Here is a 113,366-nt window from a genome sequence, read left to right on the forward strand (position 1 = left end):
GATACCGAAAGGCGTCACGGAAGGACAGCAGCTGCGCATGAAGGGGCAGGGCCATCCGGGCAGCGGCGGCGCGCCCGCTGGCGACCTGTATCTGGAAATCCGCTTCCAGCCCGATGCGCGCTACAAGGTGGAAGGGCGCGACGTGTTCGAGACGGTGCCCGTCACGCCATGGGAAGCGGCGCTGGGCGGCGAGATCGACGTGCCCACGCCATCGGGCACGGTGGCCGTCAGCGTGCCGCCCAATTCGCAGACGGGGCGCAAGCTGCGCCTGAAGGGGCGCGGCATTCCCGCCGCCCAGCCGGGTGACCTGTATCTGCTGCTGGAAGTGGTGCTGCCGCCGGCGAACGATGACAAGGCGCGCGAATTGTATGCAACCATGGCGCGCGAGATGGCTTTCAATCCGCGCCAGAAGCTGGGAGGGTAAATCATGACAAACAAGGTAATTGGCGAACTGCTCGAAGATCGTGCCCTGAGCCTGGAGGAACTGGCGCGCGCCTGCGCCGTGGAGCCGGACTGGGTGGTGCGGCATGTGCAGACGGGCGTGCTGCTGCAAAATGGCCCGCCGGCGGGGCAGCTGACGGCCTGGCGCTTCACCAGCCTGGATCTGGTGCGCGCGCGCCGCCTGCACGAAATCGAATCCGTGTTCGATGCGAACGCGGAACTGGCCGCGCTGGTGGTCGACCTGTCGGAAGAAGTGGCGCGCCTGCGCCGCCGCCTGCACGTGCTGGGCGTCGAGTAGTTTTTATTCAGGCTCGCCGTGACGTGACACGGTGAGCCTGGCAATATAAAACTGCCCGTCGATGACGACCCGGTGCGGGATGCCGGCCATGTCGAAGCCGGGGCCGCCGTCTTCCATCCATTCCTGCGCCAGCGCGTCGAATTGCTGCGGCGTCATGCGCAGCATCTGCGCCGTGATGACGAAGCGCGCGCCAGGTTTTTGTTTGTTGACGAAGTCGTCGATGCCGGCCATGTGAATCTCTTCAAGGTTGTGTCTGAAATCGGGGTCAGACCCGTCGGGGCAACCAGTCCCAATGGGACGGGTTGCGATCCCGCAGGGACTGACCCCAGCATTTGGTTGGGGTTTGCTGAGGCATGATACCCCCCCGCGCGCGCATCTAGAAGACTTGTTCCAGCAACGGCAACTGCTCCGCAAACCGCTCCGTGAGCCACTTGCCCGCCTGGCCCGGCGGCGTGTCGGCGCGCTGTATCAAATAAATCGGGTAATTCTCGCCATTGTCGACGGCCAGCGGCAGGTGCACCAGCCGTCCCTGCGTCAAATCTTCGCGCACCATCGCTTCGGGCATGTTGCCCCAGCCCAGGCCCGCGCGCAGCAGCGCGTGCTTGGAACCGAGGTCGCCCAGGCGCCAGTTGCGCAATCCCAGCACGCCGAAATCCTGGCCTTCCGTCAGCACGCTGCGGTCGCTGAGCACCAGCTGCACGTGTTCGCGCGCCACGTTGGAGGCGATCGGCCCGGCCAGCTGCGCCAGCGCGTGGCTGGGCGCGGCCACGGGAATCAGGCGCACGTGACCGACGGCCAGGCGCTCGAAGACGCTGGCCGTGGCCGTCATCCAGCCACCGAGGCCGATGTGGCAGCTGCCATCCATCACCAGCTGCGCCACGGCGCCCATCGCTTCGATGCGCAGGCGCAGGGCGACGGTGGGGAACTGCGCCTGGAACGCCTCCAGAATGCGCACCAGCACGCAGGTGGGAAACATCACGTCGACCACCACCGACACTTCCGCTTCCAGCCCGCCGGCCAGTGCCTTGGCACGCGCGCGCATGCCATCGACCTTCAGGGCCACGGCGCGCGCATCGGCCAGCAGGGCCTTGCCCGCGTCCGTCAGGGTGGGCTTGCGCTTGCCGCGGTCGAGCAGCACCACATTCAGCTGTTCTTCCAGGTTGGCGATGGTGTAGCTGATCACCGATTGCGTGCGGTGCAGCTGGCGCGCCGCGTGGGCGAAGCCGCCCGCGTCGATGACGGCGACAAACACGCGCAACTGGTCGAGCGAAGGCTGACCCGGTTCTCTCATGGAAACTCCCTATCTAGAAATTCGATGCTAAAAATTGATATTTATACGGTTTCATCGATGGTAGACCCGAACTATGCTGTGTGCAAGGGCTGCGACGTGGCCCATCCCCTCATCCATTTCCACAGGAGCAATTCATGAGCAAGGTCTTGTACATCAATAGCAGCGTGCGCAACAGCGGTTCCCTGTCGCGCCAATTGTCGGGCGAATTCGTCGCGAAACTGGCCGCGCAAGGCGCCAGCGTCGTGGAGCGCGACCTGGCCGCGCAACCGGTGCCGCACTTGACGGAAGAGGTGATGGGCGCCTTCTTCACGCCGGCCGAACAGCGCGGCGCGCAGGCGGCCGCCGCCGTGCAATTGTCCGATAGCCTGGTCGACGAATTGCTGGCCGCCGACGTGCTGGTGCTGGCCGCGCCCATGTACAACTTTTCCGTACCGTCGACCCTGAAGGCGTGGATCGACCACGTGGCGCGCGCGGGCCGCACCTTCCAATACACGGCAAATGGCCCCGTCGGCCTGGCCACGGGCAAGAAAGCCGTGATTTTCACGGCCAGCGGCGGCGTCTACAGCGAAGGGCCTGGCGCCGCGTATGACTACCTGAGCACCTATCTGCGCACGGCGCTGGGCTTCATCGGCATCACCGACATCGAGTTCGTGCAGGCCGAAGGCGTGGCCATGGGCGAGGATGCCGTCGCCAGCGCGATCGCCAAGGGCCGCGCCTCGATCGAAGCCCTGGCTGCCTGAAGCAAGCCTTCAGAGGAGCTGTCAATCTGACATGATTGACATAAGCTTGCCAGCGGCACGCCCCGTGCCAGCCTGGCGAGCGGTTCGCCATGACAACGTCATCGAGCGCGAACGACAGCGTACTCCAGCGTGCCACCCGCGTTCAGTACAGGGTTGCCAGCAAGAATTTTTTCGCATCGTCTATACTTTCAGCTTGCACAAGTAGATAGCCAGACAAGTGTGGCTGCACCGGCCTGCCCGTTGCAAGCAAATACTTGCGTGTCGTCATGCATGTGGATGATGTAGTCATTCATCCTTTTCTCCTGTGCCGCGTGATAAAAAGAGAGCTGAATTGAGTATCCTGAGCAATCGCGAGCGCATGGTTTTACCCTCACCGCGTCAGTCCGTAGAGACAAGCTGTCCGGCCATGTCATTTTTGGAGCGCACATCGTGCCGATAAAGTATGTTGATTTTTATGAAGTGAATTACACGGCAGAGCGCTTGCCCGGCTGCAAATTATGGGGCGCATACGTCGCCATCTATGCCCCCTCGTCCAACCCCATGCACCGGGTGAATCTGCTGCGCAAGCGCCGGGTGTCGGCCGACCACCAGTTTGCAACGGAAGCGGACGCCATGGCGGAAGCGGGCGAGGTGGCCGTCAAGCTGGTCGAGCGGCGCCGGCGCCGCTATGTCTTCCATCCCTGACCTGACTTGTCCAGGCGCAAGTTATTGCGATTTGCAAGGTGTATGGCGGCTCCCGGATTGGCGTGATGGCGATGTTGCCATTATCATGCAATACCCGCCACGCACGAGGACCGCCATGAAACGCCAGCTGCACCTGCTCGTCATCGATCCGCAAAACGACTTTTGCGACTTGCCCGCTACCTGGCTGCCACCGGATGCCGCACCGGCCCTGGCCGTGCCCGGCGCCCACGCCGACATGCTGCGTGTGGCGCAGCTGATCCGTGAAGGGGGCGGCGGGCTGACGCAGATCAGCGTGACCCTCGACGCCCACCACCGCTACGACATCGCCCATCCCGCCTTCTGGCGCACGGGCGATGGCGGCCCCGTTGCGCCATTTACGCAGATCAGCGCGCAGCAGGTGCGCGACCGCCTTTTTCTGCCCGCCGCCAGCGGCGCCTTGCCGCGTGTGCTGGCCTACCTCGATGCCTTGCAGCAAGCGGGGCGCTATCAATTGATGGTGTGGCCCGTGCATTGCGAGATCGGCAGCTGGGGCCAGAATATCCACGCGGCCGTGCGCGCCGCCTACAACGCCTGGGAAGTGGCCAACTTGCAAGTGGTGGCCAAGCTGAGCAAGGGTTCGAATCCGTGGACCGAGCATTACTCGGCCGTCATGGCCGAAGTGCCCGACGCGCAGGATGCGGCCACCCAGCTCAACCGCGCCTTCCTCGACACCTTGCTGCCGGCGCAGCAGATGTATGTCACGGGCGAGGCGGGCAGCCACTGCGTGAAAGCCAGCACCGAGCATATCGCCGACTATCTGCAAGCCCAGCAAGGCAAGCCGGCCCTGTCGCGCCTGGTGCTGCTGACGGACTGCATGAGCCCCGTCACGGGCTTCGAAGCGCAGCAGCGCGACTTCCTGGCCGCCATGCACGAGCGCGGTGCGCGGCTGGCCACGTCCGCCGAGGTCGTGCCCGAGTTGCAGGCCAATGCGCTGGCCTGAGCCATTGTTGAGCTTGCCCTGCTGAAATGCTTGCGGTGGCGTACTATTCTGGCTTCAGGAAGTTGGAGAAAACACACATGACCCCGATAGTGCGCAGTTTGCTGGAAACCGATCTGTATAAATTTACAATGTGGCAAGCCTTGCTGCACGGTCATCCGAATACCCATACCGAATACGAATTTGTCTGCCGCAACGCCACCGCCTTTCCCCTCGCCGAGCTGAAGGGCGAGCTGGAAGAACAGCTCGACCACCTGTGCTCGATGTCGTTTGCGGACGACGAGCTGGCCTATTTGCGCACGCTACGCTTCATGAAGAGCGACTTCGTCGACTTTTTGACGGTGTTCCGCTTCCAGCGCAAGTTCATCGACGTCAGCACCGATGGCGACACCCTGCTGGTGCACGCGGCCGGGCCGCAGGTGCACGTGATGGGTTTCGAGATTTTCGTGCTGTACATCATCAATGAACTGTATTTCCGCCGCTTCGACCTCGATGCGGCCATGCGCGAAGGGCGCCACCGCCTGGGCTTGAAAGTGGAAGCCGTCAAGGCATTCGGCAAGCTGCCGCGGCGCAAACACCCGTTTGAATTTTCCGACTTCGGCGTGCGCCGGCGCTTTTCCGGCGCCTGGCACGACGAAGTGGTGCAACGGCTGGCGCAGGACGTACCCGAATATTTCAAGGGCACGTCGAATGTCTACCTGGCGAAAAAGCTCGGTATCGTGCCGATCGGCACCATGGCGCATGAATACTTTTATCAATCATGGAACTGTTCACCAAAACCGCGGCTAGGGGCGAAAAACGTTGAGGTGCCAGGTGGTATGCACGCTGTTATGTGTGCTGTCGAGCCGACTGTTCATTTGCACTAACCTCACCTAAAAGAAAGATTTGTTCATGAGCAGTCCTACCTTTGTTCCTGTTGTTTCGTCTTTACTCGAGAACGACCTATACAAGTTCACGATGTGGCAGGCGCTACTGCACAGTCATCCTGCTGCGCATGCGGAGTATGAGTTCACCTGCCGTAACAAGCCTCAGTACGCGCTGTCGGAGCTTGCCGATGAGCTTAACCACCAACTGGACCATCTCTGTACGCTTCGGTTTAGCGAGGAGGAGTTGGACTACTTGCGCGGTCTCCGCTTCATCAAGCCTGACTTCGTTGATTTTCTTTCTCTGTTCCATTTACAGCGCAAGTTCATTACTGTTAGTACGGAAGGCGAGCATCTGCGCGTGCACGCAGTTGGCCCGATGGTGCACACGATGCCCTTCGAGATATTCGTTCTGCAGATAGTTAATGAAATTTACTTCCGGCGGTTCGATGACGCGCAGTTGATGGAGGAGGGCGTAACAAGGCTGCTTCTCAAGGTTGACCTCATCAAGAAGCGCGTGAAGGAACTAGCGACTAATCGCCCACACCCATTCGAGTTCTTCGATTTTGGTTTACGTCGTCGGTTCTCGGCCAAGATGCAAGACATAGTTGTATCGACGCTTGCACACGAGCTACCTGAACATTTTAAGGGGACATCCAACGTTCACCTTGCACGCAAATACAATCTCGTCCCGATTGGTACACATGCGCACGAATGGTTCGGTCTGTTCCAAGCGCAGGCGACCGTTCGGCTTCGCAACTTCCAAAGAGCCGCGCTTCAGGCTTGGGTTGACGAGTACCGCGGTGACCTTGGCACTGCTTTGACGGACATGATTGGTATGGATGCGTTTCTTAGCGACTTTGACCTCTATTTTGCGAAACTGTTCGACTCTCTTCGTCACGACAGTGGCGACCCCGTGGCATGGGGGGAAAAGGCTCTAGCGCACTATGCGAAGCTGAAAATTGACGCCAACACAAAGCGACTTGTGTTCTCGGACGGTCTGGACGTAGACAGGGCATTCGAGCTATACGACCACTTTGTTGACAGGACGATGATGGGCTTTGGTATTGGAACGAACCTGACAAATGATATGGGAGTTCCTGCGCTCAGTATTGTGATGAAGCTAGTGGGTTGCAATGGGCAGCCAGTCTGCAAAATATCTGACAATCCGGATAAGACAAGTTGCAGTGACCCGACGTTCGTTGCCTATCTTCGCCAGATTTTTGATAAGCCGGCTTGACCAAGTTCCACTAGGTTAGAGGTAGCTGCGCAAATGGAGCAGGCTACCTGATGAAGGGGGCCTCGTAAGGCTGGCAGAGAGCTTCCGGCCAGCTAGTTTCTTGCGGCCATTGCTTAAGCTCGTGTGCACGCCAGCGCAGCAAAAGTGAACCTATTGTGTGCATCTTGGGTGACTCGCTCTTGATGGCTCTGATATTTAGTTTGATTATGTGCGTGCTCTGGCCTAGCAGCAGAGCCAGTTGTTGGCTATTGAGATACGTCGAAATTGCTTCCTCACTTTTCGCAGCTTTGCGTGGCTGCCTCTGCGTTTGATGAGTGTAGCTATTTTGGCTCACCTCATATTTAAAACAGCGAAGCTTGCGGTGCGCCTTGAGGTTCTGGACTAGGAGGTTCAGCATCTTTGACTTCATCATCATCCAATGCTTCCTTCGGTGCCGGGAACGCGCGCAGCTCTGTCTCCGTACGCAACTCGATGAGGACTCGTGCAAACTCGGGATTCGTCGAGCTAAGCCAATCATCGTAATATTCCGGCCGAAGAATTGCTACGCCTCGTTTCTCTTCCCCTGGCCGATGGAATCGCTTGAGTAATGGGTGGTCGTCAGCATTCAATGTGAAGTGAGCAAAGCTGTGAGTGATGGTGCCATCTTTCTCTTCCCAAGTTCGCCACATCCCAGGCAGCCCGATAGGCTCTGCGCCTGCGAGCTCGATTGCCCAGCGCTCGTGCAAGCCTGTTTCCCAGTTCGGTTCGAATACCTTTAGCGCGGGCACGATGCACAGCTGCTGCTGCAGCCAAAACCGCTTGTAGTTGAGCTTGCTCCCAACTTCTTCCGCGCGCGCGTTCATCGTGTCCATCCGAATGCGTGGAGGCTCCGGTGTCGGCTTCCCTTGAGTCAGAGCCTTTGCTACCTTCGTGTCAAATTTAGCTTTTTCTTCTGGCGTCAGCTTCTTGAGTGGGCGATGACGTTGCGGCACAAAGCCATAGGAACCAACTAGGCCTTTTCGGTTTCCCTGGTCGTCGTGGACAATAAACGGCGCTAAACGGTCTTTGTAGATTTCATCGCGCCATTCGTCGTCCACTTCGATAGGCGTGCGGAACCAGTCGAACGAAATCTGCCGAGACACTGTGATGTAGTTGACGCACATAAGTATTAAGGAATATCACGGGATGTGACATTCTACAGCTTGCGCTCAGCTTACAAGCACCTGAACTAATCGAAATTAGGCTTCAGCCGCCCTAGTGCTTTCCAATCATGTGTACCGGTGGCTGAAACGAAACTAAAGTAGCGCTTTAACTTGGGCGATGTCATATGCATCACCCGCAGCGACCGTAATTTTTTCAAGGATAGGGGCGGGATATTGTGCCGCTAACGTACCTTGAAGATAATTGTCAAAATGTTCGTAAAGCTCACCATCCGTCGCGGACGAGTCCGGTTTGTCCCCATCTTCAAAATCGAATGTGGATAGATAGTCGTCGAAAACTTCTTTACCTGTTGGTATCGTCATGCTGTACTCCATTGATGGGTTTGTAGCGAAGCTTCATTCGGTAAGATAGGTTTGCTAGGCATCGTTCAATGCCTGTCCAATACGCCGTAGGAATGTGCGTACGGTATGCTCAGGGTCAGACTCTGTCAACATCTGGGGTGTCATCGAAGTAACGACGTCTCGATTGAGCTTTACCTTCACTCCGAGCTCGGCTTCGTGCCTCGCCCGAGCTTGCAATTTTCCCCAGTCTGTTCCATTCGAGGAGACGATAGATTGCGCGAGGCTCAGCGGTACATCGGTGTGGGGGTGATGTGGAGTCCATTTGACCTCTGGCCAATGTTTTGCAATTGCTTCGAAATGGATGTAGTTTTCCATTTCGCGTGCGTCTGTATGGCTGGCGAAGCAATTTGGAAGCGCGTTGATTCGGTTTGCTGCGGCTTCATACCGTGGAGGAGCGGGAGCAGGTACATCCCTGTCGAAGAGATGGAACTCAGGTCTGTTTAGATTTCTAAAGCGTCCTACCCAATTTTCCAAGTTAGAGCCACCCAGTGGAATGAAAATAAGAATCCCATTTAGCTCTGCTTCATTCAGGTTCGGAATGTCCCCTTCTTCCGCTGCGAGAATTTGAGAAATTCCTCGTAGGAAGTTAATGTCGTTGGTCCCCTCTACTCCAATGAAGGCCTTCACCGAGTTGTCTGGAAGGACGCCTAGGTCTTTCACTGCACGTTGATAGACCTCTTCCTCACCTGTCAATAATGCTCGACCTCCGTCATCATTGCGGACTAGAAGGCGCACGGAGCGTATTGGTAATCCGCGGGCGAAAGCGGGATTGTGGGTCGTTATAATGACTTGGCACCCGGCCTGTTCTGATAGCTCTAGAAAAGCTCTCAAGAGTAGCCTTTGGTTATGAGGATGCTGGCTGGTCTCTGGCTCTTCAATAGCGTAGATAACTCCGGGTCCATTTGCTTCCCGATTTTTTCGTTCGGCCTGAGCGCGGAAAAAATTCAGCAGTATCATGCGCCGGACGCCACTGCCACGCTTATTCACTGGTATCGCTGACTCGTCCGTAAGAGCAATCTTGAAAGCTGCTGCCCAGTTGGGCCGCTGTACTGTAGGTTTGAGTTCCTTAGCAAGATTGGGGTCAATTTCTGCGAGTTTTGACACTGTAAGCGCTGCTACTTCAAGGACTGACTTTTCAACCGCCGCTCTCAGTTCTTCAAGTTTTGCTTCCTGCTGTTTCAATGCTTCTACCACGGCGGCTTTCATCGGGTCCTGTGCTTCAGAATCCTGGTCTGTGCTTGGCCTGTCGGCTTTGAACAGTGCAAAAACAGGAAGCTCAGCCCTTAGTTGGCTCCAGATTTGCTTATTGCCCTCTTTGCTTACGTCAAGGAGAGTCGTTTGCATTGCGAGCCCTCCATTTAATTGCGCGGCATGGTTCCACATCGCTCGCCGCAGTTGTGTGTTTATGTTTTTAGCTGTACCGGTCAGGTCGACCTTCAGCGCCTCAGCTGCCGCTTTCAGTTGCGTGTTTTTGAGTTCGTGGAGGTTGGTGAAACCTGCTGTTGCTGGATGGTTTGCACTCACATAGGTCCCCACAAGTTTAGGAGTTTTAAGCGAGCCGTCGTAGACTTTGTGAATTTCCAACAACCCTTTCTCATTAGTTAGATATTCCTCCTGAAGGGAAGTGGGATAGGTTGCATCAAGGACGAGTTGCGAGGGAAGTTCACTGAATTCGCAAACGATGCGTACCTGGTTTCCAATTGAGTTCGCGTTGACGTCCCCAGCATCCGGTGCGCTGTCGTCGAAGAATATTTGCAACGCTTCAAGGAGGCTTGATTTGCCAACGTCATTTCGTCCGAGAACCGCTGTGAATCCACCCAACAAGAGTTCAGTCTCTTTTTCAAAGCAACGAAATCCTGTTACTCTGACGCTTTCAAGTCTCATGCTATCTCCTTGGCAGAGCTGCTCAATACTTCTCGAGGGAATCAGCAATTCCCAAAGGATAGCATTTTGATTTTATTGAAAATGCGTAAATTCTCACGGAAGGGAAGACGCGAGATATCCGCGCGTTTCGGTGTAGAGAGTTCGAGTATGGGCGTCTTCAGATGGCCGATGAACTTCTACTGAAAATCCCTCGATTTTGTCGGAATCTCACTAAGTAAATGGCTTAGGTCGACCAGGCGCTTCGCGACCAAGTGCCTCACACCACTGTCGGATTGCCAGATGCCGTAGACACCCAACAGCTCGGCACCCATCACTTCCCGGCGGTATTCCTCGACGAGGCTTGGCCAACAAATGACGTTGACGGTCCCGTGTTCATCTTCCAACGTGATAAAAACTACACCCTTGGCCGTACTTGGGCGCTGACGAACGGTTACGATGCCGCAGGCGCGAGCGAGCTGACGGTCAGCGAACCTAGCCAACACATCGCTGGTAATGAAGCGCCGCTCCGTCAGCGTAGACCGCAGAAACGACAGCGGATGGCTGCGCAGTGTCAGACCGAGACGCTTATAGTCCGTAACAACATCCTCTGCTTCAGTTGGTGCCTCGAGCTCTACCAGTTCTTCTGTGATTTCTGCCGGTCTCAATAATCCCTTGTCTGGCACACTAGATTTGGCCTGCCACATCGCTTGTCGCCGGTTTCCTGAAAGCGTTTGAAGTGCGTCCCCTTGAGCCAATTTATTCATGTCACCTTCGTCTAAGTTGGCACGATATGCGAGGTCGGTAGTGTTTTTGAACGGCGCAATGGCGCGCGCTTCCTCTATGCGCCACGCGGCCTCCTGCTCCATACCGTTGATAATGTTCAGCCCGAGTCTCACTGCGGGCTGTGTCCCTTTTGTTGGCGGCTCTAGTGTGGCGTCCCAGTTGCTGATGCAGACGTCCGGTGGTCGCACTTCAATGCCATTGCGCTGTGCGTCTTGGGCGAGAGAGGACGGTGAGTAAAAACCCATCGGTTGGCTGTTGAGTAGCGCTGCAAGAAAGGCCGCTGGCTCATGCCGCTTTAGCCAACACGATGCATAGGCTATCAGCGCAAATGAATGAGCGTGGGACTCGGGAAACCCGTATGCGGCAAATCCTTTTAGCTGGCCGATGATGTTGTTGGCGAACGCTTCGTCGTATCCGCGTGCGAGCATGCCGGAAAGCAGGTCATCCTCGAACTGTGCAAGGTTGCCTTTGCGCTGCCACGCAGCCATGGCTCGTCGAAGTGCATCTGCTTTACCGGCGGAGAACCCGGCTGCGACCATGGCAATTGACATGACCTGTTCCTGGAAAATCGGCACGCCGAGGGTTCGCTCTAGGACGCCCTGAATTTCAGCGCTGGGGTAGCTCACGGGTTCGAGACCTTGCCGACGCCGGATATAGGGCTGAATCATTCCGCCTTGTATTGGCCCTGGTCGAATAATCGCAATCTCGATTACTAGGTCGTAGAACGTGCGTGGCTGCATGCGCGGCAGCATAGACATCTGCGCGCGGGACTCAATCTGAAACACTCCCATCGTCTCAGCTGCACAAATCATCTGGTAGGTTTCGGGGTCCTCGGCTGGGATATCCCCCAATTCAAACCTGCATCCACGCTGCTCGGAAACCAGTTCGAGCGCGCGACGAATACAAGACAGCATGCCTAACGCAAGAAGGTCGATTTTCAATAGTCCCACTGCATCAAGGTCATTCTTGTCCCATTGGACGACGGTACGGTCGTCCATCGCCGCGTTTTCAATTGGTACCAGGCGAGACAGTTTCGTGTGCGAGATGACGAAGCCGCCAGGGTGTTGCGAGAGATGCCGCGGCATGCCAATCAGTGCGTTGGCGAGGTAACTCCATTTCTCGGCAATAGGCGAATCGGGGTCAAAACCACATTCCAGTAGGCGCTGCTGCAAATCAGCGTGGCCACCCCACGAGTTGCGAGCCTTTGCAACTTTGTCTACTACGCTCAGGTCGACGCCAAGGGATTTGCCTACATCACGTAATACCGATTTGGGACGATAAGCAGTCACCACAGCGGTTAATGCCGCTCGCATGCGGCCATATTTTTTGTAGACATATTGAAGCACTTCTTCACGCCGTTGGTGCTCAAAATCGATATCGATGTCTGGTGGCTCATTACGCTCTTTGGACATGAACCGTTCAAACAGCAGTGTGCCTCGTGATGGGTCCACCTCGGTCACGCCCAGACAGTAGCAAACAGCGCTATTGGCTGCAGAGCCACGGCCTTGGCAGAGGATTTGTTGGGCTCGGGCGAATCGCACAATGTCGAACACAGTTAGAAAATATGGCTCGTACCGCAGCTCTTCGATGATGCCCAGTTCATGCTCAAGCTGGGCATGGACGTTCTCTGGAATTCCGTGCGGGTAGCGCCAATGGGCGCCAAGGTACACTTCTTTGCGCAAATATGTTGCCGGCGTTTCGCCCTCGGGAACCAGCTCGTGCGGGTACTCATAGCGAAGTTCATCGAGTGAAAAATTGCAGAGCTTCGCCAAGCGCGTAGTCTCTGCTAAGGCTTCGCGGGGATACAGATTGCCCAAACGAAGACGCGAGCGCAGGTGTTGTTCGGCGTTCGGAGGCAGCTTGTAGCCGCACTGCGCGACAGGAATGACGTGGCGGATGGCGGTCATGGTGTCGTGTAACGGTTTGCACGAGCGCACGTGCATTCTCACATCGCCTGTGGCAACAATCGGCATGCTGAATTCGCCGGCGATGTCGTCCACCAACTGGCGGTGGATTCGGTCTTTGTTCCGATGATGTAGCGTGAGCGCGATGCGGGCCCGACCGGGTGCGCACTGTACAAGCCACGCAGCCTGGCGTGCGACTTCTTCGTATGTCGCGCCATATCTTGGCGACAGGATGAACTGGCAATCGGGCAAGCCACGAAGGTGAACGAGGTCGCCCACTGGCGTCGCGATATCGCGCGGCCGCACCAGATAACTCCCTTTGTCTGCGCTCATCCTTCCAACGGTAATCAGTTCGCTCAAGTTGCCATAGCCGTTCTTGTTCGTGGCGAGAAAGATGAGCCGAAATGGAGGACTGCCGTCTTCAGGGGTGACTTCCATTTGGCTGCCGATAATCAACGGTAGCCCAAGCTCCTTCGCGGTGATGTGTGCACGCACGACACCAGCCAGAGAGCATTCGTCAGTAATGGCCAGGGCCGAGTAACCTAAGAAGTAAGCTCGTTCGACTAGCTCGTCCGGCGCCGATGCACCCCGCAGAAATGAGAAATTCGAGATACACTGTAGCTCGACGTATTCAGGTAGAGCTGCCCCTGGTGCGGGTGGCTTGGATGGGATGGTGTGCATCGTTCACGCAAAGAGCCCATGCAGATACCAAAGCACGTCGTCGCGCACGCGCTCTCGATAAATCCAGTAGCAGCTTTGATTAGAGGCTTGCGCAACATAGTAATCGCGCGCCGCCGTCTGGTCCGCCCACCAGCCTGCTTCTAATCGTTCGGGGCCTTCGATAAATCGCAGCTGACTCATATAAAACGGACGCTCGTCGCGCATCAGTAATTTAATCGGTTTGGGCAGTAACCAAAATGGACGCCCTTCGAGAATGTCTTCGATTTGAGAGCGCGGTTGCTTTGTTGTAGCGGACACCCAGCTGTTGCACACCTCTGGGCGGTAGTCATCCACGTCTGCGGGAACAAGCACATTCTCCGGACCGAGCCGAGCTGTAAGCAATTCCAGCAGACGAGCAAATTCTTGAGGTGAACCGCCTGGCTCCGGGAACAGCGACTCGTTTGGCGGCAACATCGCCTCGACATCGAGTACCTGCAATCGCAGCGCGATGACGGGGCGCTCCAATTCCACTTTGGCCAGCCGCTCCTTCAGCAGACGCACGAGATGTTGTTCCTGCCACGCCGGCTCGGCGAGGGCTATTTCAATTGGGGTTGGTGGTACTGCGGAACGGCCACGCTCGTGTTCCAGGAGCAGCGTGAATGTGCGCACTGACTGCTGCAATGAGACCAGCCACCCGACCAGTTGCAGGATGAGGCTGGTGGCGCCGTATAGCAGGGCATCCGCATTCTCTACTCGGCCGAAAGTCTCCGCCCGCACGTTGAATGTCAACGGTGGCTTTATCCACTCGTGCATCTCTGGGGCCTCGCCATAGGCGCGGTCTAGTGCTGCGAGCATCTCTTTACTTGTCCGGCGGAGCAGTCCTGTGCGCGGCAACTTGCGAAGCTGGCCTATGCGCTTAGCTCCGATATCGGTAAGCCAATCGTGAAAGGGCCAGGCAGCGGGAACGAGACCGCATGGCAATGCATCGAGTCGACGGTGTAGAGTAGTAACGGACAGCGCGCGGCGCCGCAGCGTTAATCCTTTGATTCGATGACTGTGTGCAAGCAGCCATGCTCCCTCGGCGGTGGGCGCGGCTCCTAAGCGTGCAGTAAAGCCTAGCTCTTCGATATTGCGCATCACGCGGCTACACAGTGCATGGGGACCTCGAAACAGCGTGAGACTAGCGCTCACATCCAGCAGCACCGAGAAATCTGGCTGGAACGTCACTTCCGGCGTGTACTGCATCAGCGCGGTCGCGACTGCCTCCATCGCCCTGGTCTCTTGTTCAGGAGCGCGCTCTAGTGTTTGGGTAGCGGGTGATACGGCGGACACGCCGCCGGTGCGCATGCCAACGCGCACCCCGTCACGCGCTGCATCACGTGACATTGTCAGAACGGCGCCTTTGTCGATAACGACAACGGCTGCCGCTTCAGACCATCGCGGACGCATACACTCGAGAGGTAGGAGTGGCAGGTACACACTCAACAGCATTTTCATTTTCAGGGACCGGCTTGTGGGCAACCGGCATATCTACGAGTGGTATAAAAATCGGGGCGTCGCATGTCGGCCCTTGGCGTTTAATGATGTCTGCCGATACACCTCCAGCTGCAGGGCGCAGTGCGATGCGCAAAGGCGATACAGAAGCGTCTGAAGCTGCCGCTAGGGGCCGAACGAGCCATAACCAGGTATCGGTACTCTGAGCTGCGAGATTTAACCGCCTAAGGGACTCTGGGCGAACGTTCGACTGCCAAATCACCACTGCCCCGCAGCTACCATTTTTGAGAATCTGTTCCGCAGACCACAGGGCGTCGGCTGAACTTTGCGGCCTCAACCACAACAGGTTTCGGTCATTTAGATGCCACGACCGGCATGCCATCGAATGGGGCAAATACGGCGGCTGTACGAATGCTATGCGCTCTTTTTGCGACAGCTTGGCCAAACATGGCTTCAGCAGTTGCATCTCGCCGATTCCATGTTGCTCAACCAGGAGCTCCACAAGGGATGAACGGGGCCAGCCTCTATTTGGTAACTCAATATCCAACTTCTCGTAGCCGGTGCCCACAGTGGTAGCGCGCGACACGGCAAGCTCACTGGCCCGCCATACGCTAGAGCGCAAGGCCTGGTCTAGAGCAACTTTGCTAGCAGGTGTTATTTCGAGTGGGGCGGCAACCATTGCTTTATTTACCTGTGTTTATGTACAGTATTTTTAGTATAGTCGGCTACTGTACGACCTAGCAAGGAGATTTTGTTGTCAACTTGAATTTAAAAATCGTTGAGGGTGAGGACGTCGGTGTGATGACTGCCGATGTGCGAAAGCACTTGAGCAGGTGACAAGTGGAAGGGGCGACCTTAAACTTCTCTATTTAGGGACATTGCATGGCCTACCGAAAATTTCGAGGTAACCGCAAGACTTACGCAATCCAGCGAGCAGGAGTCGCGATGGACCGCGTCATCGCAGCCACCACGCCGGAAACGAAGCGCCAGGCAGCGCGCTGGGCCAGGGCGTGGTTTGCTGCTGGGGGAAGTCCATCGGTAGCTAAGATGTCCCGTAAGGTACATGCTCATAGAAGCCTTCTAGACCCACAACTCGACGCTCGAGTATGATGGCGAGAGGCTAATATCGATGCAAAAGGCACTATGAATATTGAACTCGGCGATGAGCCGCAAGACGAGTCAGAAGCGGCGCTCTTCGCCGCGCTGCCATCAGATTTCCCACGTCCAACCAATCTAAGCGCCGTTTCAGGCGCCCAGCCTAAATTCTCCATGAATCGGTACCAAGGCCGATTCTACAGTCCTGGCTGCTCGCCGCCGGAGCTGCTCGAGCGCTGGAACAACTGCGAAGACCTTGCGCAACAACTCGCCGTATCGTCCCTTGAATCCAAGGCTGGGAAACGCTCGCACATGTCAGAGACTGAGATTCTCGACCAATATTTGCCGCGGCTGATTGCAACGGGCTGGGTATCCGAGCCAGAGGCCAGGTGGGTAATGCGCCGAACCGCCGAACTGGTCGGATGGCAGGTTCCACCGTCCGCGTCATCCTGACTTGCTTCATGACAGGAGCACATGGCGATGATAATCCGACCACATCCGTACCAAGCTGCTCCGAGCTAACGAAAGCCGTACTTAGGCGGCTTCATCATTTATGTCTAGGACTTAGATTGTAATCGACGCCGGCGTTACCGTTTCGCTCGGCCACTTTTCGAAGACCTTTTTTGAAAGCACGCGCCATTGGTGCTTCTTCAAAGCGGTACATCGACGGTGCAAACTCTTTGAAATAGCGTTCGCGCAGGTCGCCCCAGCTCTAGAGGTCGAGAGGCAGATGCTCACAGGCGATAGCGTCCTCGATGACGTGCCGGCGCTCGCTGCTAACGCGCTTGAGCAGTCGGCTCTTATTTTCAATCAGCCAGCGCTTGAACGACGCGGGCTAGGTCTGCAACGTCTCCTCCGCTAGCTCAGCGTACTGCCACCCCGCACGCTCAGCCAAAGCTGGGGCCTGCGGCCGCTCGGGAATGCGTAACGAACCCGTGTACGGCATCGAAACGAGCTTCGTACCGTATTCCACGTACTTACCGTTGGAAATCGGTACCTGACGTTAACCTGCGACTCATTACCGCTGCCAAACACAATCCGCCGCGAATCACCGATAAGTCAGCTGCGAATTTCGCTTCTTTATCCCAAGAATAAACAAAGGAAGTTCTTGGAAACGCCAAGTATCAGAATACCTCCAATTCTGCCTTTCTGAAAATGTGACCAAAGATGCAACACGACAACGACAAAGATATGTTTCCGTAGTAATATGCTCGTTACGATACTCCTTTAGAGTTAGGTCTTCCTCATGGTAATAAGTAGAATTGTAGTTAAAAATCACAAGCCAAAAAAGCAAATTAGGAGACGAACACGGAAGTGCAAACTGACCGTCAATGCTCCGACGCAACAAACTGCTTTGTCTAAGCTGCTCTGCGGCGATACTCCTTCTCACGAAAGCGGGATAACAGAAGTACTCCGACATTTAAGTGACTCTATCGATAACGTAGTACGAACTGTTATCCAGATGGATTACACTGATTCCGCTAAGCTAGCACTAATGGCTCCATTCTTTGCTCGCAGTATTTTGGAACTGGGCAGTACAGCCATCTTGGCAAGGCTCGACCCATTTAGATTGCTGATACTAAGAGAAAGCCAGAAACAACCTGATTATAAAATAGATAAATCTCATAAATCATCCATCCGATGGGCGGGCGATATTCTTGCGGACAAGGTAACCAATCTATGGGAAGACAAAGCGCTACAAAATCCCACTAGAGCTTTGTTGGGAGCCTATTTTATGGAGCTAGTTTGGAGCCCCCATTTCGAATTAATGCTTGATTCGGTACAAAATATTAATGGCGATGAATGGATTTCAGAGCTAAGAAAGAAGGATTCCAAACGATTCTGTAGCGAATTATTATCTGACTTCACGTCAGTATATTCTGAACTTTCAAAGGGAATTCATCACGAATTTGTCATTCCAATTACTGCAACTTTTGATGAGTCAACTATTCGAGAGTTATTGAGAAAAGTAGTTTTTAATATATCAACATTGGGGCTAATTTTGTCAGTAGTCGATTATGCAGCCAATCCGATAGCTACAGCAAACGCAGCAATAGCTTATAACCAAATACAAAAAATGGGGCTTTTCTAATGTCATTAGACGATAATTCTTTACTTCTTGCCGCAGAAGATTTTCCGGCAGAGGACTTTGAACGATACCACCACTTTTCCCGTCAGGAACAAGCATTCATTTCGAAGCTCATGGCGCACGGGCCAGTATTATTAAAAGGAGCACGGGGAAGCGGGAAAAGTGCGTTAATGCTTGAGGCTACGCGTCGAATGTATCCACAGAACGTTACCAGTTCTGTTTTCGGAATTTATATCAGCCTTCGTCATTTGGATTTATTAAGGAGCGAAGGGGAAAAATACGAGAGGATGTTATGTGAGCTAGTGATTGATGCTACTGCACACACGTGTGAAAATGAGCCATTCGATTTTGAGTGCAAACCAACGGTTACATCTCTTCAAAAAGCACTTTCAAAAATTGCTAGCGCTTCAGGAAAAAGGGTCGTTGTTCTATTTGACGATGCGGCGCATATAGGGCGAGAAGCACCCCTTCACGAGTTCTTTGATATTTTCAGAACGCTCTCAAATAGCAATATATCATGCAAAGCTGCAATTTATCCTGGAGTCACTAAATTTGGCACTCGTTTTGATGTATACAACGATGCCACGGTCATCGACGTATCTAAAAATGACGAATTGGAGGGCTATAGCGAAGGCTTTTCAGAGATATTAAAAATGCGTTTTAATGGAACATTGCCGCGGTCCGTCTTTACAACTCAGTTCGATGTTGATTCTGTTGCCGGTTTTATGGGCCGCGCCGTTTTAGGCAACATGAGGGGCTTCATTTTTGCGTGTAATGCGTTGTCGGAAAACCTAACAAACAATAAAGTAGGCCTAACGACAATCACCAAAACACTTATTCATTTAGCAAGTAACTATTACTGGCCACTTATCGAAGAACTAAAGCCTAAACTCGGCGTTTATGCACCGATGATTGACCCTGCGATAAGCGTGGCCAACTCTATCTTTTTCGAGGCAGGAGAAAATAACAAGAAAAATGTTATCATTTTACGTGAAATAGCACAACGCCTATCGAAGCCTCTGGAAATTTTGGAATATACGGGTTTCATTGCTATAAGAGATGTCTCTCGTGCGATGAAATCTAGGGGAAGGGGCACCAGATATAGTCTAAATTTATGCACACTACTTGAAAATACCAGCGGCGCTAGAGTTACTAGCGAATTATTTTCGAGTTGGCTTAAATCAGAAGACGAATCAGTCGAGCTGCACAAAGGAAGCGAAATTTTTAAGATTGAACTTCCAGAATTGTTGGAAAATTCCGAAATGCTTATTCTCCAAGAGGATATTGATAAACTTGCAAAATCTAATGCGTATCCGTACGGGTTGACTGAACAGAAATTAAGTATACTTAGTCAAGCGGGTTTTGCAACAGTTGCAAACTTGGCGGAGGCAACTGATGAAGAATTACTTTCGCTGGATGACATTGGTCCACAAACTTTGAAGCGGATACGAAGTACTGTCTCTCAAGCAATCTGGATGTAGCATTTTCTCAGCTTTGTGCGGTGGTTTTTTATTTAATATAATTCTCATCTCCTCGCCCTCCTCTGAACAATCATCCCTGTTGTCACTTACAGCGCAGGGAGGTTTCTCTAATTTAGTTGTGAATCAGCGACCTCAGGTCATATGGCAGTGCGAGCGAGCGGAATGTATGAAATATAGTTGTAAAGAGGCATGTGAATCTGGTTCATATGCTCGGTGACTGGAAACGAGGTCGCAAAATTTTTATTGAAAGCGAGGAGGAATTGCAAAGTTCACTTGGGCATTGTCGTGGAGGACCTGCAGATACTGCCTCTTTTGCAGACCATCTCTTTCATTTCCAACTCTCTGTATTGAGGCATAATCGTCAGCAACCACGAAAAAAAAGCCGCTCAAGTGAGCAGCAATTTTTCCTTAAATGGATATAGTTGAAATGTGAAAGTCTAATAATTTTGCAATTTCAGTATCAGCCTCTTTATTTTGAATGGTTACTTTCAAAGTATCCGGCGTTTTCTCTGAGGAGTGTACATTACACCTTATTCCGCATTTCAAAGTGTATTGAACACCATATTGAATGCCTTTTTCACTTGCAATAAATGGGCTGGAGAGAACAATATTTCTAAGATTAATAGAATCTTCTTTTTTTATCAGATAATCGCTCAAATGCGCCTCGCTTGTGGTAGTTAATTGGAGTGGTCAGTTCTGCCTCAGGTTATTAGGCCTGCCCTTGGCTCTGGCTATGTATGGTGCGTGCTTGGCCAAGGCAAAGACAGAGGCACAAAGCATTGTTAGGGGCCATGGTGTCGCACAGTTCCTCCCACACACACCAAATGGGGGTAAATGTACACTTTTCAAGTCAACCCCACCCACGCAGTGCCGCGAATCTCCGACTGACTGGATATTAACTCACTACACGATTTATCTATCTCGCTTGTTCAGTATGAAATTTTAGGCTAGGCAGTGTCTACAGGCATCGGCCCTGGCAGGTTCCGCCCATTTGTATATATTACTACTGTAAAAGTGGCCATCGCCTTCTACAGGTTTCTTTGTACAACTCACGAAGATTGGCACTCCTGAAAAAGGGTCGTCTCTCCCTGCCCATCGACAAGCGAAACGTACAGGCCAACCCGGCCGACGATAACGGACAAGGTTGCACGCCCATCTTGACGAGCTAAGGCTCGATACCTCCAACCATCCATGTCCACACTTGAAGGGCTTGGCCAATCTTCCGGATGGGTATGCCATTCACCAAGATACCGAATTTCCCCGTCGCTCTGTTTCCACATGAGGTCGGCTTCCGTTTGATGACCAGGGTCGTTACGCTCATATCGCATCCGATGCCGAACATCCCCAGCCTGAGGCTGAGTGGCCTGTATCACCTCTACGTGCTCACCACGGACATGACCGAGCAATATACCGCCGGCCTCTGTCGCAGCCCGAGAGTTTTGGCGATACATATCAAAGGTTTCGAGCACTGATGCTTGAAACAATAAATATATCTTTTGGCTCGGCATCTGCCACAAATCTACGAATCGCACGCTGGGCAACCTTCGATATTTGGCGGAGAGGAATCGGGTTGGCAAGTGTAGCCCGGTACCACCACTCTTGTTCGCAAGGTGCTTGTTTGGTTTCCTGCTACCCAGTCTAACGCCATATCTAAAGCTAGGCACGCCGCTTGAATTGACACCGTAGCAGGGAAAGGGACATATTCTTGTTCACAGCCCTGTCCGGCATAGATTTGAGGCATGGACTCTACGGTCGCCTGATATTGCCCCTCCCGCGCGTAATTAGCCAAGCAGTAGCCGCAAGCTTGGCCTCGTTCCGCTTTTAAATGCCCGCGAACTGCTATTCCAGGTCCCTCAATCCAAGTGGACAGCCGTGCCTGTGCTGCGTGGTATTTATGCTCTAGGACATACCCTAGCGACTCCTCCCCAGTCGCGTCGATGATAAGGTCCATCTTAGTCAGGTTGACTTCCTTTGCATCGCGATGGATAGGTTTAACATTCGCACCTGGAGCATCGCGAAGAAACTTTCGCGCCATTCCTCTCGCCTTATTTTTCCCGACGTCCGAAAATCCTAGGATGTGACGCCCTAAGTTCCCAGTACTAAGAACATCGTTGTCAATCAGTACTAGCTGGCCCCCGCCGCTACCAGCTCCAGCGCGCACCAGCAGGTCAGCGAGATACCCGCCAATTGTTCCGCAACCCACCAGAGCAATCCGTTTTTCGGCCAGCGTCTTCATGGAAGGCACGTTCCTTTCCGCAATAAATTTGTCATCAATCCTGCTGCCTGAATACGGCACGGCTACACTTTCGCGCAACTCATCTAACGAAACATTTTTTTCTTTCAGTTTCTCGGATTTGGCGAAGAGAATCGCCAAGCTATAGACAAATCGAGGCGATTTTATTAAGACCACTACACCTAATGAACCTAAGCGAACGACGCTTTTTATAGCGGCTTCAATTTGATAAGATGTTGGTCCGTCAAGTTGGTGCTGCCAACTTAGAAACTGGCCCAAATTAGATATCGGCCAATGTATTAGGCTCGCTTGGGGTGGTACATTTGATACAAAGGCCAAAACAGGGATTCTATTTTGTAAAATATTTAGGCCAAGTGCTGCAGCTTTCATCTTCGTTCGCACTGGGTCATCAGAAAAAAATACCTGATTGTCTTCGGATTTCTCGTCCGCTAAAAGCAATTGCAGCGATTTGGATTCAAAATCGTCCACATCAAAATAGCAATTACTGCCGCCGCTTCCCCAGTAAGCGAAGAACTCATCAGCCAAATCGTCCACTACCGAACCATCAAGAATCTGTCCTAAGACGTATTCGGCCCGCTTAACAAACGCGATAGTCTGGCCAACAGGGTCGAAAATATTGACAACCGTAGAAGACCGAGAAAGGTAGCACAGCCAACCCGTTGCGCTTAGATGAGGAGCCACTGCTCCCAAGATACCCGGGATTGTTTTCAACCGAATCAGAGGAATCGATGCAAAATCCTTCGCAATATACATTTCACAATCGTAGGCGCATTTTTCGTGTCGCAGTACTCCTTGGAATACTAAAAAACCGTCTAAAGTGCACTCGTACCTGAACTCATAATGCGAGAGGGCCTCGACCACCTCGGATATCTTGTTTGTGGCTGCCATTTGTATCACGCAGACTTATTGCGCCCGACGATTTCGGATGGCCCTGGGATAGCTGCCGTTGCAAGTACAGCTTCACGGGCCGATGGTGTTGGCACCCAATAAGGTTCAAAGGGGAACCTCTGGCCAAACTGCTCCTGAAGCCAGCGACAGGCCAGTGACGCATCTGAACAGCTGATTGCCGCTTCTAAAACGCCGGCGAACTTCTCGAACGCTTCAGCGGCTTCTTCAACGCCTTCCGGACCCAGCCGAGCCGTTAATGACTCTGCTTTTTCGGTAGGATTATCCACGCCATCCCGTAAGGTCTTGGGTAGAGCTTTGCAAACTTCAAGCAACGCCAAATCATCTCGTGCGTGCTTTGCCTTAAACAGCGGCGACGCTGCCGCCATCAGCAAGATGGAGGCGGGCCCGCCCTGGCTCCATCGCCAATCACGATATGCTTTTATATAGCGGATAACGCGGCGAAGCTGTTCACCCTTTGCATCCACCTCATTCAAAAACCAGTCTTTTAGAGGTCGAGGGTCAGACTCAATCCAGTCTTTGTCACGATGAGCAAGAAGCACTTGGTCGTTTGGCAGGGCCGTCCATGCATCCCGTTCAGAACGTGTTACGGCGTCTTCTACACTATCCATCGCATATGAAGCACGCGCTTTCAGCAGCTCAAACTCCGTGTCTGGGATAGCGTACAGAGGGATATCCACGTGGGCGTCCAATGAGACTTCAACGCGAATACAAGTCGGCCTCTCAGACTGCTTCCATCCACGCATCTTTACCAACGGCCCCAGCGCCTCTTCCGCTGCGCTGAAGAATAGGGAGGCTGCTTTGCTCGGACGCTTCGTTTGAGTCACAAAGCCCATTGGCAAATATGCTCCGTCATCCAAATCGCACTGCTGCGGCGTTTGAGCGGGTGCATTAAGGGTCTTATAAGACCATGAGCCTTGAGTGAAAAATCGCGGAGTTGGAACGTCCAACTCATAGCCGCGTGCCCGCAACACTCTGGGTAGACCAAGCTTCAAGCACTCACGAATCTCTTTACGCGCATATTCAAGTATGACTTTTTGATAAGAATCTAAGGTCAGTGCATCCAGAAAGGCTGGGCGCTCTTCGTTGCTATTGTTAAACAAGACACTGAGGTTAAGCATTTGGCATCTCCGAATTTTTATTGGGACCGTGGTAAAAAGCTGGCTTTGGAGCGATGTGCTTACGGAAGACCTGGAAATTTTCCTCGCCAATGGTCCGTTGGAACGTATGGTTTGCCCGGTCCTTCAGTGTGTTAGTGGCCGCCACCGAGACTTTATCGAGTTTCTTAATGTCGGTACTTTGCTCAGGAGTAGGCTTTTCATCAAGGGATACATAATCACCGCCCAAAAGCTGTTTAAGCATGTAGTCGACCGACGACTCCTGAGCGGATATGACCAAACTAAACAAACTCTCTCTCCACTGCCAAATTCCCCTATCGAGCGTTGAGCTATATGGCATAGTGGCTCCGCTTGTCATGGTGCCAATCGACAGAACACGGACACGAATCTTCCTAGCAGGTGCAATAAACTGATGTACCTCATGCAATCCGAAAAGTCCCGGAGCGTTTCCAACCAACCCGCCGTCCACGTATACGCCCCGATTGTTTTGAGCAATCGGGAAATAGGTCGGTGCCGCCGACGTGGCCAACCCGATGTCTGTCAAGCTCATGCGATGGTCTAACTCAAAGGATGGGTGGTGGGGGGTTTTAAAGAATTGCCCCATACCAGTTGAATAGTTCACGGTGGGGATAAGTACACGATGACGTAAATCACCTATTGTTTTGCTTCCGAAAGTTTGACCAAGTAAGTCTCGCAACCCATGGCTTGAATGTTTCGCCATGCACAGGAACCCTGCCCACCGCCGTAGCAGATTGCGATTTCCGAAAATCTTCTTACCGTGCACCTCGAATAGAGCCTGCAACTGTTCTGCGGGTACTTCTGCAGCCAAGCCAAGCGCAAGCAACCCGCCCGCCGACGTGCCACATATCAAGTCGAAGTGGTTCGCCAATGGCCTTCCCAGGAGTGACTCGAGCTGATTGAGTATGGTCGCGGTGTACAAGCCTCGATACCCGCCTCCTGAGAGGGCAAGAACATGGTACTCCGGGACATCGTAGTCCGGAGCGCTTTCATATTTTTCTAAAAATGACATATAACGCCCCTTGACAAAACCTTATCCACAATTTGATTGAAATAAAGCAACTACCATATCTAGTTAAAAATGAGAATAAAAATCAATATATTGCAAAAAATGGCAAAAGTATAAGTGCATATGGAAAGAAAATGTGCCAGTTGCCATGAATTGATATAAAACAGCTTACACTAAAAAAATGCTAATATTCAAGTTATCCACAATTTTGGGGCCAGAAATGGCACTTTTTGATATGGCTATGCCTGACTTTGGCTCTGCTGGAGCCCTTGATACCGAAAATCTGATAATTCTGCTTCGTGACAGAGTGCGTTTTGAACGTCGGCGCCAAAACCTCTCACAGGCGGCGTTCGCCGAAGTGTGTGGCATACCATTGCGAACGTTTAAGCGCTACGAGTCCACAGGAACCGGCTCCATTGAACTCTTGGTGAAGATAGCGCAAGGGTTTGGTCGTGCACGTGGTTTCGATTCCATCTTTCCTCCGCAACCGCTAAACCCTCAACCTCGTGGGGTCAATGCGGTACTAGCGCGCTTGGGGCAAAGCATCGAGAAACGCAAGACCGAAAAGTAAAGGTTAATCACGCGAGTGCGAAAATGAGAGTCGAGTCGTAGCCGATGAACGCAACGCACGTTAAAAATAATTCATGCCGTTCGCCAGCCGCTCTTTTGGCTAGGAGCACATACGTAGCAAGTCTGGAGCCTTCGCCAAGCGCACCACGCTAAGCGACATCATGCCAATTCGAATGATGGATTGGCAAAATGGTTCAACACGACTTAAATGAGCGAGGGTAACGTGGGATTTTCACACTTTTGGGCGATGCAGGAATTACCGCATCGGTCAGATGCATCCCGAAGTGGATGGATTGTTGGCGCTCACTGGGAATTCAGGACACTCCCTCAGACGGAGGGCGTAACAGGGCCATCAGCTCCCTGGGAATCAATATCGCAATAGAACGATGTTGCATCTAGGACTCTTAAAACCTCTGCTGATAGCAGTTCTTGCAAACCCAGTTCGCAGAAATTTTGATACGCGCCCCTGATGTAATTGGAGGCCTCATCGCGAGGCACCAACGCTACTTCTGCGTCCTCAGGCGAGCCAAAATGCTTGATGGAGTTCTTCGCACCGTACATGAGCTCAGAAACTCTTTTCTGCACATTGGTGAGCCCAAGTCCATCGACCGCACGCGTAACGTATTTCACTCTTTCGTCAAAGTGGTTTACTCGCCCCGCGTGTCTACATGCCTTGCCCGTTAGCTCTTCGGCAGCGGCTGCAAGATGCATCGCGGCGAAGTATGCGCTTCCATCACACCACAAATCGGCAGCGGTGTTTAAGAACTCAACAGCGATAACTATTTTTGAATGGGTCTTCTGAGATTCACCAGAATCATCCATGCTCTATCCTGCAGATATTAATTATATGCAGTCACATTACCATGCCGACCTTTCGCGCACCAATCCGCGCACTTACCCGGGCAGGAATTGTTCGGTGGGTCGTACCGAAAGGGTATACCGATTCGTTACCCCTTCGGATTTGCGGCTTACTTTGGGTATGGCGTAGATTTGCGACCTTCTTTAAGAGGGTTGCAAATCTGCGGGGGACTTTAAGTCCCTTGCAAACCAGCGGGTGCTTGCTCCGATTTGAAATCGCGGCAAGCCTGCAGCTGCAGCGCATCAACGGAAGCAAAACCGGCACATCTCCGATATTAGCCGGCCAGCAGCTCGGCGCCAGGGTAAAGCCTACTCGGCGTAGGTTTTGGTGCAGCAGCTGGCGCCGGCCGCGCGGCTGCGGCTGCGGCTTTAATCTGCTCACGTGAAGAGTTTGTTCCGGGCTTGCTGCGCAGGTTATTGCCGGTCCCCAGAAAGAGGGAGCGGAAAAAAAAGGGGGGGGGGCAGGAATAGCGCCCGCTTGCCGCTACGCCTTGGTCGCATTTGAAACGCGAGCAAGTTCGGCCGACGCCGTACCAGGCCAAGGGGGGAGCGAAACCCAATACCCTTGCGACCTTCTTTGAGAGGGTTGCAAAACAACGGCGCCAGCGTGCGGTACATACGGGATATTCCCGGATGTAACGTCCATGACGAGGGCGCCGCAGTAAAGTCAGATTTCAAATCCGGCTTGGCAGGAGCCGAACAAAGCAGGACCTGCCGCGCGGCACCGGTCAAATACCGTTTGGCCGGTATTTGAAATGGCTATCTCGGCTTGCCGTTCCTACGGCCGCAACACGACGGGCCGCCGGTGGGGCTTTGGCGTGCGCCGGGGCTGACGTCTCCTCCCTTGCTCGTCTTGCCGCTCGTTCCGCTCTCGCTCATGGCTACTTCCTCAGAATGGCCGCCCGGAAGTACCTTTCGCATGCTCCCCAACAATTGCATATGCCATAGTTGAACCGAAGAATTCCATCGCCCACAAGCTTTGCCCATCAGCGAGGTTAATGTAGCCGAATTTAAAGGTTCCATAATTTACGGACGACCAAGTAAATCTAAGCCATATTGCTAGCAGCGAAGCAGGCTCGCATGGGAGGTTTCCACCTATAAATATCTCAATTGGGATTTCAAGTCCAAGAGCCACGTTGTTGTTTTGGCACCAGTACAGTCCTCGTACAATTCGTAAAATAACCTTAGCATATGACGCTGAAGGGAAGATGACTTTTTGCTTCGCTGTCATTCCGTCGAAAGTGGGTATGTGAACCATTTTCGATTGCTCAAAATAGTTCCACAACCGGCGGTTTTTGCTTACCGTTCGAGCAAGTGAGTCTAGTGAATGGTCCGATGCATAATGCTCGTACCCAACAGCTGATAAAATTATTGCCTTGAACTCCTCGTCATCATCGTTCGCACCATTGTTACATTGCGCGCAAGAAGGGACCGAGAATAGTGGCGAATTAGGTTGTCGCGATTGCTTGGGATACAAACTCTGTGGGGGAATATGGTCATCGGTCCCCGCTCCAGGCAACCCGCAGTGAGCACAAGACCGACCACTTTTCCATTTTGCCATTTATTGCCTGCATTTAAAGTTTTTGAGAGCGCAGAAAGCATCTTATCGCATGTGGTGCTGCTGACAACGCCAAGGCTCTTGGTAACGGTTAGATGCGCTGAATCTCAGACAATCTACAGCTCATACTGGACCGTTCGTGCTGACCACGAGTCCCGGCCAGCCTGCAGCTGGCGCTGGCCGTCATCGGCGTTGAAGGGGCGCATTTCAAATGCGTACCCTTGCGCCAGGTCGACGGTCCGCTGAACACTGGCCCGAAAATTTTGGCCAGCGGCATTTGAATACGCGCACCGGGTCGCAATCTCACTGCGGCGACCAGCGGCATAAGGGGGGGCGCCATGCCCTTTTGACCTCGGCGTGTACTGCGAAGACGCCGGGAATTTTTCCGGCATCGGGCCACCCCGGCTAATTCTATTCGGCGTCGCGGTGGCCGGCTTGGCCCGCCCACTGAAGAAGGTCCCGAAAAATTGGGAGCGCGAACCAGTCACTGCAGGCGGGCCAGTGTCGGCGGCGCCCTGGTTCTGGCCCGGCTGCGGCTTCAGACGAAATCCGTACGAACACGCCGGCCGGCGACGACGAACGAAAATTTTCGCTGGTGGGCGCGCAGGCGTGCAACCATGAGAGCGATGAAACATGGGGTTTCAAATATCAGGACGAGGCTGGCCAGCTATTCCAGGCGCTGGACCGTACATACCGGCTTGGACGGTATGTAGAACGAGCTGCGGCGCATCGGCTTCGATGGTCCTTCGAAGGGGCTTGCAGGGGGCTTCACTGCGGACGAAATTCGTACGCGGTTGACCTGCTGCTGGTGCCAACCATCGCGCCGGCCGCGCAGGCCAACGCTCAGCAAAGGGTCAGGACGGAACTGGCACCGTCGTGGAGCCGTCGACGGCGCCGGAACAGCGTATAGTACCTTTCGAACGGTGCGAGCTACGGGAGCGATACCACTCGGCCACCGTCGCTACTTACGAGGGTATAGACCTGGATGCTTCGGCAAGGCGTCAATCTGACCATCTCTGTCGTAAACGCCCAACTCACCAGTCTTTAAAATTACGTAGTAGTCTCCGGAACTGCTTTCTTTGCGATAGTAACGTCCTTGTGTGCCTTTGCGCAGCGGCTCGCCGGTGGCGCCGCTGGAGCAATACTTACTCCGGTAGACCTTGTAAATTTTGCCGCCGACATCTTCCAGACTTGTCGTCAGCCCGTTCATGCCATCCACCCAAGTGCCGAGAATCTTGCGTTGCGATAGCGGTGGCAACTTTGGGTCACTGCCATATGACTTCCCAGGTTCTTTACTAGGGTCGCATTCCGCGAGCTTGGCGGAGGCAGGCGCCAAGAGCATATTTTCTCGAATATCAATTACCGGCTTCATCTTTTCAGCATTGAGCCTGGCGACCCATGATGAGCTAATGGCACTGGCAGGCGATACATACAAGAATATGCGAACGTCTGTCACTGGGCTGCGTCTACACGCTTGCTGCGCATTCGCATATAGCTGGTTCAACGCCGTGCGGACTTGAACTTCGGACGGTGCAGGCTTCACATCAGTGAAAGCATAAGTTTGGGTAAGTGAAGAACGGACCGGCGTGTCAACATCGTCCTGCGAAATCAAACGAACTGTACCGTCTGCGCTGGCTAGTTTCATCTCTTTGCCATTTGCTGGCATAGGAATACAGGCAGCGAGACTCGCCTGCGCCGTGGAAAATGCCAAAAATGCAAATATAATGCGCTTCATATTCTCCTATCGCTTATTGCCAAGAGTGGCCCATCAGTATCTCATCGTAAGCACCAGGCCAGATAGTATTTTTTGCAAAATTGATAATTCATAGCGCGAATTCTTAGTGCATTGGAATCCTGATTTGAATCGATGAGATTACTTGACGCTTGGGAGAGAGTGCGCTCGGCGCGGTGCCGGCGGCAATCATTGCAGCTCGGCGTGGTTGCTTATGCAAGGGGGCAGCCCCACCCGCTCGAAATCGTTGGCGCTGCTCGTCCGTGTCATTGCGTGCTGCTCGTGCTGCTGGGCCAGGTCGGCAATACCGCATGCTCTCCTAACAAGGCGACCTTTGATGCTGGCCGCGCCCTGGATATGCGCTGGCTGCTGGCGCTGCTCGATGCCCGGCGCCGCTGGCTTGGCGGAGGCGCTGAACTGCTCACCCTGGATTGGGCTCAAGCCGGTAACGATAACGCCGTCCCGCTGGACGCACGCCTCGCGGCGCGTCGAACGACTGCCCAGTCATCGTAACTGGTTCCGCCGAGCCGCCGCTAGCGGAAACGCGTTCCGATGGAACTGCGCAGCTCAACAGACCGCATTCGCCCCCGGACTTCCAATGAATCGGCCGATAAAAAATATTTTCAATGCATATAAAAAATTCGCTCCCATGTGCCTATACCAAAGGTAGGCGCCTCATGCGCTCCGAAAACAATTCCCAAAGGACAAAATTATGCTGACAACCTCCGACGTGTCGAACCTCGTTAAACTCGAAACTGAATACAACGCTGCAGTTGAAAACCTTAGTGCTGCAAGAGAAACGGCAAACTCGGCCGACTTCCGTTTTCGCACAACATTGGAGGTGTGTGAGCACGCCATCAATTTGCAGCGTGCATTGGAGAAGAATAGGCTTCTTGAAAGTGAAGAGGCTTATACCCCTGTTTACCGTGTGCTGATGATTATGCAGCGGGAGACAGAAGCCTCGCACCGGCACGCTGACGCGGCATATCAAAATGCCCATAAAGCCGCAAAGAAGTGTTTTCACGCGCTCGAGGAAGCCCGAAAATCTGCAACCTTCGGTGCGCCGTAAACTCAGTAAGGCTCCGATGAAATCATGTTGAAGGATATTTAATAATTTGATGAGGGGCGTGCTACCAGCATGTCCCTCATATTTTCTCGCGCCCGTCGCCACTCCCTTTGATGCATCCCACTGCATCGGACGAGGACAAGTCATGGGTTTAGTGGTGAAACTGAGGGCCGTCGATGTGCAAAAGTGTCATGGCGCTATGGAGGCTTTGAGCGCCGCCAGTGCATTTATTTTTCTGGAAACCGAATGTACTTCGGAGGGACGTTCGGAATCAACCACACGCCGTTGTCCGAGCACCTGAATCGGTACCCGTCACGGAGCAGTGGAAATGTTTCCACGAGGAGCACGACCGGCGTACCCCGACGCGCACCTACCTCTGATGCAGTTTGTTTCGTTGCAGACAGATGTACGTCTCGCCGCGTGCCTGGCAGCAGACCCTGCCGGCGAATCGATGCGATAAACTTTTGTACCGTACCGTGAAATAGCACCGGAGGCGGGGTTTTGACTGGAAGCTTCAGGTCAACATCAAGAGAGTGCCCTTGTGCCGCGCGGATACGCGTTCGGTCCTCACTCAACGAAAATCTCTGCTTATCGTTTTCGTCCACTATTTGCGTCAGCTCGTCTTGACTAATTGCGACGCCGGCACCCGCTGATTTCAAGAGCAGCTCAGCAACGTCAACCCATCCACGTTTATCGATTTCAAGGCCGATAGCGTCCGGCCGGTGCCGAAGCCAACGAGACAAAAATTTGCTTTTCTGTTCCAAAGTTGTCATTTACTTTCTCGCTTTCAATTCATAACCGCGCCGTGCATTTTTCGGAATTCCTTGGCGCTGCCGCTGTTGCCGCCGGGCGAACAGTAGTCTGCGCAGCCGTTGGCATCAGCTCAGCCGACCGTACACAACGAACTGAGACGCAAGGGCGTGATATTCGAACTGACGTGGCAGGAGTACCAGGCCGTGCTACCGGACGGCTACCTGCCTTCGAATCAGGGACACCCACATTACAGCGATAATCTCGGCGGCGTTAGAACGAGGCTAAGACCTTGCGAATCGCGTGCTGCACACCGATGTCGCTCAGTCCAAGATGGTCTTCCGTTTTAATGAGATGGTCTATGCACCACGCTGGCCAGCCTCGGTCATCATTATCAATCGCGAACCACTTTGTTGGCTTGCGGCGCTCGACGTCGCGCCACACCTGCAGGCCTCTCGGCATCAGGTCGAAATCCAGCTTTTGGGTTACGCGATTGTCGAAGGTTGCACCAACCACTCTTGCCTGAAGTGCTGGGGAGAGCTGAGCCTTAGCAAACTCAAGACTTCGGGCGCGCACCCACGATGTACTGAGTACGATTTCAACTTCTGGGAATGGTTGTAGCAGCCGTTCCAAAATCGGTGCCCATTCGAAAAGTTCGTGTCCGTGCGCCGTCATATGAATCCCACGGCTGGAGCTTACGTAGACAGAGTCAAAATGCGTCACTCCGTCGAAGTCGCAATAGCAGACCCATAACGGCCCCCCAGGCACGTCGTCATCACTATTCAACAGTTGCATTTCGTCCCTCCAGTAAGGCAACAAAAGTGGCGAACGGCAAAGGCAACGCCCTTGGCCAACGGGACGGTGCCACCCTCTAAGAAAAACGCAACGCTACGGTAATGCTGCATAGCTCGTCCAAATCGAGATAGAGCACTGGGTTCATGACCGCCATAGACGTAGGAGTTCACGACACAGTAAGGACGCTCTGGCGTCCAAGGCGCACGCAGATGTAGGGAGGATTTGCAGTCAAAAGCTAGCCTAGACCGCTATCGGTTATGTCGTCCGTTGTGCTCGGAGAATTGCTACTGCACGCTCAAGTTGGACTTCTGTAAATCCCACCCATTCATCGCAGAATACGGTGTACGGCTCCAAGACCGAGTCGACCAGAGTGCGGCCGCTCGATAAATCGTCGAGGATGACGTACGTGAACGGTCGCGTGGCACCGTTTGTCCTCAACCACGCAGCGATATCTGTAACACGATATGAGCCTACCTCGGTTGCGCTCCGCCAGTTTGAATGTAACGACGCGGCGACGAAACCTAGCCCCCCTCGAATGAGCACCTCCTGTATTTCGTCGCGTGACAGATACGTCGACCAGGTCGAACTGATTACGTAACTAGGTTCGAACTCATCGTGAAGCCGCTCAAGGTTAGCCCTGAGCTCCTGATGAAATACGTTTGCCCAAAGTTCGGTTGCCAGATGCGGTTTGCCGGACCTGAGCGCTGCAAGAACCACTCCTGACGTGTAGTCAGGGTGGATAGCGATGACATCGTCAAAATCGAGAAATATCAGCGGTTTCACGGTGCTTCTTTGATTTGGTTTTTACTGTGCGTCATCGACAAAGCCGCTTCCAAATATCGCTCCGCCGATAGGGCAACCGCATGGCGCCTGAACCTGTTACTTCATCCGAGTGCTATTGTTCGTTGCGACCCGCGCTTTGAGTTCAGCAATGCGCTGCGCTGCCGCGCTGCAATCAGCCGCAAACATTTTGCCCTGAGCATCAACCTGGTAGTACGGATAGCGGCTAGTGAAATACAGCGATGCATTGCTACGGCACGCAGTATCCATAGTGAAGTCCATAACCAGGTAGCGACTCACGTACTCGTTAAGGCGAGGGGCGACTTTAGTGCCGGCAACAGTCCCCGATACTTTTTGCGCATCAGGCGTTTTAGTATCCCGGAGGGCCTGTAGGGTCATCGTCGCGCCGGGGTTAAACGTGCCGTTCGCCCATGTCCCGACACTGATGGGCATGCCCGTGCCATCTACATTGGCCAACGCGTAGCTGCCCTGAGCCGCGGCCCCGGCAGCCTTCACCACCGCTGTGGCGGGCAGGTCCAGCATCACGCCGAGGTACTCCAGTCCGTTAAGGAGTTCCTGGCCCTGCAATGATTGGGCACCGTAATATGTCGTGTCGCTCTTGACTGACCCTTTCAGCACATTCAGGTATACCGACTTGTCCTGCAGGAAAACGGCGTTTGCAACGTCCAGTTCAAGCAGGCGTTGCATGCCGTCGGAGAATGCGTTGGCCAGAGTCGCGCCTTTCCTTGCGCTCGCCGTCATCGCATTCGCGGCGATATCAGTTAGCGGACTAATTTTGAAGTTGTTGTACTCGGTTGTCACGAACGGCGTTATCAGTTCCAGCGAACCGCCGGGCTGGATTGTGTTGTCTGCAGCACGTGCTACTGTTCCGCCAACCGCCACAAGGCGTACCGGGCCCAAAGGGGCGGCGGTTGCTGTGATAGCGAACTGGCCGTTGACGTCCGCATTAGCCGGCGCGCCCAAGGCTGCCCCGGAGCTGCCATCCGCCTGCACGCTATACGCGGTCACGGAGGCGCCTACATATGCAGTCCCACGAATAGTCGAAGTCGCGACGCCAGGCGCAGCGGTGCCGGTCAAAATGTTGATTATGGTCGTTGGCGCCGCCGTTACTGGCGGCGTCACCGTTGTTGGTAGCGCGGACGGGCCGGCATTGCTACTGGAACCCCCTCCGCCGCATCCAGCAATGATAAGCATGGCGGCGGTTGCTGAAATTTTTTGTATAGTTTTCATTTTTCTTAAGGATGGACAAGCGTAGGCCCTCGCGGGCAGATGTAAGACTTTTGTAGCTGAGGTCATCGGTGAAGAATTGTTTCGCTTAGGGCGGCTGCGTACTTCGGCTAGCATCCATCTGGTTTCCAATCCCATTTACCACTAAAGGGGTCGTGGCAATACTGGGCTTGGAACCGCTGCGTGCAGCCATTTTCAAATGTACGAACGCAGTCGCCGTTACTGCACTGGTAGGTAGACCGAACTGTTCGTCCCGGTGGCGGGCCGCAATTCGACTTTGCCTCTCGTTTCGGCGTACTTGGCTGGCTATACCCTGTCTCGTCCCACCAACTGGTGATATCAGTAGTTTGACAATCACCTAACTTTTTTTGCTCACATTGGCGAAATGCCCGGTCTACGGCATCCTGCTGTGTGTCGACGCCTGTGCTCATCGCACATCCTCCTACCCCGCACACCATCGCACCGCCGCCGAATCCCTTTTGCCGATGTATTACAGCGCACGTTGCCGCTTTCTTGGCAAGACCGCTTTCTTTTGCATAGGCTTTGCATCCTTTTACTGCAGCCAAGTCAGCCTCCTTTTGAGTTGCGTAACCCCACGCGGCGTAAATCGTGCCGTGCGGTATCCCGTCGACTTGCGCGATGGCCGTGTAGGCTTGACTGACCAGCGGGGTGAGGGCAGCCACTAATAGCAGCAGAAACCGCCAGCCCCTGCTAGCAAAGCCAAGCTGATGACTGCTTACCTCGCGTTCCATCCCGGCGTCCGCAAGATTTGCGGATGTGCAAAGAGAGTGAGCTCCGTCATGCCGTGTCATAGGCTCAACCTCGTTTTAGGTACTCGTCGTCGAAATTGCTTCGCTGCCAGCAGCACCTGCTCAAGTCTCTGCTCGTACTCTACGGCGCCACCATGCGCCCCATCTGTCTCCAATATTTTTAACGGTGTCTGGTTGCCCAAGTCCGCGTGCTCGGTTGTGAAAAAACGAAACTTACGAACTCCGTCAATGCCAAGTAGTCCTTTTGAGACAGCGGCAAGACAGGCCGGGTCGTACTGCGATTCAGCAAAAAAAGCGGGGTAATAGTCATCGCCGAAAACACCGTCAACCCAGTGCGGCATCGTGAAGACTTTTCGTTCACGTACCAACTTGAGTAGGTGCGCTTCAGAGGTGCCGGTACGAAGGCACAGCTCAGTTGCGGTGATTAAGGTGCCATCGTCAATTAATTCAGGTCCACGTCTCCCCATGGCGCGGTCGAGACGGAATTCAGTGGCATATATCTGGGTCCGGTTGTTTGCAAAGCACTCAGGCTGCGTAGTTACCCAATGCAGGTACTCGGTGATGCATGCCAAGTCTGACCGTGCCAGTCCTGTAGTCGCGGCCTTGAACGCGTTTGCCACCGCCTTGCTATCGGCGTCGGTACGGCCCGGGGGAAGGCCTGCACGGAATGCACCCACTGCTGCTGAAAAAATGCAGTAGGAAGAAAGGAATTGGGCTGAAGTCATTTCGTAATTAAAAGTCGCGATGGTCAAAGCATCATGTGGATGCGTTCTGCTAGTAAATGAATAGGAACAAACCTGTCTTACCCATATTGAGGGCAGCAAAAACAGAAGATAGAAATGACGCGGAAGCTAGCGGAAAGTGCGATTTGCCGCATTGTGAAATATTGTAACGTATACTTTATAGACCGAGCAAAGTATATAACTCATGCTACGACTGTCATGAGCAGCCATTACACAGTCAAAACAGCCCGAGAACGACTCGCTCGTAATCTAAAGGATTGGCGTGTAAAAAGAGGTATGAGCCAGGATGTTCTGGCGGAGCATTCGGGTCTGTCCCGAGTTTTTCTTTCTCGCATAGAGAGTGCGCTCGACACTGTTTCTCTCGACAATATCGAAAAAATCGCCGAAGTATTGAAGATTGATATCCTCGACTTGTTGCATCATTAGTGTTCCCGTGGAAGTGCCATTGACCGCTATGCCGTCATTGCAGTGGAACCTACAACAGCGGATTCGAGTTTTCGTGCCGGCTCCGGCAGGAGCTTAGCCGAGACGTGTCGGTCATCCCGCTTCGAAATTCCGAATGTCATCTGGGCTAGCCGCACCACCATCACAACGACCGGCCAACGCTCATCACAATCCTGAACTCGTGCTCGACCTCCCCTCCCGGTCGCTGGCTGGCGCATCTTCTCCCGCTAAGCCTGCTCCGCTGCATAGTCCTTCAGATACTTGTTGCTGGCCGAGAAGAAGGTGCCCTCGATGGCGCGACGCACTCGCGTTGACGCTGCCCGCCTGGTTGTTGTGGGGACCCTTTACTGCATGAGAATGCCGTAAATCGGCGGGTCTTCGTCATAGGCGCCGTAGCCACTCTGCCGCCTCAACCTAGTCAGGGTCCAGAGATAGAATTGTTCATCCGGGGATGCGTCGCCTTCTTTCAACGCTTCCTCAACTTCTCCAACAAGAGCCGTCCCGCAAAGCCCACTGATTGATGTCGGATGACCTGGTGACCACCCTGCGTTCCAGTAGACACTGGTGGCTACGAGTTTCCCCTCTATTGACACCGTCAGTTCTCCGGCAGACGGGTCCACGGCAACCTCACCATCGTGACCGGTAATGACTGGTAGATACAGCCGTTTTGGATATAGGTCTTTTTGAAGATAACCAACCCGGTCAACGGCATGGATGGTGGCCATTGGCGCGGACTGCGTCTCCTCGTCAAGTACATCGGCGAGTTCTAGGCTGGATACGTGGCTACGTGTGCCCCACGCATGCGCATCGAATGTTCCGTAGACGTTATGCTGCTGACGGCTATCAAACCTAGCTGCTAACGAGTCGGCGTCGATAGGACGATTCCCCCACATTCTCCAGCGAACAACAGACAGCTCAATAATCTCGTAGGCGCTCACAACAACCGGTGTCACCATTGCCAACAGGACCGCTCCTGGATTATTTACTGTCAAAGTACTTTGTGCTTCGTTAATGAATGCAGCGACCGATGTGTTGTCTTCGACGACATTGAGGTTAAGTTGCGGCATCCACGGCGGACGGGCTGGCCGCAAAAAAGCCAAGGTGGGTTCAAGGGGAAGCGCGTAGCATGCGTAGTGGAATGCTATCTCGTTCGGCATCCTCCACAATCTCCTTGCAACCTCCAGGGTACGCTGAAACGCTGCCAACATCCGAAGAAGAGTCCTACATGCGAAGCCTCCTGTCGCTTTGTCCCCCGCCGGGCGAACGAAGTAGGCCAGGTCACCCTGGAGCGGCGCATCAGGATAAGCGGCTTCAGTCAGAGACCATTCGAACGCGAATTGCCTCGTAAACGGTAGGTTCGACTGCCGCTCTAATTCGTTCATGAGTGTCAAGTAGATTCGAGGAACGCTGGTTCCTTGGACTCGCTCGAAATCTATCGGTATCTGAAAGTCCGGGGGCGCAACCTTCAAGGATGGAGTGACGTCTGATGAGTGCGTCTGACCCATGTCTTCCAATAGCCGCTCAGCCAGCAGAGAGGGATGTCTTACTGCGGCACCAAGGTCGGGAATAACAACCCAGCCCTGATTGAACGCTATCCAAAAGATGTTAAGCAGTTCCACGGTCTCTGCTTCCAAGTGGCAGAGGCGAAGCTCATGCAGCAGACGCTCACATACCTCTGCCCGCGCACTGGGCGAAAGCAGCAGAGAGGCCAGCTCCTGCATCGCCCACCAACGGGTCGCGGCAATTGGCCAACGGAGGCGTAGCATCAGCATCTCAAGTTCGACGTTTAGGTCTGGGAGTTTCTCCGCCCAAGACGGCACGCTAAGGCAAAGCGTGCGTGTGTCCTCTTGAACGCATCGAACCATAGCCTCTGCAAACTGAACTGCTTCGGCCGTTCTTCCTTGCAAGCCAAGGAAGTAGACCATCATGTCACTAGGGATGACGCGGGTTCGCTTGGGCCTATCAAGCCAGCTGTACGTGGACTTAAGAAAGAATTCATCGCAGCGACGCCTATACGTCTTCACGACTTGCCTCAATCTATCCTGAGTTTTCTCCGACCGCTCCATATAATGGCGAAGCCAGCCTCCCTTGAATAGTTGCGCTTGAACTATGTATGGAAATGCCTTAACCGGGCCCTCTAATCGAAGTTTGGTAGCAAATGCTAAGTCGAGGAGGTCGCTCAAGTCATTGTCGCGACATGAGTCTGATAGCAAGATAGGTTCCAAGGCCCCAATTAGTTGAGAACCTTGCCCTTGCGCTTCCCAATAGACGTACCACTCGCACAACACGTCTGTTCGCACGCCAAAGTGCTCTTTTAGGTCATTTGTGAGCCGGGGCAGGTCGGTAACTGGGTAGGTTTTAACGTCGCCAAGAAAGGGTTTCCAGTCGGTATCAGAGCCTTTGGAGGACGGCTCGTCGATGCGCCCAACGTCCCCTCCTCGATGTTGTTCGACCTCCGCCAACATTTTGGCAGCAATGGCATCACCGCTATCGGCTGCGACTTGTAGTGACTCGATTGCCTCGAGATGGATGCCCGTTCGAAGGACAGCGCTTGTGAACTCACACTGATTTTTCGCGGTTCTAAGAAATGCTCTCAGACAGTTCTCGGCTTCGGACCAGTCACCGCATTCAGTGTGCTTCCGAAATTTTTCTACAAGCGCTCCTCTATCCAAATTCGCTAGCAGGTCATCGGCCTGGGCCAAGACGTGCCTAGTGCCTTTCCCGTCGGTATAGGCCAAGACATTATGTACCTGTGGGGCTACTTCCGCCAGCAATCGTCGGGCTTCATCAGGTTCGACAGGCATGAGATATTCGAGCGCATCCATGACCTCCGATAAAGCTGGGTCCTTGCGCTGTGCATATCCAAGGGCAAGCTCCCAGGTCCTGCGGCACAAGTCCACTGCAAGGGGGGCGATGTCATGTCGTATCGCCATCTCACACAACTCTAGCATCGCCATCATACGGACGCCGGTTTCTTCCTGGTTGTCTGCATCAAACCCGGAAAGTTGATGGCGAATGAATGCCTCTGCGGCCCCATCTGACAGCACTTTGGCACAGCCTGACACGTACCGTGTTCTGAATTCCGCTGTATCGAACCAGACTTGCTTCATCGCGAGCTGCAAGTCAGCTACCTCAACGAGAGGGGCCTGTCCGAACCGGGTACTCATGAGCTGAATGTCGACAGCAATACCATGAAGCGCGCGTCTGAAATCAGAGGAGCCTTGGCCAAGGTTATAGTTGTGGTCAAAGCCCGAGAATTTGATTGAGCTGAAGGCTTGGTACAGTTGGGAAAATTTGATAGCGTGGCCGGCTGCCCAGCGCTCTGCAAATTCGCGGCCAATGCTGCCTAGTTGGTCGAGGTAGCTCGAAACGTTTTCGCGGTTCTTGAACTTAGGTACTCTTAGCGTGGACACATTTTTTCCAGCAGTCAGCTCTAGGTGAGCCGAACCGAAGAACCAATCATGTGCCAAGTTGGACAGCGCCTCGCGGCTCTCTTCATAGCTACCTTCCTGCCACTTATAGTCCAACGGTCTGACCGAAAAATTGACATCGCCTCCCGCCAGTGCGTTGAGACATCCGACAAGAATCCCTCGAGACATTGCAGGAAACTCAGTCCAAGCGGAGAGGTCAACCTCAGCGAGTGCTGCAGCACGGAAAGCAGCATCGCAGACCATCAGCTTTGGCTCACCTTCGGGCAGTGCCACGGAAATTTCAACCAATCTACGCAATTGGTTGCTGTCTACGAGCGCTTCTAGGCGCTTGCGTGCCATCGGAGGCCACCGCTCGGCAATCCATTGCGCCTCCTTTTCCGTAGTCGAGTCAAGCACACTGAGTTCAGCAAACGCTCTGGCCAAGTAGAGCATTTTACCTTGGGCCTCAGAGCCTTGATTTTGCGTTGCAAACCGGCTTTCTCCTCTGTGCCGGCGTAGTGCTTCTTGAGCACAGTCTTTGGCAGCAGGCCCGTTGCCTCGCGCAGCGAGGGCCAACCCGAGCGCTGCTACGTCGACTACTGCCGTTTCATGTCGCGAGGCAAATGCCTCGTCAATCACATTGCCATCGGGGGCCAGCGTCCAGGTGCAGGCCTTGAGTCGCGCGGCATCCTTACCCATTAGTTGATACGATAGGCTGTTGAGTAGCCGGTGCTTCAGATGCCGAAGACGATACGCGTCAGCATACTGGGTTCGTTGTACGGCCTGCTCCTCCGCTTCATCGAGCAGATTCTCGAAAAGGTCCGTTGGATAGCCTTCCTGCAAGCGCTCCAGAACCCAATCACGCTGAAGACCTGCAATCAGCTCATCAGGATGGCCCCTTTTCGCTTTTACTGACCAGAGCCAGTTGACTCGCAGTGCCGTCGGAGCGGTAGTGCCCAGCCATGCCTCTACAAAGACCGCCAATTCATCGACTCGTTGCTCGAAAGTGTCGGTTTGTCTGACATAAACGATAAGACTTTCGTGGAAGGGGCGTAGGCCTGCCGAAGATGCGTGCAGCAAATGTTCCACAGCAGTTACCTCGGGCCGAGGGGAGCTCGAAAGAACGGCAATTTCCGTAAAGGCGTGTTTCGGCCAGAAGAATGGAAATGCGCAAACGAGTCGCAGGACATCCTTTTGGCTCGCGGTTAGCAGGTGCCAAAGCGAGCTGTAGTAGGTTTTGGCATCACGACTCATGTCGCCCGAGAGCTTCTCAACGCTCCACACGGATAACGCCTGCCCCGACCGTACGAGCTCTTCTGTCGCATAGATGACATGAAGTGGATGGCCCGAAGTACGTTCACGCATCTTTGCAGCAGCTGCCTGTAGTTCGGCTTCGGCTATCGGCTTGCCAGTTCGAAGTTGAAGGCGCCCTTGTTGCACCTCTTTGCGCAAGTACTGAAGCACTGCGTCATCCGACATGGCCGGAAGCTCTAGCCAGGTGCCGCGAGGTGCCTCAATAAGTAAGCGATTTGGAAGTTGAGCGTCCTCAACGGGCTGCGTTCCGACGACCAGAACTAGGTTGTCGCAAGCCGGTAATAGTTGATTAAATACCTCGTCAAGAGAGCGTTTGTCATAGCCTTGGCTGCGCCAAACATGGTCGAGTCCATCAAGTATCACCACGAACGGCATTCCTTGCCTGCGGTAGTGAGCTGCACACGCCATTAAGGCAGACGAAAGTGCTCTGTCGTGTACCACAACGTCACTGTGGAACTCTTTGACCTGTGCAAGGAGTGATTCTTGCACCGCGAAGCTCGTGTATCGGTCGCGAGTGCGGTCGTTTGCCGACAGGTAGTAGTGATGGCGAACGAAAGGGATGTCTCCTTTCTGCAGCAGCTCGCATACCTTGCTCAGGTATGTGCTCTTGCCTCGGCCAGGCGGGCCAGTCAGAACCACGGGCTGCTTCGGCGCTGCCTTAAGCGCAGCCATAAACCTGGTGTGAAAGCCCGTGTCAGGTACGCGATAACCCAGCGGAATGACAAAGTCTTCGGGAAGTGGTTCCGGGGCTATGACACGTAACGTGGCTTGAAGTACCTTGAATGTAATCCAGCCGTCGGGCGCCGGTTGGTTTTTCTCGATGGACCAGTGAACCGCCCTGTTCTTGAGCGTTTCGATACCCTCAACTGTCGAGTGCCTTCGTAGTCGCTGAGTCAAGTGTATCTCGATACTGGAGAAGCCTTTGTCGCTGTGTATAACCTCCAGCGCCTGGAAAAGACGCACCGCATTGGCAGCTCCACCGAGGTCCTGTTCCACCTTTGTTTGGATATCTGCTGGTGCGAGCGTGTAGTCAATAAACGCACCACCGGTAAAACAGGCTTCCATTACAAGGTCGGGTACCCGGTTTGTCAGCAAACGGATATCCCCAACCTTTGCTGGCTCGATTGCGTCGAGCGCATCAAACCACTTGCGGAGGTTTGTTCGCGCTGTCCCACCTGCTTTGCCCTTTTTTTCCAACAACCATTTCCAGTCAAGCGCATGCTTAGATGGGGATGGCGTGAACTTGACTTGCCAAAGGTCTATTCGACCGTCAGGTCGTTCTGCGACCAAGTCATCTAACCCTTGGGGCGCAATCGCGTCTTCATCACACTCGAAGCGAATGCGCGCGTATCGCGTAGGGGCATCAAGCCAGTCGCAAAGTAGGTTCACGCCTTGCATAGTTTGATAGACGTATCCCGCAGCAATAATTGCAGAGGTCTTGATTTTTGTGCTCACATGGTCCCTAGGCTATAGTTTGGCAAAATAAAGTGAACGTTGGCTGTCGGTGCCAACTGCGTGCATCGCCGTCAACAACAGAAGAAGTTGGCCGCGAGCAATGAAGTAATGAAGCAATGTAGCATTGATGGGGGGCGATGCACCCCAGCGCATATTTATTCGGCTATCCTAATTTCGATACCGAGTTCCACGTTTCTACGGTTTGCCAATAGGCCTCACGACATGGAGGCCGACAACCTCGTTGGGACTACGGTCGGCACGACTTTCGATTCGTTTGATTTCGGCCGCCTTGTCGTGGTACTCGTTCTCGAGTTTCCGCATGCGGTTTAGCATAGCTGCTTGCTCTGATATGGAAACCCTTAGCCGCTGTTCTAAGATACGGTTGATTTGCTTCAAGTCCGCGTTGATAGCACGCATGTCGGTAGGGACGCGTATAGGTAGCTGGTCATCAGCAGCGTCTTTTCCACAAATCGCCCTGCGCACATTCGGATAGCGACATTCCTTATAGGCAAACAACGAGCGTGAGACCCCGGCCTCTTTAGCCACCGTTGTAGGATTCGCTTTCAACTTTCCTTTTTTTGCCAATACAGCTAGGTCCGGATTTTCGGGGCTGCCTTCTTTAACTCTAGCCACGGCGGCGAGCAAGTATTGCTCCATGCCCTCGCGCGTAGCTGGCAAGTCTTTGCGCTTACCCCTCATAGGTCATCTCCAGTTCTGGTAGCGTAGCGCCGAGGCTCAAGAGGTATCCCTTTGCTTGGTCTGCTCGAATTTTTGCAACTCGAAATTCATTGCCTTGCCCTGTAGCATTCGCCTTCAACCATATGACTTTATTGTCAACGTAACGCTTCGTCCAGTAGTCGATGTTCTGTTCGCCAGCTACGAAAAGATAGCAGCCAGTACAAATTGATGGCTCACGGTGTGCGAAGTTTGGGGCCTTGTTTGCCCAATGGACTGTCTGAGCACGCTTGTGGCATTGAGCCTGCAAGGGCGCAATGGCGGGAATGCACTGGCCGTAGCCATGGAAGAAAATTTTCATGTCTCGATTTCGGCACCATGTGTCCATTGTTCCCCTAGCCTCATTGTCGTCCATGCCCTCGACAATCTTCCGCAGCTCAGGCAGATACTGGTCCATTAGCTTTGCTAACCGTCCCTCTTGCTTCGAAGAGGTACCTCGCACCCTAGATAAAAAGAAGTCTGATGTGAGGTTACGATTGAACTCGGCTACGCCGGTGATTAGGCTTGCACTGGTGCCAACGTAAGCTCCTTCAGTCATCGCCAGTGAGAGGTGCTTGAACTGCCTTGCGATGGCCGGCAGCATTCGCTTGTCGACCTGAAATACGTACTGGGCGTAAGTTTTACGCCATTGGTGAGTGCGGATGCAATTCCCTCGGCTTTTCTTGTACGGACGCGTTTCTTCGGTCATCGGGATTTCGTGCCAGTCGACAAACGACCGCGCAAAACTTTTCTGTCCTAAACGGAGTAAATGGTTATTCGGCTCGGTAACGCCCGAGCGACTAATTGGAAAACCGCGAGGCACGCCAATTGTGATGATGAGATATTGTCCTATCTCTGGGTCTGCCAATGCCCTAAGAGGCGCAAGCAGCCGCTCAAGAACTGCAACGGCCTGTACTGCGTCGGGCAATTCGGTCGTACCACGGGGAGCAGCGGCAAGCAGCCACTCTTCGTTGACCGGTGCAGGACGCAGTTTTGTAAGTTTCGAATTCAAATAGTATAGGTCCAGCATCCCTGTCTTTGAGGGACGAACCGTAATGCACGATGGCAGCCCAGTTTGCTCGTTCACACCTGCGAGAAGGGCGCTAAGTTCGCTTATGCGCATACCGGTTTCGCCCTGTGCAGTTATCACGCACGCATCGACCAACTCATCAACGAGGCGTCTTAACTCATCAAAGGCCGAGCTGCCTCTCGAACCGAGTGGGTGATGCCAAGGCAACGCTCCTTCAATAGCCGAGAACCGAAAGTTACGAAGAAAAGCGCTAACTTCAGGGGTGTCCGACGGAGCATCTGGCTTGTTTTCGGGGATTGTGCCGCGAATCTGGTATAAGCCATTCACAAGCTCAATCAAATCGTCAGCCGTCATAGCGATGAATTCATGCGCTGCGTTCATCAAAGAGATGGCGACGGCGTCAGGAAGGGCAGGGATGCGGGCCGGAAGTTTCGTCGCTAGCTCAACGCTGACTTTGTTAACAGAGCGCCCAAAAAAAGGTGCTTCCGGCATCGGTCCAATCCCGAGTTTAGACATTGCAAACCGCTGTTCCCAGAGGTAGCGCCAAACAGAAAGCGAGTTTCTGAACGTTCCAGGGCTAACTCCGCCGATGTCTCCCGGGTCTACTGACTCGCCATCGCCACTTAGAAACTCACTTGAGTCATTGCCACTGACTTCGGCATCATCTTGGTCGAATTCGTCAAGTTCTGTGCCGTTGCCGAGGCTGCCGCTGTCGTCGGTGAAGTCGTTATCATCAGCCTTCATCGCATAGAAATCGACAAGCAAGTCGCAAAATCTGGCCGATGCACGATTGTTCAATTCGTCGAATCCAGCGTAATTGTGTTCGACCATCCATTTCAACAGGCGTCGCAATCCAGAAAAGATGCTTCCGGCACCGGTTGACTTGAGCTGCCTACCTACACGCCGCTCTGAGTAGAGGCTCCAAAAGAAGTGCTGGGCCTCATTAAGCAGGCGCGAATGCTGCGGGTCAAAAAGCGAAGTGCCATCATGAAGTCTGAAGTCCCAGATGCAGGTAACGGTAGTTGTACCTGCACCGACTAACTTCCCATCGAATACCCATTTCCTATCGGTCCATCGACTGACCTTAGAGACCCAAATTATTTTGTCGCTGGCATTGACACCTGCGGTGGGCAACGCGTCTTCTGCTATTGCGGGGTAAAGAGGATTTCTACGTGAATAAGTCATGTTTTTGTTACTCTAGTGGCGGTAATTTAGCGAGCTTGATGCGCTTGGCTTGCTTTTGTATCAAGTCAGGAAAACTCGGCAGCCAAACCTGCAAGAGTTTTTCTTTTATCGGTGCCCATTTGGTAAGCCATGCCTCGGGCGCAATCTCGACCGCTGCTTCGTCAATCGCGTAAAGTAGGTTCCATGCCTGCGCAAGAGCATAGGGGTCGTTAAGAGCAATGGAGCCGTGTGGGCAGCCCGGACATGACCCGTAGCGGTTGCAAAGTTTGTTTGGGGTGTACGGACCGCTAAATGGGTCGACGCAAGTCCAGCCAGGCGTAGCCGCCCCAACATCGGCGCCATCAGGCTTGTTCCGTGGGTCGACCTTCCCGAAGCTCTCACGCCACCTACGTCGGAGTTGTCCAACTTGGCCAAGGAACTCGTCGCCACGTTGCTTCTGGGCGTCTGTGCTGTAGCGACGATAGGTTGTCTCAGGCGATACATGGTTCGCTGCGGCTTGCTTGGCTCTGATATCACCACCGAACAACACATCTGTGAAATCAAGTCCAGTTGGTCGAAACCGGTTGAGAGCCGTCTGAGGCAGGCCGTGGTCCTCATAGAATCGCCTAAGGCTATTGCGCCATACGTTATCGCTGGTTGCTGTGGATGGTCCGGCAAAGGACTTAAAAATACGGTCTTGTTGTTCAGTAGCAAAAATGAATAGACGTTCCCTCGCTGCCGGAGGGACCAAAGAGCGCGAGAAAGAAGTCCACTCCTCTAGGAACTTAACGATGCTCGCCGGATTGTCTGGGGCGTCTGTAGCTGGTCTAATTTGCGGCTGTGCGGCGTCATTTGACCGTCCCTTCTTTGCTCTAGCAAGAATTTCGAGCTCAGCCGGTTCGCGCTCTCCGGAGTTGCGCAGTGCCTCTTTCTTCTCGTGATTTATGTTGGCAGGCGAAGCGACTAATTCGATGCTCCCAATCTCATTTTTGCGAATGACGTAATCATGTAAAAGGCTCTGCAGTAGCGTCTCAGAATTGTAGTCAAGATGGATGGCAAGCATTAGCACGAAAGGCACTAAGTCCCGCGCGTATGGATAAAAACAGTAATGGAGTTGCGGTATACTTCCAAATGGTTGAGTGCCTTCGACGACCCGCAGCAACATTTTGTCCTGCATTTTTTTAAGTTTGGTAATGCTAAGAATAACGCCAGGTACGCGATGTCGGAGAGCTGCTAAACAAAGCCCCAAGTCTTTATAAGGGTTTGTTTTCCATATTGAATTGTTAAACGTGCCGCATGGATGATATGCATCACCCGGGAAGATATCCCCTTGCAAAGCTATAGGATTGCCAAGTTGAGCTTGCATAAGGGCTCGTTGATGGCGTACCTTTGTCATCGTAGCTGTAATCTCTTTTTTGCATGCAACGTAGATATCGCGGTAATTCTCTTCCGGGATGATTTTTACATGAGTGCGGTCGTCCGGAGTGCCACTCCAATAGTTATTCCTAATGTTGAGCTCAGGAGAAAGCTGGTGCTTCCATCCGTCAGACTTCTGCAGGTAACGCATGACTGCGGAGGCAGTCATTTCGAAATGCTGCATCGACATTTTCTTGTACTTTGCTACTCCGTTCTCAGTGCGTCGAAGCCAGACAATGAACGTCTCAAAAACGTCCGTGGTGATGTCGCCGAGGCCTGTATCAGGCGCTGCCACCCGGAGATACTTGACAAGGCCATTCTTCAAATTGCGGACTTTTCCGTCAACTGTTACAAAGGGACTGGCAACAAGTCGAGCTGGTAACGCAAGCGCCTCCGAAAAAGGCTCGCACAACATCGGGAAGTCCAGCAGGAAGCTAATGTCAATTGATTTTTCGCCACCGGGTGCTTCTTTAAAGGGGACGACTAATTTGAGAGTTGGCCCCGATGGCTCTTCATGATGTTCGACACGGTAAGACTTAGCAATTTTCTCCGCAACGAAGTCGGCAATATTTGAGCCGGCTCGCTTTTGCGTATATGCGCTCGGTTTTTTTTGCTTACGCATCAGGCTGCCCCATCGTTCTCTTGAAATTATATTGAACACGTCCGGCATTACGGCGGTCCACGTCGACAACTTTGAGATAAATATCCATTGTTACTTTTAAGCTGGCGTGGCCGAGACGAACCTGAATCTCTTTCCACGGCTCAGTTTCACCGTTGGCTTTTAAATCGTGATAAGTCCAGACGGCAAAGGTATGCCGAAGGTCATGAAAGTGATGTTTTGATAAATTTACTCTGTATCGCTCGCTCGTCTCAATATCAATTTTCTCAACCGAATGCGTAATTTTTGCGTCCAAGCATGCTTTTTTGAATTGATATGACAATGATGTTGCTCTGACTGCATTACCTGAATGCTCCGCTGAATCAGTGAGATTAACGAACAGGCTTGTCGGACGATTGTATTTCTGACCTTTCGCATTAGCACGTGTCGTGCCTCTTATAATTGAGGCTTCGCGCTCGTTGTCCAGATAAACCATCAATTCAGGGATAAGGTAGCCAGGCACGAAAACAGTGCGGGGTTTGAGGCGCTTAGTTTTAACGATGTAGAGCGCAAAAAAGCCATCCTTGCGCTGTTCCTCATCGGCTACTAACCATGCTTGATGCAGGTCACGCAGTTGAAACTCAGTAAGCGAAGTAACTTCGTCGACGCGCATTCCAGTCCCGATTGCGAGTTCGGACACAATCCTGTCCCTGCTTGGTCTGAGGTCGAATTCACGTTCGCTCGGCAGCGGACCGAGTTTTAGTTGTATGCGGTGCCACTCGTCATCCGATAACGGTCGAATCGGCTCCCCGTACTCCATCCGTTCTCTGTATTCAGAGACGACGACTTCCGCCTTCGCGGAGTCGCTTTCAGGGTCAAATTCGCCTTGATTTATGTCGTGAGAGAGGCGCCCCTTCCTTATTTTGGAAATAACAAATTCGCCGTCGTACCAGCCCTTTTTCTGGGCATATGCATAGAAGCGCTCTACATAGACCTGACGTCTGGCGATTGTGCTGCTGGCTAGATGTCTGTTTGTCTGCGGACTGATGACTTCCTGCATTGTGTCCCGCCAAGCAATGTAATCTGATTCAGCGGCTACGTCCCATGGCTTGCCGACCTCAAGCTTCTTGGTGACAGGGTTGACCCACTGGCAGTGGGCTAGGTAGTCGAACCAGTCTCTAAGGTCGTATGCCATGGCGTCAGCCGTGTGTTGCTTCCAATGACGCGGACCACGTTTGAGTTGGGTATGTATGAGGTAGAGCAGAGCCGGCTCAATGATTTTCGATTGCTCATCGATGACTAGGAACGGAAAATCTTCTGGAAGTGCATAAGAAAACCAAGGGTTGTCTTTTGGTAACAGTACAGCTTTGTGAACACTGATAGTCATGCAATTTTTTCAATGGCGTAATGAACACAGTGTAATGCCGGAAAGACGTTTCAGCAATGAATCAGACGTTAAATGAACAAATTTTCATCGTGAGGATAAATGACGCTTTGTTTATACTCAGTCAAGAGGTCAAACGTATAAGCGAAGGTGGCTACAGAGGATAGGTCAAACGTAAACACGTCGTAAAGCTGAGAAAAATTAATGAACAACTCCATCCTACATAAATACATGCAGTCATTCCAGTCCTTCGGCGTGCGCCTGCGCGACTTTCAAAAGGCGGCACTGGAAGACTGGGTGCAGGAATACCGCGGCGACTTGGGGATAGCCCTGACCGACGTGGTGGGCATGGATGCCTTTTTGGCCGACTTCGACCTGTATTTCGCCAAGCTGTTCGACGGCTTGCGCCACGATTCGGGCGACCCCGTCGAATGGGGCGAGAAGGCGCTGGCCCATTACGCGGCCCTGCGCATCGACGCCAATACCAAGCGCCTCGTGTTTTCCGACGGCCTGGACCTGGACAAGGCGTTCGCCCTGTACCGGCATTTCGCCGACCGCATCATGACGGGCTTTGGCATCGGCACCAATCTCACCAACGACGTCGGTTTGACGCCGCTCAACATCGTCATGAAACTGGTGCGCTGCAATGGCCAGTCGGTGGCGAAATTGTCGGATTCGCCCGGCAAGACCCTGTGCAAGGATGAAACCTTCCTCGCGTATTTGCGCCAGGTGTTTCATCACCCTGCGGCATGACGGCGGCAGGGCCGGCGCTGACGGCTTAAAAACCCGTCAGCACGGTGTTCATGTGCTCGACCTGGGGCGGGGCGGCAAAGAATTCGCCGACCAGGCCGCGCCATGCCTGGAAGTCCTCGCTGCCGCGGAAATGCACGGTGTGGTCTTCCAGGGTGCTCCAGCCGACCACCAGGCGGTAGGCATCGCCATTTTCGATCGAGCGCTCCAGGCGCATCGATTCGCAGCCGCGCGCGCGCTGGAACAGGGGCACGGCTTTCGCTACAGCCGCTTCGAAGGCGTCATGCGTGGCCGGTTTGATCTGGATGTGGGCAATTTCATAAATCATGGCAAGTTCCACTGTGGAATGAAGGAACGCTGATCTTGCCATAATTTCGCCGGGTGGGGGAAGGGGTCAGCTTGCCAGCGCAGATGTGCCTGCGCCTGGCCGCCGCCCACCCGCGTGGCTGGCCGTGCGCTGTTCGATGTCGCAGCCATTGCAAGCCTGCACGATGGCGTGCGCCCGTTCCTGCTCTTGTGGCGTGCCGATGGCCACGATGAGGCGGAACATGCCGCGCCACACCGCCTTGCCTTGGACGGGCACGGCTTCGTCGTCGACCGTGTCGAGCTGCACGGCGTGCGCGGCGAAGCCATCGTCGAGCAGGGCGCTGCGGGCCTGCTGCGCATCGCTGAAATGGTCGAAGATACGGATCAGGGCGGGTGAAAGTAGGGGGCTGGTGGCGGTGTGCATGGCCAGGCTTTCAGGTAGGGGTATCCGGGTTGGACCTGCCAGCCTGTAAATAATTCTGCCTCAGCCTGTAAAATCCTCGATCAAGGCGCGAAAATTTGATAAATATCCAGTATGGCTGCCAAGTCGCGCTAAGATACGCCTTGCGGGATCAATCTTTCATAGGAGAACTAAATGGCAGCGAAGAAAATTCTGTTTTTGACCGGCGATTTTGCAGAAGATTATGAAACGATGGTGCCATTCCAGGCCCTGCTGATGCTCGGTCATACCGTGCATGCCGTTTGTCCCGGCAAGAAAAGCGGCGAGACGATCAAGACGGCCATCCACGATTTCGAGGGCGACCAGACCTACACGGAAAAGCCGGGCCATCTGTTCACCCTGAACGCCAGCTTCGACGAGATCGATCCGGCCGACTATGACGCGGTGATGATCGCCGGCGGCCGCGCGCCAGAATACCTGCGCCTGAACGAGAAAGTCATCGCCGCCGTGCGCCATTTCGCCGAAGCGGGCAAGCCCGTCGCGGCCGTGTGCCACGGCGCGCAATTGCTGGCCGCCGCCGATGTCATCCGTGGCAAGCGCATTTCCGCCTATCCCGCCTGCGCGCCGGAAGTCAAACTGGCGGGCGGCACGTATGCCGACATCGCCGTCACGGACGCCGTCACCGATGGCCAGTTCGTCACGGCACCCGCCTGGCCCGCGCATCCGGCCTGGCTGGCGCAGTTCGTCAAGCTGCTCGGCACCGAGATCCGTTTGTAACCCGTTTGTAACCTTTACCAGCCCGGCAGGCCGCAGCGCTTGCCGGGCGCACCACTTTTCAGATTCGAGTTCTTCATGCATGCGCCGCGCAGTCAACCTTCCCGCAAACAACTTCCAGCGTCGCGCTGGCGCCAGCGCCGCCTGGCGCAAGCCGCATCGGGCCTGAGCGCCGCGCAGGAACGCCAGCTGGCCACCCTGCATGAGATTTCCACCCTGCTGGCGGGCCAGCACGCCATCGATGCGCTGTGCCGTGGCTTCCTGCGCCACGTGATGCAGTTCGCGCAGGCCGAAGGCGGCACCGTGCGCATCCTCGATCCGCAGAACGATACCGTGCACATCATCGTGCATGAGGGCATTTCGGACGCCATGGTGGAAGAGGAACACTGCATCCGCAATAACGATTGCCTGTGTGGCGCTGCCGTGGCGCAGGGCGTGATCCAGATCCGCGATTTCCGCCAGGTCGATGCGCTGCAGCGCTTCCGCTGCCAGGATGAAGGGTTTATCGCCATCGCCGTCTTTCCCATCCTCGCGCGCGAGCAGGTGGTGGGCAGTTTTTCGCTGCACTTTGCGCGGCCGCAAGCGGCCCATGCGCAGCAGCAGGGCTGGCTGGAAACCCTGGGCCAGAGCCTGGGCATCGCCATTGAAAACCAGCGCCTGATTGCGCGCGAAAAGGAATTCGCCGTGGCGCGCGAACGCAGCCTGCTGGCCGAAGGCTTGCATGACAGCATTGCGCAAAGCCTCAATTTCATCAGCCTGCAAGTACAGATGCTCGACGATTCCGTGCGCCGGGGCCAGCTCGACGAAGCGGCTGAAGTGTTGCCGCTGATGCGCATGGGCGTCGAGCAAAGCTACCAGGACGTGCGTGAATTGCTGGTCAATTTCCGCACGCGCTGGCATGGCAGCGACCTGGAAAGCAAACTGTCCGAAGTGCTGGCCAAGTTCGAGCTGCAGACGGGCGTCGTCGGCACCCTGGAGATGAGCGGCAACGGCGCGCCGCTGGCGCCGGAGCAGCAGTTGCAGATCCTGTTCATCGTGCAGGAAGCGCTGTCGAATATCCGTAAGCACGCGCAGGCGAGCAACGTGGCCCTGCGCGTGGACAACGGGCGCGATTTTGCGCTGCAGGTGCGCGACGATGGCGAAGGCTTCGCCGCCAACCTGCGCGACAAGAAAACGGAATTGCAGATTGGCTTGCGTATCATGCAGGAACGGGCCGAGCGGCTCGGTGCGCAATTTGCCATCGACAGCACGCCCGGCGGCGGCACGACGATCTCGCTGGCCTTGCCGGCAGCCCGGCGCCAGGCCGCGTAACAGAAGATTCATTCTTACCAGGTAAAAGATACAAATACGTGAACGCTCCAATCAAAATCCTGCTGGTCGACGACCACACCTTGCTGCGCAGCGGCGTCAAGCTGCTGCTGCAGCGCAATCCTCTATTCCAGGTGGTGGGCGAGGCATCGAACGGGCTCGACGGCGTGCGCCTGACGGCCGAACTGCAGCCCGACGTGGTGCTGATGGACTTGAACATGCCCGGCGTGACGGGTGTCGAGGCGCTGCAGCTGATCTTGCAGGACATGCCGCAGATGGTGGTGCTGATGCTGACCGTGTCCGAAAACGCGGCCGACCTGGGCGCGGCCCTGCGCGCGGGCGCGCGCGGCTATTTGCTGAAAAATATCGAAGCCGAGCAGCTGGGCCAGGCCATCTGCCGCGCCGCCGCCGGCGAATCCGTGATCGCCGACGCCATGACGGCCAAGCTGGTGTCGCAATTTCGCGCGGGGCAGAACGCGCCCCAGGCCGACTACGACAAACTGACGCCGCGCGAACGCGAAGCGATGGCTTGCCTGGCGCAAGGGCTGAGCAACAAGGAAATCGCGCGCCAGCTCGACGTGGCCGAAAGCACGGTGAAAATCCACGTGCAAAACATCCTCAAAAAGCTTAAGCTCAGCAGCCGTGTGCAGATCGCCGTCTATGCGGTGGAGCGCGAACTGGGTAAATAAATATCAAACAATGCGCAAATAAATGGCAAAAAATGCGCGATTGTTTGATCTGCATGGCGTTCCGGCCTAGACAACCCTAGTTCCTTTGACGTATGGCCTTGACGGTGCCTGCGCATTACACTCTTAGTCATTCGCTAATCTAATAAGAGAGTGTCATGCATAAGGTCAACGTCGATGGCTTGCTATCGAGCCAGGCTCTGTTCCGCCATATTTCCCCTTCGCAATTAGAGCAATTGCGCCAGGATGTCGTGCGCGTCGAAGTGGAAAAAGGCAAAGTGCTGTTCCGCAAGGGCGAAGTGGCGGAAGGCGCCTATGTGGTGGTCTTCGGCCTCGTCAAGCTGAGCGTGTTTTCCATGGAAGGTACCGACAAGGTACTGGAACTGATCCGTCCGGGCCAGAGCTTCGGCGAAGCCATGATTTTCCTCGATGAACCGTATCCGTTCTGCGCCGAAGCGCTCGAGCACTGCCTGCTGCTGCGCATCCCGCCGCACGCGCTGCTGCGCCTGCTGGACCAGTCGCCGCGCATCGCACGCCAGATGATGAACAGCCTGTCGCACCACCTGATGGGTTTTATCCGCAACGTGGAACGCTGCTCCGTGCAAAACGCCACCCAGCGCGTGGTCGAATACCTGCTGCAGGCGTCGGACCAGCAGCGCTCGAACGAGGTCAAGCTGGACCTGAAGAAAAGTCTGCTGGCATCGTTCCTGAACCTGGCGCCCGCCACCCTGTCGCGCGTGCTGCACCAGTTGACGGACTTGCACCTGATTAAAGTCAGCGGTTCGCTGATCCAGATCCAGCCCGACGCATTGAAGACGTATCGCCATGGTTCCGCCACGGCCATGCTGAACTAAGTTTTTTCAGCAGGCAAGGTCAGCCGCCAGAACAGCAGGGCGAGCAAGCTGACCGCCGCGCCCAGCGCGCACACCGCATGCCAGCCCGCCAGCGCATACGCGCTGGTGGCGGCAATCGCCCCGAGTCCGCTTCCCACCGCATAAAACAGCATGTAGCACGCCACCAGGCGGCTGTGCGCGTCGCTATCGTCCTTGAAAATCAGACTCTGGTTCGTCACGTGGATGGCCTGGCCCGCCAGGTCCAGCGCGATGATGCCGACGATTAAGGGCCACAGGGCCGCGCTCGCAAAGCTCAGTGGCAGCCACGCGGCCAGCAACAGCAACAGGGCCGCACCCGTCGTCCACTGTGCGCGGCCCTTGTCGGCCAATGCTCCCGCACGCGCCGCGCCCAGCGCGCCGATCACGCCGACCAGACCAAACGCGCCGATGGCCGCATGGCTGTAGCCTTGCGCCGTCAGGGGCAGCACCAGGGCGCTCCAGAAAATATTGAAGACGGCAAACATCAGCAAGGCCAGCATGCCCCGCACGCGCAGCACTTTGTTGTGCAGCAGCATGTCCAGCATGGAAGCGAGCAGGGCGCCATACGCCAGCCGTTGATTGGATGGCTGCGCCGGCGGCAGCTTGCGCCACAGCAGCAACAGCAGAGCGCAGGCGATGGCCGCCGAGACGAAATACACGGCGCGCCAGTCGGCCAGATCGGCCACCACGCCGGACAGGGTGCGCGCCAGCAGCAAGCCGATCACCACGCCACCCTGCGCCATGCCGACGACTCTTCCCCGCTCATGGCTGGCCGCCGCGCTGGCCGCATAGGCGATCAAGCCCTGCGTCATGGCCGTGCCCAGCAAGCCCACCAGCAGCATGCCGCCCAGCAAGGCGGCCGTGGAACGGGCGCAGCCCAGCGCCGCCAGGGTGATGGCCAGCATGCCCAGCTGGAACAGGGTCAGGCGGCGCCGGTTCAGCATGTCGCCCAGGGGCACGAGCAGCAGCAGGGCCAGCGCGCAGCCGATCTGCGTGGCCGTGATGACCATGCCGCTGGCCGCCTCCGTCATGCCGAATTCGTGCGCCAGGGTGGCGAGCAAGGGCTGGGCGTAATACACATTGGCCACGCTGAGGCCGGCCGCCGTGGCAAACAGCCAGACGAGGGTAGGAGGAAGTGCTGTCGTGATGGGAGTTGTCGTATCGCGCATGGGAGGTCAATTAAGTGGTTTCAAATTAAAACCAGTTGGAGTCTACGCCGGGAAGTTTTAAAATGCAACCAGTCAATCCTGGAGTATGCCCGTGGCCAAGCGCAAGAGCCTGAAAACCGATCCCTGTCCCGTGGCGCGCGCGCTTGACGTGATCGGCGAGCGCTGGTCGCTGCTGATCGTGCGCGACGCCTTCGACGGCATGCGCAGGTTCGGAGAGTTCCAGAAAAGCCTGGGCGTGGCGAAGAACATCCTGGCCGACCGCCTGTACACCCTGGTGGAAGAGGGCATTTTTACGGTCGCCCCCGCCTCGGACGGCACGGCCTACCAGCAATACGTGCTCACGCCCAAGGGGCTGGCGCTGTTTCCCGTCGTCGTCGGCTTGCGCCAGTGGAGCGAGGCGCAATTGTTTGAACCAGGCGAAGCGCATTCCACCCTGCTGCAACGCGGCTCGGGCTTGCCCGTGCGCAGGATCGACGTGCTGGCCGAGGATGGCCGCGTGTTGCAGGCGGACGACACGGTCGTGCACAAGGTGTCGCCGCAATGACGCGGGTGGCTGTGCTGGGCGGAGGGATTACGGGCGTGACGACGGCGTATGCGTTGGTCAAGCGGGGCGTGGACGTGACCCTGATCGAACGCCACCGTTACGCGGCCATGGAAACGTCGTATGCGAACGGCGGGCAATTGTCGGCCTCGCACGCGGAAGTGTGGAACCACAAGGCAACGATACTGAACGCCCTGAAATGGATGGCGCGGCGCGATGCGCCCTTGCTGCTGCATCCCTGGCCCAGCTGGCACAAGCTGAGCTGGTTTGCGGAGTTTCTCGCCGCCATGCCGGACTATGAGCGCAACACCATCGCCACGGCGCGCATGGCGATCGCCGCGCGCGCACATTTGTTTGCGTGGGCGCAAGCGGAAAACATCGACTTCGATCACCGCCGCGCCGGCATCCTGCACGTGTATCGGGACCAGGCCGGCTTCGAGCGGGCGGCCGGCGTGTCGCGCTTGCTGGCCAAGGGCGGCTTGCAGCGCCGCGCCGTCACGCCGACGGAAATGCGCGCCATTGAACCAGCCTTGCACGGTGACTTTTACGGCGGCTACTACACGGACAGCGATTCCACGGGCGACATCCACAAGTTCACGAGCGGCCTGGCCGACGCCTGCGTGCGCCTGGGCGTGGCGTGCCGCTATGGTGCACAGGTGACGGCGCTGGCGCGCGAGCACGGCAAGGTGCGCGTCTGCGTGGGCGAGGGCAGCACGGTGTTTGACGCCGTCGTCGTCTGCGCGGGCACGGCCAGCCGCGCCATGGCGGCAAGCCTGGGCGACCATGTCAACGTGTATCCCGTGAAAGGTTACTCGATTACCGTGCAGCTCGATGACGCCGCCAGCCGCGCGGCCGCGCCACAAGTCAGCCTGCTCGACGACGCGACCAAGCTGGTCAGCAGCCGCCTCGGCGAAGACCGGTTAAGAGTGGCGGGCACGGCTGAATTCAACGGCGTCAACTATGACATCCGCGCCGACCGCATCCGCCCGCTGCTGCAGTGGGTGGAGCAGTGTTTTCCTGGCATTAATACGCGCAAGGTGGTGCCGTGGGCGGGCTTGCGCCCCATGCTGCCGGCCATGCTGCCGAAAGTGGGGCCGGGCAAGGCGCCGGGCGTGTACTACAACACGGGCCACGGCCACCTGGGATGGACCCTGGCGGCGGCCACGGCGGAGATGGTGGCAGAGGCGCTGCTTAATTCTTCGGCAGCAGATCGCTGAGCGCGGCGCGGCCCTTGACGGTGAGGAAGGGGCCGACCTTGCTGTACGGTAGTAAAAAGTCGTTTTCGCAGCCGCTGCCGTTCGGGTCTTGCCAGAACGATACGCCTTCCGGTTTCAAGGACAGGTGGAAGCGGCCGCGGCCGTCGTAATCCGTGCCCTTGCATTCGGCGTCGATGGTCACATTTTTAAAAAGGGCCTGGCGCAGGCGGTCCGGCAATGCGGCCTTGTCGTCGCCACCGCTGGCGCTGGCGCCAAACCAGTTCCACACATCCGTTTCCTGGCCCGTTTTCACGTCCCAGGTGCGGAACTTGATGGAAATGCCGCTGGCGCCATAGCCGGCCGCCCAGCGGTAGAACTTCACCGTCACCCAGCGCGGCGACCAGTAGGTGGGATCCGCATACACTTCGTCTTCTGTCGTGAAACCGTTGCGGCCCAGGTATTCGCGGCGCGTGGCATAGAAATCGGCCAGGTCTTGTTTGTTCTTCGCCAGCACGGCGCGCAGCTGCGCATTGATTTTTGCCACGCCGTCGCCGGGCGCCATCAATTCCACCGTGATGGTATCGCCCACTTGCAGATTGCGGTATTGCTTGCCTTCGAAGGTGACGGGTTTGCTGACCTTGGTGGCGGGAAAGTCTTCCAGCGCCAGGTTGTAGGCGTCGCTGGCGCAGGATGGATGGTCGCGGTCGCCTGCCGCTTCCAGCAGGGTCAAGGCCAGGGGCAGGGTCTTGCCGTTTTTCGGGGCCGTCCACGTGCCGGTGAGCTTGCCACCTTGCGGCGCATTCAATGACCATGTGCCCGTCGTATCTCCCTTGGCATCGGATTCGCTCCAGTCGCTCTTGCCGTTCGGCTTGGCCAGCATGATCGGTGTCTTGTAGCGCGTGTAGTAATAATTGCCGCTGCGGTCAGAGCCTTGCGTGGGACTGGGCTGGTTGAAGCAAGCGACGATATTGGCCTTGCCCAGCGTGCCCTGCCACACCCCTTGCACGGGCGCATCACCAGCCATGGCGATATGGAAGGCGGGCAGGGTCAGGCAAGCAAACAGAAAGCGGCGCATCGGTTAATCCTCTCGTGGGCGAAGGCCGATTCTACATGGCCGCGCCCACGAAATGCCGCACGTCAAGCTATGCGCCGGGGCGCTCCTGCGCCACCACGGCCATCGCCGCTCCCAGGTATTGCAGCATGGCGGCGTCGACGAAGCTGCCTTCCATCAGACGCGGTTCCTGCTGGTGCGCCTGGCGGAACTTCAGCTGCGTGGCCGGGTCCGTGCCCGCGTAGGAGCGGAACAGCTCCAGCCACTGCCGCGCCAGTTGCAGCACGGCCGGATCGGTGGGCGGCGTGCGCGCATCGATGGCGGCGCGCACGGCGGCGATCAGGGCTGGCCACTCGCCCGAGCGCTTGCCGTAGTTGGCGAGTAAATACGCATACTCCTGCTCATTGAGGAAAGGCCGGTACAGCGCCATGCGCGAGGCATTGAAAGCGGCGAGGATGAATTGCATCAGGTCCGCATCGATGCTGGTCGTCGCTTGCATCGACGGTTCCTGCGCGTGCATGTCGTTCAGCCGCGCGAACAGGCCCGGATGGGCGCCCGTGTCGCGCACCAGCTTGACCATCCATTGCGTGGCCAGCGCTTGCGCTGGCGCATCGTTCGGGTTGGCGCCCGCATCCCTGGCGGCGCGCACTCTCGCTACCAGTTCTTTCCATTCCTGTTCCACGGCGCTATCTGTCAGCAGCGGCAGTTGCTGCAATTCTTCTTGACTAAAATATTTGTCGTACATGGTCATCAACTCCATAGTAGTGAGCCACTCGGCCAGTTCCGGCGCCTGCCCCTGCGCCAGTTGCGCCTGCAAGGTGCGCAGGCGCTCGCGCAGGGTGGACGCCTGCGCGATCTGGCGCTCCAGCATGGCGATCTGCTGCGCCACGATGGAGGAGAGCGGCAGATCCGGGCCGGCGAGTGCGTTGGCGATATCGGCCAGCGACAACCCGAACTTGCGCAGCGCCATGATCCGGTGCAGCCGGTCCATGTCGCCGTGCTGGTACAGGCGGTAGCCAGCGGGCGTGCGCGCCGAAGGCGAGAGCAGGCCGATGCTGTCGTAGTGGTGCAGGGTGCGGATGGTCAGGCCCGTGAGCCTGGCCAGTTCACCGATTTTCAACAGCATGGCGTACTCCTTTCCTGGTGCGTACACACAGCATCGATCCTGACGTAACGTCAGGGTCAAGGGAAATGTTCAATCGATCGTCAGCCGTTGCCGCAATTCCTGCAGCAGGGTGCCCGTTTTTGGCGTCAGCTGGCGCGCCAGCGGCCAGGCCAGGTACAGGGGCAAGCCTGGCGTGGCCAGCTGTGGCAGGACTGCCACGATGGCGCCCGTCGCCAGGTGTTCCTGCACCAGCCAGGTGGCCAGCTGTGCCACCCCCAAGCCAGCCAGCACGGCGGCCGTGCGCGCCTCCGCGTCGCCCACCGTCATGCGCGGCGACGCCAGGCGGTATTCCACTTGTCCACCGTCATCGCCGGGGAACAGCCACGGCATGGGCGAGCCGTCGCCGCGTCCGTAGGCAATGCAGTCGTGCTGCTCCAGATCCGTGATGGAGGCGGGCGTGCCGCGCCGCGCCAGGTAGGCGGGCGCCGCGCACAGGATCAGGCGTTCCTCGCCCAGGTGCATCTGTCCCAGCGCGGCCGGCCAGTGCGAGGGCGCGCCGATGCGCACGGCGATATCGATGCGTTCCTCGAACAGGTCGACGAAGCGGTCGCTGAATGCGATCGACGGCTGCAGCTGCGGATATTTTTCGCACAGTTCGATCAGCGTCGGCATCACGCGCAGGCGGCCATACGATGCGGGCACGCCGATGCGCACCTTGCCGGCCAGTTCCGCCGCGTGTTCGCCCAGCACGTCTTCCGCATCCATCAGTTCCTGCAGCACGCGCTTGCAGGTGGCGTAGTAGGCGCGGCCAGCGTCGCTCAGTTTCAGCCGGCGCGTGCTGCGCTCGAACAGCAGCACGCCCAGCCGTTCTTCCAGCCGCGCCACGCTTTTGCTCACGGCTGAGCTGCTCAGGTGCAGGCGCTCGGCCGCCCTGGTAAAACTGCCTGCGTCGGCCGTGGCGAGGAAGGGCGTGAGGCCCTTTAAATGTTCCGATGAAAACATGATCCGCGAATTTTTTTCATGAATAGAGTGAAATAGTATCGCGGATAAGAATTTTGGTCGCGGATATGATGGGTTTTTCTTTCGGAGGCTTTCTAACATGCAAAAACACGCCCTCATCATCGGCGCCAGCGGCGTCATCGGCAGCAAGCTGGCCACGCATCTGCTCGGCGAAGGCTGGCAGGTAACGGGCGTTTCGCGCGGCCGCACGCCCGTGCCTGCCGGCTGCGCGGCTCTGCCGCTCGATGCGACGGATGGCGCTGCCGTCGCCACCGCCCTGGCGGACATTGATGCCAGTCACGTCTTTTTTACAGCCTGGGCGCGCCAGGCCAACGAGCAGGAAAACATCCGCGTCAACGGCGCCATGGTGGCCAATGTGCTGGCCGCGCTGGGGCCGAACGGTCGCTTGCGCCACGCGGCGCTGGTGACGGGTCTCAAGCATTACCTGGGACCGTTCGACGCGTATGGCCAGGGAACAGTGCCCGTGACGCCATTTCGCGAAGAGCAGGGCCGCCAGGACGTCGAGAATTTTTACTATGCGCAGGAAGACCGCCTGTTTGAAGCGGCCGCGCAGTACGGCTTCACGTGGAGCGTGCACCGGCCGCACACCATCATCGGCTATGCGCTGGGTAACGCCATGAACATGGGCCTGACCCTGGCCGTGTACGCGACTCTGTGCAAGGCCAGCGGCCAGCCTTTTGTGTTTCCCGGTTCACCCGCGCAGTGGCACGGTTTGTCCGATATGACGGACGCGGGCCAGATCGCGCGCCACTTGGCGTGGGCGGCGGACAGCCCTTGCGCGCGCAATGAAGATTTTAATATCGTCAATGGCGACGTGTTCCGCTGGAAGTGGCTGTGGCCCCGCCTGGCCGCGTATTTCGGCATCGCGGCGGCGGATCTTCCGCAGACCATGGCGCCGCTGGCCGGTCGCATGCAGGATGCGCCCGCGCAATGGCGTGCCATTGCGCAGCAGCACGGCCTGGCGGAGCTTGATGTCGGCCGTCTCGCTTCCTGGTGGCATACGGATGCCGATCTGGGGCGGCCGATGGAAGTGATGACGGACATGGGCAAGAGCCGCAAGGCGGGCTTCCTTGATTATCAGGATACGCAGGATGCGTTTTTCAATCTGTTCGAGAAATTGAAGGCGGAACGCGTCATTCCGCGCTGACCCGGTCGCGGCCAACCATGTTGTCGGCTTACGCCGTTCCGGCTAAACCGACCTACCGGGCCATCGTGGTAGTGCGTAGGTCGGCTTAGCGCGCAAGCGCGTAAGCCGACATGCTGCTATTCGGGCTTGCGCCGCTCCTGCGCCCGCTGCCATTCCAGCCCCGGCCTATCGACGCGAAATTGCAGCAGCCGCCCCTGCACCACTTCCGTCACGTAGGCCGTGCGGCCATCGGGGCCGCCGAAGGTGATGTTGCTGGGCTTGGCGCCGGGCACGCTGATCTCGCGCAGGATGCGGCCCTGCGGCGAGAGTTTGACGACGCTGCCCTTGCCGTAGCGCGTCACGTACAGGTTGCCATCGACGTCCACGCGCATGCCGTCCATGCCGAAATCGTCGAACTTGATCAGCAATCGCTTGCCGCTCAGGCTGCCATCGGCGGCGATGTCGTACATCCAGATATTGCGCTGCACGCTTTCATTGACATACAAGATCTTGCCGTCCGGGCTGACCTCGATGCCGTTGGCCGTGCCCATGGTGTCGAGCGCCAGGGTCACCGTGCCGTCTTGCGCGATGCGCCACACGCGGCCCGTGTTTTCCTTCCAGTTCGGGTCGCTCGCATACAGCACGTCGTCGGCCGTGATGGCGATGTCGTTCGGCTGCGTCATGCGCGGTTCGCGCGCGTGGATGGTCAGCGCGCGCGTGGCCGGGTCGACCAGGTAAATCGTGTGCTCCATGTAGTCGGCCAGATACATCTGTCCGCGGCTGCCGAAGCGGATGCCGTTGGCGATGCTGGTGCCGGGCAAGGTCAGGTACACCTCGCCAGTGCCGCCGGGGCTGACCTTGCCGATGGTTTGCTGGCGCGCAAAGTTGACGGCATAGATATTGCCATCCGCATCCACGGCCGGCCCTTCGATGCCCTTGGTAAAGGAATGCGCGGGCGTGAAGGTGGTGGCGAGGAACAGCGTTTCGTGCGCGGGCTGGCTGGCGCAGGCGGACAGGCTGGCCAGCGCGGCGGCCAGCACGGCGGTGCGCAGCGCCGGCAGGGCGTATCGGGTATGGAGCATCAGTGATCTCTGTATGGCAAAGGTGGCGTATGGTACCCGACGCGCGCCGGCCGGGGCGCCTGGCTAGGCGGCCACCACGACGATGTCGGGGAAGTCGTCTTGCCAGCCGGCCCATTCGTCTTGCAGATGCGCGTGCATGCCGGGGCTCTCTTGCGCCTGCTCAAAGGTGTCCGCGCTGGCCAGCAGAAAATGGGCGATGGCGCGCAGGGTGGCCGGGCCGGCCTGGATGGTCACGTCGGAGCAGGGCAGCGGACGTTCTGTGGCCTCGTCTTGCAGGTAGCAGTGCAGCGATAAATGTGTGGTCATGAGGTTCAGTTGTTGATGTAGGCGCCCAGCATGGCGTGTGCGTTCAGTGCGGCGCGGGCCGCGTCCAGTTCTTCGGGCTGCAGGTACCAGAAGAGCCAGCCGGCATGGTCTTCACAGCGGCCGTGGGCTTGCATCGCAGCGCGCAGCGCTTGCCGGCGCTCGGGCGGCAGCGCATCCAGTCGGGCTTGCGTAAAACCATTGATGGGATAGACATCGCGCAGGTGCGCATCTTGCAGCCCGCGCCGCTTGATGGCGGCCCAGTTATTTGCGGGGCAAGGAATGCCAAAGGTCATCGGATGGGCCTCGTCGAGCTGCCGGTAGCCGAGCGCGTAGCCGGTGCCATAGCCCTGCGTTTCAGCGTAGCAGTACATATACTCGCAATGCTCGAACAGACCGGCTATGGCCCGCGCAGCGTCGAACAACGGCGCCAGCGCAAGCTTGCTGGCGCGTATGGCCAGCACGAACAACGAGCCCGATGAATACACGACAAGCGCGTCGCAGTTGGTGGCCTCGTCGGCTTCGTCGGGCGGCACGATGCGCGGTGAAAACAGCTCGATGCTGTCGGTCTCTGGCGCAAACAGCATCTTCTCGTAATTTCGCTGTGAGAACTTGACGACCTTGCCGCGCTTGTTGCCATAGCGCTCGACGGGTTCGCCGATGTGTGCGAACCAGGCAAACAGCTGGGCGCTGGCTGCGGCGGCGATGAAGGGGCTATCTTTCTTGAATTCGCCTACCAGGAAGTGATATTGATCCATGTGTCGTCAGAGTAAATGGGCAACGCGCATGATGCCATGTGCCGGCAGCTGGCGCTAGCGTGCGCACCGCAGGGATGGCGTCGGACGGGCGGGATGGAAAAAGATGCGCGACTGGACGGCGCAATGGCCGGCTTGAGGCGTATGATGGAAATACGGATGTGGTTGCCGCAAGGCAGTGCGACCGGCATGGACCCCACATCTTGCAGGTTTTTTTTCGTGGTTTTGGCAGCAATGACAACGAGGAGACATCATGGACAAACCCGAATTCATCCTGGCCGCCAAGGCCATGGAAACGCTTGAGATGTATCAAACGTTTTATGGTCACTCCAGCGAATACCAGGCGCACCAGCAGGAAGTATTGAAATTGCTGCGCCACAAGGGTGCCTCCCTGCTCGTGTCCGAGCATGGCCCGGCGAAGTTCCTGCTGGCCTTTGCTGATGCTCTGGAGGTGTCGAACTTGCCGGGCGAGTATGTTCCGCTCAGCCGCAGGTAGGGCGAACCCACCCCGCCCCGGCAGGTGAGCGCGTGCGGCTAGCCGTTCGCTCCGTCGTTCAGCGATACTCTGGGCAGGCGCACGGTAAATATCGTGCCGCTTTCCAGGCTGGACTCGGCGCCGATGGTGCCGCCATGCGCGCTGGCGATTTCACGCGCGATAAACAGGCCCAGGCCGATACTGGTGGCGTTGGGCGCCTTGTGGTCGTCGGAAATGGCCAGCTGTACCAGCGGATCGAAAATGCTCTTCAGCGCAGCCTCCGGGATCTGGCGGCCGAAATTCTTCACTTGCACCACGGCCGTATCGGCGTCGCCGCAGGCCGAGATGCTCACCGGCTGGTCGTCGGTCCGGTATTGCGCGGCATTGTTGAGCAAATTGGAAAACAGCTGGGCCAGGCGGGCCGCATCGAAGTCGCCGATCATCTCGCCCGTGGTGCTCAGTTCAAACTTGCACTGCGGGTGAGCGGCCGAGGCATCCTCGACGGCTGTCTTGCAGATTTCCCCCAGGTCGCCCAGGCTGGGAGAAATGGGCATGCGTCCCCCCAGTTGCGTCCTGGCAAATTCCAGCAGATCGTTGACCATGGTGGTCATGGTGGCCGCGCTGCGGGCAACCCGTGCCCCGATCTGCACCGTGGAAGCGGAGGTCGCGCTTGGCCGGCTCAGCAGCGCACCGGCCATCGTCATCGTGCTCAGCGGACTGCGCAGATCGTGGCTGAGGATGGCGAGAAAAGTATTGCGGGTGCGGTCGCTCTGCTGCGAGTAGCGTATCGCCGATTCCTGCAGCGCCTGGTCGATCGCTTCATTGAAGCGCAAGATGTCGTCCGTCGCCGTTTTCGTCGTCACCGACACCTGTGCCATCCACAAACGCAGAACGCTGGCCCGCATCGCGCGAAATTCTGCCGTCAGTTGCGGCAGCGTGAAGCCGATCTGCTGGCGCAGCGAACCATGCGTGGCCGCTGCCGTTTCCTTGCCCGTGATTTCCGACACGCCCGTGGTCGATTTCTTTTTCCGCTGCGCCGCGTTCTCGATGACATCCATGTCGCGCACGATGGTTTCCAGCATCTGCTTCGCATGATCGCGCAATTCGGCTTTCGAGATGGCGGCGCCAGGAATGGAAAGCGACCTGGCGAAGAGTTCCCACTCTTGCAGGATCGGCTCCAGATGGCCGGTAATAAAGCGCGATAGTTTCACTGTGGGCCAATGCGGTGATGGAAGAAGCGCCAGTGTACGCTGTTGAGGTGAGGGATGGCGGATTGGGGTCTGCTCCGGGTGTCATCGACGTGTGACCCAGCAATTCAAGTGCAGGTAAGGGCATTGACTTGGTAATGCACTCGCATTACCATGTGAGTATCCTTGTAACCGGAGAGCATCATGTCCGCTAACCACGACATCGAATCCACGCTGACCGACCGCTACCAGACCACTGTGCCGGAAACCGTGCGTCGCGCCTTGCGGTTGGGCAAGCGGGACAAGATCCACTACGCCGTTCGCCCGAATGGCGAAGTGGTCATGACGCGCGCCGACGCTTCTGCAGGCAATGACCCGGTGCTGGGGCAGTTCCTGGGCTTCCTGGCACGCGACCTCGCCAGTCATCCTGAACGTCTGATGGCTGTGGATGCTGCCCTCGTCCAGCGCCTGCGAGCGCTGGTAGGTGATGTCGAAGTCGAGCTCGATGTTGCCTTGCCTGCGGACGATGAATGAGCACGGACAAGACTGCGCCGCTGGTCATTCATGGATGGACAGTATTTGTCCATCCTCTATTCCTTGCGCAGATTGAGGCGCTGGTTCTGCAGGTCGAGTCGCTCAAGCAGAAGGATCCGGTCGGCTACGTGAAGAAGAATGCCAGCAAGCGGCTGGCCGCTATCACCAGGTTGGCGTTCGATGTCATTCCACAAGATCCCGCACGCCCCGAGTATCGGCAAGGCGGTACACTCGGCGATGCGCATAAACACTGGTTCCGGGCCAAGTTTTTCCAGCAATACAGACTGTTCTTCCGCTATCACGCAGCTGCCAAGGTACTCGTGTTTGCATGGGTTAATGACGACGACAGCAAGCGTGCCTATGAGAGCAGCGAAGACGCTTACCGCGTGTTCCGCAAGATGCTGGAGGGTGGGCATCCGCCCGATGATTGGGATATGTTGCTTGCGGAGGCCAGGGCCGAGAATGCCCGTCTGCGGAGCTTGCTTGCAGGGATTGAGGAGTAGGTAGCGATTGTTGCAGGCTGGGCTGGGCTAAGGCCTGCTCACCCCAGGCAACCTAGCAAATCGATCCAGCAATGCTTTTGCCACTGCGCAAGTTAAAGCCGAAGTGGCAGCTATAGCCGTCATGATCCCGGACACAGGAAACATTTTCCTTGTCGCGTTGCCGATAACCTTTCTCCAAACTGCAGCGCTCTTTCGAGTCCGGAGCCATGGAGTCAAACATGTCCTTGGCCACGGTCCCCGTGACCATGAAAGAAATCTTGCGTTCATGCGGTGTGGGCGGCTGTTGCTCGCCCAAGGTATTCGAATAGATCAGATAAGAACCCTTGAACGGTTGGTATTCGCCCCAGTCGCTGTTGCCAGCAGCATAAGCCAGTGAAAACACGGTGAGGGCGCCGAACGCCATAGCCCACAGTTTCTTCATGTCAGGTACTCAGTTCCAGGTGAAAGTGATGGTCGTGATTCTTGAATGGCGTCACGAGAGGAATGCCGGTATCGTTAAACAGCACCCTGCGCACACTGGCATGGGCGCGAAAAAGTGCGATGAGCTTTGCCGTCGCGGTTTGATCGTATTCTTTGTTGTACCAATATACTGGAATGGGCAGGCCATCTTTGCGCAATGGACGAATGTCCACCTCCAGTCCGGATTTGTGCGTTGAGTGTTCCCCATACGCGGTTCCGTTAGCCAGGCTAATGTTGCCGATGCCAAATTTCCGCGTATCCGACGCTTGCCATTCACGCTCGACATACAGCAGTGTCATCATCATGTTTGGGTGCGCATATTGGCCCGCCCCCCTGCCGGGAGTGCCATAGACGTAATACCCGGCATCTTCCGGAGCCTGGGGCAGGATGAAAAACCCGCGCTTGTCTCTGGGCTGAACTTCAAGCATGGTCGACTCCGCCAGGCGCAACGGTGGGGGTAACTGGCATTGTTTCGTATTTTTTTCCACCGGGAATTGCGGTATCGCAAACAATGGCGAGCTGGAGCCGGATTTGTCCATTGCTCTCGGCGGCGCGTGCGCCAGCCTTGTCCATGTAGAATCGGCAACCTACGGATCGATGTATCCGCCCCTTCATTGCGGAGTACGCTTGAGCGTGACACAAACATTGCAAACCTGGCTGCAAGCCTGGCGGGAAGCCTTCACGTGCGTCGGCCTGGGACTGCGCGATGCGCGGCATGCGGGACTGTGGTGGCGCTCCGCGCTGTGGTGCATGGCGGTCGTGGCGCTGTGGCTGGGACTGTATAGCTGTTTCGGCCGTTTCTTTGTCGAGCTGAGCGCCATGCTGGCGCTGGTATCCGTCGCCGGCTTGCTGGGCCTGGGCGTGATGGATGGCGTCGGGACACTCGCCAACGGGCCGGCCACGCTGTCGCAGATGGGCAATATCGCAGGCGGCCTGGGCAGCGCCGCCAAAGCCCTGCTGTCGATCGGCCAGATCGCCCTGGCGCTGCTGGCGCTGGCTGGCTTTTTCTATGTGATGGTCTTTATCGTCGGCGCCATCGGCACGGCGCGCTTGCCGTTGCGCTGGCTGTTGCTGGAGCGCGCCAAGGCTGTGGCGGCGCGCCGCTATGCCGCGGGGCAGCCGCCGGCCAGCCTGGATGCATCCTCCGCGCGCCCTGTCTGGCGGCGGCGCCTGTTGCTGCTGCTTTCCCTGCTGATTCCCGTGTGGGCCATGTGCGTACTGATTTCGTACTTGCTGGCCTGGAATGTCCAGATGGTCTACGGCGCGGCAGCCGACAAGGTGCTTGGCGCGGAACAGCAAGCGGCGTTGCGCCGCGAACAGCGTCCGGCGATTTTTGTCCTGGGATTGCTGTTGTGTTTGCTGATGCTCGTACCGGTCCTCAATTTACTGGTGCCAGCCTTGCTGTGCAGCAGTGTTTGCCATTTGCAGCGCCGCGGCTGGCGCGCAACGGCGTCACCAATCAAGGTGCAGTGAACAAGGAGTGAACATGAGTGAACACGCAAGACGCGGCACCCTGGAGCGCGCGATTGAAATTGCCGCCGCCATCCATGCCGGCCAGACGGACAAGGGCGGTGCGCCGTACATACTGCACCCCTTGCGCGTCATGTTGCGCGTCGCCCCCGGTGCTCAGCAGATCGTTGCCGTGCTGCATGACGTGGTGGAAGACAGCGATGGAAAAATCACCTTCGACGACCTGGTGCGCGAAGGATTTTCCCGGGAAGTCATCGACGGCGTGCGCGCCGTGACCAAGATCGACGGCGAGTCCTACGAAGCGTTCATCGCCCGCGCGGCCTTGGACCCGGTCGGCAAGGCCGTCAAGCTGGCGGATCTGGCCGAGAATAGCGATTTGTCGAGGATAGATAGGCCGACGCAGAAGGATCTGGAGCGGGTGGAGAAGTATCGGCGGGCGATGGAATATTTAAGGGGTGAGGTTTTTTAACTTCGAAATGGCGCAACGCCATCGCTTCAACTGGCAACAAGTCCACCAACGTACGGACCTTTGATCCTTCGCAATGCTCAGAAAATGCATAGCGGTAAGAATTGTCGAGCGCAGATTTCTTTGCGAACGTGCAAGGAGTCCTGCCAAGGGGGCATCGTGCCATTGGTTTGAGCTGAGTCCGGGATTTTACATTCAGGAGTACGCATGCTGGAATTGCAGCCAAAGGATGGACGCGGCTATTTCAATCTTCCGCAACGACCTGAAGGCGCGGGATATTACACCCACGGGACGCCGCCGAATGGCGCCGGCCAATATGCGCATCCCAAACTGCTTTCGCTCCTGTTTTTGGTTGAGCATCAATGGCAAGGCATCGATAGCCGGAAAATTGGTTTCGGAAATATCAGCCTGGCTGATGGTGTTCCCTACAGTGAACATAAAAGTCATCGAAGCGGAAAAGACGTCGACGTCCGATTGCTTCGCAAAGACAAAATGGATAGTCCTGTAACAAGGTTTGACTCTCAGTACGACCGCGATGCCACGGCCCAGTTAATCCGCATATTTTTTGAATTCAGCTTTGTCCACGTTATTTTTTTTAATGATCCCACTATTCCCCGGGTAAGACCCCTCATACGGCACGACGACCATTTCCATGTCACGATCAAGTAGCAAGGCAGATGATATGAAACGCCTTCTCGTTGTTTTTCTTCTTCTTGTTTTGGCTACGGCCATGGCCCAATCCGCTCCAAAATGGTTATTTTCTTACCAGTCATTCAAAGGCCGCTATGCGATTTATGGTGGAAGCCTGAGCGATCCGCAGCCGCCGACCAGGAAAGACAAACGCATCGCGTTCTGGATCGACGGCAAGGCGGCGAAACAGCTATTTGATGCGATGGGGCCCGACTTGCGCAATGCGTGCGGCGTGGATGGCGAATATCGATTGCGCCAGCGGGCCGAAGTGAGCTGCTCCTACCATCCCCGTGATGGCCATCATTGCGACTTCGGCTTTGATCTGCTGACGGGGCGCAGCATCGGCGGCTCCATATGCTGAGGCGCGCCAGCCTGCCAGGCGTCATGCTACTGTGTCTGCTGTTGGCGCACCAGGCTCGGGCCGTATGGGAGTTTGCAGAGAGGAATTTTTCAGCTTCGTACGCGATCTATGGCGGATATCTTGACGAAGCCGTCGCCCCGGTTGCGGGCGATACCAAAGTCGCGTTTCGTTTGACGGGAGCCGCTGCCAGAGACATGTTCGACGCCATGGGGCCGGATTTGCCCAATGGCTGTCCTGATCCGCAAATACGCATTCGCCATCGTGACATGCTGCTGTGCCGATATCGGCCAAAGGATGGCCACCACTGCGATTTTGGCTTTGATTTGTCGACGGGGTTGAGTATCGGAGGAGCGGTTGGTGGGGCGGTGTGTGGCGAGTAGTGGGGGCGGCGGTGGGCCTTCAAGAGTCACCGGGTGCGAGCAAGCGCCTTGCGGATGGCCTGCTCGACGGGGCGGTCTATCAGCGCCAGGACGATCACCACGGCAGCGGTAACAATCAGTCCCTCCAGTAAAGCAGGATCCGGAAAAAGTCGCTGATTGGCGATGGCGGCAGGTACCGTTGCACGCTTCCAGAGAAGCAGCAGCAGGGCGGCGCCAGCGGCGAGCAGCATGGCTGGACGACGATGGTGCAAGCGGGCGATTTGTCCCGTCAGCAGCAACGCGATACCCCACGCAAAAGGATAGGCGCCGTGGTCGAACAGGATCATGCGCTCGTCATAGTAGACGCCGGTGTACCACGCAAAACGGGAGAAGCCGAAAAGACCATAGACGACGAGGGCCACAGCCAGCACGAGGAAACCGGAGGAAAGCAGGCGCGCAATTTTCATGGTTGGGATTTCTTTGCCAATGCGTCGAGATCGCGTTTGCTCAGGTGGCCCTTCTGCTTGCTTGCTTTCGGGGACGGAAGCGGACGGAGCAGATTAGCGCTCTGAATCGCCACCAGCCGCTTAAGAGCGCGATTTTCAGCGCGGGAACTTATACCGTACCAGCAGCGTAGGCCCTTTGCCGCCGGATGGCGTCAGCAGTATCTCGTCACCCGGCAGCATCTCTTCATACATTACTGTGCAACAGGTCGGCATCGAGTGGCCGCGCGCGGGATAAACACCAACGTCGGTGTGCAAGGTTGCAGCGCGTACGTCCACGCTGGTCTTGCCGGCCTTTCCTTCTTCTTGCAGCAGCTTGCGCAGTGCGGTGACGAAGTCCCCTTTGCTGAGTCTGACAGGTGCCTGGGTGGCTTGCGGGCGAGCGGTTGCGTCGTTTTTCATGGCAGTTTCTTTCATTGAGTACATGGCCGCCACTATATCATTGGCCTCTGATATTGCATGAGCGAGGGTCAGGTCCGGCATTCGTACACGGCCTGAGCCGCGGATATTGTCGTTAGGAAAAATCGCCTGCGGCGCAAAAGCTAGTCAGACGAATCGGAGAGGGTTGCGCTTGCAAGCGCAACCCGGTTTTGCGGCGCCGAGCTGCGCTCGCCGAAGGCCCCGCAAAACCCCCGCGTCCGTACCGGACGCGGATGCGACGCCAGCGTTCTGCATGCATGGAATAAATAAAAAGGGCCTCCCCGCCAAAACGGGGAAGCCCTTTTTATTTATTCGATGGTGGAGACGGCGGGAATCGAACCCGCGTCCGCAAGCACTCCACAGACAGTTCTACATACTTAGCACTATCATTTAATTTAACTCAGCCAGCACGGATGTGCACGTTATGGGCAAGCGAGTTACCTATTATTTAGTCGGACGCTAAGTAACCCAGCATACGACGAGTCCCTGTAAATGACTCTAGAGCTTTTGACGGCCCACCCCAGGGACGAGGTGTTCTAGAGCTAACAGCAATTAAGCTGCCAGTGCGTACGAGTTATCGTTTGCAGTTAAGTTTTTTCAGGTTGTATTTACGAGGTAGCCCGCCCTCGGTATGCCCTGCGCTGCTTTGCAACCCACGTCGAAACCAGGTCGTCCCCACAGAACCTTCATTGTAGCGCAATCTGCCCACTCTTGCATGCTGCATTCGCGCCATTGACGTAAGGCGTCTGACCCGTCGGGTCAGACCCCAGCTTTCTGCTGCGAAAAGGGATGTGCCTCAAGCCGCCAGTTGCCGCTCCTGCGCCGCCTTTACCACGCCAGTCACCAGTTCCAGCAACGCTTGCGGCGTCTCCAGCAAATGGTCGGCGTTCCAGTGCTGCGGCTCGACGGGGCCGCAGTAGCCCCAGGCGCAGGCGACCGTGCGCATGCCAGCGGCGCGGCCGGCCTGGATGTCGCGCAGGTCGTCGCCCACGTACCAGCAGTCTTGCGGCGCCAGGTCCAGGCGGCGCGCCGCTTCCAGCAGGGGGGCGGGATGCGGTTTCGGGTGCGACATGGTGTCGCCCGAGATCACGCAGCCGGCCGCGCCCAGGCCGATCTGGCCGACCAGCGGGTCGGTGAAGCGGGCCGCCTTGTTGGTGACCACGCCCCAGGCCAGGCCCAGCGTTTGCAAGCCGTCGAGCAGGGCGGGGATGCCGTCGAACAAACGGCTTTCCACGGCCAGGGCCGCTTCGTAATTGTTCAGGAAGCCGTCTTTCAGGGCTTCGTAGCCGCTTTCGCCAGGCAGGACGCCATACGACGCGCCTATCATGCCGCGCGCGCCGGCCGAGGCGGTGGGGCGCAGGATGTCATACGGGGTCGGTGCCAGGCCGGCGCGTGCGCGCAGCAAATTGATGGCCGCCGCCAGGTCGGGCGCGGTGTCGGCCAGGGTGCCGTCGAGGTCGAACAGGATGGCGCGCGGGGCTGGCAGATGGTCTGTGATCATGGCGGGCAAAGTGTGTCAAGTAAGAATGAAAAATGGCGGCCGCAGCCGCCTTGTATTGTGCGTGATGGTTACAGCGGCCGGGTGCAGGCCACCAGATAATTGACGCTGGTATCGCTATTAAGTGAGTAAATCTTGGTCAGCGGATTGTAGCCCATGCCGCGCATGCTGTTGACGTCCAGGCCGGCGCTGCGCAGGTACTGCGACAGTTCGGCCGGGGTGATGAATTTGTCATAGTCGTGCGTGCCTTTCGGCAACAGACGCAGCAGGTATTCGGCGCCCAGGATGGCGAACAGGTACGCTTTCGGGTTGCGGTTCAGCGTCGACAGGAACACGTGGCCGCCCGGTTTCACCAGCGCGGCGCAAGCCTTGACGATGGCGGCGGGGTCCGGCACGTGCTCGAGCATTTCCATGCAGGTCACGACGTCGTACTGGCCCGGCTCTTCCTCGGCCATGGCTTCGGCGGCGATCAGCTTGTAGCGTACCTTGGCGCCCGATTCCAGGCTGTGCAGGTCGGCCACTTTCAGGGCTTTGTCGGACAGGTCGATGCCCGTCACGTCGGCGCCCTTGCGGGCCATCGATTCGGCCAGGATGCCGCCGCCGCAGCCGATGTCGATCACGCGCTTGCCGGCCAGCGGCACTTTCGCGTTGATCCATTCCAGGCGCAGGGGGTTAATTTCGTGCAAGGGACGAAACTCGGAAGTGGGGTCCCACCAGCGGTGGGCCAGCTCACTGAATTTTTGGATTTCGAGAGGGTCGGCGTTCATAGGTCGAATAATAGCGGCAATTTTACAATCGGGCAGCCACGGACGAAAAAAAACCCCGCCGTGGCGGGGTTTTTCGTGCTGTCCTTGACTTGCGCGATGACTTGCGGCAAGTCCGGGGGGGCTCAGCTATTACTTGTTGCGGGTACCAACAACTTCGATTTCCACGCGACGGTTTTTCGCACGGCCTTCGGCAGTTTTGTTATCAGCAACAGGTTGTTTCTCGCCTTTGCCTTCGGTGTACACGCGGTTGCTTTCAACGCCTTTGGTGACCAGGTAGGCTTTGACAGCATCAGCACGACGTACCGACAGTTTTTGGTTGTAAGCATCGGTGCCGACGGAGTCAGTGTGACCCACAGCGATGATGACTTCCAGGTTGATGCCGCCCAGTTGTGCGGACAGCTCGTCCAGCTTGGCTTTGCCTTCTGGCTTCAGCGTAGCTTTGTCGAAATCGAAGAATGCATCAGCAGCGAAGCTGACTTTTTCCGAGGTAGGAGCAACGACGACTGGTACTGGTACGACAACGACTGGTGCCGGTGCTGGTGCAACTGGTGCTGCTGGAGCCACGCATTTGCCGTCTTGCAGGGTTTCTGGTGCTACGCACAGTGGCACGTCGCAACCTGGCACCGCGTCAGCAGGTGTCCAGTAGCCGGTGCGCCAGCACAGACCGAATGGATCGCGCACGATCACGCCGCGGGCATCTTGCACGTAAGCGCTTTTTGGGCTTGGTGCTTTGATGTCAGTGGTAACTGGCGCGAATGGTGGGGAGGTTGGGGTTTGGGCCGAAGCCGAGCCAGCAATCACTGCGGATGCAGCGAAAAACAGCGTTACAAATTTATTCATTCTTTTTTCCTTTCGGGGGGTGATATCCGCAGAACAACACTGCGCTACTGGTGCTACGTGCCAAGATTTTATCATGTAGACCATATGCGCTCGTTTCAGATTGCGAAACTAGCAATTAACTTCTCAGTCATTTTGCCACACGCATCAGGGGCACACGACCGTGGTTAAATCAAAGCTTGCCCGATTTTAGACCGTGCGTTGTTTTTGCGCAACGAAAATGCCCATTTGTAACGCATCTGTAACATTTGATCGCTTTTTTTGCCACTTTGAAGGGCAGGCGTCTTGAACTGATATTGTCATTGTGCATTATCGACAGGTCAACATGCACGCCCCCGGTGCAAACTGCCAATCTTGTTGGTATGGCCAATTTGTACAGGTAGCTGGGCGCGCATGCTAAAATCGTGCGCTTGACTGTTAAGAGTGTCGAGCAAATGCCCGCGGCGGCACTGCATGGCCGGGACGTACCTGCGGTACGGCCCGTGACTGCGTCACCGCCCGGTACAGTTTGTCCGGCACTCTGCGACATGGAAGCCGGGCCGCGCCAGCAGTGCACGGCGCAGCGTCCACGACGACAGCCACCCAGGATATGCAGTATTGCGTCATACATTGCGTAACAGATAAGTTAACCACAGCCTGAGATCAGTCGAACCGCCAATGGATCAATTCGCAAAAGAAACAATTCCTATTTCCCTCGAAGAAGAGATGCGCAAGAGCTACCTCGATTACGCCATGAGCGTGATCGTCGGTCGCGCCTTGCCCGATGCGCGTGATGGCTTGAAGCCAGTGCACCGCCGCGTCTTGTTCGCGATGCATGAAATGAATAACGTGTGGAACCGCCCTTACGTCAAGTGCGCCCGCGTGGTCGGCGAAACCATGGGTAAGTACCATCCCCACGGCGATGCCTCGATCTACGACACACTGGTGCGCATGGCGCAAGATTTTTCGCTGCGCTACATGCTCGTCGATGGCCAGGGCAACTTCGGTTCCGTCGACGGCGACGGCGCCGCGGCGATGCGTTACACCGAGTGTCGCCTGGACAAGATCGCCGGCGAACTGCTGGCCGATATCGACAAGGATACCGTCGACTTCCAGCCCAACTACGATGGCAAGGAAAAGGAACCGACGGTCTTGCCGACGCGTATTCCGAACCTGCTGATCAACGGCTCGTCCGGTATCGCCGTCGGCATGGCGACGAACATTCCGCCACACAACATCACCGAAGTCATCGACGGCGCGCTGCACGTGCTGCGCAACCCCGATTGCACGATCGATGAATTGATCGAGCTGATCCCGGCGCCGGACTTCCCGACGGCCGGCATCATCTATGGCGTGTCCGGCGTACGCGACGGCTACCGCACGGGCCGCGGCCGCGTCGTCATGCGCGCCAAGACCCACTTTGAAGAATACGGCAAGGATGGCGGCCGCATCGCCATCATCGTCGACGAGCTGCCCTTCCAGGTCAACAAGAAATCCTTGCTGGAACGCATCGCTGAAAACGTGCGCGACAAGAAGCTCGACGGCATTTCCGACATCCGCGACGAATCCGACAAGTCGGGCATGCGCGTGGTCATCGAGCTGAAACGGGGCGAAGTGCCGGAAGTGGTGCTCAACAACCTGTACAAGCAGACCCAGTTGCAAGACACCTTCGGCATGAACATGGTGGCCCTGGTCGATGGCCAGCCGAAGCTGCTGAACCTCAAGCAGATGCTGCAATGCTTCCTGTCGCACCGCCGCGAAGTGGTCACGCGCCGTACCGTGTTCGAACTGCGCAAGGCGCGCGAACGGGGCCACGTACTCGAAGGCCTGGCGGTCGCGCTGGCCAATATCGATGACTTCATCGCCATCATCAAGGCCGCGCCGACGCCGCCGATCGCCAAGGTCGAGCTGATGGCCAAGGCCTGGGATTCGTCCGTCGTGCGCGAAATGCTGGCCCGCACGGGCGACGGCACGACGCCAGGCGGCATCGATGCCTACCGTCCGGAAAACCTGCCGAAGCACTACGGCATGCAGACCGATGGCCTGTACAAGCTGTCGGACGACCAGGCGCAGGAAATTTTGCAGATGCGTTTGCAACGCCTGACCGGCCTGGAACAGGACAAGATCGTCAACGAGTACAAGGACGTGATGGAACATATCGCCGACTTGCTCGACATCCTGGCCAAGCCGGAAAGAGTCACCGTCATCATCACCGATGAAATGACGGCGGCGAAGAACGAATACGGCGCTGGCAACAAGGACGTGCGCCGCTCGCAGATCGAGTTGAATGCGACCGACCTGGAAACGGAAGATCTCATTACGCCGCAAGACATGGTCGTGACCCTGTCGCACACCGGTTACATGAAGGCCCAGCCGATCACCGAATACCGCGCGCAAAAACGCGGTGGCCGCGGCAAGCAGGCCATGGCGACGAAAGAGGAAGACTGGATCGACCAGCTGTTCATCGCCAACACGCACGACTACATCCTGTGCTTCTCGGATCGTGGCCGCATGTACTGGCTGAAGGTGTGGGAAGTGCCGCAAGGCTCGCGCAATTCGCGCGGCAAGCCGATCGTCAACATGTTCCCGCTGCAGGACAACGAAAAGATCACCGTGATCCTGCCGCTGTCGGGCGAGAACCGCACGTTCCCGGAAGACCATTACGTCTTCATGTCGACCAGCCTCGGTACCGTGAAAAAGACGCCGCTGAAGGACTTCAGCAATCCACGCAAGGCCGGCATCATCGCGGTCGACCTGGACGACGGCGACTTCCTGATCGGCGCGGCGCTGACCGATGGCCAGCACGACGTGATGCTGTTCTCCGATTCGGGCAAGGCAGTGCGCTTCGACGAAAACGACGTGCGTCCGATGGGCCGCACGGCGCGCGGCGTGCGCGGCATGAACCTGGAAGAAGGCCAGCACGTGATCGCGCTGCTGGTGGCCGAAAACGAGCAGCAGTCGGTGCTGACGGCCACGGAAAACGGCTACGGCAAGCGTACGCCGATTCTTGAGTACACGCGCCATGGCCGTGGCACGAAAGGCATGATCGCCATCCAGACCAGCGAGCGCAACGGTAAAGTGGTTGCCGCGACCCTGGTCGATGCCAGCGATGAAATCATGCTGATCACCACCGGCGGCGTGCTGATTCGCACCCGCGTGTCGGAAATCCGCGAGATGGGCCGCGCGACGCAGGGCGTGACCCTGATCGCCGTGGAAGACGGCACCAAGCTGTCCGGCCTGCAGCGCGTCGTGGAAACGGATATCGACGAAGTCGAGCTGACGACGGAGGCGGGCCTGGAGGCCGCGGCTGCGCCGGCAGCGGCTGAACCAGCCGATCCTGTCGATCCGGCCCAGCCGGAGTAAGATGATTGGGGCTCTTTCGGGAGCCCCAATTGCTATTGGCGCGTGCTTATGCCGCCAACAGAATTGCGTAGGTCGGCTTAGCCCGTCGGGCGTAAGCCGACATGCATCGCCGGCAATGTCTATTTACAAGTCACTCAATATCCCGCATGCCATGAGAAAAATCGTCGCCACCTTCTTCGCCGCGTTTTCGCTGGCCTTCCTTGCGACCCTGCCGGCCCTGGCCCAGAGCACACAAGCCACGCCGGCGCGCCAGGCGGCGCCCAGCCCCGCCATGAAAGTGGCCGTGCGGCGCATGCTCGACGCGATGCAGTTCCCGCAACTGACGCGCAGTATCTTCGATCAGATGCTGCAATCGGTGCCCGCCATGATCCGCCAGTCGGCGCAGCAGCAAATCAGCAGCAACGCTAAGCTGGACGAGCAGCGCAAGGCGCGCGCGCTGGCCAGCGCCGAGGAAGAAATCCCCCTGGCCATCGCCACCCTGACGCAGGTGCTGGCCGACCCGACCCTGATCGACGAACTAGCCGACGAAATGGTGCCCCTGTACGCGCGCTTTTACACGGTGCCGGAAGTCGAGCAGCTGACGGCCTTTTACCAGACGCCGCTGGGCCGCAAGATGCTGGCCACCATGCCGCAACTGTCGGCCGAATCGATGGCCATCAGCCAGCGCGTGCTGATCCCGCGCGTGAATGCCGTGCTTGACCAGGTCATGCGGGCGGCCACGCAGTCGCCCCAATAAGATTCCCATTTTGCCAAGGACCGTATCGTGACCCATATCTACAATTTTTCCGCCGGCCCCGCCGTCCTGCCCAAGGAAGTGCTGGCGCAAGCGGCTGCCGAGATGCAGGACTGGCATGGCAGTGGCATGTCGGTGATGGAAATGAGCCACCGTGGTCCCGAATTCATTTCCATCTACCAGCAGGCGGTGGCCGACCTGCGCGAACTGCTGGCCGTGCCCGACAACTACAAGATCCTGTTCCTGCAGGGCGGTGGCCTGGGCGAGAACGCCATCATCCCGATGAACCTGGCGGGCCTGGCCGCGCAGCAGCCGGCCACCGTCGATTTCGTGCATACGGGCTCGTGGTCGGGCAAGTCGATCCAGGAAGCGGCAAAATACGTCAACGTCAACGTCGCCGCGTCGTCCAAGGCTGCCAGTTTCACGGGCGTGCCGCCCGTCAGCGAGTGGAAGCTGACGCCAGGCGCCGCCTACCTGCACATCTGCACGAATGAAACCATCGACGGCGTGGAATTCCAGCAGGCGCCAGGCGTGCCGGCAGGGACCACCATCGTGGCCGACATGTCCTCGCACATTCTGTCGCGCGTGATCGACGTGTCGCAATATGGCGTCATCTTCGGCGGCGCGCAGAAAAATATCGGCCCGGCCGGCCTGACCCTGGTCATCGTGCGCGAAGACTTGCTGGGCAAGGCCTCGCCGATCTGCCCGTCGGCCTTCGACTGGACCATCGTGGCCGAACATGAGTCGATGTACAACACGCCGCCCACCTACGGCATCTATATCGCCGGCCTGGTTTTCCAGTGGCTCAAACGCCAGGGTGGCGTTGCAGCCATGGAACAGCGTAATATTGAGAAAGCGGCGCTGCTGTACGCGGCGCTCGATGCGGACGACTTCTATCAGAACCGGGTCGAGCCCGCATACCGCTCGCGCATGACCATCCCGTTCTATCTGCGCGACGAAAGTCTGAACGACGCATTCCTGGCCGGCGCCAAGCAGCGCGGCCTGCTGCAACTGAAGGGCCACAAGTCCGTCGGCGGCATGCGTGCATCGATCTATAACGCGATGCCGATCGAGGGCGTGCAAGCCCTGGTCAACTATTTGAACGAGTTTGCCGGACGCTAGAATGCCTGCCAAAAAGTCCAGGGCGTTGTTGCATTGCCTTGTCGTACATTCGTACTGTCAGCGGCAACGCGCCTAGCCCTGATCATTTTGTCCGGCATTCTCATGAATAAGCGCGCCGGCCCGCCGCCGGCGCAGGCCGCGCGGCCATGATTGAAGTACAGCTGACGAAACAAACCACCATGACCGATAAATTGAAACCGCTGCGCGAACAGATCGATGCGATCGACGCGCAAATCCTCGAGTTGCTGAACCGCCGCGCGCAAATCGCCCAGCAAGTGGGCCACGTGAAGGCCGAGACGCAGGCGCCCGTGTTCCGCCCCGAGCGCGAGGCGCAGGTGCTGCGCGGCGTGGCCGAGCGCAATCCCGGCCCCATGGGCGACCGCGAAGTGCAGACCATCTTCCGCGAAATCATGTCGTCCTGCCGTTCGCTGGAAAAGCGCGTCACCGTGGCCTACCTTGGCCCGGCCGGCACCTTCAGCGAGCAGGCCGTGTATCAGCAGTTCGGCAGCGCCGTCGAAGGCTTGCCGTGCGCATCCATCGATGAGGTGTTCCGCTCCGCCGAGGCGGGAACGGCGGACTTTGGCGTCGTGCCGATCGAAAATTCTTCGGAAGGCGCCGTCAACCGCACCCTCGACATGATGCTGCAGACTAGCCTCATCATCAGCGGTGAAGTCGCCATTGCCGTGCACCACAGCCTGATGACGAAGAGCGGCAACATGGATGGCGTCACGGCCATCTGCGCTCATTCGCAGGCGCTGGCGCAGTGCCAGGTGTGGTTGAACCAGAACTATCCGAACATTGCGCGCCACGCCGTGGCCTCGAACGCCGAAGCGGCGCGCCTGGCCGGCGAAGATGGCACGGTGGCCGCGATTGCCAGCGAACTGGCCGGCGCGCAGTACAAGCTGGGCGTGGTCAAAGGCCATATCCAGGACGACCCGCACAACCGCACGCGCTTTGCCGTCGTGGGCACCTTGCAAACGGCGCCGTCGGGCAAGGACCAGACCTCGCTGGTGCTGGCCGTGCCGAACAAGGCGGGCGCCGTGTACCAGCTGCTGGCGCCGCTGGCGAAACACGGCGTGTCGATGACGCGCTTCGAGTCGCGCCCGGCGCGCATGGGCAGCTGGGAGTATTATTTCTATGTCGATGTGGAAGGCCACGTGCACGACACGGCCGTCGCCCAGGCGCTGGGCGAGCTGCAGAGCAATGCGGCGTTTTTCAAGGTGCTGGGGTCGTATCCGGTCAGTCTGTGACGCCGGTGGTGGTGTCGGATTACGCTCCGCTAATCCGACCTACCCGACATACGGTAAGCTGTAGGTTGGGTTAGCGCAGCGTAACCCAACAACAGCCACCAGCCTAATCATTCACCAACTTTTAAAGAACACCATGTCTAAAAATATCGGTCCAGAATACGTCCGCGCCATCGCCCCTTACCAGAGCGGCAAGCCGATCGCCGAAGTCGCACGTGAATTCGGCCTCGACGAGGCAGCCATCGTCAAGCTGGCGTCGAATGAAAACCCGTACGGCATGCCGGCATCGGCCAAGCAGGCGATGATCGCCGCCATCGACGACCTGGGCCGCTATCCGGACGCCAACGGCTTCGACTTGAAAGCCGTGCTGTCCAAGCGCTACGACGTGCCGGCCGACTGGATCACCCTGGGCAACGGCAGCAACGACATCCTGGAAATCGCCGCGCACGCGTTTGTCGAGCATGGCCAGTCCGTGGTCTACTCGCAGTATTCGTTTGCCGTGTACGCGCTGGCCACGCAAGGCCTGGGCGCGCGCCACATCGTCGTGCCCGCGCAAGCCTACGGCCATGACCTGGACGCGATGGCGGCGGCGATTGCCGACGACACGCGCCTGGTCTTCATCGCCAACCCGAACAACCCGACCGGCACCTTCCTGACGGCCGCGCAGCTCGAAGCCTTCCTCAAGAAAGTGCCGGCGCACGTCGTCGTCGTGCTGGATGAAGCCTACAACGAATTCCTATCGGCCGAAGACCAGTACGAGTCGACGGCGTGGGTGCGCCAGTATCCGAACCTGGTGGTCTCGCGCACGCTGTCGAAGGCCTACGGCCTGGCCGGTTTGCGCATCGGTTTTGCCATCGCCCAGCCGGCGCTGACGGACCTGATGAACCGCATCCGCCAGCCGTTCAACGTCAACTCGCTGGCGCAAGCGGCCGCGATTGCCGCGCTGAACGACAAGGCCTTCCTCGAACAAAGCGCGCGCAACAACGCGGCCGGCTACCAGCAGTTCACGGAAGCGTTTGCGCAACTTGGCCTGGAATTCGTGCCGTCGCACGGCAATTTCGTGCTGGTCAAAGTGGGCGACGATGATGAAGCAGGCGCGCGCGTGAACCTGGCGCTGCTGCAGCAGGGCGTGATCGTGCGTCCCGTGGGCAGCTACGGCTTGCCGCAATGGCTGCGCATTTCCATCGGCCTGCCGCAGGAAAACGCCATCTTCATCGCCGCGCTGACGAAAGCGCTGGCCTGACGCTATGACGACGCCTGCACTGAAAAAAATCGTCATCTTCGGCGTAGGCCTGATCGGAGGCTCGTTCGCGCGCGCCCTGAAACACGCGGGCGTGGTCGCCACGGTGGTCGGCATGGGCCGCTCGCCGGCCTCGATGGCGCGCGCCTTGGAGCTGGGCATCATCGACGAAATCGGCGGCGACATGGCCGATGCCTTGCATGGCGCCGACCTGGTGCTGCTGGCCGCGCCCGTGGCGCAGACGGGCGCCATTCTGGCGTCCATCGCGCCGCATCTGCATCCCGGCACCATCGTCACCGACGGGGGCAGCACGAAAAGCGACGTGGTGGCGGCCGCGCGCGCGGCGCTCGGTGGCAAGGTGGCGCAATTCGTGCCCGGCCACCCGATCGCGGGACGCGAGACGAATGGCCCCGACGCGGCCATCATCGATCTGTATCAAGGCAAGAAAGTGGTGCTCACGCCGCTGGCGGAAAACGCCGCAGCTGACGTGGAACGGGTGGCGGCCGCCTGGCGCGCCTGCGGCGCCATCGTGCACACCTTGAGCCCCGAAGAACATGACAGGGTGTTTGCCGCCGTCAGCCATCTGCCGCATCTGCTGGCCTTTGCGCTGGTCGACGACATCGCCAACAAACCGCACGCGGGCCTGCTGTTCCAATACGCGGCCAGCGGCTTTCGCGACTTTACGCGCATCGCCGGCTCATCGCCGGAAATGTGGCGCGACATCAGCCTGGCCAACCAGCCGGCGCTGCTGCACGAACTGGACGCCTACCTGGCGCAGTTGACGACCTTGCGCGCCCACCTGGCCGCGAATGACGGCGCCGCCATCGAGGGCGTGTACGCGAACGCCCAGCACGCGCGCCAGCAATGGATCGAGGCGATTGAAACGGCGGAAATGCCGCCCGTGCCCACACGATAAATACTCAAGGATTTCAGCATGACCCAGACCAAGCACTACCCCCACCATATCGATTTGCAGCCGGTGATGCACGCCGAAGGCATGGTGCGTTTGCCCGGCTCGAAAAGCATTTCCAACCGCGTGCTGCTGCTCGCCGCGCTGGCCAAGGGTACGACGAAGATCATCGACTTGCTCGCCTCCGACGACACCTTCGTCATGCTGACGGCATTGACGTCGCTGGGCGTCAAATGGACGCAGGATGAGCTGACGGGCGACCCGGCCACCGCCCACCAGGTGCACCACGTGGAAGGCTGCGGCGGCGTGTTCCCGCACCACGAGGCGGACCTGTTCATGGGCAACGCCGGCACGGCGATCCGCCCGCTGACGGCGGCGCTGGCCGTGATCGGCGGCGATTACACCCTGCACGGCGTGTCGCGCATGCACGAGCGCCCGATCGGCGACCTGGTCGACGCGCTGAACGCCGTCGGCACGCAGATCGAGTACACGGGCGAGCAGGGTTTCCCGCCGCTGCGCATCCGCCGCGGCCACATTCACGCGCAGCGCATCGCCGTGCGCGGCAATGTGTCGAGCCAGTTCCTGACGGCCCTCCTCATGGTGGCGCCGTTGATGGCGCGCGACCATGCGGTCACCATCGACGTCACGGGCGAGCTGATTTCCAAGCCGTACATTGAAATTACCCTGAACCTGATGCGCCGCTTCGGCGTGACGGTCGAGCATGACGGCTGGCAGTCGTTCACCGTGCAGCCGGGCCAGCACTATCAAAGCCCGGGCACCATCCACGTGGAAGGCGACGCCTCGTCGGCGTCATATTTTCTGGCGGCCGGCGCCATCGGCGGCGGTCCCGTGCGCGTTGAAGGCGTGGGGCGCGACAGCATCCAGGGCGACGTGCGCTTCGTCGAAGCCTTGCAGCAAATGGGCGCGACCATCACCATGGGCGAGAACTGGATCGAAGCCCGTTCGAACGGCGTATTAAAAGCCGTCGACATGGATTTCAACCATATTCCCGACGCGGCCATGACGATCGCCGTGGCCGCCCTGTATGCGGACGGCACCAGCACTTTGCGCAATATCGCCAGCTGGCGGGTGAAGGAAACGGACCGCCTGACGGCCATGGCGACGGAGTTGCGCAAGCTGGGCGCGGAAGTGGAAGAGGGCGCGGACTATCTGCGCGTGACGCCGCCAGCGGAAATTGCCGCCGCCACCATCGACACGTATGACGACCACCGCATGGCCATGTGCTTTTCGCTCGCCTCGCTCGACGGCGCCGCGCGCCGCGGCAACGAGATGCGCATCAACGACCCGAAATGCGTGGCCAAGACCTTCCCCGAGTATTTCGCCGCGTTTGCGGGGATTGCCAAAGACACCCTGATTTAATTGATTGCTCATACTATGCCGACTTCCCACATCCCAGTCATCGCCATCGACGGCCCCACCGCTTCCGGCAAGGGCACGGTGGCGCACCGCGTGGCCGACAAGCTGGGCTTTCATTACCTGGACTCGGGCGCGCTGTACCGCCTGACGGCCTTGAGCGCGCTGCGCCGCGGCACGGACTTGCGCGACGAGCACGCGCTGGCCAAGCTGGCCGAGCACTTGCCTTGCCACTTTGCTAATGGCGAGATCCTGCTGGCGCAGGAAAACGTCACCGAGCAGATCCGTGCCGAAGAAGTGGGCAATACGGCGTCGAAGATTGCCGTGTTGCCAACCGTACGCCAGGCGCTGGTCAGCTTGCAGCTGGGCTTTCGCAAGACGCCGGGCCTGGTGGCCGACGGGCGCGACATGGGCACGGTGATCTTCCCGCACGCCCAATTGAAGGTGTTCCTGACGGCCAGCGTCGAGGCGCGCGCGCAACGGCGCTACAAGCAATTGATAGACAAGGGTTTTTCTGCTAAGATGGAAGACCTTCTGATGGATTTGCAGGCGCGGGACGAACGTGATACTCACCGTGCGATTGCGCCGCTGGTCCCCGCAGAAGGGGCGCATGTCCTCGATACGTCGGAAATGACGGCAGATGTTGCCGTTGAAACCGTGTTGAAATGGTATGCAGCTGTAGCAAAATAGCGTGTTGTTGTGCTATGTGGTGCCCGTTGACGGCTCCTGGCCTGTCCGGGTGTGTCAAAAACCTAACCCAGTTTAAGTCGCATCGTGCGATCTCTGCTGGATAACCTGTGTGAACCCTATGTCTACTGTTACAACTAACGAATCTACCGGTATGGAAAGTTTTGCTGCGCTCTTCGAGGAATCGTTGTCGCGTCAAGATATGCGCTCCGGCGAAGTTATTTCCGCTGAAGTCGTGCGCCTCGACCACAATTTCGTGATCGTGAACGCTGGCCTCAAATCCGAAGCATTCATCCCTGTCGAAGAATTCAAGAACGACCACGGCGAACTGGAAGTCAAAGTTGGTGACTTCGTTTCCGTGGCGATCGAATCGCTGGAAAACGGTTTCGGCGATACCATCCTGTCGCGCGATAAAGCCAAGCGTCTGGCTTCGTGGCTGGCTCTGGAAAAAGCGATGGAATCGGGCGAAATCGTCGTCGGTACCGTCAATGGTAAAGTCAAAGGCGGTCTGACCGTGTTGACCAACGGCATCCGCGCATTCCTGCCGGGCTCGCTGGTTGATACCCGTCCTGTCAAAGACACCACCCCATTCGAAGGCAAAACCCTCGAATTCAAAGTGATCAAGCTGGATCGCAAGCGTAACAACGTGGTTCTGTCCCGCCGCGCCGTCATCGAAGCTTCGATGGGCGAAGAGCGTCAGAAACTGATGGAAACGCTGAAAGAAGGCACGGTCGTGACCGGCGTCGTCAAAAATATCACCGACTACGGCGCGTTCGTGGATCTGGGCGGTATCGATGGCTTGCTGCACATCACCGACCTGGCATGGCGCCGTGTACGTCACCCGTCGGAAGTACTGACGGTTGGCCAGGAAATCACCGCCAAAGTCCTGAAATACGATCAAGAGAAAAACCGTGTTTCGCTGGGCGTGAAACAACTGGGCGACGATCCTTGGACCGGTCTGTCCCGTCGTTACCCACAAAGCACCCGTCTGTTCGGTAAAGTAACGAACCTGACCGACTACGGCGCGTTCGTTGAAGTGGAACAGGGTATCGAAGGTCTGGTACACGTTTCCGAAATGGACTGGACGAACAAAAACGTTGCTCCTAACAAAGTTGTCCAACTGGGCGACGAAGTAGAAGTGATGGTTCTGGAAATCGACGAAGAGCGTCGTCGTATTTCGCTGGGCATGAAACAGTGCAAAGCCAATCCATGGGACGACTTCGGTGTTACCCATAAGAAAGGTGACAAAGTCCGCGGCGCGATCAAATCGATCACCGACTTCGGCGTGTTCATCGGCCTGGCCGGCAACATCGACGGTCTGGTGCACCTGTCCGACCTGTCCTGGACCGAAACCGGCGAAGAAGCCGTGCGTCGCTTCAAGAAAGGTGACGAACTGGAAGCCATCGTTCTGGCCATCGACGTTGAGCGCGAGCGCGTTTCCCTGGGCGTCAAGCAACTGGAAGGTGACCCATTCAACAACTTCGCAGCCATGAACGACAAAGGCTCGCTGGTTACCGGTACCGTTAAATCGGTTGAGCCTAAAGGCGCCGTGATCCAACTGTCCGAAGAAGTTGAAGGCTACCTGCGCGCTTCCGAAATCTCGCGCGATCGCGTTGAAGATGCTGGTACGCACCTGAAAGTCGGCGACACCGTCGAAGCAATGGTACTGAACATCGACCGCAAAGCCCGTGGTATCCAACTGTCGATCAAAGCGAAAGACAACGTGGAAACCCAGGAAGCCATGCAGAAGATGGCAGCTACCGACAACAACGCAGCTTCGGGCACCACCAGCCTGGGCGCCTTGTTGAAAGCTAAGTTCGATAACAAGAACTAAGACTGCGGATACGGCAGATGACAAAGTCCGAGCTGATCAACCGCCTCGCTGAGCGTTATTCTCAGCTGGTGGCGAAAGATGCGGAGTATGCCGTCAAGACCATTCTCGATGCGATGACCAACGCCCTGGCGACGGGTCAGCGTATCGAGATCCGCGGTTTTGGCAGTTTTGCCCTGAACAGCAGGCCCCCGCGCATCGGCCGCAACCCGAAATCCGGCGACAAGGTGATGGTTCCTGAAAAACGGGTACCGCACTTCAAACCGGGCAAACAGTTGCGCGAGCGCGTGGACGCGATGGTCGGCCAGCCGATCATCGAGGATTAATCGTCTGCTGGAAGGCGGAAAATAAAGAGCGGCGTCCTTGGATGCCGCTTTTTTTTGTTAATATGCTGTAGAGCACTGCTCAAACCTACTGCGCGGCGCGCTTTGCGGCCGGCGATGCTCACCGTACTTCAGTACGGTTGCGCTTCTCGGCCACAAATCACTGCCGCTCGCTACGGTTTGATCAGCACTCTACGTTTGTGCCATGTGGCACGGGCATTTTTTTGTTCTTTCTGGACCTATCGATGAAAATCATCTCCACCATCGTTGGCTGTGTTCTTTTCGTCCTGTTCTTCAGTTTTGCGCTGAAGAATGCGCAGGTTGTCGACCTGCATGTTTTCCTCAATTATGAAATTCGCGGCCCCCTGGTCCTGATGCTGCTGGGCTTTTTTGTCGCCGGCGCCAGCCTGGGCGTATTGGCCCTGACGCCGACCGTGTTCCGTCACCGCCGCGAAGCGACCAAGCAAAAAACCACCATTGCCGCGCTGCAGACCGTGGGCGTGGTCAGCAATGTCCAGCCGCAACCGGACAGCGTGAGCGCGCAGTAAGCGGCGCCGTCGCTCCTATCTCTCTTACTCGAATAAAAACAATCGCATGGATTTTGAACTCTGGTGGCTCTTGGGTATCCCGGTGTTTTTCGCGCTGGGCTGGATTGCCGCGCGCGTGGACATTCACCAACTGGTGTCCGAATCGCGCAGCCTGCCGCGCAATTATTTCAAGGGCTTGAATTTCCTGCTCAATGAGCAGCACGACAAGGCCATCGATGCCTTCATCGAAGTCGTCAAGCTGGACCCGGAATCGGCCGATATGCACTTTGCGCTGGGCAATTTGTTCCGCCGCCGCGGCGAAACGGAGCGCGCGATTCGCGTGCACCAGAATTTGCTGGCGCGTCCGGACCTGCCGCTGGAACAGCAGGGCCATGCCGCCTACGAGCTGGGCATGGATTACCTGAAGGCGGGCTTGCTGGACCGCGCCGAAGAAACCTTCAACAGCCTGATCGACACGCAATATGCGGCCCAGGCACGCCGCGCGCTGCTGGAAATTTACCAGCGCGAAAAGGAATGGCCACGCGCCATCGAAGCGGCCGTGGGCTTGCAGGAATCGGGCGCCGGGGCGCGCCAGAAGGAAATCGCCCAGTTCTATTGCGAACTGGCGCATGACGCGCTGGTGCACATGAAACCGGACGACGCCATGCCGCTGCTGGAAAAAGCGCTGCAGACGGACCGCAAGAGCGTACGCGCCACCATCCTGACGGGCGATGTGCTGCTGGCGCGCGGCGACGTGGAAGGCGCGCTGACCACCTGGCGCCGCGTGGAGCAGCAAAGCGTGCCGCACGTGGCCCTGGTGGCGCAGCGCCTGATGGATGGCTACACCAAGGTGGGCCGCGCGCAGGAAGGCGTCAACCTGCTGCGCTCCTACCTGGAAGAGGCGTCGTCGATCGACTTGATCGAGGTGGTCTTCAAAGCCGTCATCGAACTCGACGGAGTGGAAGCGGCGAAGCAGCTGGTCAGCGCCGAGCTGCGCCGCACGCCGACCCTGCTGGGCCTCGATAAACTGCTGGAAGCGCGCATGATGGATGCGCCGGCCGCCATCTGGTCCGAGCTGTCGATGGTGAAAAACCTCGTGCACGGCTACACGCAGAAGCTGGCCCGCTACCAGTGCAGCCATTGCGGCTTCAAGGCGCGCCAGTTCTACTGGCACTGCCCTGGCTGCAACAAGTGGGAGACTTACCCACCACGCCGCACAGAAGAGCTCAACGTCATGAATTAACCCGACACGCCACCTTGCCTTAGTGCAACGTGGCGTGTCCTTGTTTGCAGCATCCATATTTAGAAATACGGCACAACCATGAAAATTACCATTATCGGCACCGGCTATGTGGGCCTGGTGACGGGCGCCTGCCTGGCGGAGCTGGGCAACGACGTCTTTTGCCTCGACCTGGACGCACAGAAGGTCGCCTTGCTCAATAGCGGCGGCATCCCCATCCATGAGCCGGGACTGGAAGAAGTCGTGGCGCGCAACCGCGCCGCCGGCCGCATGACCTTTTCCACCGACGTCGAGGCAGCCGCCGCGCACGGCGTGATGCAATTCATCGCCGTCGGCACGCCGCCCGACGAAGACGGCTCGGCCGACCTGCAATACGTGCTGGCGGCCGCGCGCGGCATCGGCAAGTACATGACGGACTTCAAGGTCATCGTCGACAAGTCGACCGTGCCCGTCGGCACGGCCGAAAAAGTGCGCGCCGCCATCCAGGGCGAACTGGACGCGCGCGGCGTGGCCACCACGTTCTCGGTGGCGTCGAACCCGGAATTTCTCAAGGAAGGCGCGGCCGTCGAAGACTTCATGCGTCCTGACCGCATCGTCATCGGCGTCGATGCCACGCCGGACGGCGAGCGCGCGCGCGAATTGCTGAAAAGCCTGTACGCACCGTTCAACCGCAACCATGAACGCACCTACTGGATGGACGTGCGCTCGGCCGAATTCACGAAGTATGCGGCGAACGCCATGCTGGCCACGCGTATTTCCTTCATGAATGAACTGGCGAACCTGGCCGACAAGGTGGGCGTCGATATCGAGGCCGTGCGCCATGGCATCGGTTCCGACCCGCGCATCGGCCACAGCTTCCTGTACGCAGGTTGCGGCTATGGCGGTTCCTGCTTCCCGAAAGACGTGCAGGCGCTCGAGCGCACGGCGCGCGGCTATGGGCAGGAGTTGCTGATCCTGCGTGCCGTCGAAGCCGTCAACGATCAGCAGAAGCAGGTGCTGGGGCGCAAAGTGGTCACTCGCTTCGGCGCAGACCTGACGGGCCGGCATTTCGCCGTCTGGGGACTGGCCTTCAAGCCGAACACGGACGACATGCGCGAAGCGTCGGCCCGCGTGCTGCTGGCGGACTTGCTGGCGCGCGGCGCCACCGTGGCCGTGTATGACCCCGTCGCGATGGCCGAGGCGCGCCGCGTGCTGCAACTGGACTTGACGCCGGAGCAATTGGCAAGGGTGCGCTTTGCCGACAGTTCGAAGGATGCGCTGCAGGACGCCGATGCGCTGGTCATCGTGACCGAGTGGAAAGCTTTCCGCAGTCCCGATTTCGAACAGGTCAAGGCGCGCCTGAAGCAGGCCGTGATCTTTGACGGACGCAACCTGTTCGAGCCGGCCGTCATGGCCGAGAACGGCATCGAATACCACGGCATCGGCCGCTCGATCCTGACACGCGCATGAGCGCCCAAGAGGTGACAGCCTTGACGGCGCCGGCCGCGCTGGCCCAGGTGCGCATGCTGGTGGTGGGCGATGTGATGCTGGACCGTTACTGGTTCGGCGATGTCAGCCGTATTTCGCCGGAAGCACCGGTGCCCATCGTGCGCATCGAGAAGCGCGAAGAGCGCCTGGGCGGCGCGGCCAACGTGGCGCGCAACGCGGCCGCGCTGGGAACGAAGACGAGCTTGCTGGGTGTGGTCGGCGACGACGAGGCTGGCAGCCAGGTCGAGCGCCTGCTCGAAGGGGGCGGCATCCACAGCTATCTGCAGCGCGATGCGGGCATTTCCACCATCATCAAGCTGCGCGTGATCGGCCGCCAGCAGCAGATGCTGCGCATCGACTTCGAGGATGCCCCCAGCGATACGGTGCTGCGCGACAAGCTGGCGCAGTTTAATGCCCTCTTGCCGCACTACGACGTGGTGGTCCTGTCGGACTACGCCAAGGGCAGCCTGGTGAACGTGGCCGAGATGATCAAGGCGGCCAGAAAGGCCGGCAAGATCGTCATGGTCGACCCGAAAGGCGATGATTTCAGCCGCTATGCCGGAGCGTCAGTGCTCACTCCGAATAAATCGGAACTGCGCCGCGTGGTCGGCAACTGGAGCACGGAAGCGCAATTGACGGAACGCGCGCAGCAGATGCGTGCGCAGCTGGGCCTGGACGCCTTGCTGCTGACCCGTTCGGAAGAAGGCATGAGCCTGTACACGGCCGACGAGGTGCTGCACATGCCGACCGATGCGCGCGAAGTATTCGACGTCTCGGGCGCGGGCGACACGGTGATCGCCACCATGGCGGCCATGCTGGGCGCCGGCATGAGCCTGGGCGACGCCGTGCGTACGGCCAACCGGGCCGGCGGCATCGTCGTCGGCAAGCTCGGTACGGCCACCGTCACCCGCGACGAGCTGTTCCCGCAGTAACGATGCTGTCTCACCTGCGCCAGAGCGTTTGATCTGGCGCAGGTTTTCCTGCCGTTCCGCTGCCCCGTCTTGTCAACCGTATCACGTCACAGCCGTTAAAGCCGTTAAGGCGCTGTTCCTCCCTTGCGTTCGAGTCACCTTGAAACCACACCACGGAGAGATACCCATGTTCAAAAAAATACTGCTGGCCATCGTCACCCTGATCGCGACGATGGGTTTTGCCTTTGCCCAGGTCGATGTCAACAAAGCGGACCAGGCGGCACTCGACGGCGTCAAGGGCATCGGCCCCGTCACGTCGAAAGCCATCCTTGATGAACGCGCCAAGGGTGGCGCCTTCAAGGATTGGGCCGATTTCGAAAGCCGCGTAAAAGGCATCGGACCGAAAAGTTCCGTGAAGCTGTCGGAAGCGGGCTTGCAGGTGAATGGCCAGGCCAAGTCTGGCGCGCCAGCGGCCCCGGTGGCGAAAGCTGCCCCGGCAAAAAAGGAAGCTGCTGTGAAGGCAGTTGCAGCGAAAGAAGCCGCACCGAAGCCAGCTGCTGTGACCGACACCGCTGCGGCGCCAGCCAAGACAGCCGCTGAGACGAAGAAAGAAGCTGCTGCTGCCAAGAAAGAAGCGAAGGCTGCCGCCGCTGCCGCGAAGAAGGAAGCGAAACTGGCTGCAGCCGAGGCGAAGAAGGCCGAAGCCGAGAAAAAGTAAGCGTGTTGCTGTAAGCGTGTTGCGTGGTGGTGCCGCGCAGCACGAGAAGAAAACCCCGCGTGGTACCGGCCGCGCGGGGTTTTTTTTATGCGCCGCCACTTTGCCCTGTCGATGCGCCTACAGTTGCGACTCGATCGGCAGCCAGCGCATCACGGACACCAGCATGCGGCGCCAGAAGCCTGATTCCGGATCGTGCGTCCACACCTTGGCTGGCTGTTCGGTGGCGTCGGACCAGCGCAGGGCGCCGTTGTCGAGGAACAAGCGGTAGCTGGTGTCGCCCGATGTCGAGTGCAGGAACAGCGCGCGCATGTCGGCCCCCAGCGCGGCATCGTGGAACAGCACGCCCATCTCCGTGTTCAGCTGGGCCGAGCGCGGGTCGAGGTTGAAGGAGCCGACGAAGCCCCGCTGGCCATCGACCACCACGGCCTTGGTATGCAGGCTGGCGCGGCTCGACCCCATCAGGCTGATGCGCTTGCGGTGCAGGGTCTTCAATTCAAACAGGTCGACGCCGCCGCCCAGCAGTGCTTCGCGGTAGCGCGCATAGCCCGCATGCACGAGGGCCACGTCGGTGGCGGCCAGCGAGTTGGTCAGCACACTGACCTTGACGCCGGCGGCAACCTTGTCGGCCAGGCTCTGCGTCAGCGCCGTGCCGGGCACGAAGTAGGGCGAAGTCAGCAGCGCTTCTTCGCGCGCGTCCGTCAGCAGCGGCAGCAGGCTGTGCATGAGCCAGTGCTCGCTGCGCTGCAAACTGGCCACGGGCGCGGCCTTTTCCGGCGGGTCCGACAGCACTTGCACCTGCGCGCTCCAGTGCAGGCGCAGACGGCCATCGAGGTGGGCTTGCAGCTGGCCCGCATCGGTCAGCTGCCGCAGGTAGGGCGAGGCGCCCAGTTCGCCCGTGAGCGCGTCGAGGCGGGCGCGTACCGCCTGCAGTTCAGCTGCGCCCGCATCCTTGCCTTCGTGCAAGGCGCCGATGGGGATGACGGCGCGGCTGTTCCAGAAGCGGTCGAAGATGTCGCTCGTCTGCTGTACGGCGGGGCCCACCAGCAGCAGGTCGGCATCCTGGAAATTGACTTGCTCGGCGGCATCAAAGTATTCATCGCCGATGTTGCGCCCGCCGACCAGGGCCACCCGGCCGTCGACGATCCAGGCCTTGTTGTGCATGCGCCGGTTCAGGCTGACGGCGCGCAAGGCCATTTCCACGGCGCGCAACCAGATGCCGTCGCGGTTGCGGCTGGGGTTGAAGATGCGCACGTCGATCAGCGGATGGCTGTCGAGCGCGAGGATGGCGGCGTCCTGGCCGCGTGCGTTGATATCGTCAAGCAACACGCGCACGCGCACGCCACGGTCGGCCGCGCGCAGCAGTTCGCGCACCAGCAGGCGTCCCGTGACGTCGTTATGCCAGATGTAGTACTGCAGGTCGATGCTGCGGCCCGCTTCGCGCGCGCTCAGGGCGCGCAGGGCGAACGCTTCCAGATTGTCGTCGATCAGGGCCGTGCCGCTCTGGCCCGGGCGCTGCGCCAGCTGCGGCGCCAGCACGCGGTCGAGCAGGGTAGCGTCGGCTGCCACGGGCAAGGCCGTGCCCGGCACCCCCAGCGCGCGTTCGGCGAAGCGTCCGTAGCTGTACAGGGCGCCGATGCTGAGTCCTGCAAACAAGGTGGCCAGCAGCAGCAATTTGACGAGCATGCGGCGCACCGTCAGCGCACCGCGGGCATGCTGCAGCGCGAGAAAAGCCTGGTGGTGTGGAGCATGCGGACTCTTTCAGCGGGATGGCAACAGCCAATTGTAGCAGTTTCTACAATGCACGATTTTCAGGCGGAGCCAGCCGGCAGCCGCGCCAGAAAGCCATGGATCTGCGACACGACCGCCGCCCCTTCACCGACGGCGGCGGCCACGCGCTTGGTCGAGCCGGCGCGCACGTCGCCGATGGCGAACACGCCTGGCACGCTCGTTTCCAGCGCGGCCCGGTCGGGCAAGTCTGGCGGATAGATTGCGTGGCCATGGGCGCGGCATTCGGCGCGCGTGACGTCGAAGCCCGTGCGAATGAAACCCTGTTCGTCGACGGCGACGGCGCAGTCGTGCAGCCAGTCCGTGTTCGGATCGGCGCCCACAAAAAGAAACACGCGGCGCACGGCGCAATCGCATTCTTCACCCGTCTGCTTGTTGCGCCAGCGTACCTCCGTCAAGCCATCGTCGTCGCCTTCGAGGGCGATGATTTCCGTGTGCGTGTGCAAGCTGATGTTGGGCGTGGCGGCGATGCGCTCGATCAGGTAGCTCGACATGCTGGCCGCCAGACCTTCGCCGCGGATCACCATGTGGACTTTGGCCGCGTGACCGGAGAGGAACACGGCCGCCTGGCCGGCCGAATTGCCGCCGCCGACCAAAATGATCTCTTCCTGCTTGCACAGCTTGGCTTCGATGGGCGAGGCCCAGTAATACACGCCCCGTCCCTCATATGTTTTCAGGTTCGCCAGCGAGGGGCGGCGGTAGCGCGCGCCGCACGACAGCACCACCGTGCGGGCGCGCACCTGCGTGCCGTCGCACAGCTTGACGCGCAGCGGCCACGTGTCGCACAGCAAGTTGGCGGCGCCGGCCGGGGTGGCGATTTCGACGCCGAACTTTTGCGCCTGCACATAGGCGCGTCCCGCCAGGGCGCGGCCGGAAATACCGGTGGGAAAGCCCAGATAGTTTTCGATGCGCGCGCTGGCGCCCGCCTGGCCGCCATACGCGCGCTGTTCCAGCGCCAGGACCGATAAGCCTTCGGAGGCCGCATACACGGCCGTGGCCAGGCCTGCGGGACCGGCACCCACCACCAGCACGTCGAAGATCTTGTCGCCGGACAGATCGGGCAGCATGCCCAGGCAGCGTCCCAGTTCTGCATTACCGGGATTTTTCATGATCTTGCCGTCAGGACAGACGACCAAGGGCCATTCCTGCGGCGCGGGCTGGCAGCGTTCGGCCAGCGCGGCGGCGGCCGCATCGGTGGCCGGGTCGAGCACCGTGTGCGGGTGGCCATTGCTCGACAGAAAACTTTGCAGATGGAACAGATTGCCATTGCCACGCGGCCCCACCAGCACGGGGCCGCCCGAATTCGATTCGATCAGCGCCACGCGGCGCAGGATCAGGGCGCGCACGATGCGTTCGCCCATTTCCGCCTCGGCCACGATCAGTGCGCGCAAGGATTCCGAACTGATCTCGAGCAATTCGACGGCACCGACGGCGCTGCCGTTGACGAGGGTGGGGCGGCCGGACAATTGTGCGACCTCGGCAATGAAGTGGCCGACGCCCACTTCGCGCAGCACCGACGCCTGTCCCAGCACTTCGTGGCGCTTGATGCTGACCCGCCCGGACAGTATTACCAGCATGCCGAAGCTGCTGCTGCCTGCCTCGAACAGCGTCGCGCCATCGGCAAAGCGCTGCAGCGTGCCATAGCGCTGCAAGCGCTGCAGTTCGAGCCCATTGAAAACGGGCGAGATCTGGTGGCTGCGGCCCTGCAAGTCGAGCGTGGCGAACTGGACGGGATCGTCCTGCGTTGTTTCGGGAATGAATTCCGGTGTGCTGCTGGCCATGGCGAGTCCGTTCGGAGGCTGAATAAGCAAATAACAAAAATAACTAACAGTGACGAGTCTAGCGCATGCGGCGCGCGCCTGCCGCAATACCCTTTGCGCAAGCCCGGAAATGGCGGCGCGGCAGGCGCCATGCGGCATGTGACGGCGCAGCAAGGCGCAGCAGCGGACCCGGCTGATGCTGCCGATCAGCGATACGCGGGCCGGCATCTCATATTAGAATGGGTCTTTGTTGAAATTACTCAAACAGACACGATGGCATACAAGACACTGGAAGATACGATAGGCAATACCCCGCTGGTGCAGCTGACGCGCTTGCCGGGCGCCGATGCGATTGCGCGCAACAACGTCATCCTCGGCAAGCTGGAAGGCAACAACCCGGCCGGCTCCGTGAAGGACCGCGCGGCCATGTCCATGCTCAAGCGCGCTGAAGAGCGCGGCCTCATCAAGCCGGGTGATACCCTGATCGAGGCCACCAGCGGCAATACGGGCATCGCGCTGGCCATGGCCGCCGCCTTGCGCGGCTACAAGATGCTGCTCTTGATGCCAGACAATCTCAGCGTGGAGCGCCGCCAGAGCATGGCCGCCTACGGCGCCGACATTCTGTTGACGCCGAAAACGGGCGGCATGGAATATGCGCGCGACCTGGCCGAACAGATGCAGAAGGATGGCCGCGGCATCATCCTCGACCAGTTCGCCAACGAAGACAATTCGCGCGCCCACTATGAAAGCACGGGGCCGGAAATCTGGCGCGATACCAATGGCCAGGTCACGCATTTCGTCAGCGCCATGGGCACGACGGGCACCATCATGGGCGTGTCGCGCTATTTGAAGGAACAGAATCGCGCCATCCAGATCATCGGCGCCCAGCCCGAGGACGGTTCGCAGATTCCCGGTATCCGCAAGTGGCCGGAAGCGTACTTGCCGAAAATTTACGACAAGTCGCGCGTGGACCAGGTGGAATACGTGAGCCAGGGCGTGGCCGAGCGCATGGCGCGCAGCCTGGCGGCGGAAGAGGGCTTGTTCTGCGGCATTTCGGCAGCCGGCGCCTGCGAAATCGCGCTGCGCATCTCGCAAACGGTGGAAAACGCAACGATTGTGTTCGTCGTGTGTGACCGCGGCGACCGCTATCTCTCGACCGGCGTGTTTCCTGCTTGATTGTTTTAATGTCGGCCAGAACGGCCTGAGAACTGCTGGAAATACCCCCTCCCCATGGCGGGGAGGGAAAACCTGCAAAACTGGCAGGATCAGCCTTGTGGCGTTTCGCCTTCTTTTGGCTTGAATTGCTTGTCGCTGATGCGGAATTTGTTACGACGGTCACCCATCAGGTAACGCAGGTCGCGGATGCTCAGGTCGCTGACTTCGTGCATGCGGATCAGCAGCGATGCGCCGACAGGCAGGCGGTGGTGACGGATTTTGCTGATGACCGGTGGCGCCACTTCCAGCGCGCGGGACAAGGCTGCATCGTTTTTCAGGCGCAGGTTTTCGATCAAGGTATCGAGCAGTCTGTTTGGGTTGTACTGGAGCAGATCGTCGGAGTCCGAATCGCTGTTCATATCAATGCCGACTTGGTTTGTCATGATGTTAATGTTCCTTCTGTAGTTGCACTGCAAAGTAAAAAACACTCGGAGCTCGCTCTTGCTGCGTTCATGTTCATTCTTTACTAAAAGGAACGAATTCACACACGGTACGATCCGGGATACAGTTTTTCATGATATATACACAATTGTACAGCAGGATTCCATTTCAGGCCGGAAAGCTCTGTAATCTTGCTTTGGATAAAATAGGTGTTGTCATGCTGCAACAGCTATTTATTCTTTATTATGCTCTATGATAGAACAAAAATTGTACTTTGACAAAAGTTAAGTATAGAACCATTTCTGTATTCCGTGCCGCACAAAGGCTGGCGAGCGAGGCTGGCACATGTTATCGGCCCCACCATAGACCTGTTTGCTGGTCGCTTCAAGATCGCTTACGCTTTCTTACAAGTAATATTACAACTTTACACTGACTTTCGGTTAGCGTGCGCGCACTTGACTGATGGCTTTGCCCAAGTCGATCACTGACATGGCATAAAAATAACTTCTGTTGTACTGAGTTATAGCAAAGAAGTTATTGGTTGCCAAGTGATACTCAGTTGCTTCTGAACCATTTTGCAAGTCGATCAAGCCAAACAGCATGTTCCGGGGCGTGGACGGGGCGGCTGTGACGCCGGCTTCCTGCAATTCTTCCAGCCGGTATTTGGCTTGCAAGCCCTGGCCGATGAACTTTTCCCAGGCGTGGCTGGACGAGACGGTGACGGGATAGGTGCTGATGGCCGGATCATCGCGACGCCAGCCGTGCTCGACGAGGAAGTGCGCCACGCTGCCGATGGCGTCGGCGGTGGAATTGCGCAAGTCGATATGGCTATCGCCATCGAAGTCCACCGCGTATTTCATGATGCTGCTGGGCATGAACTGGGGCAGGCCGATGGCGCCCGCATACGAGCCGAGCAGGGTCAAGGGATCGATGCCATCCTTGCGCGCGTACAGCAGCGCGTTTTCCAGTTCCCCCTTGAAAAATTCCATGCGCGCGGCGCGCGTCGGGCTTTCCGGGTAGGAAAACGCCAGGGTCGTCAGCGCGTCGAGCACGCGGAAACGGCCCGTGTTGCGTCCGTACACGGTTTCCACGCCGATGATGCCGACGATGATGTTGGCCGGCACGCCATATTCGCGTTCGGCGCGCGCCAGCGCTTCCGCGTTGTCTTCCCAGAATTTCACGCCCGCATTGATGCGCACCGGCTCGATGAAGCGGGCGCTGTAGGCTTGCCAGTTCTTCGGCTTGCCCGGCGGCGCCGGTTTCATCAGCTGCACGGTCGACTCGACATAGCGCACCTTGCCGATCAGGACATCGAGCTCGGCGCGGTCAAAACCATGCTTGGTAGACATGTCGTCGAGGAAGGCGCGTACTTCTTTCCAGTTGGCATAGTCGACAAATTCGCCTTCGAAGTCGAATTTCGCTGGTGCTTTTTTGGCCGTCGCCTTGGTGGGCGGGGCCTTGGCCGCGCGCACGGCACGGGCGCGGTCAGCGGCGGAAATGTTGCTGTTTTCGCCAGCGTGCGCGGTGGACAGGCACAGAGGAAGGGCGAGGAGCAGGGACAGGGCGGAGGTTTTGATCGGTAACAAGGAGCGTCTCATCGGCATTGGGTTAACAGGTGGCGCAAGCTGCGCCGCGCGCGGGATTGTTCGTCTGGGTTGGCATTACCATACTTCATCGTGGCATAGATTGCCAGAAACTGTGCGATGGCGGCGTGCGCCTCGGGTGTGGCCTTGCCTGCGGCCAGGCGCGCAGCATAACCGTGCGGGCCTTCATGCGGCGCACGGCTGTAGCCGCGCTGCGCCTGCTGGCGACAAAACTGCAGGTACAGGGCGTCGAGCGGATCGCCTAGCCGCGCCTGGCGCCACCAGACCAGTGCGCCAGCCGCGGCAGACAGCAGGGCCAGCACGGCGCAAGCGAGTGCCAGCTTTTTCGCTGGCATGTTTTTCAAGCCATCGAGCATGGCGCGCTGGCGTTGCGGCGTGGTGTCGAGCACCCAGTTGCTCCAGGCGTGCTCGGCCTGCTGCCATTGCTGGCGCCACGCGGCAAGCGCCCCGTGCGCGCCGCCATCGAGGCCGGCCAGGGCGCGCCAGGCCGTCAGCGGCGACGCGGCCGGCGGCAGGGCGGCGTCGAGGTTGCGCTCCGTGCGCTGGGGCGCGACGGCGCTGGTGGGATCGACGCGCACCCAGCCCCGGCCCGCCAGCCACACTTCGCTCCAGGCATGGGCGTCGGACTGGCGCACCGTCAAGCTGTTGTCGCTAGCGTTGCGCAGGCCGCCTTGGTAACCGGTGACGACGCGCGCGGGTATGCCCATGGCGCGCATCAGCACGACGAAGCTGCCCGCGTAGTGTTCGCAAAAGCCCGCCTGCGTGCCAAACAGGAAGTCGTCGACGCCATGCTTGCCCAGCAGCGGTGGCTGCAAGGTGTAGCGGAAGGGCGCGCGGCGAAAGTGATCGAGCACGGCGGCGATGGCGGCGGCGGGCGCCAGCGCCTGCGCGCCGCTGCCGCGCAGTGCGCGGGCCCAGGCCACGCTGCGCGGGTTGCTGCCAGCGGGCAAGGCCAGCCATGGCTGCTGCTGTGCTGGCGACAAGCTTGCCTGCAAGCGGTAGCGGGGCTGGGAACTGACGCGGTAATGCACGGTCGAAGTAATGGGCTCGATGGTCAGCACTTCCAGCGCGGACGAGACGACATACGGGTTGCCGGGCAGGCGTTCGATGCTGCGCGGCACGTCGAGCGCGAAGATGCGCCGCTGGCCGTTCGCTGGCAAGGTCACTTCGTAGTGGCTGGGCGGCCCTTCCAGCGCGATGTCGATGCGGCTGTCGCTGGCGGGTGCGCTGCCAGCGCCCCTGCGCGTCCAGGTGGCGCCGTCGAAGTCGCCCAGCACCACGCCGCGCCAGTACAGCTGCTCTTGCGGCGGGAGTGGCGTGGAAAAGCGGGCCGTGAAGACGGGTTCGTTTGATACGGCCAGCGAGGCGATGGCCCCCGGCTGCATGCTGTCGGACAAGCCTGTGCGCGCCTGCGCGCCCTCGTGCGGTGCAGCCCACAGGGGCGCGCCGGGGCGCGGCAGGGCAAGAAACAGTACGGCCGCCAAGGGAAGGGCCAGCGCCAGCATGCGCCCCAGCAAATTTAACCGTTGCGCCAGGCGGGGCTGCAGCGTGCCGTACTGGGCCGACAGCAGGGCCGCCAGCAGGACGATGACGGTGGCCAGCATCCAGGCGGCGCTGAGGATGCCTTGCGTATGGAAAAAGTTCGCCAATAGCAAAAAGAAACTGAGGAAGACGAGCACGAAGATGTCGCGCCGGCCATGCATTTCCAGCGACTTCAAGGCCAGCAGCAGGGCCAGCAGGGCCACGCCGGGATCGCGTCCCAGCAGCGTGTCATAGCTGGCGTACACGCCGGCGATGCCCAGCAGGGCCAGCGGCGCCAGCACCGCGAGCGGCGGCTGGCGCCGGCCCCGCACGGTGAGGACGATGCGCCACAGCAGGAGGGCGGCAGCGGCAGCCGATAGCCACGGCGGCAGGTGCAGCGCGTGGGGCGCGAGCACCATGGCGGCGGCCAGCAACAGCAGCATCATATCGGCTTTCTCGCGCGGCAAGCCGCTCAGCCAGGCTTTCATGGCGTCCCCTGCGCTGGCGGCAAATTGTGCGGCAAATCGTGCAGCAATTCGTGTGGCAAATCGTGCGGCGAAGCATGCAGGGCCAGTGCGCGCAGGCAGGCGTCGCGCTGGCTGGCACCCAGGGCCGGTGCCAGGGTCAGCCGCCCCAGGCGCAAGCCATATGGCAAGCCCGTGCGTTCGGCCTGCAGCACCCAGGCGGCCAGGCGCGACAAACGCGCTTCCGGCGCCAGCGCATGCAGGGTGGCGTAGTCGAGCAGAAGCTTGCCATGCATGCCGTGCGCTGTGCCCTTTGGTGCGTCGGAGGCTGGCTGGAATTGCTTGCTGAATAAATGCTCGCCATCATGGCGGGCGATCTGGCGCCAGGCCAGGCGCTGCAAGGGGTCGCCCGGCTGGTAGGCGCGCACGCCTGTCAGCTCCTGGGCGCCGCCGGGCAAGTCTGGCCAGCCTGGCCAGCCTGGCTGCCGTGCCTGCTGTACTGTGCCGGCCGGCCACGGCAGCGGCGGCGCATCTTGCTCGGGCTGCGGATACACGAGCACGCGCGCCTCGGGCTGCCAATGGCACCAAGCAACAAACAGGCCCAGCGGAAAACTGCCGGACAGGCGCACGGCTGGCGCATTGAGCCAACCTCGTTGTCGGGCTGGCATGCCGATGCTGACGGCCGTTTCGCCGTGGGCGGCGATATCGGCCAGGCCGGGTGCCGCCGGCGAACCGCTGACGGCCAGGTGGATCGCATGGCGCGGGCGGCTGCTGCGGTTGATCAGGCGCAAGGTGAACAAGGCATGGCTGCCCGCAAACACGGGCTTGCCCGGCGCTGCGGCCAGCGCCAGGCCCGCCAGGTTGCGGCTGCTAAACAGCATGTCGGCGATGGCGCAGGCGGCCGCGAAATACGTGAGCGCATAGCCCAGGCCCAGGCCGTAATTGACGGCGGCGATCCACAGGGCCAGCAGCAGCGCGGCAAACGCCAGGCCCGCACGCGAGGGACGGATGTGCACGCGCTGCGCGCCCAGCCAAGGGCGCGCCGGCAGCCATGGAATAGTGCGCCAGCGCATGCCGCTCAGACGGGGATGCTCAACAGCAGATGCTGCAGCAGCGCGCGGCTGTCCACCGACCCTTGCGCCGCATGCAGGCGGTGGGCGCAGACGGGCAGCAGCACGGCTTGCACATCGTCGGGCGTGACGTGGTCGCGTCCGGCCAGGGCGGCCCAGGCGCGCGCCGCTTGCAGCAGGGCCAGCGCGGCGCGCGGGCTGAGGCCATCGGCAAACACGCCCGGCGCGCGGGTGGCATGCACGAGGGCCAGCACGTAGTCGACCACGGCGGGCGAGGCGTGGATGGCGCGCAAGCCTGCTTGCGCTTGCAGCAATTCTTCCGCGTTCATGACGGCCGGCAAGGTGTGCAGCATGGCGCGGCGGTCGGCACCCAGCAGCAGCGCCCGTTCGGCGGCCGCATCGGGATAGCCCAGGGTGACGCACATGAGAAAACGGTCGAGCTGCGATTCGGGCAGCGGGAAAGTGCCCAGCTGGTGCGCGCAGTTTTGCGTGGCGATGACGAAAAACGGTTGCGGCAGCGCGTGCGTGACGCCATCGAGCGTCACTTGCCGCTCTTCCATCGCTTCGAGCAAGCCCGATTGCGTCTTCGGCGTGGCGCGGTTGATCTCGTCGGCCAGCAGTACTTGCGTGAACAGGGGGCCGGGGTGGAAGACGAAGCTGGCGCTGGCGCGGTCATACACGCTCATGCCGGCCACGTCGGCGGGCAGCAGGTCGCTGGTAAATTGCTGGCGCTTCCATTGCAGGCCCAGCGAGATGGCCAGCGCATGCGCCAGCGTGGTCTTGCCCACGCCGGGCACGTCTTCGATCAGCAGGTGGCCGCCCGCCAGCACGCAGGCGAGGGTCTGGCGGATCTGCAAGTGTTTGCCGACGAGAACTTCGTCGATTTGCTGTGCGGCCTGGTGTATTTTCGAAAACATGCTATTTCTATCACAGTACAACGGATTATTTAATTTACAATCGCTTTGGCCAGGTCAAACGGCGCCGCCCGCCAGCTGCGCGCTCGTGGTAGATTAGAGTCACAGCAAAGGCGGCAAGGGCGGCACAGACCAGCCAGTGATTTTATGCGAGAACGCGCCAGGCAGGCAGGAATGCTCTGCAGTGATTCCGGCGCGCGTTCCCGGTATGGATAGAGAGCAGAGACAGAGGTAACCAGTACAGCGCATGAGCACAGCCATTTATACCCATCCCGATTGCCAGCGCCATGAAATGGGCGACTGGCACCCTGAATCGCCGGCCCGCTTGCAGGCCATCAACGATCAATTGATCCTCGCGCATATCAGCGACCTGGTCGAGCACCGCGACGGCGTGCGCGCGCAATTGTCCGACATCGAGCGCAACCACAGTGCCACGGCCATCGGCCTGGTGCGCGACAATGTGCCGGCCGAGGGCGACTACTATCCGCTCGACGGCGACACCTTGCTCAACGCGCACAGCTACGAGGCGGCCCTGGCCGCCGCTGGCTCGGCCGTGACTGCCACGGACGCCGTGATCGATGGCGAGATCAGCAACGCCTTTTGCGCGATCCGCCCGCCCGGCCACCATGCGCGGCCCAGCGAGCCCATGGGTTTCTGCCTGTTCAACAATGTCGCCATCGCCGCCAAGCATGCGCTCGACGTGCGCGGCCTCGACCGAGTCGCCATCGTCGACTTTGACGTCCACCATGGCAATGGCACGGCCGAATCCGTGGCAAACGATCCGCGCATCCTGATGGTGAGTTTTTTCCAGCACCCGTTTTATCCGTACAGCGATGTCGAGTCCTATACGGATACGCGCGTCAACGTGCCCGTGCCGGCCCGCTCGAAGGGCGATGCCGTGCGCCAGCTGGTGCTTGACCACTGGCTGCCGGCACTGCACCGGCAGCAGCCGCAGATGATTTTCATTTCCGCCGGTTTCGATGCCCACCGCGAAGACGATGTGGGCGGCATGGGCCTGGTGGAGGCCGACTACACGTGGCTGACGCAGCAAATGATGGCCGTCGCCAATCAGTATGGCAAGGGCCGCATCGTCAGCTGCCTCGAAGGGGGCTACAACCTGTCGTCGCTGGGCCGCAGCGTGGCGGCGCACGTGAAGGCGCTGGCGGAGCTGTAACGGTGCAGCGAACTACAGCAAGCTGGGGCGGCTGCTGGAATTGGTGTGGCGGTGCGTCTGGTAGTCGAGTTTATCGCCGGCCATGAAGCAGCGCCAGGCTTGCGTGTAGACGAGCGATGATTTCTCCGCGTCGAAGCTGTCGAGCTGGAGCATGTCGCGGTGGTGCTTGATTTCATTGACCAATTGGTCATACAGCATTTGCAAGCCATAGCTGTCGGCGCTCTGGCGTTTCAGGCGCTCTTGCAGCTGCGCCACTTGTCCCTGTAATTGCCGGCATTCCTTCTTCCAGTCATTGCGCGGCACGCGCTTGGGCGCCTTGCCAGTGTCTTCCATCATCATATCGAACTATTCCCGTTGCATATCTCCCGGGCGGGAGCCAGCCTGGAAAAATATTGCTTTTCATTTAAGAGGCGATATTAAAGCACACTTTTTTATTACTCTCAGTAAATAAAAGAATCCATGTGGAAATACTTGACCTGGTTTCCCGTGCGCGTGTCACTGGTGCAGCGCCGCCTTCATGGGCGCAGCGGGGGCGGCTTCGGCCATGTGGCCGTCGTCGGCATACGTCAGGGTCAGCAGGGTATTGTCGTCCCAGCTTGCGTCATGCAGCGGCGGCACGTAGCGCTGGCGGTCTTGCGTGACGCGGATGTCCAGCGCGCGTTCGCCCGAGCGCGCCTGCACGGCGGCGAGGCTGCGCGGGACGGGATACAGCACGTGGATCAGCGACGAGTGGCACGGTCCACCCGCCAGGCGGAACAGGTTGCGCCGCACAAACGGCAGCTGCTCCTGTTCGACGGCCCAGCGGATTTCGCATTCCAGGCGCAAGTCGCCCAGGCGGCGCACGTTTGCGGGCAGTCCCGGCGTGTGGATGTCGGCGCGCCAGCGCAGGGTGTCGCGCTTCTTGTTGCTGACCAGGTCGGCATTCGCATCGTAGGCGGTCTTGTCGCGCGACAAAGTGAAGCCGCCATCGGCCGCCAGCGGCACGGGGATCGACAGGTTGTCGGCCGACAGGTGCAAGGTCACGCCATCGAGCCTGGCCTGCGGCGTGGCGGGGACCAGCATGAAGCGCAGCGGCGCGTCCGGCGCCAGGCGCTGGTGGTCGGCATATGCGTCGAGTCCCTTGAGCATGGTGCGGTAGGGGCGCAAGTCAGGATCGCGCGTGCCTTGCACGTCGACAACCTGCTGCATTTCCTGGTTCACTGGATCGCCTGGCGCCGCCGTTTGTTCCTGGGCCATGGCGGGCAAGAGGCAGGTGGAAAGGGCGGCGAGGAGACAAAGACGGGGAAGATGCATGGAATGCGTGCCAGGTTGAGCGTGCAATGGGGAAACCAGTCCAGACTGGATGGACTGCGGATCTTATCATTCAAGTAACTGCTAAATTATCACCAATTGTCTCGTTCGCGTCGCACGGCTGGCGCTGGCGGCGGAAAATGCGACGTCGTGGCGGCAACCACGTAAAATAGCGGATTGACTGAACGAACTGAAGGCAAGAGCATGGCGATACAATGGTACCCAGGACACATGAACGCGGCCCGCAAGAAAGCGGCCGAGACCATGGAAAACACCGACCTGGTGATTGAAGTGGTGGACGCGCGCCTGCCGGCAGCCAGCTGCAATCCCATGGTGGACGAGTTGCGCCTGTTCCGCCAGCGCCCTTGCCTGAAGATCCTCAACAAGACCGACCTGGCCGATCCTGCCGCCACGGCCGCCTGGGTGGCGTACTTCAATGCCCAGGAAGGCGTGACCGCGTACGCGATGACGACCAAGAAGCCGGGCGACGTGGCGCGCATCCCTGACCTGGCCAAATCGCTGGCGCCGCACCGGGGCGTGCCGACGAAACCGCTGCGCATCATGATCATGGGCATCCCCAACGTGGGCAAGTCGACCCTGATGAACGCGCTGCTGAAAAAGCGCGTGGCCAAGGTGGGCGACGAGCCGGCAGTGACGAAAATGCAGCAAAAGCTGTACCTGGACAAGAACACCATCCTCGTCGACACGCCCGGCATGCTGTGGCCGAAGATCGCCATCCCCAGCGATGGCCTGATGCTGGCCGCCAGCCACGCCATCGGCTCGAACGCGCTGATCGAAGAGGAAGTGGCCGTGTTCCTGGCCGAGGAATTGCTCAAGCGCTACCCGGACTTGCTGGCGACCCGCTACGGCACCAAGGTCGGTGAAGTCGACGCCATCGGCGTGGTCGAGGGCATTGCCGCCAAGCGCGGCTTCCGCATCAAGGGCGGCGACTACGATTTCGAGAAAGCGTCGCACACCTTGCTGCTCGACTACCGCAGCGGCATCCTCGGACGTATCTCTCTGGAAACGCCGGACACGCGCGCGGCCCTGCTGGCCCAGCACGCGGCCGAGATGGCGGAAAAAGCGGCCAAGGCGGCCGAGATTGCCGCCGAGAAGGCGAAGAATGCGGCGCGCGGCAAGCGCGGCTCGTAATTCACGGCCGCCAATTCACCCCAAAGCAAATTCTGGGGTCAGACCCCCGGTGACGTTGGCGCTGAACCAGCCGTTAGCGGTGTTGGGGGTCTGACCCCGGCTCGTTGCTAATTTCCGCCAGTCGTTCCAAACCGGAAACTGGTCACCGCCAGCGCCCCAAAAAAATCGTCCTCGTGGTACACCACCTGCGCCGCTTCCTGCTCGGCCGCGCCGAGCGCCACCATCAGCGGCAGCAAGTGATCTTCCTGCGGATGGGCCTGGCGCGCGCCGGGGGCACGGTCCCAGGCCAGCAGTTGCGCCAGCCTTTGTTCTGGCGGCAGGGCCATGGTCTGGCGCAGCCAGGCGTCGAACTGGTGCGAGGCGACGGCGCCCGCCTGGCCGAACTGGCGCAGGTTATGGTAAGACAGGCCGCTGCCGACGATCAGCACGCCTTGCCGGCGCAGGCTGGCCAGAGCGCGGCCCACCTCGACATGGGTCAGCGGGTCATAGCCGTGTTTCAGCGACAGCTGCACCAGCGGCACGTCCGCCTGCGGGTAGATGGGGAACAGGGCGCTGAAGGTGCCGTGGTCGAAGCCCCGCTCGTGGTCGAGGCGCGCCGGGTGGCCGGCCGCGTCGAGCAATTGTTTTACCTGTGCCGCCAGTGCCGGCGCGCCCGGTGCCGGGTACTGGATTTGATAGGTGTGCGGCGGAAAGCCCGAATAATCGTAGATCATGCCCGGCTGCGCGCTGGCCGAGACGAGAAATTGCGGCCCTTCCCAGTGCGCCGTCACCACCAGCACGGCTTTCGGGCGCGCGCCGATCTGGCGCGGGATATCCTGCAACGATGCTTCGAGCACGTCGTAGCGGCCGCCGAACTGCTCTTTCATGAACGGCCACGGGCCGCCGCCGTGCGACAGGAAGTAGGTGGGGAAGGTGTGTTCTTGCATGGCGGCTCCGCAGTGGAATGGCTGATGCTATCGATGATAGTCATGTGCGGTCAGTTGATCAAGATCGCAATTATTGATATATCATTTCCATTTTGTTGATGATGGGATGGTCATGGATACCTTGCGCAGCATGCGCGTGTTTCGCGCCGTGGTGGAACTGGACAGCTTCGTGCGCGCCAGCGAGCGCCTCGATCTGTCGCCGGCCATGGTCAGCAAGCACGTGATGCACCTGGAGCGCCACCTGGGCGCGCGCCTGCTGAACCGCAGCAGCCGCCACCTGAGCCTGACGGAAATCGGCAAGGTGTACTTCGAACAGTGCCGCGACATGCTCGACAACCTCGACGAGGTGGAAGCGACCGTGGGCCGCACGACCGTGGTGCCGCGCGGCATGCTGCGCCTGAGCGCGCCCGTCTGGTTCGCCAATGCCATCTTTACGCGCACTCTGGTGGCCTACCGCGAGCGCTTTCCGGAAGTGACGTTCGACATCGACTTGAGCGGAAGAGTCGTCAATCTGGTGGAAGAGGGTTTCGACCTGGCCCTGCGCGTGAGCCAGGCGCCATCGCCGGCCCTGATCGCGCGGCCCATCGGCAGCATCGCCTTTCACCTGGTGGCCGCGCCCGCCTACCTGGCGCGCGCGGGCCATCCGCACGTGCCGCAGGACCTGGCGCAGCACGCAATGATCAGCTATTCGCTGTTATCAAATGGCAATGAATTGACGTTTGACGGCCCGCAGGGACACGAGACGGTGAAGTTTACGCCCGTGCTGCAATGCAACAACGAAAGCCTGCTGCATGCGGCCGCGCTCGACGGCATGGGCATCGCCTTGCTGCCGTCGTGGCAAACGGATGCGGACCTGGCGGCCGGGCGGCTGGTGCGCCTCTTCGACGATTTCAAGTTGGCGGGCGGCAGTGTCTACGCCGTCTACACGAGCCGCCGCTACCTGTCCTCGAAAGTGCGCACCTTCATCGACTTCCTGGCCGATGAAGGGCGCCTGGGCCGCTGATGGCCCCGGCGGCGCGCGCCGTGCGTATAATGATTCGCTTTTGCCATCCTCCCGTTTCACTACCGTGCGTGCCCCGGTAGCGCACCCAGCTTGCCGCCATGATGCCTGCCTCTCCCGCCCTGACCATCGCCATGCGCACCTTGCTGCTGTGCGCCCTGGCCATGCCGGCGTGCGCGCAGGAAGGCGTGGCTGGCGTGGACGGCGCTGCGCCCGGCGTCACGCATGGCGACTTGTCCACCGAACTGGCGCAGGGCGGCCAGCACAGCGTGCGCGGCGCCCTGTCGCGCGACCAGGACGGCATGTCGCTCGATGTGGCCGTCGACGCGCTGCGCAATGGCAATTACCGCGATGGCAGCGTGTTTCACCAGCGCGGCTTTAACGGCGGCGCGGAATGGAAGCTGCGCCAGGGCCGTTTCGGCTTCAGCGCCGACCAGCTGAACCAGGACACCCGCTATCCCGCGCCCGAGGCGCCCTTCCTGGCCTTGCTGGCGGCCCGCCCGGAAGACCTGTACCGCTATGAAGTGCGGCGCGCCAGCGCTTTCGTGCAGCGCTATGTCGGCAAGTTCGAGCTGGGCGTGGAGCTGTCGCAGCGGGAAAAGCGCGCCACCGCCCACTATGCGGGCGCGGGCGGCAGCAGCGAATCGAGGTACAGCAGCCGCCGCCGGCAACTGGCGCCCCGCGTGCGTCATTACGACAAGGTGGGCGGCGTGGGCACGGATACGGAAGTGGGCCTGGACCTGATGCAGTGGGAGCGGCGCTCGGGCCGCGATGGCGATGGACGGCGCCGGCAGTATTCGCGCGCGCTGCTGCTGCGCGAAGAGCTGGCGTTCGGCGGCCCGTATGCGCCGCGTTTGCTGCTGGGCTTGCGGCATGAACAGTTCCAGCTCGATCCGGCCGACCTGCCCGCCGGCGGCAGCGACTGGGAAAACCAGAACGCCTGGGACGTGCAGGGCAGCCTGCAGCTGCGCCCGCAGCTGAGCGTTTACGCCAAGGCCGCGCGCAGCTACCGCATCGATGACGACGGCTATACCCGCGCCGGCTACCGCCCCCTGGCGGGCCAGCTGCGGCGCGAAACGGAAGTGGGTGCCACCTTCGGCGACGCGGCGCGCAGCGCTTCCGTGCGCGTCTTCAGCGAGCGCCTGAGCAACCAGATCGTCTTCGACCAGAACCTGGGCCAGCTGGGCTTTGCGGGCAACCTCGACCCCTCGCGCCGCGACGGCATCGCCATCGAGGCGGGCATGGCGCTGGCGCGCGACTGGCGCCTCGACGCGCAGCTACGGCAAGTGCACGCGCGCTATGACGATTACACCTACGATGGCCCGGATATCGCCCTCGTGCCCAAGACCCGCGCCAGCCTGCGCCTGTACTGGACGGGGCAGGCCGGCGCCAGTGCCGACATGGGCGTGCAATGGCTGCGCGCCCTGCGCTATGGCCCCGATTTCGGCAACAGCTGCCTGGCGCAGGTGCCCGCATTCGCCACCGTGGACGGACGCTATGTGCGCAAGCTGGGCGCCTGGGAGCTGGAACTGGCCGGCAGCAACCTGGCCAACCGCCGCCATTACGGCGATGCGCCCGGTTGCCGCTCGAGCATTTACCTCAACGATGCGCGCCAGCTGCGCGTGTCGGCGCGCTACCATTTTTGAGGCGCAAGCGCAGCGGGGCTTAAATGCGGCTTAAGCGGGCGCAAAGCGGGGCGATAAACGCGGCTTTTTTCCGCCCGGGCTTCATCGGCCGGCGCAAAAAGTGGTAATCTCGCCCCGTTCACGACCACTTATGATGAAGGATTATTATGCGTTTTCTGCGTTTCTTGCGCCCCCTGCTTGCCGCCGTCACCCTGGTGGCGGCCACCGGCGGCGCCATGGCTGCCGATATCGGCTTTACCACGCTCCCGACGCCAGTGCGCACGGACACGGGCAAGAAGGTGGAAGTGGTCGAGTACTTCATGTATTCGTGCCCGCACTGCTACGTGCTCGATCCGCTGATGCACGACTGGGTCAAGAAGCAGGGCGACAAGATCGCCTTCCGCCGCGTCCACCTGGCCGCCACCGGCCCGAAAGACCCGCAGGCGCACGCGTATGCCACGCTGGAAGCGATGGGCCAGCTGGACCAGTTCCACGACAAGATCTTCCGCGCCATCCACGTCGAGCGCAACCGCCTGAACCGCGATGACGCCATCCTCGACCTGCTGGTCAAGAACGGCATCGACAAGGCGAAATACCTGGACATGTTCAACTCCTTCGGCGTGCAGACCAAGCTGAAACGCAACGAGCAGCTGATCACCGCCAGCAAGATCGAGAGCGCGCCGACCATCGTCATCGACGGCCGCTTCGTCACGTCGCCGGCGCAGCTGTCGCGTCCGGGCCAGTCCGAGCGCCAGACGCAGGATGCAACCCTGCGTGTGATGGATGAACTGGTGGCGCGCACCCTGAAAGAGCGCGCTCCCGCGCCAGCGAAGAAGTAACACCGGAGAACACCATGAAACAGCTGCCCTGGACCTTGTGCGTACTGGCCGTGGCCCTCGTGGCGTGGCTGGCGCTTGCCATCGTCAACGTGGAAAACCAGCGCAATGCGCTGGTGACCAAGGCGTGCGTGGACCCCGCGTTCAAGAACGAGGTCGATGCGAAATGCCTGGCGTCCGTGCAGTCGCGCGAACACTGGTGGCAGCATCTGACTTACGCCATGACGCATTTCCGGTCATAGAACACCGGATAAAATCTACTGCGCGTCGCGCTTTGCGGCCGGCGATGCTCACCGTACTAGAGTACGGTTGCGCTTCTCGGCCACAAATCACTGCCGCTCGCTACGATTTTCTCCGGTGTTGTGACGATGAGGGATGGATAGAAAAACTGCCCGCTTTGTGCGGGCTTTTTTACGTCTGCTGGTTGCGGGTATCATGAAGCCACAACTATTCAGGAGGGACGATGAAGGAAGTGATCTTGATTACGGGCAGCAGCCGCGGCATCGGTGCGGCGACGGCGCTGCTGGCGGCGCGCCAGGGCTATGCCGTGTGCATCAACTATGTGCGCGATGCACAGGCGGCCGACGCACTGTGTGCGCGCATCGTGGCCGACGGGGGCGAGGCCATCGCCGTGCAGGCCGACGCCAGCGATGAAGCGGACGTGGCGCGCCTGTTTGCGGAAGTCGACGCACGTTTGGGAACGCTCACGGCGCTGGTCAACAATGTGGGGGTGCTGGAGCAGAAATGCCGGCTCGTCGACATGTCCGTGCAGCGCCTGGAACGCGTGCTGCGCACCAACGTGATCAGTTATTTCCTGTGCTGCCAGCAGGCCGTGCGGCGCATGTCGACGGCCCATGGCGGGCAGGGCGGGCGCATCGTGAATGTCTCGTCGGCGGCCGCGCGCATCGGTTCGCCGGACGAATACATCGATTACGCGGCCTCGAAAGGCGCCGTCGATACCCTGACCCTGGGCCTGGCGAAGGAAGTGGCGGCCGAGGGCATCCGCGTCAACGGCGTGCGGCCCGGCATCATCCATACGGAGATCCACGCGTCTGGCGGCGAACCGGGGCGCGTGGCGCGCCTGGCGCCCGGCGTGCCCATGCAGCGCGGCGGCCAGCCCGAAGAAATCGCCGACGCGATTTTGTACCTGCTGGGGCCGGGCGCGACCTACGTGACGGGCAGCATCCTCGACGTGGCTGGCGGGCGCTGATTTTCAACTGCTACAAGTAATTGATTCAAGTGTGGGGCCAATTATCAAGCGCAGCAAGCGGGTCCAGAATGGCGGTGTGCCATTGCACGCCGATCAACCAACCTGGATTCATCATGCCCGTATCTGCCTCCGCTTTTGCCCCCGCCCTCCTGTCCCTCTCGCTGCTGGCCGCCGCGCCAGCCGATGCCGCCACCGATTTACCCATGCCGGCCCACTTGTCCGGCGCCGCTGCCACGGATACAACGGCGCTGGCCGCGCGCCGCTACGCCGCGTTCTGGCAGAGCGGCGCCCCGGCCCTGGCGCGCCAGGCGCTGGCCGATGATTTTATTGACCGCACCTTGCCCGCGGGCCGTCCGCAGGGACTGGCCGGCCCGCTGCAGGCGTCGCAAGTGTTCCATGCGGCCGTGCCGGATTTGAAGGTCGCCATCGAGCAGATGCTGGTGGCCGGCGACCGGGTTACCCTGCGCCTGCATTTCACGGGCCGCTTCACCGGCGTCTTTCCTACGCCGCAGGGCGAGCTGCGCGGCCAGGGCCAAGCCATCGATTTTTACGCGTTCGACCTGTACCGCGTGAATGCGCAAGGGCGCATCAGCGACAACTGGCACCTGGAAGACAACCTGACCCTGTTGCGCCAGCTGGGCGTTCTGCCGCAGTAAGGGCGGCCGTCAGGCTTGCAGCGCGGCGAATTGCTGCAGCAAGAACTCGGCCAGCAGGGCCACGCGCGGCGGCTGGAAGCGGCTGCGCCGGTACAGCAGGTTCAGTGGCACGCTATCGGAAAAATATTCGTCGAGCACCGTCTGCAGGCGTCCCGCGCGCAGGTCGTCGCCGATGTCGAGCAGCGATTTGTAGGCATAGCCATGGCCGGCCACGGCCCAGCGGCGGATGATTTCACCGTCGTTGCTGTGCCAGGCGCCTTGCAGGCGCAGGCCGTGGCGCTTGCCGTTTTCGCGGTAGCGCCATTCCTGCGGCGCGCCGTCGCCGGCCGTGAGCACCAGCGTCGGCAGCTGTGCCAGGTCGCGCGGCGCGGCCGGCACGCCGACCCTGGCGGCCAGCGCGGGCGCCACGCAGACGACGCGCCGGCCCGGGTGCAGCAGGCGCGCCACCATGTCGCTGTCGGGCAGCTCGCCGTAGCGGATGGCCAGGTCGACGTCGTCCTGCACCAGGTTGGCCGTGGCGTCCGTCAGGGTCAGCGCATGGCGCACCTGCGGGTGCAGCGCGGCAAAGCGGTCGAGCATGGGCAGCAGCAATTGGCGGCCGATGTCGGACGGCGCCGAGATGCGCACCACGCCGCGCACGGCGTCGCCGCCCGTGTGCAAGCCATCTTCCGCCTGCGCCAGCAAGTCCAGTGCCTGTTCGCTGTAGCGGCGGTAGTGCGCACCTTCATCCGTCAGGCGCAGCTGGCGCGTCGTGCGTTCGAACAGCGTGGCGCCCAGCGCCGTTTCCAGGCGCGCGATGGCGGCGCTGGCGGCGGCCGGCGACAGGCCGTGCTTGCGGCCGGCCGCGGAAAAGCTGCCCAGCGCCGCGGCGTCGAGGAACAGCGCGATTTCCGCCAGGCGCCCGGCGCCGCCGCGGCTCATGCGGGGTGCGCGGCCGCTGGTTTCGGCGCCGGTGCCGAATGCGGCGTGATCACCACGGTGCAAGTGGTGCCAGCCACCAGGACCTGGTTCTTGTCTTGCTCGTCGATGTGGATGCGCACAGGCACGCGCTGCGCCAGGCGCACCCAGTTGAAGGTGGGGTTGACGTCGGCCAGCAGTTCGCGGCCCGTGGCGGCGTCGCGGTCGGTGATGCCGCGCGCGATGCTTTCGATGTGGCCATGCAGGGTGCCGCCGCTCATCAGGTTCATTTCCGCCTTGTCGTCCTGCGCCAGCATGCCCAGCTTGGTCTCTTCGAAGTAGCCGACGACGTAGTACGAGGCGCTGTCGATGACGGCCAGCTTGGCCGCGCCGACGGCGGCGAAATCGCCCTTGTGCACGTTCAGGTTCGTCACGTAGCCGCTGACGGGCGCGCGCACGGTGGTGCGCTCGAGGTTCAATTGCGCCAGCGCGCGGGCGGCCACGGCGGCTTGCACTTGCGAGGTGGCCGAGCTGGCGGCAAAGGCCGCGCTCTCGCGGCTTTCCGTCGAGATGATGCTGGCGTCGAGGCTTGCGCGGCGCTGCGCCTCCTTGCCGCGGCGGCCCATTTCCGTTTTTTGCGCGGCCAGCACGGCGTCGGCCTGCGCCAGCGCGCTGGCATAGCGTTCCTTGTCGA

General features: G+C 58.8%; 106 protein-coding genes, 1 other RNA gene and 2 pseudogenes (2 of these 109 running past the window's edge). 54 read left to right on the plus strand and 55 right to left on the minus strand.

What is annotated here, in order from left to right:
- Positions 1 to 424 carry the 3' end of a DnaJ C-terminal domain-containing protein gene (locus tag CLU91_RS22595; protein WP_100875902.1) on the plus strand. 503 nt of this gene lie to the left of the window's left edge, so the window shows 424 of its 927 coding nt (coding positions 504-927); the start codon falls outside the window, past its left edge; it ends in the stop codon at positions 422 to 424.
- 3 nt (positions 425 to 427) lie between these two features.
- On the plus strand, positions 428 to 739 hold the full coding sequence (locus CLU91_RS22600) for a MerR family transcriptional regulator (RefSeq protein WP_071079037.1): 312 nt from the start codon (positions 428 to 430) through the stop codon (positions 737 to 739).
- 3 nt (positions 740 to 742) lie between these two features.
- On the opposite strand, the gene CLU91_RS22605 is transcribed toward CLU91_RS22600, so the two are convergent.
- Together CLU91_RS22605 and CLU91_RS22610 are read right to left on the minus strand one after the other, a co-directional pair.
- Complete coding sequence (locus tag CLU91_RS22605) at positions 743 to 970, minus strand: hypothetical protein (RefSeq protein ID WP_100875903.1); 228 nt, start codon at positions 968 to 970, stop codon at positions 743 to 745.
- A 145-nt stretch (positions 971 to 1,115) separates the two neighbouring features.
- Complete coding sequence (locus CLU91_RS22610) at positions 1,116 to 2,030, minus strand: LysR family transcriptional regulator (protein ID WP_100875904.1); 915 nt, start codon at positions 2,028 to 2,030, stop codon at positions 1,116 to 1,118.
- Between the two features lie 134 nt (positions 2,031 to 2,164).
- Between CLU91_RS22610 and CLU91_RS22615 the strand changes: the two genes are divergently transcribed.
- The 5 genes and pseudogenes from CLU91_RS22615 to pncB all read left to right on the plus strand — a co-directional run bounded on the left by CLU91_RS22615 (position 2,165) and on the right by pncB (position 6,533).
- Positions 2,165 to 2,770: an FMN-dependent NADH-azoreductase gene (locus CLU91_RS22615; protein WP_100875905.1), complete on the plus strand. Its 606-nt coding sequence runs from the start codon at positions 2,165 to 2,167 to the stop codon at positions 2,768 to 2,770.
- Positions 2,771 to 3,199: 429 nt separating this feature from the next.
- Positions 3,200 to 3,454, plus strand: a complete 255-nt coding sequence (locus CLU91_RS22620; protein WP_100875906.1) for a hypothetical protein — start codon at positions 3,200 to 3,202, stop codon at positions 3,452 to 3,454.
- A gap of 115 nt (positions 3,455 to 3,569) precedes the next feature.
- Entirely contained in the window at positions 3,570 to 4,433 is an 864-nt protein-coding gene (locus CLU91_RS22625; protein WP_100875907.1) for a cysteine hydrolase, read from the plus strand.
- A 77-nt stretch (positions 4,434 to 4,510) separates the two neighbouring features.
- Positions 4,511 to 5,179: pseudogene (locus tag CLU91_RS22630) on the plus strand (nicotinate phosphoribosyltransferase); the annotation flags it as partial.
- A 142-nt stretch (positions 5,180 to 5,321) separates the two neighbouring features.
- Positions 5,322 to 6,533: a nicotinate phosphoribosyltransferase gene (pncB, locus tag CLU91_RS22635; RefSeq protein WP_100876877.1), complete on the plus strand. Its 1,212-nt coding sequence runs from the start codon at positions 5,322 to 5,324 to the stop codon at positions 6,531 to 6,533.
- Between the two features lie 341 nt (positions 6,534 to 6,874).
- On the opposite strand, the gene CLU91_RS22640 is transcribed toward pncB, so the two are convergent.
- The 6 genes from CLU91_RS22640 to imuA all read right to left on the minus strand — a co-directional run bounded on the left by CLU91_RS22640 (position 6,875) and on the right by imuA (position 15,457).
- Positions 6,875 to 7,675 (minus strand): SOS response-associated peptidase family protein, encoded by an 801-nt coding sequence (locus CLU91_RS22640; RefSeq protein WP_100875908.1) that lies wholly within the window; start codon positions 7,673 to 7,675, stop codon positions 6,875 to 6,877.
- A gap of 132 nt (positions 7,676 to 7,807) precedes the next feature.
- A complete protein-coding gene (locus tag CLU91_RS22645; RefSeq protein ID WP_157814765.1) occupies positions 7,808 to 8,035 on the minus strand; it encodes a hypothetical protein in 228 nt (75 codons plus the stop codon).
- 54 nt (positions 8,036 to 8,089) lie between these two features.
- A complete protein-coding gene (locus CLU91_RS22650) occupies positions 8,090 to 9,958 on the minus strand; it encodes an ATP-binding protein (protein WP_100875910.1) in 1,869 nt (622 codons plus the stop codon).
- 176 nt (positions 9,959 to 10,134) lie between these two features.
- Positions 10,135 to 13,305 carry an error-prone DNA polymerase gene (locus tag CLU91_RS22655; RefSeq protein WP_100875911.1) on the minus strand — a complete coding sequence of 1,057 codons (3,171 nt, stop codon included), beginning with the start codon at positions 13,303 to 13,305 and terminating at the stop codon, positions 10,135 to 10,137.
- 3 nt (positions 13,306 to 13,308) lie between these two features.
- The gene (locus CLU91_RS22660) at positions 13,309 to 14,781 is read right to left on the minus strand and encodes a Y-family DNA polymerase (RefSeq protein WP_100875912.1); all 1,473 of its coding nucleotides are present in this window, start codon (positions 14,779 to 14,781) and stop codon (positions 13,309 to 13,311) included.
- Positions 14,714 to 15,457: a translesion DNA synthesis-associated protein ImuA gene (gene imuA, locus CLU91_RS22665; protein ID WP_100875913.1), complete on the minus strand. Its 744-nt coding sequence runs from the start codon at positions 15,455 to 15,457 to the stop codon at positions 14,714 to 14,716. The genes CLU91_RS22660 and imuA overlap by 68 nt, the downstream gene beginning before the upstream one ends.
- Positions 15,458 to 15,921: 464 nt before the next feature.
- On the opposite strand from imuA, the gene CLU91_RS22670 reads away from it, so the two are divergent.
- The 3 genes from CLU91_RS22670 (at position 15,922) to CLU91_RS27990 (ending at position 19,443) form a co-directional block, all read left to right on the plus strand.
- Entirely contained in the window at positions 15,922 to 16,326 is a 405-nt protein-coding gene (locus CLU91_RS22670) for a hypothetical protein (RefSeq protein WP_100875914.1), read from the plus strand.
- Between the two features lie 1,009 nt (positions 16,327 to 17,335).
- Entirely contained in the window at positions 17,336 to 17,965 is a 630-nt protein-coding gene (locus CLU91_RS27985; protein ID WP_157814766.1) for a hypothetical protein, read from the plus strand.
- Positions 17,965 to 19,443: a hypothetical protein gene (locus CLU91_RS27990; RefSeq protein WP_157814767.1), complete on the plus strand. Its 1,479-nt coding sequence runs from the start codon at positions 17,965 to 17,967 to the stop codon at positions 19,441 to 19,443. The genes CLU91_RS27985 and CLU91_RS27990 overlap by 1 nt, the downstream gene beginning before the upstream one ends.
- Before the next feature lie 408 nt (positions 19,444 to 19,851).
- Here the strand turns inward: CLU91_RS27990 and CLU91_RS27995 are convergent, their stop codons facing one another.
- The 5 genes from CLU91_RS27995 to CLU91_RS22690 all read right to left on the minus strand — a co-directional run bounded on the left by CLU91_RS27995 (position 19,852) and on the right by CLU91_RS22690 (position 24,751).
- Complete coding sequence (locus tag CLU91_RS27995; protein WP_157814768.1) at positions 19,852 to 20,100, minus strand: hypothetical protein; 249 nt, start codon at positions 20,098 to 20,100, stop codon at positions 19,852 to 19,854.
- Between the two features lie 392 nt (positions 20,101 to 20,492).
- Positions 20,493 to 20,951, minus strand: a complete 459-nt coding sequence (locus CLU91_RS28840) for a Mov34/MPN/PAD-1 family protein (protein ID WP_157814769.1) — start codon at positions 20,949 to 20,951, stop codon at positions 20,493 to 20,495.
- A gap of 11 nt (positions 20,952 to 20,962) precedes the next feature.
- Positions 20,963 to 22,450 (minus strand): ThiF family adenylyltransferase, encoded by a 1,488-nt coding sequence (locus CLU91_RS22680; RefSeq protein WP_157814770.1) that lies wholly within the window; start codon positions 22,448 to 22,450, stop codon positions 20,963 to 20,965.
- Between the two features lie 140 nt (positions 22,451 to 22,590).
- A complete protein-coding gene (locus tag CLU91_RS22685) occupies positions 22,591 to 23,724 on the minus strand; it encodes a CBASS cGAMP synthase (RefSeq protein WP_100875917.1) in 1,134 nt (377 codons plus the stop codon).
- Complete coding sequence (locus CLU91_RS22690; RefSeq protein WP_100875918.1) at positions 23,717 to 24,751, minus strand: CBASS cGAMP-activated phospholipase; 1,035 nt, start codon at positions 24,749 to 24,751, stop codon at positions 23,717 to 23,719. The genes CLU91_RS22685 and CLU91_RS22690 overlap by 8 nt, the downstream gene beginning before the upstream one ends.
- 217 nt (positions 24,752 to 24,968) lie before the next feature.
- Between CLU91_RS22690 and CLU91_RS22695 the strand changes: the two genes are divergently transcribed.
- Positions 24,969 to 25,319: a helix-turn-helix domain-containing protein gene (locus CLU91_RS22695; protein ID WP_141213217.1), complete on the plus strand. Its 351-nt coding sequence runs from the start codon at positions 24,969 to 24,971 to the stop codon at positions 25,317 to 25,319.
- A gap of 326 nt (positions 25,320 to 25,645) precedes the next feature.
- Here the strand turns inward: CLU91_RS22695 and CLU91_RS22700 are convergent, their stop codons facing one another.
- Entirely contained in the window at positions 25,646 to 26,140 is a 495-nt protein-coding gene (locus CLU91_RS22700) for a hypothetical protein (protein ID WP_100875920.1), read from the minus strand.
- Positions 26,141 to 28,695: 2,555 nt separating this feature from the next.
- The gene (locus CLU91_RS22705) at positions 28,696 to 29,469 is read right to left on the minus strand and encodes a hypothetical protein (protein WP_100875921.1); all 774 of its coding nucleotides are present in this window, start codon (positions 29,467 to 29,469) and stop codon (positions 28,696 to 28,698) included.
- A 270-nt stretch (positions 29,470 to 29,739) separates the two neighbouring features.
- On the opposite strand from CLU91_RS22705, the gene CLU91_RS28000 reads away from it, so the two are divergent.
- Both CLU91_RS28000 and CLU91_RS22715 read left to right on the plus strand, forming a co-directional pair.
- Complete coding sequence (locus CLU91_RS28000) at positions 29,740 to 29,979, plus strand: hypothetical protein (RefSeq protein WP_157814771.1); 240 nt, start codon at positions 29,740 to 29,742, stop codon at positions 29,977 to 29,979.
- 199 nt (positions 29,980 to 30,178) lie between these two features.
- Positions 30,179 to 30,535, plus strand: coding sequence for a hypothetical protein (locus CLU91_RS22715; RefSeq protein WP_100875923.1), 357 nt, complete (start codon positions 30,179 to 30,181; stop codon positions 30,533 to 30,535).
- A 224-nt stretch (positions 30,536 to 30,759) separates the two neighbouring features.
- On the opposite strand, the gene CLU91_RS22720 is transcribed toward CLU91_RS22715, so the two are convergent.
- The 5 genes from CLU91_RS22720 to CLU91_RS22740 all read right to left on the minus strand — a co-directional run bounded on the left by CLU91_RS22720 (position 30,760) and on the right by CLU91_RS22740 (position 35,627).
- On the minus strand, positions 30,760 to 31,305 hold the full coding sequence (locus CLU91_RS22720) for an RNA 2'-phosphotransferase (protein WP_100875924.1): 546 nt from the start codon (positions 31,303 to 31,305) through the stop codon (positions 30,760 to 30,762).
- Positions 31,306 to 31,555: 250 nt separating this feature from the next.
- Complete coding sequence (locus tag CLU91_RS22725) at positions 31,556 to 32,077, minus strand: HAD domain-containing protein (protein ID WP_100875925.1); 522 nt, start codon at positions 32,075 to 32,077, stop codon at positions 31,556 to 31,558.
- Between the two features lie 255 nt (positions 32,078 to 32,332).
- Positions 32,333 to 32,860, minus strand: coding sequence for an HAD domain-containing protein (locus CLU91_RS28845; protein ID WP_100875926.1), 528 nt, complete (start codon positions 32,858 to 32,860; stop codon positions 32,333 to 32,335).
- Positions 32,861 to 32,956: 96 nt separating this feature from the next.
- Positions 32,957 to 34,108 carry a hypothetical protein gene (locus CLU91_RS22735; protein ID WP_157814772.1) on the minus strand — a complete coding sequence of 384 codons (1,152 nt, stop codon included), beginning with the start codon at positions 34,106 to 34,108 and terminating at the stop codon, positions 32,957 to 32,959.
- A gap of 805 nt (positions 34,109 to 34,913) precedes the next feature.
- On the minus strand, positions 34,914 to 35,627 hold the full coding sequence (locus CLU91_RS22740) for a hypothetical protein (RefSeq protein ID WP_100875928.1): 714 nt from the start codon (positions 35,625 to 35,627) through the stop codon (positions 34,914 to 34,916).
- A 189-nt stretch (positions 35,628 to 35,816) separates the two neighbouring features.
- On the opposite strand from CLU91_RS22740, the gene CLU91_RS22745 reads away from it, so the two are divergent.
- The gene (locus tag CLU91_RS22745; RefSeq protein WP_157814773.1) at positions 35,817 to 36,044 is read left to right on the plus strand and encodes a helix-turn-helix domain-containing protein; all 228 of its coding nucleotides are present in this window, start codon (positions 35,817 to 35,819) and stop codon (positions 36,042 to 36,044) included.
- Positions 36,045 to 36,406: 362 nt separating this feature from the next.
- On the opposite strand, the gene CLU91_RS22750 is transcribed toward CLU91_RS22745, so the two are convergent.
- The 5 genes from CLU91_RS22750 to CLU91_RS22770 all read right to left on the minus strand — a co-directional run bounded on the left by CLU91_RS22750 (position 36,407) and on the right by CLU91_RS22770 (position 48,550).
- Positions 36,407 to 42,241: an ATP-binding protein gene (locus tag CLU91_RS22750; protein ID WP_157814774.1), complete on the minus strand. Its 5,835-nt coding sequence runs from the start codon at positions 42,239 to 42,241 to the stop codon at positions 36,407 to 36,409.
- 195 nt (positions 42,242 to 42,436) lie between these two features.
- Positions 42,437 to 42,940 (minus strand): hypothetical protein, encoded by a 504-nt coding sequence (locus CLU91_RS22755; RefSeq protein WP_100875931.1) that lies wholly within the window; start codon positions 42,938 to 42,940, stop codon positions 42,437 to 42,439.
- Positions 42,930 to 45,170, minus strand: coding sequence for a hypothetical protein (locus CLU91_RS22760; protein WP_157814775.1), 2,241 nt, complete (start codon positions 45,168 to 45,170; stop codon positions 42,930 to 42,932). The genes CLU91_RS22755 and CLU91_RS22760 overlap by 11 nt, the downstream gene beginning before the upstream one ends.
- A gap of 7 nt (positions 45,171 to 45,177) precedes the next feature.
- Positions 45,178 to 47,235 carry a hypothetical protein gene (locus CLU91_RS22765; protein WP_157814776.1) on the minus strand — a complete coding sequence of 686 codons (2,058 nt, stop codon included), beginning with the start codon at positions 47,233 to 47,235 and terminating at the stop codon, positions 45,178 to 45,180.
- Entirely contained in the window at positions 47,180 to 48,550 is a 1,371-nt protein-coding gene (locus CLU91_RS22770) for a tyrosine-type recombinase/integrase (protein WP_100875934.1), read from the minus strand. Before CLU91_RS22770 ends, CLU91_RS22765 begins: the two co-directional genes overlap by 56 nt.
- Positions 48,551 to 48,769: 219 nt before the next feature.
- On the opposite strand from CLU91_RS22770, the pseudogene CLU91_RS22775 reads away from it, so the two are divergent.
- Positions 48,770 to 49,300, plus strand: a pseudogene (locus CLU91_RS22775) (nicotinate phosphoribosyltransferase); the annotation flags it as partial.
- A gap of 25 nt (positions 49,301 to 49,325) precedes the next feature.
- Here CLU91_RS22775 and CLU91_RS22780 read toward each other — a convergent pair.
- On the minus strand, positions 49,326 to 49,625 hold the full coding sequence (locus CLU91_RS22780) for an antibiotic biosynthesis monooxygenase family protein (protein ID WP_100875935.1): 300 nt from the start codon (positions 49,623 to 49,625) through the stop codon (positions 49,326 to 49,328).
- Between the two features lie 66 nt (positions 49,626 to 49,691).
- Positions 49,692 to 50,027 carry a hypothetical protein gene (locus CLU91_RS22785; protein ID WP_100875936.1) on the minus strand — a complete coding sequence of 112 codons (336 nt, stop codon included), beginning with the start codon at positions 50,025 to 50,027 and terminating at the stop codon, positions 49,692 to 49,694.
- Positions 50,028 to 50,198: 171 nt separating this feature from the next.
- Between CLU91_RS22785 and CLU91_RS22790 the strand changes: the two genes are divergently transcribed.
- The 4 genes from CLU91_RS22790 (at position 50,199) to CLU91_RS22805 (ending at position 53,625) form a co-directional block, all read left to right on the plus strand.
- Positions 50,199 to 50,780: a DJ-1/PfpI family protein gene (locus CLU91_RS22790; protein ID WP_099378854.1), complete on the plus strand. Its 582-nt coding sequence runs from the start codon at positions 50,199 to 50,201 to the stop codon at positions 50,778 to 50,780.
- A 75-nt stretch (positions 50,781 to 50,855) separates the two neighbouring features.
- Positions 50,856 to 52,088 (plus strand): GAF domain-containing sensor histidine kinase, encoded by a 1,233-nt coding sequence (locus CLU91_RS22795; RefSeq protein WP_100875937.1) that lies wholly within the window; start codon positions 50,856 to 50,858, stop codon positions 52,086 to 52,088.
- Positions 52,089 to 52,126: 38 nt separating this feature from the next.
- Positions 52,127 to 52,774: a response regulator gene (locus CLU91_RS22800; RefSeq protein ID WP_100875938.1), complete on the plus strand. Its 648-nt coding sequence runs from the start codon at positions 52,127 to 52,129 to the stop codon at positions 52,772 to 52,774.
- A 155-nt stretch (positions 52,775 to 52,929) separates the two neighbouring features.
- Positions 52,930 to 53,625, plus strand: coding sequence for a Crp/Fnr family transcriptional regulator (locus CLU91_RS22805; protein WP_034759676.1), 696 nt, complete (start codon positions 52,930 to 52,932; stop codon positions 53,623 to 53,625).
- On the opposite strand, the gene CLU91_RS22810 is transcribed toward CLU91_RS22805, so the two are convergent.
- On the minus strand, positions 53,622 to 54,812 hold the full coding sequence (locus tag CLU91_RS22810; RefSeq protein WP_100875939.1) for an MFS transporter: 1,191 nt from the start codon (positions 54,810 to 54,812) through the stop codon (positions 53,622 to 53,624). The genes CLU91_RS22805 and CLU91_RS22810 overlap by 4 nt on opposite strands.
- Positions 54,813 to 54,903: 91 nt before the next feature.
- Here CLU91_RS22810 and CLU91_RS22815 point away from each other — a divergent pair, with 91 nt between their 5' ends.
- Both CLU91_RS22815 and CLU91_RS22820 read left to right on the plus strand, forming a co-directional pair.
- Entirely contained in the window at positions 54,904 to 55,356 is a 453-nt protein-coding gene (locus tag CLU91_RS22815) for a winged helix-turn-helix transcriptional regulator (RefSeq protein WP_100876878.1), read from the plus strand.
- Positions 55,353 to 56,570, plus strand: coding sequence for a D-amino acid dehydrogenase (locus CLU91_RS22820; RefSeq protein WP_100875940.1), 1,218 nt, complete (start codon positions 55,353 to 55,355; stop codon positions 56,568 to 56,570). The genes CLU91_RS22815 and CLU91_RS22820 overlap by 4 nt, the downstream gene beginning before the upstream one ends.
- On the opposite strand, the gene CLU91_RS22825 is transcribed toward CLU91_RS22820, so the two are convergent.
- The 3 genes from CLU91_RS22825 to CLU91_RS22835 all read right to left on the minus strand — a co-directional run bounded on the left by CLU91_RS22825 (position 56,545) and on the right by CLU91_RS22835 (position 59,707).
- Entirely contained in the window at positions 56,545 to 57,624 is a 1,080-nt protein-coding gene (locus CLU91_RS22825) for a hypothetical protein (RefSeq protein ID WP_100875941.1), read from the minus strand. The two genes, CLU91_RS22820 and CLU91_RS22825, sit on opposite strands and share 26 nt — an antisense overlap.
- A 67-nt stretch (positions 57,625 to 57,691) precedes the next feature.
- Positions 57,692 to 58,726 carry a MerR family transcriptional regulator gene (locus tag CLU91_RS22830; RefSeq protein ID WP_100875942.1) on the minus strand — a complete coding sequence of 345 codons (1,035 nt, stop codon included), beginning with the start codon at positions 58,724 to 58,726 and terminating at the stop codon, positions 57,692 to 57,694.
- Between the two features lie 69 nt (positions 58,727 to 58,795).
- A complete protein-coding gene (locus tag CLU91_RS22835) occupies positions 58,796 to 59,707 on the minus strand; it encodes a LysR family transcriptional regulator (RefSeq protein ID WP_100875943.1) in 912 nt (303 codons plus the stop codon).
- Positions 59,708 to 59,804: 97 nt separating this feature from the next.
- Here CLU91_RS22835 and CLU91_RS22840 point away from each other — a divergent pair, with 97 nt between their 5' ends.
- Entirely contained in the window at positions 59,805 to 60,872 is a 1,068-nt protein-coding gene (locus CLU91_RS22840) for an SDR family oxidoreductase (protein ID WP_100875944.1), read from the plus strand.
- 116 nt (positions 60,873 to 60,988) lie between these two features.
- On the opposite strand, the gene CLU91_RS22845 is transcribed toward CLU91_RS22840, so the two are convergent.
- The 3 genes from CLU91_RS22845 to CLU91_RS22855 all read right to left on the minus strand — a co-directional run bounded on the left by CLU91_RS22845 (position 60,989) and on the right by CLU91_RS22855 (position 62,994).
- Entirely contained in the window at positions 60,989 to 61,933 is a 945-nt protein-coding gene (locus CLU91_RS22845; protein WP_198521387.1) for an SMP-30/gluconolactonase/LRE family protein, read from the minus strand.
- Between the two features lie 63 nt (positions 61,934 to 61,996).
- Positions 61,997 to 62,239 carry an Imm32 family immunity protein gene (locus CLU91_RS22850; protein ID WP_100875945.1) on the minus strand — a complete coding sequence of 81 codons (243 nt, stop codon included), beginning with the start codon at positions 62,237 to 62,239 and terminating at the stop codon, positions 61,997 to 61,999.
- Positions 62,240 to 62,244: 5 nt separating this feature from the next.
- Complete coding sequence (locus CLU91_RS22855) at positions 62,245 to 62,994, minus strand: hypothetical protein (protein WP_100875946.1); 750 nt, start codon at positions 62,992 to 62,994, stop codon at positions 62,245 to 62,247.
- A gap of 250 nt (positions 62,995 to 63,244) precedes the next feature.
- Between CLU91_RS22855 and CLU91_RS22860 the strand changes: the two genes are divergently transcribed.
- Positions 63,245 to 63,487, plus strand: a complete 243-nt coding sequence (locus CLU91_RS22860; protein ID WP_100875947.1) for a hypothetical protein — start codon at positions 63,245 to 63,247, stop codon at positions 63,485 to 63,487.
- 38 nt (positions 63,488 to 63,525) lie between these two features.
- On the opposite strand, the gene CLU91_RS22865 is transcribed toward CLU91_RS22860, so the two are convergent.
- Complete coding sequence (locus tag CLU91_RS22865; RefSeq protein WP_100875948.1) at positions 63,526 to 64,677, minus strand: sensor histidine kinase; 1,152 nt, start codon at positions 64,675 to 64,677, stop codon at positions 63,526 to 63,528.
- A 180-nt stretch (positions 64,678 to 64,857) separates the two neighbouring features.
- Here CLU91_RS22865 and CLU91_RS22870 point away from each other — a divergent pair, with 180 nt between their 5' ends.
- Together CLU91_RS22870 and CLU91_RS22875 are read left to right on the plus strand one after the other, a co-directional pair.
- Complete coding sequence (locus tag CLU91_RS22870; protein ID WP_100875949.1) at positions 64,858 to 65,187, plus strand: type II toxin-antitoxin system PrlF family antitoxin; 330 nt, start codon at positions 64,858 to 64,860, stop codon at positions 65,185 to 65,187.
- A complete protein-coding gene (locus tag CLU91_RS22875; RefSeq protein WP_100875950.1) occupies positions 65,184 to 65,690 on the plus strand; it encodes a type II toxin-antitoxin system YhaV family toxin in 507 nt (168 codons plus the stop codon). The genes CLU91_RS22870 and CLU91_RS22875 overlap by 4 nt, the downstream gene beginning before the upstream one ends.
- A gap of 52 nt (positions 65,691 to 65,742) precedes the next feature.
- On the opposite strand, the gene CLU91_RS22880 is transcribed toward CLU91_RS22875, so the two are convergent.
- Both CLU91_RS22880 and CLU91_RS22885 read right to left on the minus strand, forming a co-directional pair.
- On the minus strand, positions 65,743 to 66,111 hold the full coding sequence (locus CLU91_RS22880; protein WP_232730847.1) for a hypothetical protein: 369 nt from the start codon (positions 66,109 to 66,111) through the stop codon (positions 65,743 to 65,745).
- Between the two features lies 1 nt (position 66,112).
- On the minus strand, positions 66,113 to 66,688 hold the full coding sequence (locus CLU91_RS22885; protein WP_157814777.1) for a penicillin-insensitive murein endopeptidase: 576 nt from the start codon (positions 66,686 to 66,688) through the stop codon (positions 66,113 to 66,115).
- 94 nt (positions 66,689 to 66,782) lie between these two features.
- Between CLU91_RS22885 and CLU91_RS22890 the strand changes: the two genes are divergently transcribed.
- The 5 genes from CLU91_RS22890 to CLU91_RS22910 all read left to right on the plus strand — a co-directional run bounded on the left by CLU91_RS22890 (position 66,783) and on the right by CLU91_RS22910 (position 69,516).
- Positions 66,783 to 67,622, plus strand: a complete 840-nt coding sequence (locus CLU91_RS22890) for a hypothetical protein (protein ID WP_157814778.1) — start codon at positions 66,783 to 66,785, stop codon at positions 67,620 to 67,622.
- 13 nt (positions 67,623 to 67,635) lie between these two features.
- Entirely contained in the window at positions 67,636 to 68,088 is a 453-nt protein-coding gene (locus tag CLU91_RS22895; RefSeq protein WP_100875953.1) for an HD domain-containing protein, read from the plus strand.
- A 204-nt stretch (positions 68,089 to 68,292) separates the two neighbouring features.
- Positions 68,293 to 68,754 (plus strand): penicillin-insensitive murein endopeptidase, encoded by a 462-nt coding sequence (locus tag CLU91_RS28005; RefSeq protein ID WP_157814779.1) that lies wholly within the window; start codon positions 68,293 to 68,295, stop codon positions 68,752 to 68,754.
- A gap of 13 nt (positions 68,755 to 68,767) precedes the next feature.
- Positions 68,768 to 69,136: a hypothetical protein gene (locus CLU91_RS22905; protein ID WP_157814780.1), complete on the plus strand. Its 369-nt coding sequence runs from the start codon at positions 68,768 to 68,770 to the stop codon at positions 69,134 to 69,136.
- A gap of 23 nt (positions 69,137 to 69,159) precedes the next feature.
- A complete protein-coding gene (locus CLU91_RS22910) occupies positions 69,160 to 69,516 on the plus strand; it encodes a hypothetical protein (RefSeq protein WP_157814781.1) in 357 nt (118 codons plus the stop codon).
- A gap of 26 nt (positions 69,517 to 69,542) precedes the next feature.
- Here CLU91_RS22910 and CLU91_RS22915 read toward each other — a convergent pair whose 3' ends face one another.
- From CLU91_RS22915 to ompA, 6 genes are all read right to left on the minus strand, one after another.
- The gene (locus CLU91_RS22915) at positions 69,543 to 69,962 is read right to left on the minus strand and encodes a hypothetical protein (protein WP_100875957.1); all 420 of its coding nucleotides are present in this window, start codon (positions 69,960 to 69,962) and stop codon (positions 69,543 to 69,545) included.
- A 135-nt stretch (positions 69,963 to 70,097) separates the two neighbouring features.
- On the minus strand, positions 70,098 to 70,400 hold the full coding sequence (locus tag CLU91_RS22920; protein ID WP_100876881.1) for an HNH endonuclease: 303 nt from the start codon (positions 70,398 to 70,400) through the stop codon (positions 70,098 to 70,100).
- Positions 70,401 to 70,734: 334 nt separating this feature from the next.
- Positions 70,735 to 71,095, minus strand: a transfer-messenger RNA (tmRNA) gene (gene ssrA, locus CLU91_RS22925).
- 119 nt (positions 71,096 to 71,214) lie between these two features.
- On the minus strand, positions 71,215 to 71,919 hold the full coding sequence (locus tag CLU91_RS22930; protein WP_100876882.1) for an HAD family hydrolase: 705 nt from the start codon (positions 71,917 to 71,919) through the stop codon (positions 71,215 to 71,217).
- 68 nt (positions 71,920 to 71,987) lie between these two features.
- Positions 71,988 to 72,683 carry a bifunctional 2-polyprenyl-6-hydroxyphenol methylase/3-demethylubiquinol 3-O-methyltransferase UbiG gene (gene ubiG, locus CLU91_RS22935; RefSeq protein ID WP_034751812.1) on the minus strand — a complete coding sequence of 232 codons (696 nt, stop codon included), beginning with the start codon at positions 72,681 to 72,683 and terminating at the stop codon, positions 71,988 to 71,990.
- A gap of 129 nt (positions 72,684 to 72,812) precedes the next feature.
- Positions 72,813 to 73,523: an outer membrane protein OmpA gene (gene ompA / locus CLU91_RS22940; protein ID WP_100875958.1), complete on the minus strand. Its 711-nt coding sequence runs from the start codon at positions 73,521 to 73,523 to the stop codon at positions 72,813 to 72,815.
- Positions 73,524 to 74,177: 654 nt separating this feature from the next.
- On the opposite strand from ompA, the gene gyrA reads away from it, so the two are divergent.
- From gyrA to CLU91_RS23015, 15 genes are all read left to right on the plus strand, one after another.
- Positions 74,178 to 76,862 (plus strand): DNA gyrase subunit A, encoded by a 2,685-nt coding sequence (gyrA, locus tag CLU91_RS22945; protein WP_100875959.1) that lies wholly within the window; start codon positions 74,178 to 74,180, stop codon positions 76,860 to 76,862.
- 151 nt (positions 76,863 to 77,013) lie between these two features.
- On the plus strand, positions 77,014 to 77,598 hold the full coding sequence (locus CLU91_RS22950) for a DUF2059 domain-containing protein (protein ID WP_157814782.1): 585 nt from the start codon (positions 77,014 to 77,016) through the stop codon (positions 77,596 to 77,598).
- A 27-nt stretch (positions 77,599 to 77,625) separates the two neighbouring features.
- Positions 77,626 to 78,717 carry a 3-phosphoserine/phosphohydroxythreonine transaminase gene (gene serC, locus CLU91_RS22955; protein WP_100875961.1) on the plus strand — a complete coding sequence of 364 codons (1,092 nt, stop codon included), beginning with the start codon at positions 77,626 to 77,628 and terminating at the stop codon, positions 78,715 to 78,717.
- Between the two features lie 179 nt (positions 78,718 to 78,896).
- Positions 78,897 to 79,967, plus strand: a complete 1,071-nt coding sequence (pheA, locus tag CLU91_RS22960; protein ID WP_100876883.1) for a prephenate dehydratase — start codon at positions 78,897 to 78,899, stop codon at positions 79,965 to 79,967.
- A gap of 133 nt (positions 79,968 to 80,100) precedes the next feature.
- Positions 80,101 to 81,207, plus strand: coding sequence for a histidinol-phosphate transaminase (gene hisC / locus CLU91_RS22965; protein WP_100875962.1), 1,107 nt, complete (start codon positions 80,101 to 80,103; stop codon positions 81,205 to 81,207).
- 4 nt (positions 81,208 to 81,211) lie between these two features.
- Positions 81,212 to 82,120: a prephenate dehydrogenase gene (locus CLU91_RS22970; RefSeq protein WP_198521389.1), complete on the plus strand. Its 909-nt coding sequence runs from the start codon at positions 81,212 to 81,214 to the stop codon at positions 82,118 to 82,120.
- Between the two features lie 18 nt (positions 82,121 to 82,138).
- Positions 82,139 to 83,494: a 3-phosphoshikimate 1-carboxyvinyltransferase gene (gene aroA / locus CLU91_RS22975; RefSeq protein ID WP_100875963.1), complete on the plus strand. Its 1,356-nt coding sequence runs from the start codon at positions 82,139 to 82,141 to the stop codon at positions 83,492 to 83,494.
- Positions 83,495 to 83,509: 15 nt separating this feature from the next.
- Entirely contained in the window at positions 83,510 to 84,178 is a 669-nt protein-coding gene (gene cmk, locus CLU91_RS22980; RefSeq protein WP_100875964.1) for a (d)CMP kinase, read from the plus strand.
- A gap of 118 nt (positions 84,179 to 84,296) precedes the next feature.
- Entirely contained in the window at positions 84,297 to 86,009 is a 1,713-nt protein-coding gene (gene rpsA / locus CLU91_RS22985; RefSeq protein ID WP_071650172.1) for a 30S ribosomal protein S1, read from the plus strand.
- Between the two features lie 17 nt (positions 86,010 to 86,026).
- Positions 86,027 to 86,332 carry an integration host factor subunit beta gene (locus tag CLU91_RS22990; protein WP_008446215.1) on the plus strand — a complete coding sequence of 102 codons (306 nt, stop codon included), beginning with the start codon at positions 86,027 to 86,029 and terminating at the stop codon, positions 86,330 to 86,332.
- Positions 86,333 to 86,574: 242 nt separating this feature from the next.
- Positions 86,575 to 86,877 (plus strand): LapA family protein, encoded by a 303-nt coding sequence (locus CLU91_RS22995; RefSeq protein ID WP_100875965.1) that lies wholly within the window; start codon positions 86,575 to 86,577, stop codon positions 86,875 to 86,877.
- Between the two features lie 46 nt (positions 86,878 to 86,923).
- A complete protein-coding gene (gene lapB, locus CLU91_RS23000; protein ID WP_100875966.1) occupies positions 86,924 to 88,099 on the plus strand; it encodes a lipopolysaccharide assembly protein LapB in 1,176 nt (391 codons plus the stop codon).
- 78 nt (positions 88,100 to 88,177) lie between these two features.
- Positions 88,178 to 89,545, plus strand: a complete 1,368-nt coding sequence (locus tag CLU91_RS23005) for a UDP-glucose dehydrogenase family protein (protein ID WP_100875967.1) — start codon at positions 88,178 to 88,180, stop codon at positions 89,543 to 89,545.
- Positions 89,542 to 90,495 carry a D-glycero-beta-D-manno-heptose-7-phosphate kinase gene (gene rfaE1, locus CLU91_RS23010; RefSeq protein WP_100875968.1) on the plus strand — a complete coding sequence of 318 codons (954 nt, stop codon included), beginning with the start codon at positions 89,542 to 89,544 and terminating at the stop codon, positions 90,493 to 90,495. Before CLU91_RS23005 ends, rfaE1 begins: the two co-directional genes overlap by 4 nt.
- 166 nt (positions 90,496 to 90,661) lie before the next feature.
- Positions 90,662 to 91,192, plus strand: coding sequence for a ComEA family DNA-binding protein (locus CLU91_RS23015; RefSeq protein WP_100875969.1), 531 nt, complete (start codon positions 90,662 to 90,664; stop codon positions 91,190 to 91,192).
- Between the two features lie 117 nt (positions 91,193 to 91,309).
- On the opposite strand, the gene CLU91_RS23020 is transcribed toward CLU91_RS23015, so the two are convergent.
- Together CLU91_RS23020 and CLU91_RS23025 are read right to left on the minus strand one after the other, a co-directional pair.
- Positions 91,310 to 92,875, minus strand: coding sequence for a phospholipase D family protein (locus tag CLU91_RS23020; RefSeq protein ID WP_100875970.1), 1,566 nt, complete (start codon positions 92,873 to 92,875; stop codon positions 91,310 to 91,312).
- A 125-nt stretch (positions 92,876 to 93,000) separates the two neighbouring features.
- A complete protein-coding gene (locus CLU91_RS23025; protein WP_100875971.1) occupies positions 93,001 to 94,758 on the minus strand; it encodes an FAD-dependent oxidoreductase in 1,758 nt (585 codons plus the stop codon).
- Positions 94,759 to 95,010: 252 nt separating this feature from the next.
- On the opposite strand from CLU91_RS23025, the gene cysM reads away from it, so the two are divergent.
- Entirely contained in the window at positions 95,011 to 95,913 is a 903-nt protein-coding gene (cysM, locus tag CLU91_RS23030; RefSeq protein ID WP_100875972.1) for a cysteine synthase CysM, read from the plus strand.
- 89 nt (positions 95,914 to 96,002) lie between these two features.
- Here cysM and CLU91_RS23035 read toward each other — a convergent pair whose 3' ends face one another.
- The 5 genes from CLU91_RS23035 to CLU91_RS23055 form a co-directional block, all read right to left on the minus strand.
- Positions 96,003 to 96,335: a hypothetical protein gene (locus tag CLU91_RS23035; protein WP_034751784.1), complete on the minus strand. Its 333-nt coding sequence runs from the start codon at positions 96,333 to 96,335 to the stop codon at positions 96,003 to 96,005.
- A 438-nt stretch (positions 96,336 to 96,773) separates the two neighbouring features.
- A complete protein-coding gene (gene mltB / locus CLU91_RS23040) occupies positions 96,774 to 97,919 on the minus strand; it encodes a lytic murein transglycosylase B (RefSeq protein ID WP_100875973.1) in 1,146 nt (381 codons plus the stop codon).
- An 8-nt stretch (positions 97,920 to 97,927) separates the two neighbouring features.
- Complete coding sequence (locus CLU91_RS23045; protein ID WP_100875974.1) at positions 97,928 to 99,946, minus strand: transglutaminase TgpA family protein; 2,019 nt, start codon at positions 99,944 to 99,946, stop codon at positions 97,928 to 97,930.
- Positions 99,943 to 100,995, minus strand: coding sequence for a DUF58 domain-containing protein (locus CLU91_RS23050; protein ID WP_100875975.1), 1,053 nt, complete (start codon positions 100,993 to 100,995; stop codon positions 99,943 to 99,945). The genes CLU91_RS23045 and CLU91_RS23050 overlap by 4 nt, the downstream gene beginning before the upstream one ends.
- 5 nt (positions 100,996 to 101,000) lie before the next feature.
- A complete protein-coding gene (locus tag CLU91_RS23055; RefSeq protein ID WP_100875976.1) occupies positions 101,001 to 101,909 on the minus strand; it encodes an AAA family ATPase in 909 nt (302 codons plus the stop codon).
- Positions 101,910 to 102,153: 244 nt separating this feature from the next.
- Here CLU91_RS23055 and CLU91_RS23060 point away from each other — a divergent pair, with 244 nt between their 5' ends.
- On the plus strand, positions 102,154 to 103,080 hold the full coding sequence (locus CLU91_RS23060; protein WP_099760275.1) for a histone deacetylase family protein: 927 nt from the start codon (positions 102,154 to 102,156) through the stop codon (positions 103,078 to 103,080).
- Between the two features lie 12 nt (positions 103,081 to 103,092).
- Here CLU91_RS23060 and CLU91_RS23065 read toward each other — a convergent pair whose 3' ends face one another.
- Together CLU91_RS23065 and CLU91_RS23070 are read right to left on the minus strand one after the other, a co-directional pair.
- On the minus strand, positions 103,093 to 103,419 hold the full coding sequence (locus tag CLU91_RS23065) for a hypothetical protein (RefSeq protein WP_100875977.1): 327 nt from the start codon (positions 103,417 to 103,419) through the stop codon (positions 103,093 to 103,095).
- A gap of 156 nt (positions 103,420 to 103,575) precedes the next feature.
- Positions 103,576 to 104,316: a hypothetical protein gene (locus CLU91_RS23070; protein ID WP_100875978.1), complete on the minus strand. Its 741-nt coding sequence runs from the start codon at positions 104,314 to 104,316 to the stop codon at positions 103,576 to 103,578.
- A 285-nt stretch (positions 104,317 to 104,601) separates the two neighbouring features.
- Here CLU91_RS23070 and ylqF point away from each other — a divergent pair, with 285 nt between their 5' ends.
- Positions 104,602 to 105,522 carry a ribosome biogenesis GTPase YlqF gene (ylqF, locus tag CLU91_RS23075; RefSeq protein WP_232730950.1) on the plus strand — a complete coding sequence of 307 codons (921 nt, stop codon included), beginning with the start codon at positions 104,602 to 104,604 and terminating at the stop codon, positions 105,520 to 105,522.
- Between the two features lie 107 nt (positions 105,523 to 105,629).
- Here ylqF and CLU91_RS23080 read toward each other — a convergent pair whose 3' ends face one another.
- Positions 105,630 to 106,448 (minus strand): DODA-type extradiol aromatic ring-opening family dioxygenase, encoded by an 819-nt coding sequence (locus CLU91_RS23080; protein ID WP_100875980.1) that lies wholly within the window; start codon positions 106,446 to 106,448, stop codon positions 105,630 to 105,632.
- 112 nt (positions 106,449 to 106,560) lie between these two features.
- Here CLU91_RS23080 and CLU91_RS23085 point away from each other — a divergent pair, with 112 nt between their 5' ends.
- The 6 genes from CLU91_RS23085 (at position 106,561) to CLU91_RS23110 (ending at position 111,775) form a co-directional block, all read left to right on the plus strand.
- Entirely contained in the window at positions 106,561 to 107,451 is an 891-nt protein-coding gene (locus tag CLU91_RS23085; RefSeq protein ID WP_100876885.1) for a LysR family transcriptional regulator, read from the plus strand.
- Positions 107,452 to 107,549: 98 nt separating this feature from the next.
- Positions 107,550 to 109,094 carry a TonB-dependent receptor domain-containing protein gene (locus tag CLU91_RS23090; protein WP_100875981.1) on the plus strand — a complete coding sequence of 515 codons (1,545 nt, stop codon included), beginning with the start codon at positions 107,550 to 107,552 and terminating at the stop codon, positions 109,092 to 109,094.
- A 146-nt stretch (positions 109,095 to 109,240) separates the two neighbouring features.
- A complete protein-coding gene (locus CLU91_RS23095) occupies positions 109,241 to 109,912 on the plus strand; it encodes a thiol:disulfide interchange protein DsbA/DsbL (protein ID WP_100875982.1) in 672 nt (223 codons plus the stop codon).
- Positions 109,913 to 109,926: 14 nt separating this feature from the next.
- Positions 109,927 to 110,151 carry a hypothetical protein gene (locus CLU91_RS23100; RefSeq protein ID WP_100875983.1) on the plus strand — a complete coding sequence of 75 codons (225 nt, stop codon included), beginning with the start codon at positions 109,927 to 109,929 and terminating at the stop codon, positions 110,149 to 110,151.
- A 221-nt stretch (positions 110,152 to 110,372) separates the two neighbouring features.
- Positions 110,373 to 111,119, plus strand: a complete 747-nt coding sequence (locus tag CLU91_RS23105; RefSeq protein ID WP_100875984.1) for an SDR family oxidoreductase — start codon at positions 110,373 to 110,375, stop codon at positions 111,117 to 111,119.
- 113 nt (positions 111,120 to 111,232) lie between these two features.
- Positions 111,233 to 111,775: an ester cyclase gene (locus tag CLU91_RS23110; RefSeq protein WP_100876886.1), complete on the plus strand. Its 543-nt coding sequence runs from the start codon at positions 111,233 to 111,235 to the stop codon at positions 111,773 to 111,775.
- Positions 111,776 to 111,784: 9 nt separating this feature from the next.
- On the opposite strand, the gene CLU91_RS23115 is transcribed toward CLU91_RS23110, so the two are convergent.
- Both CLU91_RS23115 and CLU91_RS23120 read right to left on the minus strand, forming a co-directional pair.
- The gene (locus CLU91_RS23115) at positions 111,785 to 112,696 is read right to left on the minus strand and encodes a LysR substrate-binding domain-containing protein (protein WP_100875985.1); all 912 of its coding nucleotides are present in this window, start codon (positions 112,694 to 112,696) and stop codon (positions 111,785 to 111,787) included.
- A protein-coding gene (locus CLU91_RS23120) for an efflux RND transporter periplasmic adaptor subunit (RefSeq protein WP_100875986.1) crosses the window boundary here: on the minus strand, positions 112,693 to 113,366 show its 3' portion. Its footprint extends 223 nt past the window's final position; the window shows 674 of its 897 coding nt (coding positions 224-897); its start codon lies beyond the right edge, outside the window; the stop codon is at positions 112,693 to 112,695. The genes CLU91_RS23115 and CLU91_RS23120 overlap by 4 nt, the downstream gene beginning before the upstream one ends.

Origin of the sequence: Janthinobacterium sp. 64 (genome assembly GCF_002813325.1) — a bacterium.
Classification (GTDB): domain Bacteria; phylum Pseudomonadota; class Gammaproteobacteria; order Burkholderiales; family Burkholderiaceae_D; genus Janthinobacterium.

Bases quoted from the DNA above. Each gene is read 5' to 3' on its own strand.
- CLU91_RS22600 (WP_071079037.1), top strand. From the start codon at position 428: ATGACAAACAAGGTAATTGGCGAACTGCTCGAAGATCGTGCCCTGAGC.
- CLU91_RS22605 (WP_100875903.1), bottom strand. From the start codon at position 970: ATGGCCGGCATCGACGACTTCGTCAACAAACAAAAACCTGGCGCGCGC.
- CLU91_RS22610 (WP_100875904.1), bottom strand. From the start codon at position 2,030: ATGAGAGAACCGGGTCAGCCTTCGCTCGACCAGTTGCGCGTGTTTGTC.
- CLU91_RS22615 (WP_100875905.1), top strand. From the start codon at position 2,165: ATGAGCAAGGTCTTGTACATCAATAGCAGCGTGCGCAACAGCGGTTCC.
- CLU91_RS22625 (WP_100875907.1), top strand. From the start codon at position 3,570: ATGAAACGCCAGCTGCACCTGCTCGTCATCGATCCGCAAAACGACTTT.
- pncB (WP_100876877.1), top strand. From the start codon at position 5,322: ATGAGCAGTCCTACCTTTGTTCCTGTTGTTTCGTCTTTACTCGAGAAC.
- CLU91_RS22640 (WP_100875908.1), bottom strand. From the start codon at position 7,675: ATGTGCGTCAACTACATCACAGTGTCTCGGCAGATTTCGTTCGACTGG.
- CLU91_RS22645 (WP_157814765.1), bottom strand. From the start codon at position 8,035: ATGACGATACCAACAGGTAAAGAAGTTTTCGACGACTATCTATCCACA.
- CLU91_RS22650 (WP_100875910.1), bottom strand. From the start codon at position 9,958: ATGAGACTTGAAAGCGTCAGAGTAACAGGATTTCGTTGCTTTGAAAAA.
- CLU91_RS22655 (WP_100875911.1), bottom strand. From the start codon at position 13,305: ATGCACACCATCCCATCCAAGCCACCCGCACCAGGGGCAGCTCTACCT.
- CLU91_RS22660 (WP_100875912.1), bottom strand. From the start codon at position 14,781: ATGAAAATGCTGTTGAGTGTGTACCTGCCACTCCTACCTCTCGAGTGT.
- imuA (WP_100875913.1), bottom strand. From the start codon at position 15,457: ATGGTTGCCGCCCCACTCGAAATAACACCTGCTAGCAAAGTTGCTCTA.
- CLU91_RS22670 (WP_100875914.1), top strand. From the start codon at position 15,922: ATGAATATTGAACTCGGCGATGAGCCGCAAGACGAGTCAGAAGCGGCG.
- CLU91_RS27985 (WP_157814766.1), top strand. From the start codon at position 17,336: ATGGATTACACTGATTCCGCTAAGCTAGCACTAATGGCTCCATTCTTT.
- CLU91_RS27990 (WP_157814767.1), top strand. From the start codon at position 17,965: ATGTCATTAGACGATAATTCTTTACTTCTTGCCGCAGAAGATTTTCCG.
- CLU91_RS28840 (WP_157814769.1), bottom strand. From the start codon at position 20,951: ATGCCGAGCCAAAAGATATATTTATTGTTTCAAGCATCAGTGCTCGAA.
- CLU91_RS22680 (WP_157814770.1), bottom strand. From the start codon at position 22,450: ATGTATATTGCGAAGGATTTTGCATCGATTCCTCTGATTCGGTTGAAA.
- CLU91_RS22685 (WP_100875917.1), bottom strand. From the start codon at position 23,724: ATGCTTAACCTCAGTGTCTTGTTTAACAATAGCAACGAAGAGCGCCCA.
- CLU91_RS22690 (WP_100875918.1), bottom strand. From the start codon at position 24,751: ATGTCATTTTTAGAAAAATATGAAAGCGCTCCGGACTACGATGTCCCG.
- CLU91_RS22695 (WP_141213217.1), top strand. From the start codon at position 24,969: ATGGCACTTTTTGATATGGCTATGCCTGACTTTGGCTCTGCTGGAGCC.
- CLU91_RS22700 (WP_100875920.1), bottom strand. From the start codon at position 26,140: ATGGATGATTCTGGTGAATCTCAGAAGACCCATTCAAAAATAGTTATC.
- CLU91_RS22705 (WP_100875921.1), bottom strand. From the start codon at position 29,469: ATGAAGCGCATTATATTTGCATTTTTGGCATTTTCCACGGCGCAGGCG.
- CLU91_RS22715 (WP_100875923.1), top strand. From the start codon at position 30,179: ATGCTGACAACCTCCGACGTGTCGAACCTCGTTAAACTCGAAACTGAA.
- CLU91_RS22720 (WP_100875924.1), bottom strand. From the start codon at position 31,305: ATGACAACTTTGGAACAGAAAAGCAAATTTTTGTCTCGTTGGCTTCGG.
- CLU91_RS22725 (WP_100875925.1), bottom strand. From the start codon at position 32,077: ATGCAACTGTTGAATAGTGATGACGACGTGCCTGGGGGGCCGTTATGG.
- CLU91_RS22735 (WP_157814772.1), bottom strand. From the start codon at position 34,108: ATGAAAACTATACAAAAAATTTCAGCAACCGCCGCCATGCTTATCATT.
- CLU91_RS22745 (WP_157814773.1), top strand. From the start codon at position 35,817: ATGAGCAGCCATTACACAGTCAAAACAGCCCGAGAACGACTCGCTCGT.
- CLU91_RS22755 (WP_100875931.1), bottom strand. From the start codon at position 42,940: ATGAGGGGTAAGCGCAAAGACTTGCCAGCTACGCGCGAGGGCATGGAG.
- CLU91_RS22760 (WP_157814775.1), bottom strand. From the start codon at position 45,170: ATGACTTATTCACGTAGAAATCCTCTTTACCCCGCAATAGCAGAAGAC.
- CLU91_RS22765 (WP_157814776.1), bottom strand. From the start codon at position 47,235: ATGCCGGACGTGTTCAATATAATTTCAAGAGAACGATGGGGCAGCCTG.
- CLU91_RS22770 (WP_100875934.1), bottom strand. From the start codon at position 48,550: ATGACTATCAGTGTTCACAAAGCTGTACTGTTACCAAAAGACAACCCT.
- CLU91_RS22780 (WP_100875935.1), bottom strand. From the start codon at position 49,625: ATGATTTATGAAATTGCCCACATCCAGATCAAACCGGCCACGCATGAC.
- CLU91_RS22785 (WP_100875936.1), bottom strand. From the start codon at position 50,027: ATGCACACCGCCACCAGCCCCCTACTTTCACCCGCCCTGATCCGTATC.
- CLU91_RS22790 (WP_099378854.1), top strand. From the start codon at position 50,199: ATGGCAGCGAAGAAAATTCTGTTTTTGACCGGCGATTTTGCAGAAGAT.
- CLU91_RS22795 (WP_100875937.1), top strand. From the start codon at position 50,856: ATGCATGCGCCGCGCAGTCAACCTTCCCGCAAACAACTTCCAGCGTCG.
- CLU91_RS22805 (WP_034759676.1), top strand. From the start codon at position 52,930: ATGCATAAGGTCAACGTCGATGGCTTGCTATCGAGCCAGGCTCTGTTC.
- CLU91_RS22810 (WP_100875939.1), bottom strand. From the start codon at position 54,812: ATGCGCGATACGACAACTCCCATCACGACAGCACTTCCTCCTACCCTC.
- CLU91_RS22820 (WP_100875940.1), top strand. From the start codon at position 55,353: ATGACGCGGGTGGCTGTGCTGGGCGGAGGGATTACGGGCGTGACGACG.
- CLU91_RS22825 (WP_100875941.1), bottom strand. From the start codon at position 57,624: ATGCGCCGCTTTCTGTTTGCTTGCCTGACCCTGCCCGCCTTCCATATC.
- CLU91_RS22830 (WP_100875942.1), bottom strand. From the start codon at position 58,726: ATGCTGTTGAAAATCGGTGAACTGGCCAGGCTCACGGGCCTGACCATC.
- CLU91_RS22835 (WP_100875943.1), bottom strand. From the start codon at position 59,707: ATGTTTTCATCGGAACATTTAAAGGGCCTCACGCCCTTCCTCGCCACG.
- CLU91_RS22840 (WP_100875944.1), top strand. From the start codon at position 59,805: ATGCAAAAACACGCCCTCATCATCGGCGCCAGCGGCGTCATCGGCAGC.
- CLU91_RS22845 (WP_198521387.1), bottom strand. From the start codon at position 61,933: ATGCTCCATACCCGATACGCCCTGCCGGCGCTGCGCACCGCCGTGCTG.
- CLU91_RS22850 (WP_100875945.1), bottom strand. From the start codon at position 62,239: ATGACCACACATTTATCGCTGCACTGCTACCTGCAAGACGAGGCCACA.
- CLU91_RS22855 (WP_100875946.1), bottom strand. From the start codon at position 62,994: ATGGATCAATATCACTTCCTGGTAGGCGAATTCAAGAAAGATAGCCCC.
- CLU91_RS22860 (WP_100875947.1), top strand. From the start codon at position 63,245: ATGGACAAACCCGAATTCATCCTGGCCGCCAAGGCCATGGAAACGCTT.
- CLU91_RS22870 (WP_100875949.1), top strand. From the start codon at position 64,858: ATGTCCGCTAACCACGACATCGAATCCACGCTGACCGACCGCTACCAG.
- CLU91_RS22875 (WP_100875950.1), top strand. From the start codon at position 65,184: ATGAGCACGGACAAGACTGCGCCGCTGGTCATTCATGGATGGACAGTA.
- CLU91_RS22880 (WP_232730847.1), bottom strand. From the start codon at position 66,111: ATGAAGAAACTGTGGGCTATGGCGTTCGGCGCCCTCACCGTGTTTTCA.
- CLU91_RS22885 (WP_157814777.1), bottom strand. From the start codon at position 66,688: ATGGACAAATCCGGCTCCAGCTCGCCATTGTTTGCGATACCGCAATTC.
- CLU91_RS22895 (WP_100875953.1), top strand. From the start codon at position 67,636: ATGAGTGAACACGCAAGACGCGGCACCCTGGAGCGCGCGATTGAAATT.
- CLU91_RS28005 (WP_157814779.1), top strand. From the start codon at position 68,293: ATGCTGGAATTGCAGCCAAAGGATGGACGCGGCTATTTCAATCTTCCG.
- CLU91_RS22905 (WP_157814780.1), top strand. From the start codon at position 68,768: ATGAAACGCCTTCTCGTTGTTTTTCTTCTTCTTGTTTTGGCTACGGCC.
- CLU91_RS22910 (WP_157814781.1), top strand. From the start codon at position 69,160: ATGCTACTGTGTCTGCTGTTGGCGCACCAGGCTCGGGCCGTATGGGAG.
- CLU91_RS22915 (WP_100875957.1), bottom strand. From the start codon at position 69,962: ATGAAAATTGCGCGCCTGCTTTCCTCCGGTTTCCTCGTGCTGGCTGTG.
- CLU91_RS22920 (WP_100876881.1), bottom strand. From the start codon at position 70,400: ATGAAAAACGACGCAACCGCTCGCCCGCAAGCCACCCAGGCACCTGTC.
- CLU91_RS22930 (WP_100876882.1), bottom strand. From the start codon at position 71,919: ATGATCACAGACCATCTGCCAGCCCCGCGCGCCATCCTGTTCGACCTC.
- ubiG (WP_034751812.1), bottom strand. From the start codon at position 72,683: ATGAACGCCGACCCTCTCGAAATCCAAAAATTCAGTGAGCTGGCCCAC.
- ompA (WP_100875958.1), bottom strand. From the start codon at position 73,523: ATGAATAAATTTGTAACGCTGTTTTTCGCTGCATCCGCAGTGATTGCT.
- gyrA (WP_100875959.1), top strand. From the start codon at position 74,178: ATGGATCAATTCGCAAAAGAAACAATTCCTATTTCCCTCGAAGAAGAG.
- CLU91_RS22950 (WP_157814782.1), top strand. From the start codon at position 77,014: ATGAGAAAAATCGTCGCCACCTTCTTCGCCGCGTTTTCGCTGGCCTTC.
- pheA (WP_100876883.1), top strand. From the start codon at position 78,897: ATGACCGATAAATTGAAACCGCTGCGCGAACAGATCGATGCGATCGAC.
- hisC (WP_100875962.1), top strand. From the start codon at position 80,101: ATGTCTAAAAATATCGGTCCAGAATACGTCCGCGCCATCGCCCCTTAC.
- CLU91_RS22970 (WP_198521389.1), top strand. From the start codon at position 81,212: ATGACGACGCCTGCACTGAAAAAAATCGTCATCTTCGGCGTAGGCCTG.
- aroA (WP_100875963.1), top strand. From the start codon at position 82,139: ATGACCCAGACCAAGCACTACCCCCACCATATCGATTTGCAGCCGGTG.
- cmk (WP_100875964.1), top strand. From the start codon at position 83,510: ATGCCGACTTCCCACATCCCAGTCATCGCCATCGACGGCCCCACCGCT.
- rpsA (WP_071650172.1), top strand. From the start codon at position 84,297: ATGTCTACTGTTACAACTAACGAATCTACCGGTATGGAAAGTTTTGCT.
- CLU91_RS22990 (WP_008446215.1), top strand. From the start codon at position 86,027: ATGACAAAGTCCGAGCTGATCAACCGCCTCGCTGAGCGTTATTCTCAG.
- CLU91_RS22995 (WP_100875965.1), top strand. From the start codon at position 86,575: ATGAAAATCATCTCCACCATCGTTGGCTGTGTTCTTTTCGTCCTGTTC.
- lapB (WP_100875966.1), top strand. From the start codon at position 86,924: ATGGATTTTGAACTCTGGTGGCTCTTGGGTATCCCGGTGTTTTTCGCG.
- CLU91_RS23005 (WP_100875967.1), top strand. From the start codon at position 88,178: ATGAAAATTACCATTATCGGCACCGGCTATGTGGGCCTGGTGACGGGC.
- rfaE1 (WP_100875968.1), top strand. From the start codon at position 89,542: ATGAGCGCCCAAGAGGTGACAGCCTTGACGGCGCCGGCCGCGCTGGCC.
- CLU91_RS23015 (WP_100875969.1), top strand. From the start codon at position 90,662: ATGTTCAAAAAAATACTGCTGGCCATCGTCACCCTGATCGCGACGATG.
- CLU91_RS23020 (WP_100875970.1), bottom strand. From the start codon at position 92,875: ATGCTCGTCAAATTGCTGCTGCTGGCCACCTTGTTTGCAGGACTCAGC.
- CLU91_RS23025 (WP_100875971.1), bottom strand. From the start codon at position 94,758: ATGGCCAGCAGCACACCGGAATTCATTCCCGAAACAACGCAGGACGAT.
- cysM (WP_100875972.1), top strand. From the start codon at position 95,011: ATGGCATACAAGACACTGGAAGATACGATAGGCAATACCCCGCTGGTG.
- CLU91_RS23035 (WP_034751784.1), bottom strand. From the start codon at position 96,335: ATGACAAACCAAGTCGGCATTGATATGAACAGCGATTCGGACTCCGAC.
- CLU91_RS23045 (WP_100875974.1), bottom strand. From the start codon at position 99,946: ATGAAAGCCTGGCTGAGCGGCTTGCCGCGCGAGAAAGCCGATATGATG.
- CLU91_RS23050 (WP_100875975.1), bottom strand. From the start codon at position 100,995: ATGCGCTGGCGCACTATTCCATGGCTGCCGGCGCGCCCTTGGCTGGGC.
- CLU91_RS23055 (WP_100875976.1), bottom strand. From the start codon at position 101,909: ATGTTTTCGAAAATACACCAGGCCGCACAGCAAATCGACGAAGTTCTC.
- CLU91_RS23060 (WP_099760275.1), top strand. From the start codon at position 102,154: ATGAGCACAGCCATTTATACCCATCCCGATTGCCAGCGCCATGAAATG.
- CLU91_RS23065 (WP_100875977.1), bottom strand. From the start codon at position 103,419: ATGATGATGGAAGACACTGGCAAGGCGCCCAAGCGCGTGCCGCGCAAT.
- CLU91_RS23070 (WP_100875978.1), bottom strand. From the start codon at position 104,316: ATGGCCCAGGAACAAACGGCGGCGCCAGGCGATCCAGTGAACCAGGAA.
- ylqF (WP_232730950.1), top strand. From the start codon at position 104,602: ATGAACGCGGCCCGCAAGAAAGCGGCCGAGACCATGGAAAACACCGAC.
- CLU91_RS23080 (WP_100875980.1), bottom strand. From the start codon at position 106,448: ATGCAAGAACACACCTTCCCCACCTACTTCCTGTCGCACGGCGGCGGC.
- CLU91_RS23085 (WP_100876885.1), top strand. From the start codon at position 106,561: ATGGATACCTTGCGCAGCATGCGCGTGTTTCGCGCCGTGGTGGAACTG.
- CLU91_RS23090 (WP_100875981.1), top strand. From the start codon at position 107,550: ATGATGCCTGCCTCTCCCGCCCTGACCATCGCCATGCGCACCTTGCTG.
- CLU91_RS23095 (WP_100875982.1), top strand. From the start codon at position 109,241: ATGCGTTTTCTGCGTTTCTTGCGCCCCCTGCTTGCCGCCGTCACCCTG.
- CLU91_RS23100 (WP_100875983.1), top strand. From the start codon at position 109,927: ATGAAACAGCTGCCCTGGACCTTGTGCGTACTGGCCGTGGCCCTCGTG.
- CLU91_RS23105 (WP_100875984.1), top strand. From the start codon at position 110,373: ATGAAGGAAGTGATCTTGATTACGGGCAGCAGCCGCGGCATCGGTGCG.
- CLU91_RS23110 (WP_100876886.1), top strand. From the start codon at position 111,233: ATGCCCGTATCTGCCTCCGCTTTTGCCCCCGCCCTCCTGTCCCTCTCG.
- CLU91_RS23115 (WP_100875985.1), bottom strand. From the start codon at position 112,696: ATGAGCCGCGGCGGCGCCGGGCGCCTGGCGGAAATCGCGCTGTTCCTC.